Below are 99293 nucleotides of genomic sequence, written 5' to 3'. Positions count from 1 at the left end.
CTTGCCCGTCAACTCAGCTGGATTAATACTGGGATTTAAAACTTCTACCGACGTAATGCACGGCAAATCTGGCCGCACATCATTGATCAAATGCACCAACAAATCTGGCGCTTCAGCAAAGATGCGTTTAAACACATAGTCATTACGGGGGTCTAACAAATCGAAATTTTGCATGATGATCATCCTGATCTTTATATTGTTTATCCTTTAAAGGCAGCAGACCCAATTCAATGGCTGAACTTACTACCTAAACTTTAATGCTTTTAAAAAGCCAAGTACACCACAACACTCTCAAAGGCACTCTACCCATCACTTTCAGAGAGTGCATGCCGCATGGATGCGGCATTCAAGCCTACACGGACGTATTCACGGCAGCTCTCTGGAAGGGGTGGGTAGAATGCCTATAATGAATACAGTGCCTATATTAACCCAGCGGCAGTTCCTATCGGTTAGCGACCAGCCACCATCCGGCTTTCCGATGACATGCTCAGATCTGAACTGCCACCAGTTTAATAAAAAACACGCTACCCATAACGAAAATACCTACACAATAACAAAGCCCATCAAACCATCCACCTGCTCAAAGAACAACCACCCCCACCAAACCCGCGCCCCACATATGACCTAAGCACAAATACACCTCAAACCCACACACTTATTCACAGCTACTGTGCATAACTATCGCCAGCTCAACTTATTTATTAACCGTAAAAATCCCCTTGTCAACGGCCCCACAATCCATAATACTGTACATATAAACAGTATAGGAGACAGGGCTATGAACATCCCCCCCTTAACCCCACATCCAGAACAACACACGCACCAGCTAAAAATACCGCTCTTTTTAGAACGCGTATCCGCAGGATTTCCCTCTCCTGCACAAGGCTACGTAGAACACATGCTCGACCTCAACCAACTCTGTGTACAACACCCTAGCGCCACTTTTTTTGTTCGCGTACAAGGTGACTCAATGATCGATGCAGGCATTTACGCCATGGACATCCTCATCGTTGACTGTTCTCTCGACGTCAGACACCAAGACATCATCGTCGCTTCACTTGATGGAGAAATGACCGTCAAACAATTCGAACAACACCCAAAGCCCAGACTCGTACCCTGCAACCCCGCCTACCCACCTATTGAAATCAACGAATCACATCAATTTGAAATCTTTGGCGTCGTGACCAACATCATTCGAAAAATCACCCGAGCAAGCGCCAACCCACACAAGAAACAGCCCCTCAAAACACACCCTTTACACACAGATAAATGAAGCCAGATGCCTAGAAAACCTATCTTTGCGCTGGTGGACTGCAACAACTTCTTTGCCAGCTGCGAAACACTCTTTCGACCCGACCTAAAAAACAAACCCTTAATCGTCCTCTCCAATAATGACGGGTGCGTGGTCGCACGCTCAAAAGAAGCGAAACAGCTTGGCATTAAAATGGGCGTGCCCTTTTATCAAATCAAAGACCTCGTCAACCGCTACCAAGTTGCTACGTTTTCGAGCAACTATGCCCTCTACGCAGACCTATCTTCGCGTGTCATGTCGGCATTGGAAACACTCGCACCACAGGTCGAAGTCTATTCAATTGATGAAGCCTTCCTCGACCTCACGGGCATCGACAATCTAACTTCTCTCTTCGACTTTGGCTTAACACTAAGGCAAACGCTCCAACAGTGGACAAAAATCATCGTCTGTGTCGGCATCGCTCCAACCAAAACACTGGCTAAGCTTGCCAATCATGCCGCCAAGCACTACACCAAAACACAAGGCGTCGTGGATCTGACCACCCGAGAAAGGCAGCAAAAACTCTTGGCCTTAGTGCCTGTTGGCGAGGTATGGGGCATTGGTCGAAAGCTGACCCAACGTATGGAAAATGAAGGTATTCACACAGCCTTAGATCTTGCAAATGCCAACCTGCACTATATTCGAAAACACTATTCAGTGGTTGTGGAACGCATTGTTCGAGAACTCAACGGCGAGTCATGTTTGCCTTTAGAAAGCATTACGCCAACTAAACAACAAATTGTTTTCAGCCGTTCATTTAGCCAGCGTATTCATAAATTCGCTGCCATGAGAGAAGCAATTTCAGACTACACAGCACGGGCCGCTGAAAAACTGCGTAAAGAACAGCGTTATGCCAAAATGATTACTGTATTTATGCGCACCAACCCTTTCAATCCATCGGAACCTCGCTACGCACCATCACGCAGTCTTGAAATGACTATTCCCACCGATGATACCCGTGAGCTAATCAAAGCATCGCATGCTCTGTTACAGCAAATATGGCAAGACGGCCACCGCTTCATGAAAGCAGGCGTGATGCTCTCTGACTTCTATGAGCCCGGCATCTATCAACCTAGTTTATTCGACCCAGCAACCCCGCATGCCAACTCCCAAACGCTAATGAAACTGCTCGATCAAGTTAACCACAGCTCAGCAGGACGCTTGTATATTGCAAGCCAAGGAATGCGTAAAGATTGGTCAATGAAGCGCCAAAAACTATCCCCCAGCTATACCACACGCTGGGAAGACATTCCTTGGGTGGTCTAGCGTCGAAATCGATTGAAGCACTTAAATGCATCCAGATTAAAATTCTGGCTTATCATTGATTTAAGTCAATATTTTTTATAAATCCCGTACTAAAGAAGCAATGTAATCCTGTCAAAAAACTGCAATAATTCGGAAAATCTGCGCTTCATTTTAAATGAATAGCCGCAATCAAACACACCTCCTAGCACTCCTCTTTCTGATGCATTAAGGATTAAAATGAGCATTGTCCAACGCGTCTTTATTGGTTTCACTCTGTTAATGCTATTTATGTTAACACTATCCATTTTTGGAGTCGTAAAAGTCACACGTGTCGATCAAGTGCTTTCTAATGTGAATGACTATGATAGCCGCAAACAACGCTACGCGATTAACTTTCGTGGCAGTGTACATGATCGAGCAATTTCATTACGCGATGCTGTTCTTGTTTTTGATGCCGACGAACGCCAAAAACATTTAAACGACATAACGCGTTTAGATGCTTTTTATCAAGACTCCGCCCGCCAGCTTGACGCATTATTTCTTGATAAACAAAATGTTACAGCAGAAGAAGAGCGATTACTAAAAATTATTAAAGACATTGAACGCCGAACACTCAGCTTGACAGAAGAAACGCTCGATATTCTCAATGACAGTCATTTTTCAGCTCAATCCTTCCTCATGGATGAGACAGCCAGTGCTTACAGCGATTGGCTTGCCGCCATCAATGCATTTATTGACTTTCAAGAAGCAAAAATACAAGCCGAGGTTGCTTTTGTCCGTAATGAAACAGGTGGTTTTCTGACCATGATGTTGTCCATAACGGCTATCGCGATTGCGGTGGGTATTTTCATCGCCTACCGAACTCTGCGAAAGCTTAAGCTTTTGATTGGTGGTACGGCAGAAAGCGCCTCTGAAATTATTCAAAAGTTTGCTCAGGGTGATCTATCTATACGCACCCACTCAACGAATGCAGAAAGCATTATGGGTTCAATTGACAAAATGGCTGAAGATCTTTCCAGAGTCATCCGCCAAATGACCAAAATGGCGAATCGTGTGGCCAGTTCATCTGCCGAATTATCACAACTGTCGAACGAGAATGAACGAAAAATTGAAGCTCAAAAAGATGAAACCTACAAAGGTGCCTCTGCAATTAGTCAGATGTCACATGCGGTTCAGGATGTTGCCCGTTTAACACAAGACGCAGCGGATCTCGCAAAAAATGCCAACTTGGAAACTGAAATTGGCGATCAAGAAGTTGCAAAATCAGTCAGTTCCATCACTCAACTCTCGAGCCATGTTGCTGAGGCCTCAGTTGTTATTCAAGAACTTGAACAAGACAGCAAACAGATTGGCAGCGTTGTTAAAATTATTGCCGACATTGCGGAGCAAACCAACTTACTTGCTTTAAATGCGGCCATTGAAGCTGCGCGAGCGGGTGATCAAGGGCGTGGATTTGCCGTGGTCGCAGATGAAGTCCGCTCACTGGCGAGCCGAACAAAGGACTCAACCATCAACATACAAAACCTGATCAACAAATCACAGCAACAAACCGCAAGAGCCGTTACCGTCATGCAAGAGGGCTTAAATCAAACCACCGTCTCTGTGGAACAAGCTAAACATGCTCGTGAATCCATCCGAAAAATACGTGAATCCGTTGCCTCAATTAGTGATATGAATATTCGTATTGCCAGTGCGACTGAAGAGCAATCAGCAGTTGCCGAAACGATCAATGAAAACTTTGGACGTATTACCTTGACTGCCGAGTCTTCGATGGTCCTTTCAGAGCAAATCGTTAAGGCCAGTGAAGACCTATCACACCTTGCCAACGATTTAAAATCGGAAATACATCGCTTCAAACTGTAAGTTTTTGACACCCTTCTCACAGCCAAGTGCATAAAGGAGATAGCTTACAGGGATGTTGCAAAGGATATTGATCATTCGTTCAAACCTTCTACGATTGAACGAATGATTTTTTTCATTTGACACAAGAACGTTAATCACTTCACAAAACCATCACGCAACTGAAACAAACCTTTAACATTCAATCACTAATGTCTCCTGACTTTAAATCACTTTAAAAACTGGGCTCAATCATAACAAGATCCCCCAGACAACCAGTGCACGTCAGGAGAGAAACATGCGTTCATTCAAAACCTTTGCGCTCAGCACACTCATGCTCAGTGTGTCTTTGGCTGCCGGTACCGCTCAAGCAAAAACGTCAGTCAACTGGTGGCATGCCATGGGCGGAGAGCTTGGCGAAAAACTTGAACAAGTTGCTAAAGACTTTAATGCCAGCCAAGATGAGTTCGAAGTGATTCCGAGCTTTCGTGGCACTTACACTGAAACCATGACAGGTGCAATTGCGGCCTTCCGTGCACGCCAACATCCACATATCGTTCAGGTATTCGAAGTGGGTACGGGCACCATGATGGCAGCAGACGGCGCAATTTATCCGATTTACCAGTTGATGGCCGATCACGATAAAACATTTGATAAAGACGCCTACCTTCCAAGCGTCGTGGGTTACTACACAGACCCAAATGGCAACATGCTCTCTTTCCCGTTCAACTCTTCCACCCCCATCATGTATTACAACAAAGATGCCTTTACCAAAGCGGGATTGGATAGTGATAACCCTCCCAGCACTTGGGCAGAGATGGTCAGCGCATCAGAAAAACTGCGTGAGACAGGTGCAAGTAACTGCGGATTCACGACCTCTTGGCCAAGCTGGGTCATGCTGGAAAACTTCAGTGCCTGGCACAATTTACCTTTAGGCACTCAGGCAAATGGTTTTGAAGGGTTTAACACAGAACTCACCTTCAATAATCCACAGGTCGCTCGTCACTGGGATAATTTAAAAACCTGGCAGGACGCAGGTGTATTTAAATGGGGTGGCCCGGGTCCTGGGCCTGATGCAGCGCCTTTGTTCTACTCAGGTGAATGTGCCATGTTTTTTGGCTCATCGGCCAGCCGCTCAGGTGTACTCGCTAATGCCAAGTTTGATGTCGGTTTCGGTTTTCAACCCTACTACGATGACGTAGAGGGCGCTCCCCAAAACAGCATTATCGGTGGTGCAACCCTATGGGTTTTACGTGGTCATGCTGAAAAAGACTATGCTGCCGTTGCCGCCTTCTTTGAGTACCTCTCACAAGCAGAGATTCAGGCAGATTGGCACCAAAGCACGGGCTACCTCCCTATCACTCAGGCGTCTTATGATCTCACTCAGTCTCAAGGCTATTATGACGCCAACCCAGGTGCAGATACCTCAATTAAGCAAATGACATTGAACGCACCAACTGAAAACTCAAAGGGTTTACGTTTCGGTAATTTTGTGCAAATCCGCGACATCATCTCTGAAGAAATGGAAGCCGTAATGACTGGTCAAAAAACAGGTCAAGCAGCGGCCGACTCTGCTGTACGACGCGGCAATGCCTTACTGCGTGAGTTTGAAGCGGCTAACCGTTAATTGAATACTCTCATTCAACCCCCGTTGCATCGCACGGGGGTCTTTTTTTAGCTCCAGGATCACTCAACGATGCAAACGAAACGCATGACGTTTAATCACCGCTATCTGCCCTATTTACTCTTGGCACCGCAAGTGGTTGTAACGCTCATCTTCTTTGTCTGGCCTGCTTCTCAGGCTCTCTACCAGTCATTACTTCGCCAAGACGTGTTTGGCTTTAAAACAGAATTTGTCTGGTTTGATAACTTTACTCGCCTGTTTGCTGATGATCAGTATCTTCAAGCCCTCAAAGTTACGCTTACCTTTTCGCTAGGCACCACGCTTTTATCCATGAGTGTTGCTCTGCTTTTTGCCGTATTAGTCAATAGGCTTATCCGCAGCCGTGATGTTTACACGACTTTTCTGGTTTGGCCTTATGCGGTGGCACCTGCGATTGCAGGCATACTCTGGTGGTTTATTTTTAACCCCACACTTGGCATCTTACCCTATGCACTGGACATGCTTGGCTATCAGTGGAATCACCGTGCAAACGGCAATCATGCAATGCTATTGGTGATCATTGCCGCTGCTTGGAAACAAATTTCGTACAATTTTTTGTTTTTCTTAGCAGGCTTACAATCCATTCCACAATCGTTAATTGAAGCGGCTGCCATTGATGGTGCAAAACCCTTCAAACGCTTTTGGACGATCGTGTTTCCGCTCCTGTCCCCTGTGACCTTCTTTTTATTGGTCGTCAACGTCGTGTATGCCATGTTCGATACCTTTGGTGTTATCCATGCAACAACCGAAGGTGGGCCTGCTCAAGCCACCAATATTCTTGTTTATAAGGTGTTTAGAGACGGGTTTATTGGCATGAATTTAGGCTCATCAGCAGCTCAGTCCGTCATTTTAATGGCCATCGTCGTCCTGTTGACCGTAATTCAATTTCGTTACATTGAACGTAAAGTTAATTACTAGGCATCCTTATGGTTGAAAACAATTCTTGGTCACGCTTCATGACACATTGCATCCTTATCCTAGGGGTTGCACTGGTGGTGTTTCCTGTTTACTTGGCGGTGATCGCATCGACACATGAAGCAGGCACATTTTTAAGTGGCACCCTCCCCTTATTGCCAGGCTCCCAAGGACTTGAAAACTACAAACAAGTCTTATTTGAAGGTCGCTCGCGTGCAGGAACGCCTCCTCTTCATACGATGCTCTGGAACAGTTTCGTAATGGCAATGACCATCACGATCGGCAAACTGCTGGTTTCCTTGCTGTCTGCATTTGCAATTGTGTATTTTCGTTTTCCATTTCGCATGTTCTTTTTTTGGGTCATTTTCTTAACCCTTATGCTACCTGTCGAAGTTAGAATCGTACCGACGTTTCAGGTGGTTGCAGATCTAGGCATGCTCAATAGTTTTGCAGGTTTATCCATCCCACTCATTGCATCGGCTACGGCCACTTTCTTGTTTCGGCAGTTTTTCATGACGATTCCAGAAGAGATGTTAGAAGCTGCACGCGTTGATGGCGCAGGTCCTTTGAAGTTTTTTAAAGATATTTTGCTACCCCTATCGATCACCAATATCGCTGCCTTGTTTGTCATCATGTTTATTTACGGCTGGAACCAGTACCTCTGGCCACTCCTAATCACCACCGATCCAGAGTACTACACCATTGTAATGGGGATACAACGCATGGTGACAGGCGCCGATGCAGAACCCTTGTGGCACCTCGTCATGGCGACGGTGGTCTTAGCCGCCCTCCCACCCATTTTAGTGATTTTATTTATGCAGCGTCTTTTTGTGAAAGGCCTGACGGAAACAGAGAAGTAAACCATGGCATCTATTCAAATAAACCGCTTAGGAAAAATGTACACGGGCGATGTGAAAGCCGTATCAGAGATTAATTTAACAATCAAAGACGGTGAATTTATTGTACTCGTTGGCCCTTCAGGCTGTGGAAAATCCACTCTATTACGAATGATTGCAGGCCTAGAGAGCATCACAGAAGGCGATTTATTTATTGGCGAACGACGCGTCAATGATCTCGAGCCATCTGAACGTGACATTGCGATGGTGTTCCAAAACTATGCGCTGTATCCACACATGACTGTCTACAACAATCTAGGCTATGGCCTTAAGAACCGTGGATTTTCTAAAGATGAAATTAAAACACGAGTAGATGCGATTGCTAAAATGCTAGAAATTACGCCCTTCTTAGAGCGTAAGCCCAAAGCCTTATCGGGCGGACAAAGGCAACGTGTGGCCATGGGGAGAGCCTTGGTTCGTGAACCCAAGGTGTTTTTATTGGATGAACCTCTATCCAACTTGGACGCGAAGCTTCGTGTGCAGATGCGTTTAGAAATTAAACAACTGCAAAAGCGTCTGAAAACCACCTCTCTATATGTGACTCATGACCAGCTCGAAGCCATGACCTTAGCCGACCGTTTAGTCGTATTAAATCAAGGCCGCATTGAACAGGTCGGCAGTCCTATGGATGTATACAACCGTCCAGACACTCTATTTGTTGCGCAGTTTATCGGTTCACCCAGCATGAATCTTATCCCTATTACTGAGTTTCAACAGAGCGATAACCAACATCTATTGAGTCAATTACCTGCAACAACCGATATTCTAGGGATACGTCCAGATCAACTGCTGCTGTCTAGACCCAAGGAAGATGCTCTGTGTTTGGACTGTCAAGTCGGGTTATTTGAGCCTGCTGGAGCAGAAAGCCATTTATACGTCAAAACACCCTTGGGTCAGGATTTAACACTACGCGTCGACATCGATCCTCAGGTGCATGAAAATCCCCGATTAAGCGTGTATATTCCGCTCACTAAAGTCCATCCATTCAACCAATCCAGCCAACGGCGCACAGATATTCAATAACCGAAAATACTCGTGATTGCTGGCTTACTGATCGCGCATTGTGGCTCTGCTGCAATTGCGCTCATACAGATACTCTATCTACCTTCATCGCACCAATGGAATGTCTAGGCAAAACTGGGTACCTTTACCCAGTTCGCTGCTCACTTCAATCGATCCCCCCAATATCCCCTTCACCAAATTGAACACAATACTCAGCCCTAGACCCGAACCGCCTTGGCCTAAGCGCGTTGTGAAAAAAGGATCAAATATGCGCCCCAAATGATCTGGAGAAATACCCTTGCCGTTGTCTTCGAGAGTCAATAGTAAACGCTCGCCTTCTTGTTTGGCTTGAATCAGTATGGCTCCTGACTCACCCTCAGAAAAGGCATGTAAAATCGCATTGTTGATCAAGTTGAGTAAAATCTGTCCGAGCGGGCCGGGGTAGCTATCCAGGCGAATGGAGTCGGGAATCGATGTTGAGACCTTCACGCTCGAATGGCGCAGGGTCGGCGCCATCGTCAACACTATTTCTTCGACGACCTCACTCAATAAAAAGGAACGGCGCTGATAACTGGTTTGATCGACCGCTACTTGTTTAAAGCTGGAAATCAGTCGGGCGCTTTGATTCAGGTTTAAACATAATATTTCACTGCCTTTTTTGACAAGATCCGTATAGCTTTGCAATTCCGACTTCCGTAATCCTTGCTGAAGTGATTGCTCAAACTCCTGACTTTTCTCCTTTAATGTACTCGACATCATTAAAGCATTGCCTATCGGGGTATTCAGCTCATGGGCAACCCCGGCCACCATCGCGCCTAAACCGGCCAGTTTTTCGGATTGAACCAGTGATTCCTGGGTCGATTGTAAATGGTCCAGCGTTTCCTGCAGGACTTGCGTTCGTTCAATTACGCGCTGCTCAAGTTCTGAATTAAGAGTGCGCAGTGAATCTTCTGCCTGAACACGAGTACAGACTTCGGCCTCTAGATCCTTGGTTTTAGACCGTAGCTCAAATATTAAATCGCGTAATTGTCGTGTCATTTCATTAAAATATTGAGCCAACATAGACAATTCATTACGACCTGATACTTCAATTTGCTGGTCTAAATCCCCCTTAGTTACAGATCGGACACCCGTCAATAACTGGTCAAGCGGTTGTGTAATCCTACGACTGAATTGAATCCCGAGCACAACAGCCACACAGAATGCCAACAACACACCTACGAGCATCCAAATTGCTTTTTCTCTCGCTTCGGAGAAGGCGTGGCGGAAGCTCTGTTCCGAATACAGAACATAGTGCCTATTCTCTAATGACAGCAAGGCCTTGCCTATAATGGCACGGTGACCATCCACACCCCGACTCACATATACGCCCTCATCTAGATGAAAACGTTGCTGCGCTAACACCACCGAAGGATCTTTGTGAGCGACCACACGGTGATCATCAGACACTAAAAACACCGAAAACTGTGACTCTCTTGCTTCCCTTGCCATAATATCCCAGATCGCTTTAAAGCGCAGAGATACGACAATAATGTGGGTCATGTTTCCAGTCACCACATCCTTCACAGGTATGGCGATTAAAATACTGGGTTCGCCGGTCGTGCTGTTATACACAATATCGCCAAAATAACTTTTTTGTGTTCGAACCACATCGCCTAAGGCCGCGTGAATGAGTCCGGAATCACTCAACCCCTGGCTTTGCGAATACAAGCGGTGAGTGTGGAAAAGATAGGTTTTATCAGCCGCGTACAGCGCAATAAAGTCATGTGTTTTTTTCCAATGAAAAAACTCAAATAAAAGCTCAGACTGAACCGATAAGGGTTGACGCTCGAAATCACTGGATATGACTAACAACTCAAGGTGTCGAACAGAGCGTTTCAACAACTCTTTAACCTCTTGACTGACGCGTTGGGCCACTTGCTGCTGTGTCACCAACACCAACTGGCGTTGGGAATAAAAAATGTGATAGGCCGCTACACTGCCGACAATGGTGAGTGCAATCAACGAGACCGATAAAAAGGCCAATGCCATTTCTTGTTTGAGCCGTTTTCGCAATCGAGCAACCATAATCAGCCCTTACCTTATAATAAAGTCTGATAGTTTCAAAAACTTAGGATCAACTTTAAAACTATACGCATGCGCATTGGCGAGATTAAAGGATAAGTAACTCTCAGCCGCCTCAACCGAAATCACGCTTGGATCAATCCCCTGCAAAACACGATCGGCCAGTAAGCTGGCTTGATACCCTTGTTGATACCAATCAACCGAATAACTCATCAGGGTATAGGTTGCCGAAACGTTATACCCTGCAACAAAAACACCTTGAGCCAGTGCCGCCTGCTGCAGCAATGACATCGATCCTAGACTCGGCGTTGGGGTAATTAACAAAGAGCTGTTGGTGGGTAAACGATGCAAGTATCCTAAGGCGTCTTGCTCACTTTCAACAGGAATTGAACGAAAAATAACGGGATAAAAAAATTGTTGTGTAAATGCAATATCCTCAACAATGGACACAGACACAGCATCGTCAGGATGGTAAAAGGTGAAAAAGTAGTTTGTTTTAGGCGCAAGCGTTAACAGCCACTCAACTACTTTTTCTGCATTATTACCATTGTGCACCCCCGTCACGTTGCCACCGGGTTTATCCAATGTCTTAATAATTCCGGCACCGACCGGGTTGATTAGAGGCGCAAATATCACCGGTGTCGGTTTCGCTTGCTGCTGAGTCAGTTGTTTAGCGAACACTGTAGGAAGCGTACCAATTGTGAGCAAGAGATCAACTCGTTCTTGGTTGATGAGACGTGCCGCTTCTGCCTCAACGGAATGTTCATCCGGCCCGATAGCCCCCGAATAAAGCCATTGCACTTGATCCTCAGCGTAACCTAGATCCGATAGACCCTGTTTAAAACCAATTAACGTTGACTCCAACATCGGTAAGTAATTCACAACACCGATTTTAACAGCCTTTTCTTTATCAGGCTTAAGCATAGCAATTATGACGATACCCACAAAAACAACGCTACTGGCAAAACAAAACCTCGCGATCGCATTCATTCTATTCTGCCTCTGGGGACTCGTTTAATTAGGTTGCATTCATCACCAACCAATCGACAAAGGTTTTAGCATCCATCGGCTTCGCGATGAAGTAACCTTGTCCCTCATCACAGCCCATCTTTACCAGCTCATTTAACTGAGATTCAGTTTCAATGCCTTCAGCAATTACGTTTAATTGAAAGTCTTTAGCAAGATGCACGATAACACGCGCAAGGTTGCCTTCTGTCGCGCTCAGCGATGCATCGGCCACAAACGCACGATCAATTTTTAAACGATCAATCCGAAGCCTATTCAATACACTTAATGACGAATAGCCGGTTCCAAAATCATCCATAGCCACTTTAATTCCCAGTGTGCGAATCGCGGACAAAGTTTTATTAATAGCAAGCGGATCTTCGATTGCAATGGACTCAGTCAATTCTATTTCAAGTTGCTCGGCAGGCACGCGCGCATCGTGGATCACAGATTTCAACATATCGACAAAGTCCGGTTCACGGAACTGCGCATACGAAACATTAACCGCCATTCTAAAATCTGCGTACCCTAGATCAATTAACTGCCGAAGTTGAGCGCAGGCGGTTCTTAGTACCCACGCACCAATGGGGATGATGGTACCCGACTGCTCGGCCAACGGAATAAAACGATCAGGGGGGATAAACTGACCCTGCTGATTACGCCAACGCAGCAGTGCTTCTGCTCCTATGATACGTCGACTGCGTAAATCGATTTGTGGCTGGTAACAAAGAAACAAACGATCGGATGAAAATGCCTCGCGTAGCCCTGTCAACAATTCAATACGATCCTTTGCCGCTTGCCGTAAACTGGCTTTGAAATACTGAACCTTGCCTCGGCTGAAAAGCTTTGCTTGTTTCAACGCAATATTCGCATCTTTTAATAGCTCGGTCCCCTGCGTAGCCATGCCTTCCTGCTCTAAAGACACCACGCCACAGGTAACTGAAATTCGTAAAGACTCATTATTAACGATAAAAGGATCTTGAAATAACTGAATAATGTCATCGTACTTAACAGACTCTGCTGGACCCACTAGCGCAAAACAATCGCCAGCCACACGCCCTAAAATAACATCGCTGGATATAAAATGACTGAGCCTTGCACAGACGGCCTTCAGCACATCGTCTCCAAAGTGCTGATCAAGCGTGGAGTTTACGGATGAGAAATCATCAATATCCACCAGAATCAGCACACAATTAGTAAACATAGCCTGCTGTTCGGTGATGGCTCGCTCGAACCTATAACGATTGGCAATCCCTAATAGAGGATCAACATAAGCTAAGGACTCGATTCGCGCATTCAAACCCAGATTATCGATTCCAACTGACACACTGGCGCAAAATGCGTTCAATAGGTGTTCGTCTACCGCGGTTAAAACGCGATTTGACTCGATACAGGCCGCCATCTCACGATCATTCTCTAAACCAAAATACAGTGCCGTATGACGCCCAATAATGTGTGAGCGTTGACTCAGCGCTTGACGTAATGCTGACTTCATACAGGGATTGGGAAGAGCGTCTAACGGCTGATTAATCAGACGTGCGAAGTTACCAGCGGCGGCAATGATGAGTGGCTCGCTCGCGCTTGACGTGACGCTTTGCACACAGACGAGTCCCTCTTCTGGTATGGACAGTATCGAACATATTTGAAGGACAGCACCTTCAGCGTATGAGCTCAAACCACGAATTCGGCTTAAATCATTAATAGCTTTAACTATTTTTTCAAGACCTAAACGATTAATCTCAATTTGACGTAACTGAGCGTAAGAGCGAATCGCGACAGATAAAGCTGTATAAAGCCCTCCACGTGTCAATTCAGATTTTGTTTTATAGTCATTAATGTCTAATCGACGAATGGTATCGACTTCAGGCGCATAACCTGGCTGTCCTGTCCGTAAAATAATCCTTGGAAAGGATAGTTTGAGGTCTTCACGAATTAAGGAAACCAACTTAAGCCCAGCATCATGGCTCTCCATCACGACATCTAGCAGAATTACCGCGATTTCTAATGGGTTCTTGCTGAGAAAATCGTAGGCATCCGCTCCAGAGAAGCAACTGTGAAATGCCAGTTTACGTCCCTCTATGGATAAATCAGCTAGCGCCATTTGTGTGGTTAAGTGAACATCATGGTCATCGTCAACAATCAAAACATTCCAGATGTCGTCCTGTTGACCTGAGCACGCCTCCTCGGCAAGAAATGTGATTTCATCGTCAAAGGAAACCAGCTCATCATCTGTCATTTGAGCCTTCCATATAAAATGAAATGTATTTTTACAATTCAATTTAGCTAATGTAATGAGAATAAGCAATAGCGGCATAGGTCTCAAATTATCGTCCGCAAACCAATCGGTTTTGATTGACAGGATTTCATTCCTCAGGCATTTTTCGCAACCTTCATATCGAAGATGAACAGGCCCTGTCAATCGGAGTGATAACCATTAATGATTCAACAAAATTTAATTAAGGCTTTATTGGCACTCGTGCTATTTATTACGCTTATGGTTGGGCTGGGTGTCATTTTTGAAGACGAAATGACCTTTGCGACCACTTGGGTTGTTGAACGAATTGGTTTTCTGGGGCTTGCCTTAATTCTGTTGGTTACGGATACACTCGTCACCCCCTTTCCACCTGATATATTGCTAATTGTCATTGCTAAAAGCCCACTCTCAGCCAACTGGCCTCTTTATGTGGGTATACTGGGCGTTGTATCCGTGATCGCGGGCATGACTGGGTTTGGAATTGGACGCTGGCTGGGGCATTTTAACTGGTCAAAGCGACTGTTTGGTCGTTTTAAAAATGAACACCAAGCATTTATTCAAAAGTATGGTTTCTGGGCCGTGGTAATTGGTGCCATAACGCCCCTGCCCTACTCCGTCACCTGCTGGACGGCAGGCGTTCTGAACATTCGTTGGTATGTCGTTTTATCGGCTTCAGTTCTATTTAGGATACCTCGAATTTATCTCTACTACTGGCTTTTAACCTCTGCTAAAAGCTTATTTATGTAGAGCATACTCTTCGCAATCCAGTCATCTAACTCAAAGAAAACATCGTAAAAGTACGAAACCTTATGCGTTACGGATGCCACTATGTTGCTGATAAAAACACTGGGATACTCAGGCTTACTGCCCTTTATCTACCTGACCTATGCACTGATGACCGGGAATGATGGGCAGCCGGAAGAATCCTTTTTACTGTTTTCGATCTACAGCTGCTTGATTCTCGGTTTTATGTCTGGTGTTATCTGGCCCATTTTGTATCAACACACCAATCAAAACCGACTCGCTCTTTGGGCGGTTAGCTTTCCGGTGTTTAGTTTTTTGAGCTTTATTTGGCTATCTGATTACATACTGCTAATTCAGACAGGGCTCTTCATACTGCTGAGAATTGTGGAGGTTGCAGAAAGGATTGATGAAGCCTACCCTATGGGTTATGCATCCTTGCGATGGCAACTAACAAGCATCGTATCTGTTTGTCATTTATGTGTTTTTTTCGTTTGAAGTAAAGCTATAAATACTTTACTCCACTCGATTGCGCCCTTTTTCTTTTGCGAGGTAGAGTTTTTTATCAGCCGACGTAATTAAAGCATCCACATTCGGCATCATGTTCGCGGAAGCCACTCCAGCACTGACGGTGACCTTTTCCTTTTCAATCAGTACTTGCTCACTCAATAAAAGTCGCACTTTTTCAGCGACTTGAATGGCCTGCTCTGTATTGGTGAACGGACAGACCAACAAAAACTCTTCACCACCCCAGCGACCAAACACGTCGGTGGAGCGCACATTGTCTTTAACGATGTTTGAAAATTGCTGCAATATCTCATCACCCTTTTGATGCCCATACTCATCATTAATGTATTTAAAACGGTCCAAATCAAACAATACAATCGCTAAGGACTGTCGTTTTTGTTTTGCCTCTTTAAACAACTCCATCAGTATATGGTCTAAATGATGTCGGTTGTAGGTACCGGTTAACTTATCCGTTACAGACACTTGGGCAAGCAGTTGATTCTTTGAACGTAATTGCAACAGGAAATAGACGAGAACCATGGCAACAAAAACAGCAGCAATGATGAAGGGCAAGATATTTTTCCAGGGCACATGCTCTACCACCTCAAACCGAATCCAACGATGATAAATAGCGCTATGCTCTTCAGACGACATAGAAGCTAAGGCTTTATCGATAGCGGTTTGCAAGAGCGGCCAATCCTTGCGAACCCCTATTGATAAATCAAAAACATAGGGCGTTTGACCCGATACTTTTAAATTTGCCAAGCCTTCACGATGGATTAAATAACTGACAACACTCAAATTGTCCACAAAGGCGTCCACCTCCCCAACGGATAATGCACGCAAGCCATCAACGGTACTTGGATAATGCTTTAAACTGAGTTCCGGAAAGTATCGAGATAGCAACTCATCTGGCGCATAATCCGCCACCACACCAATGGATTGTCCTTGAAGTTGACGAATACTCGCAACATAATCGACGTCATTGCGTGTCACGATGACCATTTGCGAACGCACATAGGGGCTGGAAAATGTTGCATACTGAAGACGCTCTGGCGTTTGAGCGGCCGCTGCTATCAGATCAATCTCTTTAGACCTTAAGTTCTCTAGCACATCTAACCAAGTCTCTTCTTGAACAAATTCAAATCGAATACCCAGCAACTCCTCTAAACGTGCTAAATAGTCAGCGGCAATCCCTTGATACTGCCCATTATCATTCAGCATTTCAAACGGTGGATACCCAACCGCTTCGACACCGACTTTTATCCTGTCTAAAGAGGCCAAAAATGCCTTTTCACTTTCGGTTAACAGTACGCCCTTTGTATTCGACGAGAAAACTAAATGTTTGCCACCAATACCATTGGACTCCAATAGGTTGAGCCTGTCTAAAAGATCAACGATATAGTCAATTCGGCCCTGATCAAACTGCCCTAATTCGGCGGTATAGCGAGAGATTAATGCTTCCATCCCGTGAGCCTCAATCATCAAGGCCGCTTTCGATTTACCAAGCGTGTTGTAATGTTCAATAATATGGTCGACTATTTCTTCTTTATGATCCAACGCATAGTGCCAACCTCGGATCACAGCGCGCCGAATGGCCGCCACACGTTCAGGATGCTGTTCGGCCTCCTGCTGATGGGTGAAGAGAATATCGCCATACAGGCTTACGCCGTAATCTCGCGGATAAATAAGATTGACGTCATAACCTCTTTCTCTAAACACATGAGGATCATTGGTGACGTAAACCACGATTGCATCCACATCATTATTGATCAACGCATCAACGCGCTCATCCCAGGGTTTACGGATTAAATTTGCGCCGCGAATACCCTGGGTTGCTAACAAGGCTAAGATGTCGATCCCATCGGAATCGTTATCGTAAAAGGAGATACGACGTGAAATCAGGTCTTGTGGGCTCCTAATCTCAGACTGCTCCAGGGTCATAATGGCATTGGCTGAATACTGCATGATGGCAGCAACCAATACGACAGGCTGATGATTGGCCGCTTGCAGAATGACAACAGAATCGGCAACGCCATAATGCGCCTCTTGTCGAATGACTTGATCAACAATATTGATACTCGGGTTGCGCTCTTTCAAACGCACGTTCAGCCCCTCATCAGCAAAATAGCCTTGCTTGAGTGCAGCGTAAAAACCCGCAAATTGGAATTGATGTTTCCACTTGAGTTGGATGATGATTTCTTCTTCATCCGCAATGGAAGGCTGTTCATGGGCGAACACGGAGTTAACGATTAGAAGTGCAAATATAAAAACAAGCAAACCAAGACTGATCTGTTGTGTACTCCTGTTAGCGCTAGACTTAAGACGACAAGTCATTTCATACGGATTCCTAACCGATTAAGCTGAACAAAGCAAACCCATCACAACTCAGCACAAGACGCTTGATCTTATGCGCAGAGCGTCGTGATGTCGAGTGTATTTATCTTGGCCGACAATTTGAAATCTTAGACAGCGGATGTAAGAATTCTGATTTAGTGTCTCGTTGAAGTATGGTACGTTATATGTTTTAGAAGCCACAGCCTGTTATTCATATAGATTGAATCGACGACATGACTCAGCCACCCTTTTTTCCTTCTCGTCTAACATCGACCTTTCGCATGATGGCTTCTATTTGTATTGTAATGATGCTTGTAGGCTGCGAAACGGCTCAACGTCAAACACTCCTCAAACAAACGGGTGGACTGATTAAGCGTTCGGGGGAAGCTATTCAAGACTTAAGCCAGACACCCACCCAGTCAAAAAATAGTGAAATCAATCAACTGTTCGCTCAGCCCTACATAGATCCGTTGACTCAGTACCTTGAACGAAACCGCCACCGCAAAGAATTACGTTCGGAATTGAACAGCGTTCGAGCTGAGCGAGACCGTCGGTGTGCGGCCATTGCTGAGCGATTTAACAACCAAGCGCTCACTCAAGCCAACTTAAATCGCTACCGAGCCGGGTATTTGTATTCCTGTCCGAACGATGTAAACGCCTATGCGCAGCGCTTGGCTGCATCCGTAGCGCAGGGTGCCACTCAAAAAGCAAGCGCGCAGACCATTGATGCAACTCAATCCAACACATTGAGCTCACCTTCTCGCACAGACAGCCCACCCTCAAATGCAGATGCGCTAAAAGAATGCTATCTGCTTGTGAGTATCCGAAACTATCATGAAGCCTTAAAAATCTGCCAACCCCTTGCGGAACAGAACGATGTTGCTGCGCAAACACAGATGGCAAGAGTGCATTATGCGCTCAAAAACTATGATCAAACGCTACATTGGGCCAACAGAGCGGCGCCTCGTTCAGCCGAGGCTGCCTACCTTTTAGGGCAATTGCACCAGAGAGGGCACGGCACGCCCACCGACCTGCGTCAGGCATCACTCTGGTATCAACGTGCATCCAGTATGGGACACACCGAAGCCCAGCAGGCGCTCAACGCTCTGGACGTAAAACCCGAATGAACAGTGGCTCGGCACGTACCCTATCCAAACTCAATGAGATACTGAATGATAATATTCGCCAGTCTATTCTTTGGTTAATTGTTCTCTTGATCGTACTGCTTTTTGGGGGCATGTGGACCCTGTCAAATTTAAATCTAAACTACTCACAACGGGTTATTGTCGATCTCAGAAACGAACAGATCAGTGAAGTGTATCGAACTGGACTTGGGCGCATTGAGTACGAGCAAAAATCTCTAGAAGAATTTACAACGTCCGTGAGTCAGTTAGGCGAAACCTTTTACAGTTTACGCTACGAAACCAACAATCTGTTTACCGATGAACGACAACTTCAAAATGAACTGGAAACAGCGCTACGCGATACCCTCATCAATTTTGATGGCGCTGCAGGTATTGGCCTATGGTATGAACCTAACATCCTCAGCGGAAATCAACGCCACTACAATCCTGCATTTGTTTTTGATGGCAACGAAATAACAAAAATAAACACTCAAGATGCGTCTTACGAAATGCGCGATTGGTTTACCCAAGCGATCCCTGCCAACTGGCGATGGGAAAGAGGACGTATTAAGGATATCTATTGGACGCCCGTTTATTTTGACGCCCGTAAAAATCGAGCACAAATAACTTTAATCACTCCCATGATTAATGCCCGCGGGCACTTCATTGGATTTGCAACAACGGACTGGACCGCAGATCGAATCATTGACCTCGTCAGTTACATTGAAGTGACGCAAGGCAGCTTTGCTTTCTTACTGGACAGCAACAATCGTAACCTTTCAAGTTTAAGTCTGAGTGACGATACGCGACATGCTCAAAACCTCATTAATTCAATTTTGGAGTTACAACTGACTCAGCATTCACATTACTTCGAAGCATTTAACCGTGAAGCCTCACCGCTGATCTCTCGAATCAATGTGGATCAGCGATCTTACTCTCTTTTGCACTCAAACACGCTTTCGGGGATGGTGTTTGGGATTGGTGTTCCTCAAGACGAAATTGATGCCGTTCTGATTCCGGTCAAACACATCAATCAAACGATTCTATTTACCACCGCTATTATTTTGATCTTGCTCTCAGCCTATTTAATTCGACGAATTATTCGCCTTTTAGCAGACCTCAGGACGGCCTATACCGACAGCCTGACGGGTCTTGCTAATCGCCTGCGTCTTACGCAGTATTTGAATCAACACCCAAACTCAGGACTGATCTTAATCAATCTAGACCGTTTCAGTGAAATTAATTCGCTGTTCGGTAATCAATGTGGCGATAGTGTTTTAATTGCCTTTGCTAAAGGATTAAACGAATTTCAGCAAGAACTGCCAAACACGTTGGAAACGAAGTTGTTCAGTGTGTACGGTGATGAGTTTGCGCTAGTCGGTCAATTTTCCAATGAAGGCGCAATACATGACACTCTGTCAGCGCTCTTTTTACGCTTGAAGGCATTTAATGTTCTTTGGCACGAGCAATTATTGAGCATCGACTTTACTTGTGGTGCCGTTTTACCCTCTAGCGCATCGTCAGCACTTACTTCCAATAAACAAACGACACAAGCCGCCATAGCGCTTCACGAAGCACGCCAACAATCGCTTCATTATTGCGTCTACGATCACTCACAATCAAAAGACGCCCTCTACGCCGAAAATCAATTTCGTGCACGTCAATTGCGAGAGGCACTGAATGACGATCGAATTTTTCCGTACTTTCAACCTATATATGACAACAATCAACACTGCATTTCTAAATACGAGTGCCTGATTCGTATGCAAAATGAACACAACGAGTTGGTGTCTCCCGGTGTCTTTTTAGACATCGCTCACCGCTTACGACTGGATCGTCAACTGACTTTAATTATGATTGAAAAGTGCTTTAGGCACTTCTCAATACTCCCTTATGAGTTTTCAATCAACCTTTCCTATTCAGACTTGGTTGATCCAAGCATTATTGCGAAAATCATGGACGCACTGCACTCGTACAATATCGGCCATCGTGTCATTTTTGAAATTCTTGAATCCGACGGGATCAAGAACTATGCAGAGGTCATTCATTTTATTCAGAAGGTTAAAGCCTATGGCTGCCGTATTGCGATTGACGACTTTGGCACTGGCTATTCCAATTTTGAACACCTGCTCAGATTAAATGTGGATATTATCAAGATAGATGCCAGTCTCATTAAGTGCATTCATGAAGATCAGAACGCTCGTATTTTAACGCAAGGGATTGTTACCTTCGCAAAACAACTCAACCTGCAAACAGTGGCTGAGTTTGTCCATTGCGAAGCAGTACAGCATCAAATTGCCGAACTAGGGGTCGATTTTTCTCAAGGCGCCTATTTTGGAATGCCGAGCCCTAGCACACTATCCTAAACTCGCTTCAATCCTGAGTACAAATCTTTGCAGCCAACTGTTGCATCCGTTTACCAAACATAAAAATCAACAAAAATGCAATGGGCCAAGCAATGACAAATGCCTTCGCCCAACGCACTAAAAAGCCTGACTCAATACCGGTATTGATCAGAGTAATCAGCGCCGTCATTATAAATACCATCAGGATCGACATAAAAAAAGTGCCCACAAGGTGTGTATAGCGTTTTGGTAACATCAACCTTCTCCCTCTCAAAACGAAACAGAGACTTCTATTGAAGTCTCTTACAGATAAATGACATCAGTGCCAGCTATAATACATTAGACTCATCTAATTTTAAATTAGGTGACAAACTATTGGGAGCATGGCTTCACGAATGCCCCATCGCTGTTTGAATGGCTTCAGGCTTATCATGAACACCGTAACGATCAACGATGGTTGCACTGGCTTCATTCAGTCCGATTAAATCAACCTCAATGCCTTCACGTCTAAACTTAATCACGATCATATCCAATGCGGCAACGGAGGTGATATCCCAGAAGTGCGCACGGCTTACATCAATAATGACCTTGTCTAGATCTTCTTTAAGATCAAAAGACGAAGAGAAATACTCAGCCGAGCTGAAAAACACTTGTCCAACAACGCGATAACGACGTGTATTGCCTGCCTCTTTTTCAGACTTGATGTACAAGAACTTGCCCACTTTATTGGCAAAATTCAAGGAGGCAATTAACACCCCAACAAACACACCATACGCCAAATTATGCGTGGCAACGACCACCACTACGGTAGCCAGCATCACAACATTGGTCGACATTGGATGCTTCTTAAGATTCGTAATGGACTCCCAACTAAAGGTTCCGATCGACACCATGATCATCACCGCCACCAAAGCAGCCATAGGAATGACCCCTAACCAGTCACCGATGAAGACAATCATCAGCAATAAGAACACACCTGCCGACAGGGTTGAAAGTCGACCGCGCCCACCCGATTTAATGTTAATAATCGACTGTCCAATCATTGCACAACCCGCCATACCACCGAGTAAGCCTGCACCTATGTTCGCAATTCCCTGTCCCTTACACTCACGATTTTTATCACTTTTGGTGTCGGTTAAGTCATCGACAATCGTTGCTGTCATTAAGGACTCTAACAAACCAACCACAGCCAAGGCCGCAGAATAGGGCAAAATAATCCAAAGTGTTTCAAGGTTGAGAGGCACATCCGGCCATAAGAAAATCGGCAAGGTATCGGGCAGTTGTCCCATATCACTCACGGTGCGAATATCCAGATCCAGAAGCAGAGCGACGCCAGTCAGCACCAAAATACACACCAACGGTGATGGGATAGTTTTATTGATATAGGGGAAGAGGTAAATAATCCCCAAACCTGCCGCTGTCATCGCGTATACATGCCAAGTCACATTCGTGAGTTCAGGCAATTGTGCCATAAAGATAAGAATGGCCAGCGCATTGACAAAGCCTGTCACCACCGAGCGCGAGACAAAGCGCATCAGCGCACCTAGCTTGATGTAACCTGCAACGATTTGGAAAACCCCAGTTAGAATCGTCGCGGCAAGCAAGTACTCTAAGCCATGCTCACGAACCAATGTCACCATCAATAATGCCATTGCCCCCGTTGCCGCCGAAATCATGCCCGGACGGCCACCCACAATCGATATAATCACGGCAATACAAAATGAGGCATACAAACCCACACGAGGGTCCACACCCGCGATGATCGAGAAGGCAATTGCCTCAGGAATTAACGCCAAGGCCACCACTAAACCCGCGAGCAAATCACCACGCACATTGCCAAGCCAGTCTTGGCGCGTTGAAGAAAACAACATGTAAAGCATCCATTATCAGAGAATAAACACAACTGCCCGTCAGCCTTCATAAGGATTATTCAGAGTTGGCAAACAGGCATACGAAAAGGGCTAAGATAAACTCAGCCTATGACAGGGGGTTTGCAATTCAACCAAATTTGATGGTAAGAATCGCAATAAAGGGAACGCTAGGGTGGAGTCACAGCCATATAATGCGCCAGCATCCGACTTTTTCCAGATAAGTAGTTGAAGGCGCGATTATACGCTGTTTTGGGTTAGGCTGTAAAACGCTAGGCTCGGTTTACCCGTATTACCGCTCACCCATCGATTCACTCAGAGTTTTGATAATCGGCTTCGTCAAATACTGCAACACCGTGCGGCGTCCGGTTTTGATTTCGACGGTTGCCGTCATCCCCGGCTGAATATCCAACTCCCGATCCGTCGCACTAAACTTACGACCATCGGTTCGAACACGTATCCGATAATACGGCTGCTCCCCCTGCTGCAGGTCATCTGTTAGCGTGTCGGCACTGATGAACATCAAACGACCCGGTAAATCACCGTAAATGGTAAAGTCGTAGGCATCAATTTTGACACGGGCATCCAGCCCAACGTGTAAAAAGGCAATGTCACCTGGGTTAATTTTGGCCTCGATCAGCAAATCATCTTCCAAAGGCACGATCTGCATCACCTCCTCTCCCGGACGTATGACACCGCCCAGCGTATTAATGCGAACGTTTTTAACGATACCCGACATAGGTGCGAACAACTCGGTTTGCTCCATCAAATTGCGACGCTGCGCCAACTGCTGCTCGACACTGCTCAATTCAGCCATGACCTGCGTCAACTCACTTTGCACCTCTTGCATATACGCATTGCGCTTGTTCGTGATTTGCGCGTTCATCTCTGCAACTTGTCGTTCCAGACGCAACAACTCGGTGCGACTGACATCACCAGATGCAAGCAAAGGCCGATTCATGCGCAGCTCTTGCTCCAACAACCCCCGCACCTGCGCTAGGGCTGCTAGCTCTTCATTCAAGGCAGCCTGACGCTTTTGCTTCAAAGCCATTTGGTTGGCACGAAGGCTCGGATAATCATCAAGAACGTCTGGAAAAACCGGAGATTGATCCAAGGCTTCGGCCAGCAAACGTGACGAAATAGCGGACAAACTGGCATACTGAGCACGTGTTTCCAGATACGCCGCCTCAGCACGGGTGCGATCCAAACGCACCAGCAATTGCCCAGCCTCAACGCTGTCACCCTCGCGCACTAGCAAATCCTCCAGCGTTCCACCGTCTTGCGACTGGATCAGCTGCGTTCGGGAACTGGAAATAACCGAACCTTGAGCCCGTGTCACCTCATCCAGTTCAGCAAAATATGCCCAAGTAAAAAAGCAAGATAAAACCAACAGGGTTCCCCAAATCACAATCCGTGGTGACTGAGTATTGTCCTCATGACTCGATGCCGAGGCGTCTGAGGTTCGTAAAAACCATAACAACTTCATAAATTTTCCACTTAGTGAGGGGCCGTGTCTGTTGCAGGTGTTTTTGTCGGTTGTCGCATCAAAGCCAACACCTTATCACGCGTGTCATCCATCACAATTTGCCCGGAATCCACCACAATGATTCGATCCACATGAGGTAAAACGGCGGGTTTATGCGTCACCACCACTAAAATACTCTGAGGAGAAATTTCTTGGAACAGATGCTTCATGACCTTAGCTTCAAGTCGAGAGTCCATCGACGCGGTCGGCTCATCCAAGAGCATCACCTTAGGTTGCGCCAACAGCAAACGGGTTAACCCCACCAACTGACGTTGCCCACCGGATAAACCACGCCCACCTTCGGTAATCTCTAACTCAAGCCCCTGAGGGTGATTCTGAATCACTTGATCCAATCCTGTCAGTGCCGCCGCCTGCAAGATACGGCTATCACTCGGGGTTGGCAAGCCTAGTGTTAAATTGGCCTTTAGCGAACCGTTAAACAGGCGAACATCCTGAGGCAAATAGCCAATATGCTCACGCAAAAACGCCGGTGCCAAGTGCTGCATATCAATGTCGTCTAAGTAGACACTGCCTGCGTGCGGTTTGTACAAGCCCGATAAGAGTTTAATCAAGGTTGACTTGCCCGAGCCGACAGAGCCAATCACCGCAACGCGCTCACCCGGCTTAATTAACAACGCCGAAGAGGCAAAGGTCGGACGTTCTTGTGTATACCCAAAGCTGACCTTTTCTAGACGCACTCGACCTTCACACGCCTCGGGAATAATGAGTTTAGCGTCCACTTCACGGTCGCTAGGTACCTGCATAATATTGTCTAAGGCTTCCAGTGCAATTTTGGCATTATTCCACTGGGATACCAGTTGTGGAATTTGCGAAATTGGACTCAAGGCTCGACCAGCGATAATCGAGCAGGCAATCAAACCGCCCATCGAAAGCTGACCATTGCTGATGGCATAAGCGCCCACCGCAATCATCCCCACATAGTTAATTTGCTGAATGGATTGCGACAAATTTGTGGAGCGCATCGACAACAGCTTTAAGCGCAGTTCATTTGCCGACAGGGTTTGCGTCAACTGCCGATAACGGTCTTGCATTTTCCATGTGCCACCGGCTGCTTTAATCGACTCGATACCATCAATTGACTCAATCAATAAGCCATTTTTTTGGTTCGATTCGGCCATTTGCAAGCGCGTATATTCCTTAATTTTACGACTGGCCAAAAAGCCCGTCATCACCGCAATTGGCACCATCACCAAGGGCACCAACGCCACAGGTCCACCAATGATGGCAATCACACCAATAAAGAACAACGCAAAGGGCGCATCGGCTAAAATAAACAAAGTGGACGCCGTCATAAATGAGCGAACGGACTCGAAGTTACGAATCTGAGACGCAAAGGTGCCCACCGTCGCCGGACGAACATCCATACGGATATCCATCGCCTTGCTAAAAAACACTTCTGACAATTCCAAATCAATCCGCTTTGAGGCTCGCTCAACAATATAAGAGCGCGCCTGCTTCATGATGAACTCCAAGAGTATGGCCACCATCACACCAATGGTTAACACCCATAGAGTGGAAAAACCCCGTGTTGGCACGACACGGTCATAGACTTGCATCGTGTACAACGCCGAAAACAAGGCTAACGAACTGATAATAAAGGTCGCAAAAACCCCTTCCATAAACACACGACGATGCTTACGCAAGGCAAAAGCAAACCAGTCACTGGCGCTTTTAGGAGCGGAGTCGCCCATAGAACTTACGACGTCCGACACCTCGAGGGTCAGCCAGAAGCCCTCCTTCAGCTCCGAGGCCTGAAGTTCAAGGGACTTGCCATCCAGTGTCTCAACACGGCAAGCACCATGACTTAAACGCCCTTTCACAAGATAGGCAAGGGCACGGTCTGTTGCGACCCAAAGTAATGGAAAATCGCCGGGTGCGAGCTTTTTAACCTCAGTCTGTCGCCACTGCCCTTTGGGGAAGGCGGCCACCCACATTTCAATGCACTGATCACGCCAAGGCAAATCATCCAATGACAGACCGTCTCGGCTTTGCTCAATCAGGCTCAGACGAAACGCTGGCATGGCTTGGCCTTTCAGGCCAGCTAACTTTGACAACAAACCCGCTAAGGCTTCACGCGGATTGCGTGTCTCGGCGACGGGGGTAATCGGGGGGGTGGTTTGAGAAGTCTCAATACTCATCCAAACGTCCTAAGGTGTTCTCGTTAATGTCACCACTTAATAATAACAACCGCAGTTTGGCCAGTTCTAATGGCGCTTGCAAGTCAGCCAACAGGGCTTGAGCCTGAGCTTTCTCGCGTTGCGCGTTCAGCACATCCAGCCAACTTTTTCGACCCACGTGAAACTGGCGTAAGTAAGACTCAACAATGAGCTCAGCCGCTGCCAGCATATTCTGCGTTGCCGGAATCTGCTGCTCCAGGGTGTCTATCTCAGCTTGCAAACTGTCAATTGTCGTCCGCAATTCGCGCTCATACACTTGAATGCGATCCGTCGCGGCATCCAGTCGCGCATGCGCGGCCTTTACCCGAGAGAAATTCGCTAAGCCAGAGTCCAGTTGCATCTGCAATCCAACGTAACTGCGCGATGAGTCCTCGCCGCTCGCACGCTTACCAACGCGCTGTTCGTGTCCCAACACCACTGATGGTAAACTCTGTGCGCGGGTAATGGCAATGTCAGCTCGACCTTGCTGCACCTGAGTGAGCAAACGCTCACGTGTAGGCGAATAACTGACGACCCTATCGGCGACCCAAGGCTCATTCACCGTGACCAGCTCAAAGGTTTGTGGCGTGACCAAATGAAACACTTCGCGGTTCACCAATTGATTCAGTCGGCTGCGCACCACTCTTAATTGACGCATCAACACCTGCACATCGGCCTGTGCTTGGTACAAACGCGAAGAGGCCAGCGTTTGATCCGCAACCGGGTTGATTTCAGCGCGGACACGACGTTCAATGGTGCCCAGCAGGGTTTCCAACTCACGCTCATTCTCTTTGGCAATGGCAATCCGTGACTGCAATCGCAAGATCTCGAAGAAAGCCGATGCGGTGTCTTCAAGCAATTTTAGTTGGGTTTCCATCACCCCGGCGCGCGCGTCGTTTTCACGGGCCTCGCTGAAATCAATATTGCCCTGTATCCGCCCCCCCGTCCACAAGGGTTGTTCAATACGGGCGGTGGATTGCAAGCCACCTGATCTCCACTGACTGTCGAGACCGACGGATGGGAATCGCCCCCACTCAGCCGCTTCACGATCGTCTTGCGCCGCTTGTAACTCGGCCTGACTCACCCGGATATTCGGATGCTGTGACAGCGCTTCTCGCATTAAGTCTGCCAAGCGCTCTTCAGGGGCATGGAGAATTTGCTGGGTTTGAGCCTGTTGCGCATCAAACTTCTCGTCTAACGCTAAGCGCACGGACTCCTCGGCACTGACCGCCGACACACCACTGACACAAAGTAACGCAAGAAGGCGAGACGTCCACCCAAATCGATTTGACACATTTACCATGCTTGTTGTCCTTATCGTCTTAATCAAAACACAAAAACGCCGCCGGCTGCCCGGCGACGTTTTTTGATGGCACTAACGACTAAACTTCATTAACCCAAGAGTTGCTCAGACGGTTGCGGCAAGAAGTTTTCAGCGGTTAACTCACCTCCCGTGGTATTCACCAACGCCAAGAGTTTCATCTCGTAGGATTCCACACTACTGTCATCCGTTGAGGATTGCTGATGCGCCCAAATGGCGGTCACATCGGCATTGTCAGCCGCCGCAACGGCAAAGATCGAGGTGTTGATCTCATGATTGTCGGTAACAGCGTTGAAGTTAAACAGATCGTTTAGCAAGTCTGCCACTTTCTCAGCATTGGTCAAATCCGCCGCCGCAACGGTCGTATTTGCCGCTTGATTATGCGCCGCACTGATGAAACCGAACTCCGTTTCACTGAGATCAAAGCCAAATGCCAATACCTCTCCATCTGGATTCGTCACACTGGTTTGATATTCAACCTCACCACTGACCGTCGATTGCAACAGATCACCTTCTAAGGCAATCAAATCATGCTCAACTTGGAAGTGATGAATCACATCAGGGCCCGAGATACCGCTACTGAGAACAGCGACGACTGAGTCATCCCAAGCATATTCAGCAAATCCTTCTTCAACGACCTCGATGTCCAAGTCTTCAGAATCGCTCGCGGTTAACTCACTCGCGTCCTCACCTTCGACCGTTTCTGTCTCTGTAATGATCGTGGTGAGATCCTTGTCATCAATTGAAGTGTAGACGCCATCGCCGTTTTGCGTTCCGCCATTTAAATAGTCCGTCACTAAGCCTGCATCCGTGTAGATTCCTGGATCCGATCCAAATAAGGAGTCATCACCTTGATTGGTATTGCCAGCATCAGGATTAGGTGAATGGGCATCGGCTACATACCCTGATTCAGGGTTGGTATGCGTTTGCTGCACACCTTCATTATTCTCTCCTGAAAGAGGTGAATCCCCATAGTAAGATGCGTTTTCGAAGTCATTGTTGTGATCCGTGCCAGGATTAACCCAAGCTTCATCAACATCTTTCGCTTCAACACCCTCCTTAACTTGATCATTGATATCCAGCAAACCATTGAGCATCGCCACCGACTGTATGAACAGAGGCGTATCAGATGAGAAACTGACCGCAGAGCTTGCACCTGAGTCGCTTGATGTAATCACCAAACCCTCTTGTGTTAACTCAATGGTGGCAATGTTATGTATCCAATTTACATTCACTTGATCCCGTAACTCTTTGATCAAGTCAGCAAGTGAACGGCTAGTCCCCGCTGTAAATTCAATCTCAACAGCTTCACGATCATCAATATGGATAGTGAAGCTGTAGCTACCGGCTTTCAGCGCGTAATCACTTGCCGTGCGACCACCGGAGACTAAGCCTGCCAACTCTGTCACCGTCACTGAGGCAAATGAGTCATCAGGTGCTGTATTTGTATACTCACCCAATGCATACTCATCGTAGAGGTAGTCTTTGTTAATGCCATATTGATCAAACAATTGGCTCAAGGACAGCCCACTGGTATAGCCATCTATAAAGTTTGCAAGATTATCGCCCAACAGCGTCAATAAATAGTCCGAGCCTGCTGCACTGCCACTGGCTGAATCATTGTAGTTAACCACTGCGGCATCCTGACCTGTTTGCGCATACTGACTGCCAGGTTCATGAGTTTTATCAAAGACCTTAAGACTGGATGTTTCATCCTTAAATACAAAGGTGCCCTCTTCAACAGTTTCAGCTGACACTGCGTTGGTCAAGGTTACATTTGCCGCATTGACAACAAGAACGCTGATACTGCCTTCGGCAATACTGCCCAAGCTGTTCGGCCCAAACTCACCGGACACTAACCGCAGACTATTCGAGTTCGCTGATTCCTCAAACTCACCTGTCGCGATATTAACAAACCCCTGTAATACCATCCCTAACTGGCTCTCTGATGGGGCGGAAGACAACCCATGATCCAAAATCATCTGTGCTTTTAAGGCTGCAACAATCACTTCTGAACGTGTGCTGGTCAGACCTGCAACATTGACATGTGTAACTGCATCTTCCGGATCAGTGCCATCCCAGAGCTTCACGGAGGACGTAATGCCATCTACAGTGACACTAATCAGAGTGCCTTTCGGCGTGGTGCTGACATTGTCCAACTGTGAATTTGAGAAGTTCAAATCGATCACTTGCACTCGGCTCAGATCTGGATCAATCACCTGATAGGTGTAGCCCTGATCATCCACATTCATTTGATCTGGACCCGGGTTTTTACCTGTAAGAATCAAGGTTGTGCCGTCAACGTTAACCTTGCCAACGCTATCAGCAATGGCCGCAACAGGCACGGCAAAGGTCGTTAATGACAAACCGCCCGCTGCGATCTCGATACTGGCTAGATCACCAGTGGCAAGGGTCGTGATTTGTAAGCCATCGGCCGTCAGTTCAACAGTTGCCATTCCTTGCAAAGCTGACTCAATGAACGCTAAATAATCGGTCACTGTCGCATCGCCAGTGGCATTGAACTGTTCAGTAACTGGTTGACCATTAATTAAAAGCGCAACGTCATAATCGCCGTCTTTGAGCACTGCGGTTTCTTTCAGGTTGGCAAACTCAGTCAAGAGCACACTGGCGTTTTTCGCGTCTTCAGCTAGGACCTCATCTTTGCCATTGGCAGGTGAGTCATTTGCCACGCCCGTACCCGCACCCACATCCGTAAAGAGGCTTGCACTCACAAAAGACAGCTTCGCCTCAGCACCGGTCTCGACAGTACGTGCAATCAACTGATCGCTACCAACCGCTTCAAACACAACACTACCGCTAAACGCTGAGCTGGCATTCAGTGCAGTCGCTATGTCAGCCAACGAAGACCCTGCTGCGATCACTCCCTGAGCCTGTAAAAGCGGGCCATCATTCACGTTCAAACGAATATCGAAGTTGGTAAAGCTGGTCGGTGTACCTGTGTAGAAGAAGTCGATGGTTAAGGCTGCAGGTTCAGCTGGCTCAAAGGCTACGGCCTCTGCGCCCGTAAGATCAACGACTGCATTGCTGTAATCCGCTTCGGCATAGCGGTCCGTTTGAACATTGAAGCTCAGATTTGCGTCGATTGTCGTTGGCCCATCAGGGTTAACGACAGGCGTGATAGCAATGACACCATTGATTAACTCAACGGACTCTACAAGCGTGAAGCTGTTAAGGTAGTCGATAAAATCTTGAACGCTGGAGCCCGTTTTAGCCCCATCGCTGGCTTGAGTCGGCATAAAGTCAATAACGACCTCAGTGTCATTGATGATTAAAGTGCCTTCGATCCGTTCAAAGCTGAGGGCGTCATCAGCCGACAGAGGCTGTTCACCTATTAGGGCGAAGTATTCGCTGCCTTGTGCGGAGCCATGCAAAACATAAATTTCTAACTGATCGATTACTGTGAAGTCTGAATTGTATATTGCTGGCAAGCTAAATTCAGTCAAGTTGATCGAAACCTCTGCACCTGTGGCATCGGATGTGATGACAAAGGCATTTAGACTCTCGTCAAACTCTACCGTGGCCTTACCCTCTAGCGCTTGCGTAAACAACTCGGCTAGTTGGGCCATGGTCGTATCTGCTTGAAGCGTCTCTACTATCTCAAATGGATACTCATCTTCGCCATCATTAATCGTTAAGCGCAGCGTGACACTTGAGCCGGATTGGATGAAGTCTTGTTCATTTACATTTTCTAACTCTAGGGTGATTTTAGCCGGTAATGTTCCACCAGAAGACTCTACCACATCAAGTGTTAAACTATATTCAGGGTGGAAGTTTTCAACAAGAACTCCATCTTGATCCATTGTAAATTCATAGATGTCGTTATCAAGTGGCATATTTCCATAAATACTAAATGCATGCCCAGAACTATTATTCAGCAGAGCAAGTGATTCACCCTCTGCTGCGATTAAGACAATACCACCTTCATCATACATAATATCTAGATCGGGCAATTCTAAAGCAGTTAAAATACTGTCCAATTGACCATTCATATACCCTATTGCTTCAGAGAGGCTGTAATTTTGAGTACCTAAGCCATCGAAATATCGAACTTGGTCAATTCCATCACCCGTAACGCTCAAACTATAGCCCGCTAAAAAGCTATCATCGCCATATATATCATCTTTCATCACAAACTGAAGATTTAACTCCTCGCCTGCATAATTGATTGATATTACAAGGTTGAAGTTTGAATGATAGTTTGCTGCAAGGCCAAAGATAGGGTGTGATCCGTCTGTAGGCCCAAAAAGATCAGGAAGTCCTATTTTAATCGTACTGGAGCCATTGCCATCGCTTCCCTCAGCTTCTAGCGGCCCGACATCGACACCATCAGACAACTCTGCCTTTTCCACAAAGCCACTGATACGGAACTCACTTAATGTCAGTGCAGCCGACTCACCGACGCTAGTGCTTGTCAGGACAAGCTCATTCGAATCCGCATCAAACTCTACCGATGCATCTGGAGATAACCCTGCATTTAAATAGTCAATGAACTCCGCAAACGTAGCAGTGCCATTGACACCGGGATAATCATTCGAATCATGCCAACTGAATGGTTGCATGGAACCATTGTTGATCGCTATTTCAAAGAAAGGATAGCTTTGATCAGAGGATAGAATTGAATCAAGGCTAACACCTTCTGGAAGCGCAATGCGCAACACAGCGGGTTCTGAGGCAATTCCTTGTGCTACTCTATTGCTTTCAAAGACCCCATCACGTGCATCTATAAGAGCTTGAGCAAGATTAATGACAGTGGCATTGTCATCCGTACCCGCCTTGGCGGTGATTTGGGTGCCAGCGATGCCTAAACTGACCTCAGGTTGCTCGCCACCAAGCACGCTTTGCGGCAATACACCACTGAAGTCGACTTCGGTGATTTGTGCCTGTGCAGGAAGCGTTTTAAAGACGTCGGTGATATTGATTTCACCATAGCCATCTTCCGCATCTTTCGCAGTGAAGGTGAAGGTTGAGCCGTTAAGGGTGATTGACTCCAGGCCGAAGCTATCGTCATCGTCTTGTGCTATATCGGCTTCTATTTGTGCTTTTAGGGCCTCTAGGGTTGAAGTAATAATACTTTCTTCTGACTGAAAAACAACAGAGCCTAAACTAGCACTATGAAGATTAAAATAATAATGCGTGTCTGCATCTGCAATCCATAAAGAGCCTGTAAAATCAATTGTCACGCCAGAGTCTGGAGTTATTTTTATCTGATTTTCGCCCTCGGTTAACTCTGCACGCTCTATACCATCCAAGCTCTCTAGCCATAGTAAAAAGATACCAACAGGGATTTGATGATGGTGTTGATTATGCTCGTTAACTGCATAATAAGTGAATTCATTGTAATCGTAATTTTGATGATCTATTGAGAGGGTGAAGAATGGAATACTAAAAATAACTAAATCATCTTGTGTCAAAGTAATATCAACATCACCATGCATATTAAAATTCAACAGTAAAGCAGGCCCTGAAGTCGACCCTAACATCTCCTGCACATACGACTTACCATTGACGGTTAAACCAATTGATCCACCCTCATAGTAGTCAGCCTCATCATTGCTAAAGCTCGCCGTCGCTTGTTGCTGCACAGGCTCGATTGAGATAGTGGCTTTTTCAATGGTGAAGGCTTCTTTCACACTCTCTTTTGAAACCAGAGTGAATTCGCCTGTGCTCTCATTAAAGAGAACAGCACCGATGACATCGCCTATGTACAGATCATGAGTCTCATCATTGATCGCTTCTTGTAGTAGCGCTTTGAGATCATTTAGTGTTTCTAATGCGGGTCCCTCATTTGCTTTCATTGGCACTGCGAAGGTGATGGAATCGCCATCACCCAATTTCACCTCTAAAGTAATGCGCCCACCCTGATAATAGGCCTCATCCGACGTAGTAAAGGTCGCCGTCGCAATTTGCTTCACGCCTTGGTAATCCAGCGTAATATCGCTGATTTCGAAGGTTTGCTTGGCGTTGTCTTTGGCCGTTAAGGTGATGCCATTTCCAGACACCTCGGCACCAGCCAAGAGCTGGGATAGCACTGGGTCTGGTTGATCTAAGGATTCGGGTGAACCTAACACAGAGCTAGAAACCGTCAGTATTATCGAGCCCAATGGATAGCCTTGTTCAACTTGAAAGAAAACATCAGACCTCATAAATGTGAGTGTTAAAGGTGTTTTGACTACTAGAACCGAGTTATCAACAATTTCAGCTGTTGCATCTATACTCAATGAAGAGAAGTGTGCATTTAAATCAGCTATATGTTCAGCTAACGTTTTTACATGCCCACTCAAATAGTCTGCGTTTATATTATTAATTCCATCATTAAAAGTAATTAAATGAAAAAAACCATTTAACAGATAACTTTCTTGTAGTTCTCCGCTTGGATAGTTTGAATTAGACAAGGTATATGTATTGGGTGTTGCTGGGATAATTGATCCATTCACTTTTTCATTAATTGCATCAACCAAATTCGCCTGCGTTTCAGCCGCGTTTGCACCCATTTCAGCCGAAATGCGGACAGCATTCACTGTATCCTTCTCACCGTTGGCATCTAATGGGGTAATCGTGATCCACACCTTACCGTCTTCAAAATAGACATCAGCCGCACGGTCATTGCCTGGGCCGATATCATCGTTATCGAAGGTAAATCCTGTGTATTTGCCCGAGTTGCTGTTCAACTCAAGCGTTGCTTGCTGTGCCTCACCGGCATAATCCATTTCAGCTGTAATACTTAGGGTATCTTCGCCTTCGGTGCTGGATAGAAGGGTAATGCCATCAGTTACTTGTCCCTTGAATGTCAGTGCAGAGACAGGGATAAGTGCGTTAAATCCACCTGAGGTCACCTGAAAGTCTAACGAGTTAAACTCACTATTGTAACTTGCTGTTAATCGATAAGCAGGATCCGAACTTAAAATAGCATTAATAGCAGTCACTAACGCATTCACATCTTCGTATATTGCATTTTCTAATAAATGGAAATTAAACCCAATACTCCCAGCAGTAGATGATCTAAAAACACTTGAACCTGTTTGTAGGATTTGAATACCCGTAGCACTGCTAAGATCTAAATCATTTGCTGAAAAGCTAAGAATATTATTGGCTAATCCCGTACGAGCTGTCGGCTTGACTGTAAAATCTGTGACACTAAATCCAATGGACTCAAGGCTACCAAGACCTTGGTCCGCTATCGCTTGTTTCAACTTCTCTATTGTTGCCTTAGCATCGCCAGCGACCATCTCGACTGCAATCGTGTCATCATTGATTTTAATACGTAGCTCGCCGCCTTCATAGTAGTAAGTATCATCCAAGCTAAACTGAACACTTACCTCTTGCTGCACACCCGGTACATCAATGCTTGCTTCTTGCACACTAAAAGTTGGCCCATCAGTCTCTCCAACTTTCAAAGCAGTCAAGGTAATTGTAGTTCCTTGAGCGCTCGCCTCGTCGATAATATCGCCTAAATAAATACCCTCCTCAACAAGAGTTGTTTCATCCTCAACTGAACGTGCCGCATTAATTGCAGCGACTAAAGCAGTAACAGACGCATTAGCATCTCCCGCAACAACCTCGGCTTTAATGACCACGCCACTAATGGTCACACTCAAATAACGCGTAAATTCTGTTGTATTGGTACCATTGGTATTAGCAGGATAGTCTTGATCATTGCTTGAAAAATTCACAACCACTTGCGTTTTTAACCCATCATTGACGATGGCTTCGGTACCGTTATGTCCACCGGATAACTGCAGAGGGCTTGAAGCCGCAAACACTGTTAACTTAGCTTCATCTGCATTAACTGTGACTCCCATGATAGATGAAGACGTCGTTAGCAAATCGGCTAATGCCTGAAGTCCAACCTCCGACGTTTCTCCTTTTTCAAGAGTATAGGAGTAAGAGTGTCCATTAACCGTCAGAGTTAACACCGTCCCTTCACGATAATCAGATTCATCCGTTGAGAAAGCAATACTGGCACTTGGCAGCACTTGTCCATCTAGAATGCTCTGATAAACAACCGTATCCACCGACCCGTCACGGTGAGTCAAATAGATGGTATCAGCACCGGCACCACCAACGATAGTTTCATCACCGCGACCTGCAAAATAGGTGTCGTTGCCATCGTCCAGTTCGACACGAAGATTGATATCCGAGGTCATGGCCGCCATATCAAGGGTGTTATTCAACTCATTGCCAATGGCGACAACTTGGCCTGCACCGACTAATGCTAAGCTTTGATCTGGATTGGCGAGGGCCGCTTGCACCGTTGTCGCATAGTCGCGTATGTCGTATTCGACCTTGTCTGCTCCTGCCACTAAGCCCGCTTGTGACAGCGCTGTGGATTGCGCAACCGTCAGAGGCTCAGTCACTTTGATGGTGATGGTACTGGCGTCATAGTTTGCCAGTGCGTCCAGCAGTGCCTCTGCAATGATGTTGACTGAAGCCGTGCCATTGCTGCCAAAAAGCTCAGCAACCGTGAAAACCAAGGTGTCGCCTTCGAAAGGATCAGTGGGCGGCTGGAGTGCCTCTAATGCCGCTTTTAAATCATCAATTTGTGCTTGAAGGTCGGTAATTTGGTCTTGAAGATCCTCAAGTGTGTCCGACAATCCCGTATCAACGCCTAGCGCTAATTTTAAATCGTCTATCTCTTGTTTGAGGGTCTCAATTTCTTCAGTTAAAGCCTCTAAATCCACAGCCGCCGTTTCGTTGTCTGTAGTCAAGCCATCAATTTGCGCTTGCAGATCAGCAATGGCGGTTTCCAGAGCCGTTGTGAGATTACTTGAAACTTGGTCAATACTGTCTTGTAAATGCGTTTCCAATGACTCTAATGCCGATGTTAAGCTGATAACCTCAGCTGCTAGTACGCTGGCATTCGCTGCATCGCCTGCTGCCGATAAGGTTGCCAAAGCATCTAGATCAGCTTGAGTGGCTGTCAGTTGAGCGGCTAGGGCCGATAAATCAGCCGCTGTCGCACTTTCAGCACTCAACCCAGTGATTTGTGCTTGCAGATCTGCAATCGTTGCATTTAGAGATGCAGAAAGTGCGCTCGTCGCTTCAACTATGCTGTTTTCTAAACTGGTTTCGAGTGCAGCCAGCGCTGACGTTAAGCTTGCCACTTCAGTAGCCAAGGCTTGAGCATTGGCCGCATCGCCTGCTGCTGACAAAGTTGCCAAAGCCGCTAGTTCGCCTTTAGTCGCAGCCAGTTCAGCTGCTAAATCAGACAAGTTCGCTGCGGTGGCATTTTCCAGACCATTAATTTGCATCTGTAAATTGGTCAGGCTGCTATCCAATGAGTTAAACAAATCGTTAGACACTTGATCAACGTAGGCTACCAAGCTGGTGTGAAGCGCTGTCAGTGAGCTGTTCAAGGTCGCAACATTGTCACTTAATGCGGCATAAAGTGCCGCCACTTCGCTTTCCAGTGCAGACGCTAAATCAGCCGCTTCAGCCGATGCGATAAAAGCTTCAAGAACTGCGATTTTCGCTTCAGCTTCTGCAAAGGCGGCTTGCAGTGCCAACACCAATTCCAGCGCTTGATCGCCATCTAGAGCGTTAATCTGATCTTGCAAATTCGCTAATTCAACATGAATGTCGGCGACCGCTTGATCCAGTTTGTTTTGCATTTGCGTCTGAGCGCTGACCAACGCGCTGTTCAAGCTCGAAACTTCAGCCGCTAGCGCGTCTGCATTCGCAGCATCGCCTGCCGCAGATAGCGTCGTTAAAGCGGCTAGATCGGCTTGAGTCGCTGCTAATTGAGCAGCCAAAGCAGATACATCAGCCGCGGTTGCACTGTCAGTGCTCAGGCCATCTATTTGCGCTTGCAGATCAGCAATCGCTGCATTCAAAGCAGCTGACAGATCGCTGGACACTTGATCGATATTGGCTTGCAGGCTAGCTTGAAGTACTGTCAGTGAGCTGTTCAAGGTCGCTACATTGTCACTTAATGCGGCATAAAGTGCCGCCACTTCGCTTTCCAGAGCCGCCGCTAAGTCAGCGGCTTCAGCCGATGCGATAAAGGCTTCGAGAACTGCGATTTTCGCTTCAGCTTCAGTAAAGGCAGCTTGCAGTGCCAATACCAATTCCAGTGCTTGATCACCATCTAGAGCATTAATCTGATCTTGCAGATTCGCCAATTCAACGTTAATGCTGGCGACCGCTTGATCCAGTTTGTTTTGCATTTGCGTCTGAGCGCTGACCAACGCGCTGTTCAAGCTCGCAACCTCAGCCGCTAGCGCGTCTGCATTCGCAGCATCGCCTGCCGCAGATAGCGTCGCTAAAGCGGCGAGATCGGCTTGAGTCGCTGCTAATTGAGCAGCCAAGGCCGACAAATCAGCCGCTGTCGCGCTTTCAGTGCTCAGGCCATCAATCTGTGCTTGGAGATCAGCTACAGCTGAGTTTAACTCAGCCGATAGATTGGCAGCGACTTGATCAATATTGGCTTGAAGAGTGGTTTGTGCAGCAGCTAAGTCATCTGTCAGCTTTTGAGACAACGTGGCTATTTGAGCTTGTAAGGTGTCACCAACCGCTTCAGCAACGATTTTTAGTGCATCGATATCCGCTTCGAGTGCGGAGATGGCTGCGTTTAACGAGGCCAACTCGGTCGCCGTTGCGCCTGATGTAGCCTCTAATGCCGCTATTTTTTGCTGTAAAGAATCAATCAATCCTGAAATTTGCGGAATGGATGGAAAAGATAAGGCATCGATGCGTTCTATAATGGCATCAACCTGCGCATTCTCAACGGGTTCGCCGTTGATTTGAATCGATACACCGCCAGTTTCATCGGCACCAAAGCCTATTAACGTAAGGTTTGGCGTGGCTAAATAGGCCTCTAACTCTGCTAACTCATCTTCAGAACTCAATTCAAGTGTTAACGCACCATGCCCAGATACGCTCACTAAAGATGCCAGCGCTTTAAATTGTGACAGAGTCAACACCACGCCCGAGTTGACTTCGATATCAATGATGCCAGAGATATTAACGCCGGACAGATCCAACGTACCATTTTTCACTTCTATTTTACTAAAGCCTTTGATGTCACTATCTGCGGCTAACTTAACGACATCATTTGCATCCGCAAAGTCGAATACCAGCTTATTATTTGATCCATCAATGTTGGTAATTAACGTAATCGTTCGTACATCGCGACTACCTGCCGTGACATCGTTAATCTTAAAGACCACATCATCGTTGGAGCCTTTGATATCACCAATGACTTCAATGCGGGTAGCATTTGGCGCAGTGATTTCAAACACATCTTCATTTTCAGTACCGACTAAACGTATAACAAAAGATTCAGCCTCAACCTCACGTGGATTACCCGGGTTAGGGTCTTGTTCCATAATGTCAGTGGGATCGGTTGGCGTTGGATCAACGGGAGTTGGATCAACAGGCGTCGGTTCTACAGGGTCAGGCGTCGAAGGGGCACTGGAAGAGCTGCTACTTGACGAGGTTAAAGCAACTCCCGCTAGCAAGCCCGCCCCCACAAACAAAGGGGATATTGAGCCTGTTGCGCCCCCTGCCGACGGTGTATCAGACAACACCGCAGCCGCCTCGTCGGCGCTGGGTTCATCAGTGGACATTTCATCTGATGCAGCAACAACTTGCGCCGTTAAGTCACCTAAAGTGGCTGGATCTATCATTTCATCCAGACTTAAGACGTCCTCTTCTTCCTCAAGTTCTTTTTTGGCTCTCTTTAACAATACTGTGTTTTTTTCGAATGTACTTGTGAGAGCCTCATTCTGGGATTGTGGTATCACCCCACTCGCTTCGTGTGTTTCTGGGCTCAAAGGCAGGCTCACCTCTGTAAATGCAGGTGCATCTTGGTGAGTAGTTGTATCAATTGAAACATTTAAGCCTTGGTTTTCATTTTCCATTCGAGCGCTCTCCAAAGAGTAATTCTTTGTCATAGTAATGATCATGTTTCGGCACTTTAGATGCACAAAGCTATTCATAGCCGCCGACGAATAGCTTTATGCATCACTCTTCAGTTCAACCAAAACAAGCGTTAGTTTTAGTTTTTACAAGGCTTTACCTATCTTAAATTGAGATATGCCATGCGTCTTGACTCTAACAAAGGAAGCCAATAAAGGTAATGAACGAAAAATGAACGAAGCAGATTTATTGGAGAAAATTGATCCGCATCAATACTTGTTTGAAACAGATCTATTTATATTTGAGTGGCATTTTTCGGAGCAGATCAAGCCAGAACGCCTCTCAGGAACGCTCTTTTTGACCCACTCGATACCCTGCTCCTGATACTGTCACTAATGGACTGATGCCACAATGCTTGATGAATTTTTTACGGATACGATAGATCAACGCATTCACTGATTCGACGCAGGTTAAACGAGCGGATTCAGACAAACCTTCGATAATTTGATCTCGGGTAACCACCGAACCATTGGCTCGCAGTAAAAAGAGCAATAGCTGGTATTCCCCTTGCGTCAAGCTCATTTCACCGTCTTGGTTATGTTGAACACTTTGCGTTTTTGTACACACATACCAACCGTCAAATAAGGGATATTGATGTATGGCTTTTGCATCCTGAGGTGAAGAGGCATCTGATTGAGCATATCGATCTTGACGCACAAGCGCATTGCGCACTTGCAGTTCCAGCTCCAACAAACTAAAGGGTTTGGTGATATAGGCATCCGCGCCCTTTTCAAAACAATCGAGTCTGACAGTACTACCCTGTCGACCGGAAACAATAAACACAAGCATATTGTGATGCTGGCGCATCGAGCAGAGCAGCTCGACTCCATCTGCATCGGGCAAGTTCAAATCCATGATGATTAAGTCAAATTGCGCGCTGACTAACTGATCAGAAAACGCTTTCCCAGTATGGGTGACTGTCACCTCATATCCATAATTCTGTAAAAACTCACTGACAATGTCAGTCAGATGATGATCATCTTCTAACAAAAGAATACGTTTACCTTGCATTCATAGACCCTTATTATTTTTTATTGTAAGGGGAGCCATAGCTTGAACTCACTGCCCCGTCCTTCGTCACTGATCAATTCAATGCGTCCTTTATGTAAGTAAACAATACGCTGGACTATATACAAGCCTAGCCCAAAACCAGCTACACCTTCAACAGCGCCTCTTTGATACTTACCAAAAATCGTTGACTGGTGTTCTATTGGTATACCGATGCCTTGATCTTTGACCCTAAACAAAACACCTTGTTCAAATGGGCCTGCACTGAGTTGCAACCTACCCCCCTGTGGGGAATATTTAACCGCATTATCAACGAGGTTATTCAACGCAATCAAGAGTAACTGTTTATCGCCTAAAAACTTTTTTGATTCAACTTGAATGTCAATCGTAAAACTCTTTGAACAAATCGTGCCTGCATAGGCTTTAAGTGAGCGCATGATCTCTTCAGTTTCAATCCATTCAGAGTGTTGACGCCATGCAGAGTTTTCAAATCGATCTTGGACAAGGGCGTTATTCACCAACTCAATCAGCTGCGAAGTGGCCTGACTTTGTTTTTGTAAGGTCTTTTCCCTTTGTTCAGGATCAGTTTGCAGTGCGAGAAGTTCAAAACCTGTCTGAATCACAGTGAGCGGGGTTCTAAATTCATGTGTAACCATACGCATAAACTGCTGTTGTTCTAACCGTGCTTCGTGCTCCTCCTTAAGAGCATTTTCCAGCCTCAAGCGCGTAAGGTTGAGCGCTTCCACCAGCTCCGTTTTCTCATTGACCTTTTCTTTGAGTAACACGTCTTGTTTTGAAAGCGCATGATTCAGTTTTTTCAGGTGCTGGTTCCAGTATAAAAACAACACCAGACAAAAAATGAAGAAAAAACTGGTTTTAAAAGCCAAGCTGTAATCTATACCTTGGTACACAGTAATTGATACATGGCGATTTAATGCTTCTTGAACTTCTTGGGGTGAGATAGTGGCGACCCCCAAATCCAATATGTCTCTGAGGTAGGGTTCTGACTGAAGAACGCCGATTCTAAAGTGATTATCAAAATTCGGCAGTAAGCCTGACACTTTTAAATTAAACAAGCCCTGCTGACGGATTGTATAGGCCGCCATAGTTAATGAACGAATGGTCATATCTGCTTTTTTCTGCTCGACCATCGCCACCGCTTCTCTTTCAGTATCGACCACGGTGATCACTAAATTAGGATAGGTACGTCGAACAAACTCTTCAATACTGGTGCCTTTTGGCAGTACAACCACTTTATCCACTAGGCCTGCGGGATTGGGGATGTACTCATGATCTTGATGCGTAATAAAAACATTCGGATCGTTGAAGTAAGGTTCTGTGAATAACAACCACTGACTGCGTGCCTCTGTTTTATTTAAAAAGGCAACTACATGACAATCACCTGCTTGTGCTGCCTGTAAGCTGTGATTCCAGTCATCTGTCGGGTACACACTGAGATCGACACCGGTACGTTGTGCAATTAATTGGATAAGATCGGCCGCAATTCCAACAAAATCCCCATTGGGTAAAAGACGCTCATAAGGCTCCCAATCCGGGTCAACACACATTTTGACGGGCCCCAGTTCGGCTAAATACGCCTGTTGCTGCTCATTTAAAACCACATTGGCCGTAGCTGTAAAAGACAGGATTAAACTAAAAAAAATCAAACAGAAAAACTTAATATAAGCACAGGGATTCTGCATCGTTTTAGCATCTCAGCATCAATAAAAAAGGCACCTAGTTTAGTAGGTGCCTTTCATTATACAGCTTTAATCAGGATTCGATTACTTAGCCAGTGCTTTCGCCTCAATACGACGGCGATGCAAAACAGGCTCCGTGTAACCATTGGGCTGCTTGCGTCCTTCAAACACCAGCTCACAGGCGGCTTTGAAGGCTACGCTCTTGTCAAAGTCGGCGGCCATTGGCTGATACAGGGGATCATTGGCATTTTGACCGTCAACAACCTTCGCCATGCGCTTCATGGTTTCCATCACTTGATCTGCCGAACAGATACCATGATGCAACCAGTTAGCAATGTGTTGGCTGGAGATACGCAAAGTTGCACGGTCTTCCATTAAGCCCACATTGTTGATATCGGGTACTTTCGAGCAGCCAACGCCTTGATCCACCCAACGAACCACGTATCCCAAGATACCCTGCACGTTGTTGTCTAATTCTTGCTGAATTTCTTCAGCCGACCAATTCGGAGCAACAGCCACGGGGATGGTTAAAATATCATCTAGGCTGGCACGTGCACGTAGTTTTAGCTCTTCCTGACGCGCAAACACATCAACCTTGTGATAGTGCATCGCATGCAAGGTTGCGGCAGTGGGTGATGGAACCCAAGCGGTATTCGCGCCAGACAAAGGATGCGCAATTTTTTGCTCTAACATATTGGCCATCAGATCTGGCATGGCCCACATGCCTTTACCGATCTGAGCACGACCTTGCAAACCGCACAGCAAGCCATTATCAACGTTCCAATCTTCGTAGGCTTTAATCCATGGCGTGGCCTTCATGTCATTTTTACGCAACATAGGACCGGCTTCCATCGAGGTGTGCATTTCATCGCCCGTGCGATCCAAGAAGCCCGTGTTGATAAAGACGACTCGCTCTTTCGCGGCACGAATACACTCTTTCAAGTTAACCGTGGTGCGACGCTCTTCATCCATGATGCCCATTTTCAGGGTAAAGCGCTCAAGACCCAAGGCATCTTCAATACGTGCAAAAAGTTCATTCGCAAAGGCGACTTCTTCAGGGCCGTGCATTTTTGGCTTAACGATGTACATAGAGCCTGTTACGCTGTTTTTAAACTTGCCCAATCCTTTCACATCGTGAATGGAGATGAGCGATGTCACAAGACCGTCCATGATGCCTTCTGGAATTTCGTTGCCATCTTTGTCCAAAATCGCATTGATGGTCATCAGGTGGCCGACATTACGGACAAACATCAAACTGCGGCCTTTAAGGGTTACGGTTTGACCGTCAACGCCTGTGTACTCGCGGTCTGGGTTCATTTCACGAACAAAGGTACGGCCGTTTTTCTCAATGCTCTCGGTCAAGGTACCCTTCATCAAACCTAACCAATTGCGGTAAACCTGAACCTTGTCATCTGCATCAACGGCGGCAATGGAATCCTCACAATCCATGATGGTGGAAAGAGCAGACTCCATCAAAATATCTTTAATACCTGCACTGTCAGCTTTACCTATGACACTGTTCGCATCAAATTGAATTTCGAAATGCAGGCCATTATGGCGCAATACGATGGCTGAAGGCTGTGATGCATCTCCCAAGTAACCCACGAGTTGATCGGGCATTTTTAAACCGACTGTTTCACCCGTGACTAAGGTGACCTGCAAAGCCCCATCTACGATGGCGTAGCCTTTTGCCCCTACATGCGAGCTTTCGGCCAAGGGGGCGGCATCGTCTAAAAACTGACGTGCAAAAGCGACTACCTTAGCCCCACGCACAGGATTGTAGGTTGCTCCTTTTTCAGCACCGCCGTCTTCACCAATGGCATCGGTGCCGTACAAGGCATCATACAGGCTCCCCCAACGCGCATTCGCCGCATTCAGCGCATAACGTGCGTTCATAACCGGCACAACGAGCTGAGGCCCGGCCAGGGTTGCCATTTCTGGGTCTACATTGGTGGTGGTCGCTGTGAAATCATCGCCTTCTGGCAAGAGATAGCCAATTTCAGATAAAAAGGCTTTGTACTCGGTCATATTTAAAAGCTGACCTTTACGAGCAGCGTACCACTCATCAAGTTGTGCTTGGATGGCATCACGCTTCGCGAGCAGTTCGCGGTTTTTAGGCGCTAGATCTTGGATAATTTGATCGAAGGCTTTCCAGAAAGCAACTTGATCGACGCCTGTACCGGGTAACGCTTCATTATTAATGAAATCATAAAGTGTTTCTGCTACCTGCAGATTTTCAACCTGAATTCGTTGCTGACTCATGGATAACGCCTCTTATTTTCACACAATGACTAAGGATGACACTGTATTAGGATTCTCGTTGATTCGATACTATAAAAAGGCAGTATACTATTGGAAGAGCAATTTTTTATTTTCTGTCGATACCTGAGGTATTGAGTGGACCGATATACAGAGATTCGAACCTTTACCTTGGTGGCAGAGCACGGCAGCTTTGCAGCCGCATCCGTCATTGAGGGCGTCACCCCCATTATAATGGGACGGCGTTTAGATGCCTTAGAAAAACGCCTCGGTGTCAAACTTATGCATCGCTCCACCCGTGGCCTGAAACTGACCGACCTTGGCGAGCAGTTTTTAGAGGGAGCTCAACAACTGCTGAAGCAGTTCGACACGCTGGAGTCGGGCATTACGGCCAATCGGCACAATGTGCGCGGACATCTGGTGGTGTCGGCACCAGCGGGATTTGGTCGCAAACACGTAGCGCCGCATGGCCCTGCTTTTCAGGCCTTGTTTCCGGATGTGCGCATTTCGTTTAACCTGACGGACAGCGTGATCGATCTGGTGCGCGAAGGCTACGACCTTGCCATTCGCATTGGCGCAGTTGAAGATCCCAACTATGTACCTGTACAGCTCTATCCCAATAAGCGCGTTCTCTGCGCATCGCCTCTTTACCTCGAACGCCACGGCACTCCCCAGTCACTAGAAGACTTAGCCGAGCATAATTGCTTGGCCTTCAATCTAATGGGTGGGCAGCATCGCGGTTGGAGTTTTATTCGCGACAATAAACGCGTCACCATCAAAGTCTCCGGTAATCTAGACTGCAATGACAGTGAACTGCTCTATGACTGGGTTAAACTCGGACTGGGCATCAGTTGGCGTTCGACTTGGGAAATCCAAAAAGAGCTGAACTCCGGCGAGCTCGTGACTTTTTTAGATGAGTACGCTATGCCTGAATACAATATTCAGGCGGTGTACCCTGAGCAGCGCTTTTTACCCGCAAAGATTGCCTACTTTATTGATTTTTTGAAGCGGACCTATAATGAACCCGGTTATTGGGAAAGTTAGTAGAGAGCTGCACGGCATAGCGCTTTAACGCTTCAGGTACTGCAGTTTGCCTGCCTTGCCATCCCAGTCGGCAGCATCAGCGGGTGCCGCTTTGTATTCGGTGATATTTGGCCATATTTCGGCCAGTTCAGCATTCAGTTGAACAAACTCGAGCTGGTCATCCGGTAGATCGTCTTCGGAAAAAATGGCTTTCGCTGGACACTCTGGCTCACAAAGCCCGCAGTCGATACACTCATCCGGATGAATCACCAAAAAATTAGGCCCCTCATAAAAACAGTCAACCGGGCAGACCGCAACACAATCTGTGTACTTACATAAGATACAGTTTTCAGTTACGACAAACGCCATTTGTAACACTCCAATGAATCGCTGAAATCACATTATATAAACGGGTGAACTTTAGCACACTTTGCCTCCCAGAGCCTCTGACGCCGTGCATTTTACTGGGGAGTACAAACCTCGCCTACCAAGGTCTTAAAGTCCCTTCAACGCTAAACATTAAGACAAGCGATTAAAGAAAAAAGTTGGCCTAGTGTAACAGCACTGTTAAGATTCTCGTTGAAGTCTAACTGAGATTTGACGCCATATTCCAGTTAGCCTATTTACTTTGGATCGTTCATTACAGGAGGTACGCGGCCATCTGAGTTGTCGGCTGTGCGAGACTGTCTTTTGTCAATCTCGAACGTGTCAACCCTACTTACGCGTAACATTATGGAAGCGCTTTCACGTCTTTTATCACCTGCTCTACGTTGGTTTATCTGGATAATTGAACCCTTTACTTGGGCAAAAAGCTTCAGTCAAAACCCAATCCTCGGAAACTATTGGCTCAATCGTTGCGGTTTGCATGTCACACGCGTGGTCATCGCTCAAGCCTTGTTTCATCTAAGACTATGGCTCCTATCGCCTCTTGTTCCAGCCGAGCAGCGTCGTCAGTTTATCCGAGAAGGCTATATTTTAATTGAGAACTACTTGCCACCCGAGCAATTTGAACGTTTGCAATCAGAGGCGGTTAACTACTCAGGCTTGATCCGTGAATTTGTTGAAGGAACAACCCTCACGCAACGCAGCTTTATGACGGAAGATATTCGACAGACCCTGCCCGAGCTGAATGCGTTTACACAAGCCAAACCCCTCGATCGTTTAATGCGTTGGTGTTCTTCAAAAAACAGGCCACCTTTTTTCTTTATTGAGAACCTCTGTAATCACGCCAACGTGGTGCCTCAAGCCGACCCTCAGCGCGACTTGCATGCGGATACCTTTCACCCTTGTGTCAAAGGCTGGTTATTTTTAGATCCGGCCAATGATGATAACGGTCCTCATGTGTATGTCCCTCGCTCTCACCGTTTAACCTGGGCAAGATTAAAGTGGGAATACAAAGAAAGCCTCATTGCTTCGTTAAAAGGCGAGGATCGCCCAGCAGGTCGTTACTGGGATGGATCCTTTAGAGTGACACCGCAAGCACTAGAGGAAATGGGCTTACAAGCCACCGCGCTGCATGTTCCGGCCAATACACTGCTTGTGGCAAATGTGTACGGTTTCCATTGCCGAGGTGTCGCTCAAAAACGCAGTCACCGCATGACGGTCTGGATGCAAGCAAGGGACAACCCTTTCAATCCTATTTTCACACCCTTCCCAAAAGCCGCCAGCCGCATTTTCGAGTGGGTATGGAAAGGCGAACTGGCACGCCAAGATCGGGCAAAAATTAAAGAAGGGATTCAACGCAATTATGAAGGGAAGTTTGATCGGAGCCATTGAGCATCCCCTCTTGCTAGAGTGGCGATTCTATACTTCAGAGCTGACTATACGTAGAGCTGATGAGCGTTAACAGATAGGAATGCTGCTAGGCAATTAAGGGTGATATCCATCGAATTCAATGGACTCACCCCATCCTGTAAACAGGACATTTTTATATAACCAAGCTAAACGGCACACCTTTGAGTGCGCCCCTTAGCTTTTGATTATTAACCCGGCGGCAGTTCCTGTCGGTTAGAGGCTAGCCACCATGCGGCTTTCCAATGACATAGTCAGACCTGAATTGCCACCGGTTTAATAGTCTTATTCAGGATATTCGTTTGGGCATTTTGCGCTATCAGAAAAATCTTTTACGTGCTCAACAAAAACAACATGAATATTGTCAATTAGCCAGCGGCCATCGTTCAAGATGTACTTAAGACTAAATATTAACGGGGCATTTTCTTCATCATATCCATTGATGGTAAGACAGCCTTCTTGCTCATTTTTCATTTCATGGTAACTGAATTCCTCCACCATGTAACTCTTAAATAATAACTGACTAACTGCCCCTAAATTTACTCTATAATCCTCACCCAGAAGTGATGGACTAAAAAAATTACCAGCCACTTCAACAACATTATTTTTATTCACACTATTCTGGTACTTTGAATACTCTTGATACAGCACAGAAGAAGAGGCTTGCATAGATACACAGCCTGTTAGAAATAAGATAAGAATGAAATTAAAAAAGATTTTTTGCATTCTTAATGCCCCATTATTCTCTGCAATTCCATATTGTAAGCACGATCTCTACCTTTAAATGCTCGGGCAGCTTGACACAGTAAACCTGAACAAGATGTCATCAATTCTTCTAAATCAAAATCACCCATTACCGATAACTTTATATATTCCAGATCAAAAGTTGCAGTATAATCAACTTTCATTCCTTCCTCATTACGGAAATTTATATTAATCCGCTTGATTTTAGCACCCACATTTTCTAACACAGGCGTTCCACTGAAGGTTAACATACCTGCTGAGCCAGAAAGTGTTGCATTTCCATTATGATCTACAGTTAATTGTGCATTACCCTTTTCTGCCATAATTTTGGCCGTCATCCCTTTATTTTTTGAATAAGCCAACTCAATCAGCTTTGCAATTGTTATTTTTGCTTCTGTTCTTTTAAAATCCATGTTCTTTATCCTTTATTTGAAAATAATGCGAACAATATATTCAGAATATATTGAGCTTTACTTAGTATCGTCTTTCCCCTTTGTAGGGCAACCCACATTTCAATCTATCTATACTGCAACAGTGAAGTTCGGATAACTGAGTTTACCTATAGTGGGCAAACGCACTCTAACGTAGATACCTCACGGTTTTTTACTTTAACTTGTTTAATATAAAGCTTTTTTTCCGATGGATAAGAGTATGAAGTTATAGGCTACTTCTGTGTCCCTTTACAGAGAAATCCTTTATAAAGGAAGCCGATACTTTGCATAGAAATGGAATAACCACATACGTCCTTATCCTTGGATGCTTGAACAAATCGATCTGCATGTGTCAAACAAACGTATGATAAATGATAAGTTTGATGTTTTCTAGTCAATTATTACATGAAGGCAGGGTGTATTTATGAGCTCGAAGTCAGTTCTTGTCGTTTAGATGTCAGCTAGCAGACATCTTTCAGATGACATCGTCAGATGAATTTCCATAGATGAAATCATCTCCGACAATTTATGACACTCTCTGCGTAATCTAGCAGCCTGTCTTTACCTCGCTAAGTTCGACAGGTTGCTAGATAGGGTTAGAGCGGAAATACTAAGCAAAGCAATTGCATTCTAAAAAGACTAAGACTTTCCTTTAGCCTTTAACATTCACCCAAATCGGATTGGAAATAGCAGGCCTTCCGCTCTTATCTTTCACAATCAGGTTATACCAAGTATTCTGAGCAGGTTGCAGGCTAAACTCGACTTTCTGCCGACCTTCGGTGCTCTCTAGAGACCTGGTTTCCAATGGAGAACCTATCTCCGAACCGCTGGTATAGAGCTCAACGCTCTCAAGCCCATTCACGGCAAACAGCTCCACAGCCAAACTCAGCGCCTCACCATTGGTCACCTCATAGGTCTGACCGAACTCCAACTCCTGCGTGAACATCATGGGTCCCATGGACACATAAGAGCGGCCAGCAGCCACAGCATCAACAAAACCCTCCACCGTCAGGTCATCATCCACCTTCGCCAGCGTTCTAATAATGCCCGAATAGAGTGTAGGTGACGTCACTTCGTGAGTGTCCGTACCACCCGTCAGGTAATACACCTTACTATCTCCCGTCAGACTCTCATCCCAAAAGCGCATTGCTTGTGTCAGGGTACGAGTATCGATATTGTCCGGTTTACTCAGATCAAGGGTTGGCTGTAACTCGATCAGATCGAAGTCAGGACTGTATCCGCCCGGCACGATATCGCGGTTATTGAAGTAGCCATAATCCGAGAAAGGATGATTGACGATCACCAAAGCACCCATCTCATGAGCGGCCTTGATGATATCGGCAACATCCATGCTGGAGTCAATGACTTCGTGATTGATTGGCATATTAATCAGATTGAAGTGCCCCCAGCCAGGCGTCACCTCCAAGCCCGGAATAAAAGGGTACCCCCGCTGAAGTGAAAGATCATGAACCTCAGAGTGATTGCTGACTGCATCATGATCACTGATGTACGTTAAATCTAAACGGCTCGCAAGCTGTGACCTCACCACATCAACAGGAGGTGTATTGGCATCGCCGATATCCGTGTGGTGATGAAAATCAACCGCATACCAACCTTCCTGATTTGGCAGCACATCCGATTTCACCGACAAAACCACGTCGCTGACCTCATTAGAGCGCACCGTGGTTTCACTCCTGACGGGCATTGAATTGAAGTGCGCACCTGACAGGACATTGAAGGCAAACTCACCCGTTGCCAACTGAATTCTCGCCACTCCCACCTCGTCCAGCTCTGTAAAATAGGTACGCCGTCCCAGATACTTCACGGCTGGTACTTCACCCTCAACCTCGATGCGAGCATCCACTGGTTCGCCTGTATCAGTATCCGAAATATTCAGCAGGACGACGCCTCCCTGAACAATAGCGTACTCATCTTTGAAGCTCAGGCTTTGCTGCTCGCCTGCTGTTACACTAATCGACTGTTTCTGCGAGGGAGTAAACCCTGCGTCCAGCGCATAAATCTGATATTCACCCTCTGGCACCTGGAAGCTGAAAGCCCCGTCAGCATCACCTACATGCCAAAACAACGGCTGCATATTGACATGCAACTGATCCGATCCAACATTCTGTGCTCCGACAAACTCACCTTTGTAACGCCCTTCGCGCTCAACCACGATCACAGGGCTGGCGTGCACCTCGCCTTGATCGTTATACACAACACCACTGATGGTACTGGACGCCAAGCCTTTTTTCTCAATCATACGTGCCATGAAGGGACTGGTATGACCCACATCAGCAATCTGCAACTCTCCGGTGAAGGCCATGCTCTCGCCCGGGGCCAGATTGTAATGCTTATGCAAATCCTTATAACCCGTTGTACCACGATAGATATCGGGATCATCCATCTGTACAGTGATCGCATAATCCTCTGTGTAGCTCACGGTAAAATCACCCAATGGCTCATCTGCACCCGCACCAATGTAAATATTACGTGCGCGGATATCCGGTGTGTCATAGCCAAACGGACCAAACATAAAGGCTGACAGAGCACTGAGAGAATAACCACTGCGCAGATCTTCATAACTATCAGGACCTGGGTTGGTCACAAGCGTATGCAATTGCAGTACATTGCTGTCTTTTGTCAGTGTATAAGTGGTTACTACATCCAGCGCATTGTCTTTTCCATCGCCCAACCAAGTACTGGTAGCACGTACAATACCCTCCTCAACGCTCGCCTTGACAACCTCAACATCTGCAACCAAGGACCCACCACTGGCAGTCCAAGAATTGACCAGAAACTCCACATCATTAACGATATTCACACCGAATTGATCACGTCCCTGCATCAAGGCTAGGTTAGAGATGGAGCCATTGGTCATCCCCCAGAAATTGGGACTGCCGACGGCAAAGGTGATTGCGATTTTATCGTTATACAGTGTAATGTCCTCAGGGTGAATCAGCACATCTCCTTCAATTGGGGAAGGGCCCGTAACAACCTTAACGTCCGCCAGTGCTGAACCTGCAACTAATATTGCCAGACTCAGTGTACTAAGCGTAAATCTCTTGAAAAATCGATTACTTTGCATATTCATAACCTCTGTTCCGTTGATCTATTGATCTGTTGTGGATGTTATCTACGCACCAAATCCTTCAGTTAAACACCAATGTATTGAAGCGCTGAATCAGAGTTGCAACCATCAAGCTTTCTGGATCCCAGGATGCAAATCGCTAGACGGCCGCCAGCAGTGAAGAGCCCATCGACTTTTCAACTGAAGCGTGAGAGGGGTTGACCACACATGGCCTGCCTTAACGGCTGACTGAACCATATCAACGGTACACACCCGATTTTAAATTATCAAAAAGTAAACTTTACCAAAGAAAAAATAACTTGATATTCATCAAGCGAAATTGATCATACCTTCTGCAACTAAAGTTTAACTACGCCATTTACGACGTTAACTGATGCATCAGCGTCAAATCACGAAAAGAATTGAGAGAGGGAGGAAGGATGTTCACACCAGAATTGACGAGCCTAAAGCGAGAAAAGCCTAAAGCTCTTCTCGCGGCTTGTCAGATTTACACCTGTTTTACACCTGCTGAAACGCCTGTTCAAGATCGGCAATCAGATCCTCTGGATCTTCCAAACCTATCGACAAACGCACTGTTCCTGGCTTCACCCCAGCCGCCGCCAGCTCTTCATCGTTTAACTGACGATGAGTGGTCTCAGCTGGAATGGCTGCCAAGGATTTACTATCCCCGATATTCACCAAGCGTAAGAATATCGCCAAGGTATCGTAGAAACGGCGTGTGGCTTCTCGGTCACCGTCGATGCCAAAACTCAGAATGCCCGATGCTTTTCCACCCAAATACTCTTGAACCAACGCATGGTCTTTGTGAGACTCAAGGCCCGCATAATCAACCCAGCTCACCTTAGGATGCGCTTCTAACCAGTTGGCAATCTGCAAAGCGGTTGTCGATATACGCTGAATACGCAACGAGAGTGTTTCAAGCCCTTGCAACAGCATAAAGGCATTAAAGGGCGATATCGCCGCGCCCATGTTACGTAAGGGCACGACGCGTGCACGACCAATAAAGGCGGCAGGCCCAAACGCCTCGGTATACACCACACCGTGATAAGAAGGGTCCGCTTGATTCAATAATGGGAAGCGCTCAGCATGATCTGCCCAAGGAAATTTCCCTGAATCCACGATAATGCCGCCAACGGTGGTGCCATGTCCGCCAATGTACTTGGTCGCAGAGTGAATAACGATATCGGCACCGTCTTCGATGGGACGCCATAAAAAAGGAGATGGCACGGTGTTATCCACAATCAAAGGCACGCCATGACGATGCGCGATCTCTGCAAGTTTACGCACATCAGCAACGCCACCGGACGGATTGCCAATGGTTTCAGCAAAGACGGCCTTGGTTTTCGCATCGATGGCGTTTTCCAGCGCGGCTAGGTCATTTTTGTTGATAAAGCGAACTTCGATCCCTTGACGAGGCAGCGTGTGTGCAAACAGATTGTAGGTTCCACCGTACAGCTCGCTGGTCGACACGATATTGTCGCCAACTTCGGCCAGCGTTTGGATGGCATAGGTGATCGCCGCCATACCCGACGCGACCGCGAGTGCAGCAATGCCGCCTTCTAGTGCCGCAACGCGCTTTTCCAATACGTCCGTCGTTGGGTTCATGATACGAGTGTAGATATTGCCTGGCACTTTCAAGTCGAACAAATCTGCGCCATGCTGAGCGTTATCAAATGCATATGACGTGGTTTGATAGATGGGTACAGCCACCGCTTTAGTGGTTGGATCTATCTCATAACCTGCATGAAGGGCAAGGGTTTCCAATTTCATTTGTTATTGTTCCTTATTCGATTGATTCAAAGAAACCCATTAAAAAATAGGTCTCATTCGTGTTTACACCCGTCAGGATCATACTCCAACAATAGGGGTTTTCAAGTATTGGAGACTTGATTCACTCGCCTTTTGCGCGCTGTTCTTCGCAGCGCTGTTCATGATTCGCTTGGGTAATTTGGCTGTTCGGCGGGACACTGTGCGTCAACCACACATTCCCCCCAATACTTGAACCGCGGCCAATAGTGATCCGTCCAAGCAAAGTAGCGCCTGCATAAATGACCACTTGATCCTCAATCACAGGATGGCGTGCACCGCCTTTGATTAAACTGCCGTGCTCATCAACTTCAAAGCGCTTAGCCCCTAAAGTGACGGCTTGGTATATGCGCACACCTCTACCAATAATGGTTGTTTCACCAATGACGACACCGGTACCGTGGTCGATAAAAAAGGACTCACCAATCGTGGCACCCGGGTGAATATCGATACCGGTTTCAGAATGCGAAATTTCGGCCATAATTCTGGCCAAAAGAGGTAAACCGAGCTTAAACAGCTCATGGGATAAACGATGAAAAATAATGGCGCGCACCCCCGGATAGCACAAGAGCACTTCATCCATGCTGCGTGCTGCCGGGTCGCCCTTATAGGCGGCTTCGACATCTGTGTCGAGTACACCGCGTATATCCGGTAAACGTGATGCGAACTCCCGAATCGCAGCAATGGCTTTTTCACGCGTTTGTACAAAAGGCTCGGGTGGGTTCTGGCCGAACCTCAGTTCTAAAACAGCTTGGTCCAACAAGGTATTCAGTGCTTTATCGAGGGTATAGCCAATGTAGTGGTCTTCAGCCTTAGGCTTAAGATCCGAAGGCCCAAGTCGCATGGGAAACAGCGCAGCAGCCAAGCCTTCACTCACTTGATGCATCACATCCAAGGATGGAAATTCACGGCCATTGATCTCTGGGTCACGTTGGCGAGCACGTCGCCAATGCTCGCGACGTGCCCTGAGTTCACTTACCAATCCGTCCAAGCCCCAGTCCACATTACTCATAGATACCGCCTTATCGACTTTTTAAAACTCTTCCCACTCGTCATCACGAGCAGTTTGTCTGGATAAAGCATTGAGTTTAGCACTAGATGGCGTTGGTGATGGCAGATTTTTTTGTATTTTAGGCGCAGGAAGTGTCCCTGTATTTGTTAGCCCATCCTCCAATTTGAACAGAGCAACACTCGCTTTCAAGGATTGCGCTTGCTCTTCCAAGGACTCCGCAGCGGCCGCCGCTTCCTCAACTAAAGCGGCATTTTGCTGAGTGACTTCATCCATCTGCAACACGGCTTGATTGACTTGTGCAATCCCCTGACTTTGCTCTTCAGAGGCGGCAGAAATATCGGCCATTAAATCGGTGACTCGCTTAACAGACTCAACAATTTCTTGAATCGTGAGTCCCGTTTCTTTCACCAGGGCATTGCCTGATTTAACAATATCCGAAGACTGGGCAATGAGTTCTTTAATTTCTTTGGCCGCCGCTGCAGAGCGTTGAGCCAAGGCTCTAACTTCACTGGCCACCACCGCAAAGCCTCGACCTTGTTCGCCAGCACGTGCCGCCTCAACCGCAGCATTCAGTGCAAGAATATTGGTTTGAAATGCAATGCCGTCGATCAATGACGTAATGTCAGCAATTTTGTTGGAACTATCGGTAATGGCCTCCATGGTTTTTTCAACCGTACTTGCTTTGATGCCGCCTTCTTCAGCAATACGGCTGGCCGTTTGCGCTAACTGATTGGCTTGGCGCGCATTGTCGGCATTCATTTTTACCGTAGAGGTCAATTCTTCAAGGCTAGATGCCGTTTCTTCAAGGCTGGAGGCTTGCTCCTCGGTGCGTTGTGAAAGGTCGGTATTCCCCATCGCAATTTCGGCAGCGGCCGTATTAACCGCCTCAACCGCCAAACGTATCTGCAAAATAACCTCTTGTAGTTTTTCAGCAGTATGATTAGCCGCCGAGGTCAACACCCCTAAATCACCTGGGTATTGTGTCTCGATTGTTTGTGTTAAATCCCCTTTTGACTGCGCTACCATCACTCGACTGATATCTTCAATCGCGTTATGCAAGGCAACGACAGAGGTATTAATCATTTCTTTCAACTTGAGCAGGTCACCGCTGGCGTCTGCATTAACGCGCTCATTAAAATGACCGGATTGAGTCGCCGACATCACATTTATAATATCATTGATGCTATTTCTCAGCGCTTGGGTTCCCTGCGATGCATTCTCCAGCATACGCCGGAATTCACCACTGACGAGATTGGGATTTATTTGGATATCAAACTCGCCCTGCTTAAGCGATTGCATGACTTTTCCAAGCTCGGTCATGGTCAACACAATCGTATCAGCGCTGGCGTTAATCCCCTCTTTCAACCTAGCCAAATCACCTTCGTAGTGGCGTTTTACTCGCAAACTAAAGTCGCCTGAGGCAAGAGCCGCAACGGTTTCACTGGCCTCTTGCAGCGCTTGCTTTTGTGAATCCAGTAGATGGTTAAAGGACTCCACCACCTCGCCCACTTCATCTTTTTTGGAATAGGCGACTTGATGGCTAAAATCACTGCTTTGACTGACGTGCTTCACAGACGTAACCAAGAGCTGCAGCGGACGGGTAATATCTCGGGTGATGCGTATTCCCAAGATCGCCGACAGCAGAACGCCTAGAATCATTGCAATTAAACTGAGCAATTTTAATTGGGCAGCCTTTGCAAGATCATCTTCAACATTAAGCGCGGCTGCATCCATATTCATCTGCACGACATTGTTCAAATAATTGAAGGATTGCGTTTGATACACCAACGTCTGGCCCATCGTTTGCGCGGCTATTTGCTGCTGCAAACCACCAACATCCGCAAGCGCATTTAAACTAAGCTGACGGTCAACCTGCTGATGCAAAGCTAAAATCGCATTATTGGCCTCAACCCAAGCCGGTAGCGTCTCGGTAAAACGCGCCCACTCTCGTGCTTCGTCTTCTGACTTAGGAAGCTGCTCATAGGCGGATAAGGCTTTGCGATAAGCTGCACGACCTGCTTCAATACGCTCATATTCACGTTGTTTTTCAGTGAGAGTCGCATGCGTATTCATTAAAGTACGCATGCTCGTGACTACCTCAGCTAACGAGACTTGCATTTCTAACACGCTCTGAACACCTGCCAGGCGCACAAGTCCAAGCTGCTCAATCGACGTCTGACTGCGACTCGCACCAAAGTAACCTAAGCCACCCAGTACCAATGCAATTAACGCAACTGCGCTAAATCCTACAGAAATTTTTGTTTTGATATACATGCAACACTCCGCTGAAAATCTGCCATCGCCATTGATGAACTTTACCCCCTAGACCTTAGCCCAACAGAATAGGGGGAATGATTAGGATCATCATAGACGAGTTTTGCTGATAAAGAGCTGTTTTCGATCAATAAATTTAAAACAAGCTCTGCCTTTTGAGTGATCAAGACGCCATTGAGATTGGCAAGACTGGTAAAAATGACAGGCTCTTCTATATACTTTGCCACTTTACATGGGTACGAGAGTACGATGACGCAATCCGTGGGCCAAGAACAAGGCATTTATCTTCACCAGGTCACACTGGTTCGCAACGAACGTACCGTGATTGACCAGCTTTCCCTGCAACTATCCGAGCCGCGCATTGGCCTGATTGGTCATAATGGCTCAGGCAAAAGCTCGTTGTTGCGCTTGATCAATGGCTTATTGCCTGCCAATACTGGGCAAATTTCAGTCTTTGGGCAAAACCCCAACTCAGGCCCTGAAAACATGTCGTCTCATGTCGGTTTTATTTTTCAAAACCCTGACCATCAAATTATTTTCCCTACAGTGGAAGAAGAGTTGTGTTTTGGCTTACTCAATCAAGGGCTTTCTAAATCCACTGCCCTCGAAAATGTGATGTCATTTTTAAGTGAACAAGGGCGCAGCGACTGGGCAAAACGCCCCATTCACAGCTTATCGGATGGTCAGAAGCAATGGGTGTGCATTGTCGCCATCATTTTAATGAATCCGAAAGTGATTCTATTGGACGAGCCCTTCTCAGCCTTGGACTTACCCACGCGTTACCAGCTGCTAGATTTGCTGCACCATTTACCGCAGCAGATCATCATGATCAGTCACGAGCTCGACAGTTTCACAGACTTTGATCGCATTATTTGGTTAGAAGAAGGCAAAATCCGTCAAGATGGCCCCGCAGATGAAATACTCAAGGCCTACTATGCCGATGCAAAACGTGTGCGCGTCAGATGATTAGTCTGTATCTTGAGCAAACAAGCTACTTACACAGGATGCCCGCAGGGATTAAACTGCTTGCCATGGCGGGACTCAGCCTCGCTCTGTATCCTATTGAACAGCTCAGCCTTCTGTTAGTCCTTGCCATGCTGACTCTATTGATCTACGCCTCGCTTGGACGTCCGGCTATGCGCGGACTCAAGGTATTTCGTTCGCTGGTACCGATTTTTGCACTGATATTTATCATGCAAGCCTGGTCAGTCGGTGTCTATGAAGCCTTCGCACTGTTACTGAGAATGGCCACACTGGTCCTTATTGCCAATTTAATCACGCTCACAACCAAAATGGACGACATGATGACGGCGATGATGCCCATATTCAGACCGCTAAGGCTGTTTGGTGTTGATCCCAAGCGAATTGCCTTTGCGGTTACATTGCTGATTCGCTTTATCCCAGTGCTGATGGGGGTGACTCAATATTTATTGGAGGCTTGGAAATCCAGAGGGGGTGGACGTCAACTTTGGAAGCTTGCCATCCCGCTCACTATTCAGTCCATTCGTTTATCCGATCACGTGGCTGAAGCCTTGGCGTCGCGTGGCGGTATCCGTTCGGTCAAAAAACCTTAACCCTTTTATCAACTCACTCTGAAGTCGGACGTTTGTATGCAAGATAAATCACTGGTTCAAATCGCCTTATACGCGGCACTCATTGCGGCTTTAGGCCTCATTCCTCCTGTTCCGTTTGTAACGGGCATCCCCATTACCGCGCAAACCCTTGGGGTGATGCTCGCCGGTGTTATGCTGGGGCCATGGCGTGGCGCTTTGTCGATGGCTCTGTTTATTTTTGTGGTCGCATTGGGTGCACCGCTGTTATCAGGCGGGCGCGGAGGCCTCGGCGTGTTCGTTGGCCCTACCGCTGGGTTTGCAATTGGTTTTCCATTTGCCGCCTTCGCAACAGGCTACGTCGCCTTGATGTTACGCAAGTTACCCACTTTTCCTGCCACCTTACTGGCCTCTATCGTCGGCGGTATTTTGGTACTCTATGTGTTTGGTATCACGGGCTTCAAGCTTGTCACTGGGCGTGACTGGCTCGATGCCACCAAGATCATGATTGTGTTCATTCCTGGCGACATTGTCAAAGCCGTGATCGCTGCTGCCGTTGCCCAAGCCGTTGTCAAAGGCCTGCCGGATGCAGTTTATACTCGTAAATAGTCTTCAATCCGCTTAGCACCAAGCCAGCGTCGTGATCACCGAGGGCGATCACGACGTGTAAGCTTGTACATCAAGGGGATGGTAAATAACGTCAAGAGCGTTGAGACACTAATCCCCCAGACAATTGCCGTGGCAACCGGGCCAAAAATCAACGACTTCCCTCCTAATCCCAACGCCAGCCCCATTAAACCCGCCATGGTTGTTGCTGCCGTGATTAAGATGGGCACCATGCGCCGACGCGCAGCATAGACAATGGAGTAAATTACACTCATCCCGTCATTGTATCGACTATTGGCCGCCGCAATTAAAACAATGGCCGAGTTAACGGCAATTCCCGATAAGGCAACCAAACCATACAGCGTATACAAACTCAATGGATTCTGGCTAAACCACAAACCATAGGCAACACCGGTAAATGCCATTGGAATGGTTAAGAGAATAATGAAAGGCTGGAAATAACTCTTAAACTGCGCACCCAAAATCAAATACATCAAACCTACGCCCAGCACAAATAAAATCGCCAAGGCATTTAACGACTCTTGAATATCATCCAGCTCGCCCGAAAAATCCAATGATATACCGGGGTGACGATCTTGATACTCAAGCCATGCGCTTTGAATCCGCTGATTGGCCTGCAGTGTGTCCAACTGGCTGCGATCAAGATCGGCTTCAAGCGTAATCGCACGGCTAAAGTTATAATGACGCAGACTGGCAAAGCCTGTCTTAACCTCAAGATTCAAAAGCTCACTAAGTGGCACACTCTGCCCCGACGGCGTAGCAATGCGTGTCGACAGCCATGCCTCGATGTCTTCGGTTGACGTCTGTTGGCTACGAACACGCAAATCAACACTCTCGCCTCGATCATTCAGCTGCGCTACAACTTCACCGTCCGTTAGCAAACGAAGTGTCCGTGTTACACTTCTAGCATCTAAACCTGCACGCGCGATTGCAGGCAGGTTCAAACGCGTCACCAGCTGTTGAGTGCCAGGCGATGCATCGCTGGTAATATCAACAACCCCCGGTATGCCCTGCAGAATTGCAGTCAAATCATCAACGGCCGCCTGAATCAGCCCATACTCATCCCCCCGCACTTTGATACTGATCGGCATGGAACTTGGCGGACCATCGGAAAGCTTCAAGAGCGTAATTTTGCTGGCAGCAGGTGCATGCAATTGAACAGATTCGCGCAGCCCCTCAATGATGTCATCTGCACTCCGCCCACCTAAGTGTCGAGAGGTTAGACTTACAAAAATTTGCCCGTAGTTATCCCCTAATAAAGGCTCTGTTTCCGTAAACATTTGCCCGGCATAGGAGACCAATGAACGAATTTCTTCAGGCTCCATCCCCGCTCGTGCATGCACTTCGACGTCTAACGTGGCATTGAGCGTTTGACGTAGTGTTGACCCTGATGGCATCTCAACGTTGATGTAAAACACAGAAAGAGTGTCCGCTGCAAAGAAATCACGACTGATACGATCCGTGACAAACAAGCCTATGGCTAGCGTAAATGAGCCGATTAAACACACCAAGGTTACCCAAGGATGACGGAAACTTTTAATCAATACACGGCCATAGAGATTGCGTAAGCGTCGTAAGATGCGTTCGCGCCGAGAGATGCGTTTCTGAGTGGGCAGCGCATGCAAGGCGTGCATTTGTGAGGGTAGCATCCAAAAGGCTTGAATCAAGCTGAAGATCAACGCAAATGTCACCACGGTCGGCACAATACGCATAAAATCACCTAGGATACCGGGCAACAGTATCAGCGGTAAAAACGCTGCAATGGTGGTTAACACCGCGGCGAAAATAGGCCAACCGACTTCACCCATCGCACCGATGGCTGCGTCGATCGCGGCCTCCCCCTGCCCCATGCGTTGATGCATGGCTTCTACCATCACAACTGCAACGTCCACCAGCATTCCCAGCGCGATAATAACCCCCAGCAGCACCGTTAGATTGACCGTTTCACCTTGCAGGTTGAGCAGAATAAACACACCCATCAAGGAAAAAGGAATGGCCAATGCCACCAACACTCCAATCCGCCAGCCCAGAAACAACCAACTCACAAGACCCACAAACAAAAGTCCCTGAATTGCATTGGTCTGCATGATATCAATGGCACGCCGCGTTGATTCTGTTTGGTCATCCGCCAACACCAAGGCCAGCCCTCTAGGAGCGATGGTGGGATTGTACTGATCGATGAAGGCTTCTAGGGTTTCAATCAACACCAAGGTGTTGGCATTCCCCTCCTTCATAACAGACATCATGACAGCAGGCTGCCCTTCGTACATCACCAACTGAGTAGGGTCTTGCCGTCTTCGTTCGACCTGCGCCAAGGTTTCAAGACGTAGCTCGCCTCCGGCCTGGGGAATCCATAGCTGGGCTAAGTCTTCTGGAGACGGCGATTGACCCAAGTGCCGTACAAGCCACTGCTCATTTGAGACCGTTAACTTTCCTGCAGCTAAGTCTTGCCACTGACTTGCGATCACGTCCGAGACCGTCGCAGGATGTATACCCGCAGACGCCAGCAACCCCATATCCAACAACACCTGAACTTCTGGGTCCTGCAAACCCGCCGTATCAACTCGATCTATGCCCTTGATGCGTTCCAGCTCTCGTTTAAGCTGATACGCCTCGCTGCGCAGAATTTCATCGTCGGCTTGGCCTTTCAACACTAAGGTCGCTGCAGGAAAGGCGTTGGCACTGGTTATTTCTAAAATAATCGGTTCAACAATATCAGCAGGTAGCTCATTGCGTTTGCTTTGCACCTCTCGACGTAAATCGGTCACGCGCTTATCAAATTGACGTTCATCCAAATCACGAAAACGTACAAGTATATTTGACAATCCAACTCGCGAGGTACTGGAGACAAAATTGACATCGTTCAGTTTACGCAAGGCATCTTCAAGAGGCTGCGTCACACGCATTTCGATATCTTCAGCGCTGGCCCCAGGCAACGCTGTAACAATAATAATCCAATTAAAATTAATGGTTGGGTCTTTCTGCCGAGGCATCAAATTGTAGGACATGGCGCCGATAATCAGCACCAGCACAAACACCAAATTACTTAGAACGGTGTTATTCAGCAAAGCCCGAATCATTGTGTCCGTCCTAGAGCACTTAAGCGGTGCTGACCTGACGTCACAAGTACTTTAGACTGGATGGATAAAGGGGCTGGAAAAGGTCGCCCTTCTTGAGCACCCGGTAGAGGGTAAAATGTGGGCTGATCGTCCTCTAAAACAAACACCCCCATTTGCCCCTCTCTCATGACCATGGTGTGTGCGGGCAGATACGCCAGTTGGTCATCAAGATACAACTGCCCTGTTTCACCTATGGCCACACCTTCGGGTGCTTGAAACCATGCATGAACAGAGCGCGTTGCCGGATCGGCCACAGGTGACTGTCGTAAAAAGGATACGGGATACTCACGTCCATTCACCTTAAATGTGGCCAAGAAGCCATCAAGGCTTGTCCCAATGCGTGCTTGCGGTAACTGCACCGAAATTTCAGCGGGAGAGGTTTGGGTTAGCTCAAAAATCGGGCTGCCAACACTGACCCATTGCCCTTCCCCTGCGCGTTGAGCCACCACCGCCGCTGTAAAAGGGGCCAGCACCTGACAGCGGGACACTTGGCGCTGTGCCATGGCATGTTCAACCGCTAAGGCAGCTAACTGGGCTCTGGCACGCACGACATTGGTTTGCGCATCTTCTCGCGACAAACGATCGGAAAACTGTCGACTTTCTAATTGAGTAAAACGTTGAAATAAACGCTCGGCTTGTTCAAGACTGGCATTCAGCTCGCGCTGACGCGCATCCAAGAGTGAGACTGTGTCTTTCGTGTCTCGACAGTCTAGCTCAGCAAGCAGCTGCCCGGCTTTGACTTGATCCCCAGGGCGCACATGCAACCTTGTGATCTGAGCATTGAGCTCACTGATCATTGGAGTTTGATTCAAACTCACCACTTCGGCCGAAACCTGGAGGGGGTTCACGATCTTAATCTCATCAAACGGCTTCAACTCTAATCCTTCGAGTGTTGAAGCCTTTGAGACACCTGACAAAAACAAAAACGCAAGAGCTATGATCGGTAGTCGCATGATTTTTCTAAGTTCCATCCTAGGGGTTATTATCTAACAGGTCTTACGTGCTACATGGGTACATAGGTCTCGATTCGTAAAATTGCGTTTCAACTGAAGGCTTTTAAACAAAGCGTTAAGCTATAAAGCGCATGGATAAATCAATGGCTCGACAATGCTTGGTCAACGCCCCAATCGAAATATAATCAACGCCAGTCTGTGCAAACTGCAACAGCGTATCATCCGTAATATTGCCAGAGGCTTCCAACTTAGCACGACCAGCTGTCAATTGAACGGCGTTGGTCATATCCTCCACTGAAAAATTATCCAACATAATGATATCCGCCTGTGCAGATAAGGCCTCTTCCAATTGCGCAAAGGTCTCCACCTCGACCTCAACGGGCTTACCCGGATGATTGAGACGAGCCGTTTCAATGGCTTGCGTCACACCACCGCAGGCATGAATATGGTTTTCTTTAATCAAGAACGCATCATACAGCCCGATACGATGGTTGGCACAGCCTCCACAGGCAACGGCATACTTCTGAGCCAAACGTAAACCTGGCAGGGTTTTACGTGTATCGAGTAACGTCACACCCGTGCCTTCAACGCGTTTGGCATAGCTGTGACTTAACGTCGCGGTACCCGATAGGGTTTGTAAAAAGTTCAAGGCAGTACGCTCAGAAGTCAGCAATGCTCTTGCAGAGCCTTTCACCTCAAACAGTGTGCTCCCAGCTGCGACGTAATCGCCGTCACTCACTCGCCACTCCACGTCCAACAGGGCGTCGACTTGCCGAAACACTTCATTCACCCAAGCCACACCGCACACCACCATGTCTTCACGCGTAATAATACGTGCGATGGCTTGATCACCTGCGGGTATTAATTCGGCTGTAATATCTCCGCTACCTATATCTTCCCGTAAAGCTTCACTGACTTGTTGAGCAATCGTGGGTTGGATCATTTCAAGTGTTAGCATAGTGGTTGGATTCAGCCTGTGATTAAAGTAGATTAGCTATTTTAACCAGCAGGATAGGTCTGTGCCAGTCCAACCGTCTATTGAAAACCATCTTTTAACCAGCGCCAAATGGTGCCCTTCACCGAATTACAATCACCGTCCAAGTGGCGCGAACATTTCATTACTGGTGATTCACAACATTAGCCTTCCCCCGCGCCAGTTTGGCGGTGAATATATTGAGTCGTTTTTCCAAAACCGCCTTCCTCGTGAAGATCATCCCTACTTTGCTGAAATCGCTGACCTACAGGTCTCGGCACACCTGTTGATTAAGCGAAGCGGAGAGGTGGTTCAGTTTGTGTCCTTTGATCAACGCGCTTGGCATGCAGGAGTCTCGAGTTTTGAATCCGAAACCAATTGCAATGATTTTTCAATCGGTATCGAATTAGAAGGCTGCGATGATCTTCCCTACACCTCTGATCAGTATACGACTCTAATTCAGGTGACTCGCCTTCTGATGCAACGCTACCCATTGATCACGCCCACTCGAATCGTGGGACACGACCAGATTGCCCCTGGACGAAAAACGGACCCTGGGGCCACATTTGATTGGAAACACTATTTAGACTGTTTAACAGGCGAGTAATAATTGTAATGAAGTGCTTAAAACCTGCGAAGATTGAGTGGCATTTACCCAGCCCCTTTTCCAAAGACTTTGACGATGTGTATTTCAGTGATGATGGTGGTGAGGCTGAGAAGCAACATGTCTTTATTGAAAGCAACCAGTTGCGTGAACGCATTCAAAGGTTAGCGCCCTATGAGCATCTCACGATTGGTGAGACGGGATTTGGAACCGGATTGAATTTTTTATTGACGGCTCGTTTGTGGTTGTCTGAATCCTTGCCCACTCAATGTTTGCACTTCATTTCCTTTGAAAAGTTTCCTCTCAGTCGTGCGGACATGACCAAGCTGATGGAGCAACATCACGCACATCACCCACTAAAGGATGCACTCTTAGCTCAATATCCACCGCTACAAGAAGGCTATCACCCGTTATTTTTCGCCGAAGGCCGCATTCGCTTAACGTTAATTTTTGGTGATGTGAACGACACCCTGCCCGAATTACGAGGATGTGTGGATGTCTGGTATCTTGATGGCTTCTCACCGACAAAAAACCCCGACATGTGGCAAGCCTCGTTATTTTCGCAAATGTATCGACTGAGCCATGCGAACACCCATGTCTCCACCTTTACGGCATCTGGAAACGTGCGCCGTGGACTGCGTGATGCTGGCTTTAACGTCCAGATCAGCCAAGGCGCTGGCCGTAAGCGTGACATGCTCGTTGCGCAGGGGGGTAAAAGCGAAGCACAACCGAGATCCACTTCGTCACACGCAATTGTGGTTGGAGCAGGGCTTGCCGGATGCCATACAGCAAGAGCTCTGGCCGAGCGCGGTGTTCGCGTCACACTGATTGACCAAAACTCGCAAATTGCCCAAGGAGGCTCTGGCAACCCTCAAGGCGCCTTATACGCTAAGTTAGCAATGGAGCAAACACCCAGTAGCGAGCTGCACCTCTTCGGCTTGTTATACAGTGTGAACCTAGTGTCGTCGTTGCTTGAGACTCAACCCAATGTCGGTGCCTTGTGTGGCGTCCTCCAGTTGGCCACCACCGACAAAGAACACGAGCGGCAAACACGTCTTTTACAGGCCAATCTTTTTTCCACTGATATTCTGCAAGCCGTCTCCAGTCATGACGCCTCCGAGCTCGCCAATGCCCTGATTAACAAACCTGGGCTGTTTTTCCCTAAAGCCGGATGGGTGTCTCCCGTTGCTTGGTGTGCCCATCTGATCAACCACCCGCTCATCAACTGCCATTTTTCTGAGCAGGTGACGAAGCTAGACGTTCTATCCGCCCCTCGTCGCTGGCGGATTACAACCAACAAAGACCTTTACGAAAGCGAGAGCGTGATTCTGTGCTCTGCCAGCGACACACAGCGTTTATCACCCGTACAACACTTGCCGCTTAAAGCCATACGCGGCCAAACTTCGCAAATCCCTTCAAGTGGATTACCGGATTTAAAAACCGTCGTCTGTGGTGACGGTTACATTTCGCCTGCCCTAAATGAATCCTATTGTTTTGGTGCCACTTTTGACTTGCACGACTTAAGCCGCGAGGTAAAAGTCAAAGACCACCAACACAACCTGCAAAGCCTAAGCCGCGTTTTACCCGACTTTGCCAAGGTCGATCCCAACCAGTGTAACGGACGTGTTGGCTATCGCTGCAGTACGCCCGATTACTTGCCCTTAGTGGGCGAAGTCGGCGACTATGAAAGCTTCGTCAAAACCTACGCACGATTACGTGTAGACTCAAATTGGAAAGATTTTGAAACACCCTTGATGCATCAAGGTCTATATGTCAATGTAGGCCATGGCTCGAAGGGGTTAATCACCTGTCCCATCAGCGCAGACGTATTGGCTGCAATGATCGCAGGCACCCCTTCCCCCTTACCTAACCGATTAATGGAGCGCCTTGATCCTAACCGTTTTATTTTACGAGACTTAATTCGTAATCGAATTTAATGTTTTTTCGTAAAATGCCGATATACTTCAAATGTATTGAGGAGTGAGTTATGTCGCTGATAGTCATTGACCAAGGTAATCGGATTCAAACTCCGCTGAAAACGCTGTTTAAACCTCGTGGGGTCGAACAGGCGGGAGAGGCTCGTAGTTCGGATGGACTGCCTAATTCCGATGATCCAACTCAACCATCGGGCAAGCGTTCATTTCTACGAATATTGGAAGGCGACTCAGGCCAGCGTCGCAACCCAAACAACGCTGGCGCTCACACAGCCTATGAAGAGGCAAGCAAGGCTGGGAAACCCAAGCAAAAACCCACGTTAAAAGCGCAACAGATCATGACCTTTCCCGTGCAAACGGTCAGCATTAGTGTGTCGCTTCGCCAGGCTTGGTTGCAAATGCAAGAGTATTCTATTGCGCATCTGATTGTGGTGGACGAGGATGAAAAGCCGATAGGACTCCTGTCTAAAGAGGACATTCTTGAGCACGGCACAGACTCAACCGTGACCATCGCAGTGGTGTACCAACGCCAAATGATTGCGGCGGCGGTTGACACTGAGCTTTCTCAAATTGCCTCTGTGTTTGTGAATTATCCAGTAGGGGCTTTACCTGTACTGGGTAACCGTAACGAGCTATTGGGCATTATCTCCAGAACAGACCTTGTCAGACTCCTGATTAACGATGCCCAGGTTGAAAGCTGGGCATGAGTTTTAGCCGATGTAGCCTGCCACCAAGTCAATAAAGGCCTGCTCGTCCAGCACCTGCACCCCCAAACTTTCGGCTTTCGTTAACTTTGAACCTGCACCAGGCCCCGCCACCACACAATGTGTCTTAGCCGAGACACTGCCACTTACTTTGGCACCTAAAGCCTGTAATTTCGCTTTTGCCTCGTCACGCGTCAACGTTTCCAAGGTTCCGGTTAACACCCAAGTTTGTCCCATTAAGGGTTGTGAGGCCGAGGTTTGATGATTCGATTCTTCCGTTGAATCATGATCGCCTCCTGCCATAAAACCAAAGTCTTTTAATTGTTCCAGTAATGCTTTGGCTTGTTCGACCTCAGTAGGCTGTTCTAAAAACTTAAGCACGCCTTGACGCGCTCGCGCACTGATACCCGGAATTTGCGACAGTTTTGCAAAGTCGAGATTAAAAAACGCCTCTGGTGTTTCACAGGCGTCCGCTAATGTCTGCGCGGATTTAGGACCTATTGCAGATATTGATAGGCGTGCAATGCACTCAGACAGTGTCACTTGTCCTCTCAACTGATCCGATACACGGCCTGTTTCTTGAAGGGTCACACCGCCCGCCAATAACGCCTTTAATACCGTTTGATTATGCTCATCCTGCATAAAATTATGTATCTCATTGGCAACTTCCAAGCCCACCTCTGGCAACCAAACCAACAAGCCTGGGAGTGCGCGTTGAATACGCTGCAAGGAACCGAGGTGAATGGCTAAAAGCCGAGCCGTTTCTTCGCCAACCTCTGGGATACCCAACGCATAGATAAAGCGTTCTAAACTAACCTGCTTACTTTTTTCTATGGCGTTAAACAGATTTTCAGACGAAAGCTGAGCAAATCCTTCTAGACTCAAAAAATCATCTACTGATAAACGATACAAGTCAGCAGGAGATCGCACTAACTGCTTTTCTACCAACTGATCAACATTTTTTTCACCCAGGCCCTCAATATCCATCGCACGGCGTGACACAAAATGTAAAATTGCTTGTTTGACTTGTGCTTGACAAGCCAAACGCCCCACACAGCGATACACGGCACCAAAACTTTGAATCGTTGGTTTATTTTTACTGTGTTTGTTGATTTGACTGCGCTCAACATCGGAACCGCATACCGGACAATGTGTTGGGATCTCAATCGGATGACGTGGATAATCATCTTGCTCATCGGGCACCACCCCAACAATTTTCGGAATCACATCACCGGCTCGATGAATAATCACACGATCACCCACTTGAATACCTAAGCGTGCAATCTCTTCCATATTGTGTAAGGTCGCATTACTCACCGTTACACCGCCAACAAAGACAGGCTCCAAACGCGCCACCGGCGTTATAGCCCCCGTGCGCCCCACTTGGAACTCAACATTTTTAAGGCGTGTTACCTCTTCCTGAGCTGGGAACTTACGCGCAATCGCCCAGCGTGGAGCACGTGCAACAAAGCCAAGTGACTGTTGGAGTGATCGCAAGTCAACTTTAAACACGATGCCGTCGATGTCGTAACTCAATCCATTACGCTTTTCAGCCAATTGAGTGTAATAACCAAGGCACTCGTCTAGCCCCTCAACCGTTTTCATCTCTGGGTTGATGCGCAGCCCCCACTGCTGAAGTTTTTTGAGGCCTGCGGCATGACTATCCGGCAACTCTCCCCCCCTAACAACTCCGGTACTGTAGGCACAAAACTCTAAAGGACGCTGAGCCGTTATCTTGGGATCGAGTTGACGCAGACTACCTGCCGCCGCATTACGGGGATTCACAAACAGCTTATCACCGCTAAGGAGTGCCTGCTGATTTAATGCCTCAAAGCCCTGCTTTGGCATGTAAATTTCACCACGCACCTCTAACCATTCCGGCCAATCATCGCCCTGTAACTTCAAGGGAATGTTGCGTATGGTTCGAACATTGTGCGTAATATCTTCGCCCGTATAGCCATCACCACGCGTGGCTCCCCGCTTCAAAAATCCATTTTCATACACAAGGCTCACTGCAATGCCATCTAATTTGGGCTCACAAGTAAAGACTAAGGGGGTAGATGCTGGCAAGCGCTCTTGAACTCGACGTACAAAAGCAGCAAGGTCTTCATCATTAAATGCGTTGTCCAAAGAGAGCATTGGCAGCTCATGCGCGACCTCTGCAAAGCCCTTATCGGGTTTTGCTCCCACTCGCTGAGTCGGAGAATCAGGAGTGATCAGCTCAGGATGATCCGTTTCAAGCGCCTGAAGTTCTTGAAACAAACGGTCATATTCAGCGTCAGGAATGCTCGGGTGATCCAGAACATAGTATTCGTAATTATGCTGCGCAATACGCTTGCGCAGCTCCTGGAGACGGGCGGTGATGTCCGAATTCATGAAGGGGGTTACCTGCACTCGTGCAAAAATAGACTAACGGATTCGTGAAGGACGGCGAGTTTCCATTTCAAAGTCACGGATACGTTGACGATAGTGCTCTTTCGTTTGCTCACGCATGACTGAGCGATCTTCGTCCAATAAGTCGCCGTCTAAGTGCTTCGCAACGGTTTCAGCCGTTGCAAGCATGCACTCATAGGCCGTCATTGGATCTTTCGGCTCTCGCATTGACATGAAAAAAGACACAGCCGGTGTTTGCAGGCTGTCCATGTTTTGCACATCAAAAATACCCGGATTAACGGCATTGGCCATGCTGAACTGAACAGGTGTCGCGTGTCCCTTACCTTCGAATCGATGAAAAATCGACATATCACCAAACTCCATGCCACAGGCTTCGACAATGGCATGCAATTTACCGCCGTGAAGATTTTTCTTGTCTTTGCCAACAACGGTAATGACAAGCACTTCGGCAGGATCGGGTAAGTCTTCCAGTGTTTTCTTGGCTTCAACCGACTTACTGACGGGTGGCACTAGCGACTCTTCAGCTCTGGATGGGCCTGAAGAGGCCCCAAACAAATCCTGAGTTTCCTCTTCAATAACGGGCGAAGCCTTCTGAGAAGGTTTCGGGGGTTCAATATCCAAGGGCAAACTAAAACTAGGATTCTCGACCGGTCTGCGCTTTGGCCGATTTAATGCTTTTTCATCCTCGGCATTTCGATCAAAATGCACGGGAGTGCGAACAGACGCCCCGTTACGCTTTACCGGAATGGGCTTATCGAAATCCAAGTCTAACGGTAAGTTGACATCCGTATCGTCTGTCTTTTGTTTATATCTGGATTGCACGGCAGGGATGTCATCAAATAAAGGATCTAATTCGGAAAGATCACGCATGTCGTTTGCAGAAGTAGAACTCGACGCTCGTTCGCGCTCTGGCGCAATATACGACTTCGCCTCTGCGTAAGGGTCTTGCACAGAGTCTGGCGCAATCGGTTTTTCATAGGCGGGTTCTTGCCGCTGTGAAGTTGAGACTTGCGGGCTCGGCTGTTTGGAAACGTTGGGTCTAGGCTCTTTGCTCGGTGCAGGCTCGGCACGCGAGACACCACGCTGACGCTTTGGCTCCTCGGAGTAATCTTCACTGAACTTGGGCTCATCTGGCGTGTGTTCGTCAAAAAAATGATCATTTTCAGGACGAACGCGTGCCCCTCCGTTGGGCAATTCGGGATTGTGATAATCATCACTTAGGTCAGACAGAGTCTTATCGATATCAATGCGTAACTTATTACGATTGACCCTGACCCTGCGCCAGCCATCAAAAAGAATCAGCGCAATTAACAGAACCCCGCCAATGATGAGCCACTCTCGCAGACTGATCTCCATGTTTACCCAGTTTCCTAAAACAAATTGAATGTAGTTAAATATTTAATCGATACGTTCGCTAATAATCAAGCGAATGACTTCATCATTGCTGACTTTAACACTGCTGAGACTTCCTTTGAAGTCACCTGGACCTTCTTCTGCATTTCCGGTCACGCTTATTCTTGCAACCAAATCCACTTCTTCAAAATCCGCTAAACTCATATTAGGCATCAATGTTGAATTTTCATCAAGTCTAACTTCAGCAGGCAGTTGATTTACTTGCATTCTTACTGCCGTAATTGGCATTCTCTGCCCCGCAGGTCGTGCAAACACAAAGACTGTCTGGTCTCCGGTAATTTCAGTGAGTATCGACTCATCTAGGTCAATATAAACGCGAACAAAGGCTCCTTCAATGGCTTGATCCGCTGCATCAGGCGTTGCATTTTGCAATTGCATGCGCGCTCGTTCAATGCCATTGCGCAAAGACTCAGCTGCATTGCCCTCGGCATTGCTCAAAGCCGCCTGCCAATATTCAATGGCGCCCGCATAGTTTTCCGCCTCGAATGCAGCAATCCCCAGCAATCCTAAGGAGGTAATCTCCGTTGGATTACGCTGCAAACTCTGATCGGTCAATGCCAATACCTCATCATCCATCTGCCCGCCTTTGGCAAAGAACAAGGCTTGTGCCTGCTGCCCTAAGACACCCGCTAATTCAGGTGATGTCTCGGGTAAATGCAACGCAGATTGAGCAAAAGCCGCCGCTGCCAAATCAAATTGATTCAGGTTCATACGTGTGGTGGCTAATAGATACCATCCTTCAGCATTTTCCGGCCGACGTGTTAATTCGGCTTCTAACTGAGCGATGGCTTCCTCTAGCGTTAGATCCGGATTGTTCAACGAATCATTCCATGCATTCATGCTCAAAGAGGTTTCTAAATCGACAGCACGACCTAAATACGCATACAAACCAAAAGAACTCGCAGGAACCAGCAATGCAAGTAGCATAATGGTCACCAACTGCGAGGAGCCCATTTTCAGCACGGGATCTTTACGCTGATTGGTTTCAGCATCAATTAACAAATTGCGTTCAAGTTCAAGTTTAAGCTCAGTAAAGGCTTCGTCAGACAGCGTGCCTAGAGCGCACTCTTTTTCAAGCTCTGAAAGTCGTTCTTTAAATATTTCGATGTTTTGCTGAGTCCGATCAACATCCACAGGGTGTTGTTTTGACTCTCGATAATTTTTCAATAATGGCCAAAATACGATTGAAACCGCCATTAACGTTAATACGGCAATACCTAACCAAAGCGCAGTCATTTTTGATCATCCTGTTGCAGTAGTGATTGCAGGCGTTTTCGCTCATCATCCGTTAAACCTTCACTTAACGAAGGGGTAGCCTTTGTTGATGACGAGGCCGATTGAGCGGGTTGTCTAGGCTTACGCTTTTTCGCCACGACAAGAACAACGCCTAGGCCGATCAGCATTAACACGATCGGGCCATACCAAAGCAAATAGGTTTCGGGCGCGATTCTTGGGCGGTAATGCACGAAATCCCCATAACGCGTGATCATAAAATCAAGGATTTGATCATCGGTCTGCTGACTTTCAATCATGCGGTGCAATTCCCGGCGCAAATCAGCGGCTAAGGGAGCATCTGAGTCCGATATGTTTTGATTTTGACAGGTTGGACATCGCAGCTCTCGTGCTAGCTGAGCATAACGTCTCTCCCCCTCAACCGAACTGAACTCATAGGTTTCAAAGCCCGCGTGAGATTTTAGGGCAACGACACTCAACATACAGAGCATTAATATAGCGCGAATCATGCATCCTCCTTTTCAATCGTCTGCATGAGCTCTCTTAGGTGCAACCAAACACTCTCGTTGACTTCACCCACATGTCGATAACGGATAATACCTTTTTTATCAATAATATAGGTTTCTGGCGCACCATAGACACCTAAATCAAGACCCAGATAGCCCTCTTCATCAACAATCACTTTACGGTAAGGATCCAAGTAACGCTCCAACCATTGACGGGCCAATTCTGGATCGTCTTTATAGTTCAGACCGTATATCGTCACGCCCTCCTCTAAGCCAATTTTATTCAGCTGGGCATGCTCTTCTTTACAGGTAGGGCACCAGGTGGCCCAGACATTCAAAAGCGCCACCTCACCCTGTAAGTCCAATTGAGTAAGTGTTTCGTCCATGTTGTACAAAGACGGCAATGAAAACTCAGGAAATGGCTTGTCAATCAAGGCCGAGGGCAAAGTTCTGGGATCCATGAACAACCCCTTGAACAAAAAAATGCCCAATCCTAAAAACGCCACCAGTGGAATAAAGACCAATAATTTACGCATTACACCCTCCTAAGCCGCGGCCACTGCACGATTGTTTTGTCGACGGTAACGCTTATCACTGGCGGACAAAATACCACCGGCCGTCATCAACAAAGCACCCAACCATAGCCAACGCACAAAGGGCTTATACTGTAACCGAATGGCCCAAGCACCATTGTCGAGCTCTTCACCCATGGCAATGTACAAGTCTCTAAACAAACCTGGATCCAACGCCACTTCCGTCATCGACATTCCACGTGCTGTGTATATGCGCTTTTCTGGATACATGATGCGGTAAGGCTCACCCTTATATAAAACGCGAATACGACCCATATCCGAGGTGTAATTAGGCCCTTCAACTTTACGCACACCATCAAAAATAAAGGTGTAGTCCCTAAACTCCAGTTGATCACCCGCCACCATGCGCGCATCGCGATGCTCAACAAAGATAGACACCATCGCCACCCCAACAACCAGTACGGCCACGCCAAGATGGGCAAGTAACATGCCGTAATAACTGCGGGATTGTTTGGTCACGGCGGCCCACAGGCTGTCTCGGTTGCGTGCGCGATTCCAGTAGTCACGCATCCAACTGAAGACAATCCAATAGGCTAGGGTTAAGCCTAGGGTTACCCAGAACTCCAAAATACCACTGTAGGCATAACTGCTGATGACGCCCGCTAGAATTGCAAGCACGGCTGGCAACCAGAGTTGCTTGACCAAATAACTTGGCTCGGTATTCTTCCAGCGACTAACCGCTGCGATGCCCATAAAGACAATCATTAAGGACATAATCGGTACAAACAACGCATTAAAGTACGGAGGACCGACCGAAATTTTACCGAGATTCAAGGCATCCATAACCAATGGATATAAGGTGCCAATCAATACCATAGCGCAGGACACAGTTAGCAATATGTTATTGACCAATAACAAAGATTCTCTTGAGGACAGCGAGAACGTGGATTCACTTTTCACCGATCCAGCTCGAATGGCATAGAGCAGCAACGACCCGCCGATGACAAAAATAAGCATCCCCAAGATAAACAAGCCCCGCTCAGGATCGGTTGCAAAGGCATGCACGGACGTCAAGACGCCGGATCTGACCAAGAAAGTCCCCAACAGGCTCAAACAGAAAGCAGAAATCGCCAATAGCACTGTCCAGCTTTTAAACACACCTCGCTTTTCTGTAACCGCCAGACTGTGAATCAGGGCCGTGGCAACCAGCCAAGGCATGAGCGAGGCATTCTCAACGGGGTCCCAGAACCACCAGCCGCCCCAGCCTAACTCGTAATAGGCCCACCAGCTTCCCAAACCTATCCCCAAGCTTAGAAAGGCCCACGCCACGTTTGTCCAAGGACGTGACCAGCGCGCCCAAGCGGCATCCAAACGACCGCTTAATAACGCAGCAATAGCAAATGAAAAGGCAACCGACAGGCCAACATACCCCATGTAGAGTGTGGGTGGATGCACAATCAACCCGAAGTCCTGTAACAGTGGATTCAGGTCGGCCCCTTCCATTGGGTAGCCCGGTAAAAATCGTTCAAAGGGACTCGATGTAAACAGGATAAACAACAGAAATGCCGCCGTAATCATACCCATCACGGATAAAACACGACCAATTATATCCAACGGCAAATTGCGGCTTTTCACAGCAACCGCCAACGTCCATACGGCTTGGATCCAGACCCAGAGCAAAAGTGAACCTTCATGCCCTCCCCAAATAGCGCTGATTTTGAAATACCAAGGCAAAGCGGTGTTGGAGCCATTGGCCACGTACACCACTGAGAAGTCATTGGTTAAAAAGGCATAGGCTAAACACACCATTGCGATGCTCAAGAAAAAGAACACCCCTTTACTCAATGGACGTGCATAATCAACCCATAATTTATTGCCCGTATACGCACCCACCATAGGCACAACAGATAAAATGACGGCCAAGCACAAGGCAAGGATGGTCGAAAACGTACCTAACTCTGGAATCATGTTTTAATAACCTTTTGCGGCTTCTGGCATGGGAGGCATTTTACCGGCCCGGGCTAAGGCTTCAGCAACTTCGGGCGGCATGTAGTTTTCATCATGTTTAGCAAGCACTTCGGACGCAATTAAACGACCGTCCGCCGCCAGCATTCCTTGAGCCACTATGCCTTGTCCCTCACGGAACAGATCTGGCAAAATTCCGGTGTACTCAACAGTGGTAGCATGCGCATAATCCGTGATATCAAACTCAACACGCAAGCTCGTTGGATCACGGCGAATGCTGCCTTCAACCACCATGCCACCTGCACGAATCCGCGTGTCTTTAGGGGCTTCGCCCATGTAAATTTCACTGGGAGAATAAAACAAATTGATGTTCTGACTTAGCGCATACGCAGTCAAACCTACCGCAACACTTGCGCCAAGAACAATCACTAGTACGAGTGTCAATCGCTGTTTGCGTTGTGCATTCATGATGACGTTTCCTCCTCTCTGCGTAGACGACGCTGTTGCTCAGTGATCAGACGTTTCCGTGTCAATATCGGACTCAGTACACAGCCCAGCATTACGGCTAGACCCAATGCATAACTGCTCCATACGTAAAGGCCATGACCACCCATGGCTAAAAACTCTGAAAAGCTGTCGAAACTCACGTTAACCTCGCATTTGCAGCAATAATTCTCGAACCCAGCTTGTCCGCCGCTCACGACGCAATATCTCATTGCGTAAGCGCAGCATCAGCACAACGGCAAAGAAGCAATAAAACCCTATCACCATGATTAACAATGGAATCCACATTTCCGGTGGCATTGCTGGTTTTTCCGTCACTTTGAACGTGGCGGGTTGATGCAGAGTGTTCCACCAATCAACAGAATACTTAATGATTGGAATATTGACCAAGCCCACTAAGGCTAATACAGCGGTTGATTGTGCTGCAGTAGACTCACTTTCAATCGCAGAGTTCAGTGCAATCACACCTAAATATAAAAAAAGCAGTATTAACATAGAGGTCAGACGTGCATCCCACACCCACCAAGATCCCCAAGTGGGCTTTCCCCAGATTGCGCCAGTCGCCAAGGCCAATACGGCTAGGGCCGCGCCGATGGGAGCACAGGACTTCGCGACCATGTCCGCCACTTTCATCTTCCAAATCAAGCCAATCGCCCCAGCAATAGCCATTGTCAAGTAAATGGACTGCGCCATATAGGCGGTTGGCACATGAAGATAAATGATGCGAAAACTATTGCCTTGCTGATAGTCTGGTGGAGCAAATGCTAAGCCCCATACCGTTCCGATCATCAACAAGAGCACAGCCGCTATTGCAAATCCGGGCAACAAACGTCCCGTAATTTGATAACACCAACGCGGTGAGGCCAGTTGGTAAAACCAACGCGGCATCCAGTTTTTTCCTGCCATATCGCTATCTACCCACTTACTGAAATTCTTAATGCAGCCGCGATGGCTAAGGGTGCTAAGGTTAACCCCAGCACCAGCATCGCGCCTAACAAAGCTAAATGCCCTGCAACAGGCAAGCCTGTCAGTGAAGCCTCAATTGCGGCAGTGCCAAAAATTAACACCGGGATGTATAAGGGGATCACCAACAATGACACCAAGACCCCACCCTTACGCAAACCAACGGTTAATGCTGCACCTATACCACCGACCAAACTTAAGGTCGGTGTTCCTATCAAAAGACTCAAAACCAATCCGCCCATTCCTTCAAACGGCAAAAACAACATAACACCTAATAAAGGAGCCATGAGAGTGAGCGGTAAACCTGTCATCATCCAATGCGACAGAACCTTGCCCAACACCACAAAATACAAAGGCTGTGGACTGACCAGAATTTGCTCGAGTGATCCATCCTCAAAATCCGACCGAAATAAACTGTCCATGGACAGTAAGGTCGATAACAATGCCGCAACCCAGACAACACCGGGGGCAATCGTAGATAGCAATTTTGGCTCAGGGCTTACCCCCAGAGGGAATAACGAAGCCACCATCAAAAAAAAGATGAGTGGATTCACCCAATCACTTTGTCGCCTAAAGGCCAGTTTAACGTCACGCTTTAATGTCGCCAGCAAGATTTTACCGGGACTAAAGGCTTCAGTTTCAAAACCCGGCTTAAGCTCAGGCAGCTTTTTAGTCTGGAAAGCACTCATTTAGTTCCCACTTGCTTATCTAAATTGACTCTGCGCACGAACTGCCCCAAGTTAAGCTCATGGTGGGTCGTCAAAATAACCGCTCCCCCCCGCTCAGCATGCGCAAGTAACAGCGCCTCTTGTGCGGCGACGCCCTGCTTATCTATCGCCGTAAAGGGCTCATCCAATATCCACAAGAGCGCTTGGCTCAAATACAAGCGCGCTAAGCCAACTCGGCGATTCTGTCCCGCCGACAACATATGGCAAGGCACATCTTCAAACCCACGCAATCCTACCTCAGTTAAGGCATGGCGTATTTGTCCAACATCAAGACTTGGATGCAAAGCCATAAACCAACGAAGATTTTCTTCTGGGGTTAAGACGGCTTTCACGCCGGGCTGGTGCCCTAAATACAATAAGTCGTTGCGATACGTGAGCGAATCATCATGGATGGACGTGCCTTTCCAATAGATGTCGCCTTCGTAGTGTCGACTTAAAGCACCCAGTATTCTGAGCAAGGTTGTTTTACCACTGCCGTTTTGGCCTTCTATTTGAACGACATCACCCGCAGAGACATCGAAAGAGAGTTGATCAAATAAAACGCGATCATCGCGCTCACAAAATAAATTTTTGACAATCAATAGTGGCTCAGACACTCACTGACCCTTACACTGAACAGATCAAACAGGATGGATGATCAACATACTTAATAAATTACAATCTTGGCCGACATAGCTATATCAGCATATTATAAACTTTAGGCGTTCAAGAGTCAGCGCTACTTAGGGCTTTAAAATACCCTTCCTACGTTGCATTACGAGGTTTTAAGTGTTAGCAAACCTAAACATACAGTCGATGCGACTCCTGACTGAGGGCTCAACACCTCGCGAACGGGACCTGAATCAATTGCTACCCGCAGGTAAAAGCTTACCTGCGACAGTCACGAGTGTGACTCAGCATCCAACCCAGATTTCAAGCTATCGAATTCAGGCCGAACTTGCTGGACGTCTAATCGAGCTGATTACATCAAGACCTTTGCCGCAAGGTAGTCAAGTCACGCTTAGCCGAGACGCTCAAGGCAATTTGCAATTACAACTTGCCAACAGCAGTGCAACGGCACGTCCAATGCCCGAAGCTGCGGCCCAAGCCAGTGGACGCGAGGCGGCCGCTCAGGCCAAAACGAACTTACCCACGTTTATTCTTAACATCAGTACAAGCTCGTTACCCAAAGTCGCGACACTACCCTTAAACACACCACTACCGGGTGTGATTTTGTCGTCACCACAAGACACCGCCATTCGCCCCACTGCACCTCAGATCACGACACCTACAAATACAGCGAATACGGTCCCAGCAAGTACTACGAATACGACCCCAGCAAACGCTACACTGACTAACGTTGCGACAGCCTCCCCGGCAACGACAGCGCCAGCAAATCCGGCTCCTGCTGCACCTGCAAATCCAGCGCCTATCAACACAGCACCACCTACACCTGCTACTGCTACACCGACAACTACAAATCCAGCTCCACTGGCCTCGACGCCCATACCCTCCGAGACCTCAAATCGTCCACCAGCGGCAACCTCCAACACTGGCACCACGGAGCCCGCAAACAATCGTCCACTGCCTGCGGCTTTACAACCCTCAACGTCTTTACCACGGCCACAAGGCTTTTCCGTGCGTGTGGCTATCGCGGGTATGGCGCTTGATCTCATCGCACCACGCCCGATGCAAGCAGGCCAACAAATCACAGCAACGGTCACAGACAATGGCCGCATTACGATTCAAATGCCACAACCCGCGCTGCCTATCGCTCAACAGGCACAGACTCAAGCCGTCATGAATCAAGCCTTACGAGAAGTGCTGCCTACTCAACTGCCACTGGCCGATGGTCTAAACCAACTCATGCAGCTGACGGACCGCACCTCGGTTAAGCAAAACTCCGCGTTAAATCAGCTCATTCATTCCATGCTCAGTTTATTCAGTGTGAAGCCTGGCAGCCCTGAAGCCGGTGAAACCATCGCACGAAACCTGCAGCAAGGTGGGTTATTGACAGAGGGACGCCTTAGCCAAACATCGGGGCAAAATCAGCCTGTCGATTTAAAGCAACAGCTCGGGCAACTGCTCAAACTATCAGAACAGCTACCCTCGCAGGTTCGTGAACAACTGACCCAACTTGTAAACGCATTGCTGTCTCGCTCAACCTCGCAACAGATTAGCAGCTTGCAACAATGGCGTGAGCTGCCAGATGGTGGGCAAGAACGTCATTACCGATTGGACTTACCGATTCAACAACAGGACAAACTGGACAATGCCGAGCTACGAATCACGGAGCATCGTCGTCGCGACGAACAGGGTGAGTTTGTTACCCTCTGGAGTGTTCATTTGCATTTTAATCTAGAGGAAGCGGGCGCTGTCGACGCTGATTTAATGCTGCGAGAAGACATGTCTTTAAGTGCGCGCTTTTGGGCTGAGCAGTCAGATACACTACAACGAATTCAACGTCGCTTAAGTGATTTTGAAACCGACTTAAGACGACAAGGTTTTACGGTCGAGCCCATGCATGTTCGTTTAGGAAAAGCACACAATCCAGTTGCTCCTCTTTTACAAAAGCGATTGGTGGATCTGCACACATGACGGAAATAGACATCAATAAAAAAGCGGTTGCACTCAAGTACGATCAGGAAAAAGGGGCCGCACCCACCATAGTTGCAAAAGGAAAGGGGCTGATTGCCGAGCAAATACTTGCCTTGGCAAAAGAGAACAATATCCATATCCATGAGAGCCCCGAGTTAATCGAAGTACTCATACGTTTAGAACTGGGAGAGGAAATACCGGAAGCCTTATACAAGGCAATCGCCGAAGTGATTGCCTTTGCGTACAATTTAAAAAACACGTCTTAAGCCGCTTGAGCCGCCGCCGTATCTTGAATACGTTTTACCATTGAGCGCAACCCATTCCCACGGCTCGGACTCAGGTGCCGGATCAAATTTAAAGCATCAAAGTAAGCATCAATATCAAATGACAAAATTTCACTTGGCGTCTTACCATTGTACGCCGCTAAGACCACAGCCAATAAGCCGCGCACGATATGTGAGTTACTGTCGGCTTCAAAGATCAGCTTACCTTGCTCTTTATGCTCAGCTAACCAAACCAGACTCTGACAGCCTTTGACCTGATTAGCTTCGGTTTGAAGCGACTCTGACATCGAAGGCAGCTCTTTGCCTAAATCAATAATATAGCGGTATCGATCCTCCCAACTGTCAAAAAATGAGAGGGTGTCGATAACCTCATCGGCGCTGATGTCGATGCCGAATTGCTTCATACAGTTTTCCTTCAATGAAATGCTTAGTAGAACATGCCCGTCGCAAGCTGCGCTTCTTCACTCATCATATCGCGTTGCCAAGGTGGATCAAAGACCAACTCCACTTTAACCGACTCTACATTCGGAACCTTTGCCACGCGATACTCAACATCACCCACCAACACTGGCCCCATACCACAGCCAGGCGCCGTAAGGGTCATTTGAATATCCACTCGCTTACTCTGTTGATCAAGTGCCACACTGTAAATCAAGCCAAGATTAACCAAATCGACTGGAATCTCTGGATCGTAGATGGTTTTTAAAGCATCCCACACTTGCTCTTCTTGAATTTGATCATTCTCGGGGGCCGGAAACTCAAGTTTTTCTGGCTTTAAACCCAGCATCTGAGCATCCGTACCGTCTACCCGAACCATTTGGCCGCTCCAGGTCAGGGTGTAATTCCCCCCCAACGACTGGGTAATGGTCACAAATGTATCCTTCGGAATAACCACAGGAGTCCCTGCTGGAACGATTCGGGCGGGGCAATCAGCCACCGTGACAACCATGCGTCTTTCCATTCTCAGTCACTCACTGTAAAGCTTTCGCCACAACCACACTCACTGGTGGCATTGGGATTAATAAACTTAATTTGACGGTTGATTCCCTCTCGAACAAAGTCGATTTGGGTCCCCGCCACAATCGGCAAACTGGCTTTATCAACCAATAAACGAATGTCATCAGCCACCATCAGGTCAACATCATCCGTTAAAGACTCAGACACAAAGTCCAAAACATACATATAGCCTGAGCATCCGCTGGGCTTTACGCTGAGGCGAACGGCTTGGGCTTCAGGCTTACTGGCAAGCTGCTTACGAAAATGACTCAAAGCAGCAGGTAAAACCGTTACCGTCTGAGTTTGCGGATCAAATGATTCCACGGACATGAAACGTCTCCTTTGCTGTTTAAATCAAAAACTCACGGGCTTTTTCTAAGGCTTCAAATAAACGATCCACTTCAGAAAGCGTATTGTAAAAACTAAAGCTGGCTCTAACACTGCCATCAACACCTAAGGCTTCCATTGCTGGCTGTGCACAATGGTTACCCGTCCTGACGGCAATACCCTGCTGGTCCAGCAACATACCGAGATCCGCTGAGTGGACACCGTCTAAAACAAAACTTAGCACGCAGACTTTTTCGTGAGACACGCCCAAAACACGCATTCCCTCAAAGGCCTTTGCCTTTTCTTCTGCGTAGGCCAGAAGTTGAGCTTCATGATCGATGAGTGCTTGCTTGTCTAAGCCATTGAGGTAGTGGATTGAGGCCGCCAAGGCAATCGCGTCCGCGATATTCGGCGTGCCCGCTTCAAACTTAAACGGCAGCTTGTTAAAGGTTGTCCCTGCAAAGCTGACACTCTCAATCATTTCTCCACCGCCCAACCAGGGTGGCATCGCCTCTAACAGCTCTGCCTTGCCATACAAAGCACCTATGCCCGTTGGGCCGAAAAGCTTATGACCTGAGAAGGTATAAAAGTCGCAGCCCAATTGCTGCACATCGGCAAGGAAGTGCCCAGCGCCTTGAGCACCGTCAACCAACACCTTCGCACCCACGCGATGCGCCATCTCCACCATTTTTTGAACGGGATGGATGACACCCAAAGCATTCGAGACATGGGCAAATGCGACCATTTTCACTCGATCATCGAGCAAGGCTTCATAGGCTTGCAAGTCAATAATGCCTTCGTCCGTAATCGGAATAGGCACCACCTCGGCTCCAACCTCTTGCGCAACCAATTGCCACGGCACGATGTTGGAGTGATGTTCAAGCATGGAAACTAAGACCCTATCGCCTTTTGACAGGTTTTGACGCCCCCAACTGTACGCGACAAGGTTAATGCTTTCGGTGCTTCCGCGAGTCCAAATAACCGATCGACTTTCAGGCGCATTAATGAATTCAGCAAGGGTTTGGCGCGCCGCTTCAAACTTCTCGGTCGCCCGATCACTCAACGCATGTGCACCTCGGTGGACGTTGCTGTTATCCAATGAATAAAAATTCACCAATGCATCAATCATCGCTTGCGGCTTATGTGTTGTCGCACCGTTGTCTAAGTAGACAAGGGGACGCCCATTCACCGTCTGATGCAACGCTGGAAAATCTGCCCTTATTTTATCGATATCCAAACTCACTCAATCACCACCTTTCGCTAATCGATCGATTCATCGTGGATCAAATGACGCACAACGTCATCACTCTGGCCAAACGCTTTCGCCATGCGTGGGCGCAACCACTCTTTAATTTCATCTATGGCAATGTTTTCAACCAGCTCGTTGACAAAACCAAAACTGAGCATGACTCTCGCTTCCGCCTCAGAAATACCACGGCTGACTAAGTAAAATAAGGACTCATCGTTCAATTGACTGATGGTCGCACCGTGCGCACACTTCACATCATCGGCGTAAATTTCCAATTCAGGCTTAGTGTTTATTTCTGCGCGATTTGACGTCAAAAGGTTACGATTACTCATCTCCGCTAGTGTTTTTTGAGCGTCCTGATGAATATGAATACGTCCGTTAAAGACCGCTTTCGCCGTATCCGAAATCACCCCTCTAAACACTTCATTGGTCGTGCAATGCGGAACACAGTGCTCAACATTGGTATGGTAATCGACGCGTTGGTTATACTTAGGTAAATAAATACCCTGCAAATCAAGATCCGCACCCGACCCCAGATGTCGAACATGGTAATCGATGCGCTTCAAACGACTCCCGGTTGCCAAGGTAAAGCCCGTCAGCTGGGAATTGGCATGCAAGGCGGCATGAACACTGCCCAAATGCAAGGCTTGCTCACTTTCCATGCTGATTCGATAATGTTTAAGTTTGGCGTTTTCACCTAAATCGACTTCGGTCACCGCATTAAACATGGGGCTGGCATCGCTCAACGTCACAAAATGCTCGATGACAACGGCCTCGGCACTGGTTTCCAGTGAGAGCAACAGGCGCGAGCCCACATAGTCAGACGCACCAGACCCCGTGTGTATATGCACCACATACACTGGCTTTTCCAAGCGCTGATTGGCACGAAGGTTTAAAAAGACCCCTTCTCCCAACGCCGCTGTGTTAAGTTGAGAAAACAGGTGCTTTTCAACCTTAGCCACTTGATTAAACTTGGCTAAAATCGCCTGTTGTTCAGCGTCTGACGCTTGGCTAAACAAGGTTAAGCTTGCTGGCAATTCTGACGAAAACTGACTGGAGAAGTGCCCATTCACAAACACTACGCGAATTGCATCTAGCGCCATTAATTCATCGGGCAGCGCATCTAATGCTGCATCCGATGGCAAAGTCCAAAGCGTCGACTCCAAGGACTGCAACGAAGTGTAACGCCAAGCTTCGGTTTTGCGTGTTGGCCATTTTTCAGTTTGCCATTGATCGGCACACGCCTGTTTCGCCTCGTTAAGCCAAGGAAGCCCTGTAGACTGTTGCGCCAATACCAGCGCATGTGATTGAAATTCACTCATCGTCAAACAGCCTCATTTTCTAACCAGCTATATCCCTTCGCTTCTAGCTCAAGTGCCAATGACTTATCACCGGACTTAACGATACGACCATTCGCCAGTACGTGAACATAATCCGGTACGATGTAATCCAGCAAACGCTGATAGTGAGTGACAACAATAAAACTGCGATCGGCTGAGCGCATGGCGTTTACACCGCTTGCAACCACTTGCAACGCATCGATATCCAGACCCGAGTCTGTTTCATCCAAGATGCAAAGCGACGGTTCAAGCAGCATCATCTGCATGATTTCGTTGCGTTTCTTTTCTCCGCCTGAGAACCCCTCATTCACACCACGCTTTAAAAAGCTCTGATCCAGATTAACGGTTTTACAGGCTTCGCGTGCCATTTTCATGAACTCAATTGCAGAGTATTCTTCAAGACCTGCATGTGCACGACGCGCATCAACAGAGGCTTTCAGCAACTCCATATTGCTGACGCCGGGTATTTCAACGGGATACTGAAACGCCAAAAACAATCCTTCTCTGGCTCTAATTTCAGGATCCATGTCTAAAAGATCCTGACCTTTAAATTCAACATGACCTGCTGTGGCTTCATAGCCTGGACGTCCAGACAACACATTGCCCAGGGTACTCTTACCCGCACCATTGGGTCCCATGATGGCATGAATTTCACCTGGCTTTACTTCAAGATTTAGCTGGCGAAGAATTTCTTTGTCTTCTACTTTTGCACACAAGTCATTAATTTTTAACATCGTATCACTCACAAACATTTAAATCGGTTGCTCAGTACGGCTTAGCCTACTGACCCTTCGAGACTGACTTCTAACAACTTGCCCGCTTCCACAGCGAATTCCATTGGCAGCTGTTTAAACACTTCTCGGCAAAAACCATTCACAATCATGGAAACGGCTTTTTCGGCATCTAAACCGCGCTGTTGGCATAAGAACAGCTGATCATCACTGACTTTAGACGTGGTTGCTTCATGCTCAACAACAGCAGAAGGGTGTGCACTTTCTATGTAAGGAAAGGTATGTGCGCCACAACGGTCACCAATCAGCAAAGAATCGCATTGTGTATAATTACGCGCACCTTCCGCCGTTGGCCCCATGCGCACTAAACCACGATAGGCATTTTGACTTTTACCCGCCGAAATACCCTTGGAAATAATGGTCGACTTGGTGTGCTTACCCAAGTGGATCATTTTGGTTCCGGTATCGGCCTGCTGGTAATTATTCGTCAAAGCAACCGAATAAAACTCACCAATACTGTGATCGCCCTTTAGGATGCAGCTCGGGTACTTCCAGGTCACAGCCGATCCAGTTTCAACCTGCGTCCACGAAATCTTGGCGCGGGTATGGCAGATTCCACGTTTGGTTACAAAGTTATAAATCCCGCCCTTGCCTTGTTCATCGCCGGGGTACCAGTTTTGCACTGTTGAATATTTAATCTCGGCATTGTCCAGCGCAACCAACTCAACAACAGCTGCGTGCAGCTGATTCTCGTCACGTTGTGGCGCAGTACAGCCTTCCAAGTAGCTCACGTGTGAGCCTTCATCGGCAATAATCAAGGTACGCTCAAACTGCCCAGTGTTCATTTCATTAATTCTGAAATAGGTGGAAAGCTCCATCGGACAACGCACACCTTTGGGGATGTACACGAAGGAACCATCGGAGAACACGGCTGAATTCAACGCAGAATAATAGTTATCGCGTTGAGGAACGACTGAACCAATGTATTTTTTAATCAACTCGGGGTATTTGTGCACAGCTTCGCTGATCGGGCAAAAAATAACACCGGCCTCTTCCAGCTTGCCTCTGAACGTTGTCACCACAGAAACAGAGTCGAAAACAGCATCAACCGCTACACCGGCCAACATCTCTTGCTCATGCAGCGGAATACCAAGCTTATTGTAGGTTTCAATAAGGTCAGGATCGACTTCATCCAGGCTTTTTGGACGGTCCGCAAGACTCTTGGGCGCTGAGAAATACGAAATCGACTGAAAATCGATCTTCGGATATTTGACGTGCGCCCACTCAGGCTCTTCCATTCCTTGCCAAATTTTGAACGCTTTAAGACGCCAGTCGAGCATCCACTGAGGCTCATTTTTTTTAGCTGAAATGAAACGAATTACGTCCTCATTCAACCCTGGAGGCAAAGTCTCAGACTCGATATTGGTGTGAAAACCGGCTGAGTACTCTTTCCTAATTAAACTTTCGACCTGTTCAGACATAACTCTACTACCTCTGCTTGCACATCCGCGCCGGGTTAGGCGTCAGTGTTTGTCAATCGAGTGACAACCTGACGGAAATGCTTAATGGCAAACTCGACTTCATCTTCTGTGGTGAAGCGCCCAAAACTGATACGCACTGACGCATGCGCCAGTGCATCAGGGACGCCGATGGCTTTTAAAACATAACTGGGTTCTACGCTGGCTGAGGTGCATGCCGATCCTGTTGAGATGGCGAGATCTTTTAAGGCCATCAACAAGACTTCACCCTCAACCCCTGCAACGGCCAGATTCAAATTGCCTGCAATCCGCCGCGAGAAGGATCCGTTCAATTGTACACTAGGTAAATCTTTAATCCCTTCCCAAAAGGTTTGACGATGACGGGCAATTCTCGTCGACTCTTCAAGCATCAATTCCTGTGCGAGCTTTAATGCCTCACCCATTCCGACGATTTGATGGGTCGGTAGGGTGCCCGAACGCATCCCTCGCTCATGTCCGCCCCCGTGTATTTGCGCTTCTATACGCACTTTGGGTTGCTGGCGAACATAGAGCGCACCGATTCCTTTTGGGCCGTATATCTTGTGGGCTGAGATCGACATTAAATCAACGTTCAACTCACTCAAATCAATAGGCAGCTTGCCGACACTTTGCGCGGCATCCACATGAAACAACACACGATGCTCTCGACAAAGATCCCCTATCGCCGCAATATCGGTGACGGTGCCTATCTCGTTGTTCACATGCATCAGCGACACTAAAATTGTGTCATCGCGTAACGCATCACTGACTTGCTGGACATGAATTAGGCCCTGCGCATCAGGCGTCAACCATGTGACTTCATACCCCTCATCCTCAAGATGACGAAGGGTATCAATCACCGCTTTGTGCTCAATTCGCGACGTAATCAGGTGTTTGCCTTTACGCGCACTTTGATGCGCAGCCCCTTTAATCGCAAGATTGTTCGATTCTGTTGCACCGGATGTCCACACAATCGAGCGTGGATCCGTGTTCAATAATTCAGCAACCTGTTGACGCGCTTGCTCAACGGCCTCTTCCGCTCTCCAACCGTAAATATGAGACCGTGACGCAGGATTCGCAAAGTTTCCATCCATTGTCAGGCAGGCCATCATTTTTTCGGCCACTCTCGGATCCACTGGGGTTGAGGCGGCATAGTCGAGATAAACAGGACGCATCATTATTTTCACACTTGTTAAAAAATACCACTGGCAACACAGGCCTTAGTGCCTGCTCGCCACCCTTTCAAACTCACTTTCACGCGAACTGACGATCACTTGATCTAATTTGCGTAAATCTTGACGCGAAGCAACCTGCTGAACATCTTGACGCTGAACCAGATCGGCCAGGGTAATACCTGCCAAAAAGCTGTGTATTTGATCGCTCAAATCACACCATAAATGATGGGTCAAACAGACTTCACCGGCCTGACAATCGCCTTTACTCCGGCAACCCGTGGCATCGACCGTCTCATTGACAGCATCCACAACTTCAGCAACATTAATTTTGTTCTGTGGGCGTTTGAGTTGATAACCACCGCCTGGGCCTCTGACGCTTGAAACCAACTCATTGCGACGCAAACGTGCAAAAAGTTGCTCAAGATACGACAAAGAAATTCCTTGGCGCTCAGAAATATCGGCAAGACTGATTGGTCCTTTTCCTTCGTGCAGTGCCAAGTCCAACATGGCAGTCACCGCATACCGGCCTTTCGTTGTAAGTCGCATCATTCACCTCACATTCACCCAATTAAGTAAGAGGGATTATGCTAAAACCTACAAAAGCAGTCAACTATTTAACCTACTAATTTGATCAAGAATTAGATTCGCGAGTCGATAAGGCGCTTTCGTCTTCAACCGCCCCCTCAAAATCTTCGCCTTTCAGCTCAGGTAACTCCTCATTGCAGTACTCAGGACGCAATTCACACAACACCTGCCCCATGGATTCAACTTTCTTATCCATCGCCTGCATATGATCTAAAAGACACTGAATAGCATGCGCAACAGGGTCTGACACTTCTTCGGTAACGGCGTAGGCATCAAAGCCCATTTGATTGGCCATTTTTCGGCGCACGTCTTCGCATTGAGCCGACTCTTGGCCCCGCTTAACAATCCGCGCTGGAATACCGACAACAGTAGCACCAGCCGGTACGTGTTTGGTCACCACGGCATTCGACCCGACACGCGCCCCTTGGCCAATTGTGATCGGCCCGAGAATCTTCGCCCCAGCACCACACACCACACCACTTTCAAGGGTTGGATGGCGCTGCCCCTTATTCCAAGTTGTGCCCCCTAGGGTAACACCGTGGTAAAGCGTGACATCGTCACCTACGATGGCGGTTTCGCCAATAACGACACCCATGCCATGATCAATAAAAAAGCGGCGACCGATTTGCGCACCGGGGTGAATCTCGATACCCGTTGTCCAGCGGGCAAAATTGGAAATCATTCGCGCCAGCCACTTAAAGCCCCGACGCCAAAGCCCATGTGCCAAACGATGCCACCAGACCGCATGCAAGCCCGGATAGGTTGTCACCACCTCGAAGGTACTACGTGCGGCAGGGTCTCGGTGAAAAACAGACGCAATGTCTTCTTTTATGGATGCAAACACACAAATAACCTTTTTTAGACGTTAGCCTTTTTTGGGATGATCCGCGCCCACTTTTTCGTCCACGCTTCTTAAAATACCGCGCAAAACGTTGACCTCAACCTTATCCGGCACGGCTCTTAAAAAAAGCCTGCGCATACGGGTCATCAACTGACGTGGATTTTCGGGATCTAAGAACTCGATCTCCACCAAGGTTTTCTCTAAGTGTTCAAACAAAAGCTCCAGCTCTTTTGCTTGTGCCAACTCGATATCCCACTGCGTTCCCCACTTAGGTGCAGACGGCTCGTCTAACGACTCCTGCAACATGCGCAGCTCATACGCAATCACTTGCACAGCAGCGGCCACGTTCAACGAACTAAAATCGGGGTTCGTAGGAATTTGCACATGATGATGACAGCGATGAAGCTCTTCATTGGTCAGGCCACGATCTTCGCGACCAAAGACAATCGCGACGCGCGTATCAGGAGCCACCTTTCCGACAACACCCGCAAGTTCTCTTGGGTTCATGATCGGCCAAGGGATATGACGCCCACGCGCACTAGTGCCCACCACGAGATGGCAATCCGCAATGGCATCCTCTAAGGTATCCACGAGTGTCGCCGCCGCTAAAATATCGGTCGCCCCCGACGCACGGGCATCGGCCTCAGGATCTGGAAAACGTTTAGGTGCAACCAAACAAAGATCCGCCAGCCCCATATTTTTCATGGCTCTGGCAACCGCCCCAATATTACCGGGATGCGTCGTATTCACGAGAATTATACGTATTTGATCAAGCATCTGTGCAATTTCATAAAAAAATGAGGCCAATATGGTAACAGATAACGCTTGAGGAAGTGCAGAGGTACAGGATAAATAGATATCCAGGCGCAACGGGATCAATCGCAACCCATAAGGCTACATATGACAAGTGCTGATTTTTAAGCTTAACACAGAGCGCACCGGCAACCTTGATGCAGCGAAGCGGAGACAAGGGCGTCCGAGTCCGAGTCCGCGTTTGGTTAAATTGCTATCGTTCACCCTCAAGGCCATGCCACACTCGGAGAATAATGATAGCACTGGCATGAACTGAATATCGAACGACGTATTTTCCGAAAACCATATCTCGAACAGAGTCAGGCACCGGTGCCATTTCAACTGGTGTGCCCATTTTGGGGAATTCTGGAAGTAATTCGATTTTGCCAACCAGTTCGGTGGCAATCCTGGCTGCCGCCGACGGGCTGTGCACCGCAATGAACTCCCTGAGGCATTTTAAATCATCAATGGCTTCGTCCGTGTAAACCAGCTTCACTTACCTGACCTCGGCGCATCTTGCTCGTTTTCGGCCACCCAGCTATTAAGCCAACTATGGACCTCGCTGGCATCAACAACCTTGCCTTGGGCAGCAGACTCCATTGCCTCTAATGTTTGTTTCCACCGCTCTTGCTCAAGCTGCTGCCTTTCTATGTATTCCGACAATGCCTGGTTGATTACCCAGCCTTTGCTACGGTGCAGCCTGCTGGCGATCGCTTCCAGATGCTGTTCAACTTCTGCTTGAAGGCGAACTGTGGTGACGCTCATGACTATGACCCTCGAATTTGCTGACTACAATGTATTACAGCATAGTCTACAAGGGTAGGCAAAAAATTTAACGCTCCGCTAAAGTGCAACGCTCGCGGTGTCACTTTTCAGCGGCTGTTAGCAGCTTCAGCACGCAAACGCTCTACTAGCCAAACTTTAATAATGGATTGGCGAGTGACTCCTATTCGAGCAGCTTCACGATCAAGCGATTCAACTACCCATGCAGGAAAATCAACATTAATGCGCTTTACTTCATGATTTACTCGGCGTGCAGTTGTTACATCAAGATCGCCAATGATGTCTTCTACACTCTCATCAAATTTTGAATCAAATTCATTAGCTTTCATACAACTCTACCTCACTCTTGCGTGAACGTCTTACCGAAATAATTCGTATTTTTTCACCTCGGTATGTGATCACGGCAGACCAGTGCTTATCACCTATAAGACCAATGACAAGGTAATGAGGTTCATCATCTGACTTAGCTTGAATCTCTAGTAAATCTTGATCTTGCCACAAGGCCCGTGCATCAAGGAAATCAATTCCATGCTTATGGAGGTTCGCTTGACTTTTTTCACCATCAAATTCAAACGTGTTCATGAGTATAAATTATTCCTTTTTTACTCATTTAGCAAGGAAGTGGATATGATTGACTGCTAACGCCCCTCACAAGGGCGGCCAAATAAGCGCAGCGTTTTGGCTGTCCCAGCGACCAACGGGAGCGATTGCTGCGGATTGTTATATGCCTTGCCCAACAATAAGTATGCGCATATACTATGCACATCACACATGCGGAGCAACAGCCATGAATTACGCATACAATACCCAAGCCCCCAAGAAACCCACTAATGTCAGTATAAACAGTGATTTACTTGAAAAAGCCAAAGGTCTCAATATCAATCTATCTGCAACTTTGGAGCGTGCCCTGGCTGATCAATTAAGGACTGAACAGCGCGCTCAATGGCTACGCGAGAACGCCGATGCTATTCAAGCATACAACCAATTTGTCGAAACCAACGGCACGTTCAGCGACAGTGTCAGGAAGTTCTGATGAGTCAATTTTGCGCATATAAGAACCCCAACCCAGCTACTCGCACCCAATACCCTTACCTGCTGGATATACAAACTGGTTTATTAAGTGAACTGAGAACAACCATTGTCATTCCGCTTACACCTTCAAAAATGGCTGCACACATAAGCCTATCGAGGCTCAATCCCACATTCATTCTTGATGGTGAGAGCTTCACAGCAATGACACAAGACATTGCAGGTGTAGATCGCAAACAGCTTGGTGTTCTGGCCTATGACCTGACCTCACAACGCGCTGACATTAGTGCGGCAGTCGATTTTGTAATCTCTGGCATATAACGCCCGCCATAAACGGCACAAGGAACGAGCGTCCGGTGACCGAAGGGAGCGAATTAAATGGCTTTGTTAAGCTTGCGCTGCAAAATCATATGGACGAACTTGCAGCAAAGACTGATTTTGTCGGGCAACCCAAAGGTCATAAGCATTCTGAAGCCTAAGCCAATGATCAGCGGTGGGTTTCTTAAAAGCCAGCTCAAGCCGTACCGCCATTTCAGGAGTAATAGAACCTCTACCATTTAATACTTTAGATAAAGTTTTACGGCTTATATTTAGATGCTCTGAGACATCAGTAATTGTTACACCCGTCGGTTCAATTACTAACTCTTTAAGAATTTCACCCGGATGAGCCGGATTGTGCATACTCATTAGTGATAATCCTCATAATTAACTATTTCGGCGTCTTTGCCGGTGAATCGAAAAGTGATCCGCCAATTTCCGCTTACTGACACAGACCATATGCCTTTACGGCTTCCTTTTAATTCATGCAAACGAAGACCCGGCAAATCCATATCTTCTGGTGTTTCGGCTTGATCAAGGTTTGTAAGAATAAGCCTTAAACGCTTGGCGTGTTTCGCCTGAACCCCAGAGGTTTTACCGGACTTGTAGAACTTCTCAAGGCCTTTGTGTATGAAGCTTATAATCATGGATCAATCGTAACCCACAAGGTTACACATGGCAAGTGCTGATTTTTGAGCTTAACGCCCAATGCAGAGGACGAATTTTGCGCAGCAAATTTGTTCCACTGCAATTGTTTATTAACCCCTAAGCGCAAGGTCTTCCCTAATAACCTCAGGATGGCGGAAAGCAATCTCGATAAGCGCTTTTGCAGGTCCAGAAGGCTTACGGCGGCCTTGCTCCCATTCCTGCAAGGTGCGTGGCGAAATATGCAGTACCTCAGCAAACTCAACCTGTGTTAGCCCAGTCTTGCTCCGCGCCTCTGCAACCTCATTAGGCACAACACGACAGGTTCTAGCCGCTTTGCCAGCTTTCATTTCTTTAACTGATTGAAGCAACTTGTTGCCAAGCTCCTCTGCACTCAAGATCTCGTTATTCATTTTCCAGCACCTCACGAACTGCTTTCAGGATATGCGCGGGTATATTTTCCTTAACGGCTTTTTTATAGATCACCAATAACCAGATCTCACCGTTAGCTAACTTGGTGAAGTAGATGACTCGCACTCCACCGCGTTTCCCTGATCCCGCCACGGACCAACGAACCTTTCTACATCCACCACCGCCAGGAATCGGGTCGCCAATATCAGGATTAGCCGCCAACCAAGCGAAGAACGCATTTCGCTCTTCCTCAGTCCATATTTTTTGGCATCCGCTTCGAATGTAGGAGTTTCGATGATAGTAAACATAACGTCATTATACGTCACTGACGTATATTCGCAAGGCCGTGAGAGGAAGGGTTAACGCCCGAGCACAGCGGCACGAACGAAGTGAGTGTCCGGTGCCGCAGGCACGAACTGCCGCGACTTGTTATGCAGCATTAAGCTCAACCTTTTGCACCTTATCTAAACTTAACTTTTTACCAGCATGCCATAAATCATAAGCATCCTGCATAGCCAGCCAACTTTCTGGGCTTCTACCCAATGCTTTAGATAGACGAAGGGCCATTTCTGGGCTTATGCCACTTTGACACCTCAAGATTCGATTGAGTGTAGATGGAGATACATCCAATTTTTCCGCAAGATATCGACAACTCAAACCAAAAGGTTCTATGTAGGTTGCCAAAATAAATTCTCCAGGATGGACTGGATTAAACATTATAGACATCAGTGATAATCCTCATAATCTAGCAGATACACATGACCATCACGAAAATCAAAGGTCAAACGCCAATTGCCACTGACCGTTATTGACCAAATACCCTTGCGATCACCTTTTAGCGGATGCAGTTTGTATCCTGGAATGTAGAGATCTGAAACTTCCATCGCAGTATTCAAGGCGGTTAATTGCATACGCAATCTGGTCGCATGTTTTACCTTAATGCCTCGCGTACCTCCTGTTTCGAAGTAAAGCTTCAGTCCTTTGAGCTTAAAAGCTCTAATCATGGATTGAGTGTAGCGCAATGCGCAACATTGTCAAGCTGCAATCGTGGTAGAACGACCCATTACTGAGCCGCCCCCACAGGTGAGTCGGCCAAGGAAACCTCCCCCTTGGCCGCTCTCAGAACCGGACGTGAACCTCTCGATTCATCCGGCTCCCATCATCCAGCCCATCGAGAGAAGCCTGCTGACCAGTGAACAAATAGACTAGCCCACTCTTTTCTGATCCTTTCCAGCCAGACAGAAGCACGGCGCTTACGGCCACGTAAGCGCTTGTATTTGCCCATGGCCCAACGTATCAGGTAGGCATCTATATTCTGAACAGCACCTCTCACTTCCGAGCGCATAAACCGTCCATAGTACTGTATCCAACCTCGGACTACGCTATTTATTTCCTGCGCAATCGAGATCAGCGTCGTACCACTCCACAGGTGGATCTTCCATTGTCTAATACATCTACGTATCGACTTCTTAGCCTTGTCACTGATGGCCGGAGAGAAGCTAACAAACAGCTTCCCGAACCGCGTCCGATTCGTCCTTGGACGAAAAGTGTAACCCAGAAAGTCGAAACTCGTATGCTGATAAGCTGAGCTTCTAAGCTCATCTTTGCAGTATACGATTCGCGTCTTTTCCGGATGCAGTTCCAGCTTACAGCGTTTCAGCCGTTGGTCAATCTTATCTCGGATGAAGAGCGCCTGCTTTTCCGTCTTACAGTGCACCACGGCATCATCGGCATACCGCTCAAACGGTATGCCTGAATACTCTTGCCTCATCCAATCATCAAACACATAGTGCATGAGCATATTCGCTAACAAAGGACTGATAACACCTCCCTGTGGCGAACCTTTGCAGCGCGCTTCGATTTTGCCATCCTGTGTTTGCATAGGGGCTTTTAGCCACCGTTCCACATAGAGCAAAATCCAGTGGCAGTTCGTGTGTTTCTCTACCGCACGCATCACCAACTTATGATCCAGATTGTCGAAGAACCCTTTGATATCGAGATCCACAACCCAGTCATATCGCCAGCAACGTTTCCGCGCTACACCGATAGCATCCAGCGCTGATTTCCTCGGGCGGTAACCATACGAATCGGGATGAAAATATGGTTCCACCAGAGGTTCCAGGTACTGTTTTACTACTATCTGCGCGATGCGATCCGCAACGGTTGGGATTCCTAACCGTCGCGTACCACCGTTGCTTTTGGGGATTGAAACCTCCAGAACGGCCGGCGGAAAATAGCTCCCAGACGACAATCGATTCCATAGCTTGTACAGGTTATTTCGCAGGTCCCGTTCAAAGTCCTGTATTGACTGCCTGTCGATACCCTCTGCACCTTTGTTCGACTTCACCTGCAAGTAGGCGTCATACACTACCCGCTTGGAAATCTCGAAAGGCTTTGCAATATCCATCAATTCCTCCCGTTACCGGTTGACCGATCTATATCGCTGAATGACCCGGCCCCTTTGCTCCACCGCCATTACAGCGGTTTCAACGCTACTACGGACCGGTCCGCCCCTGTGACTCACATCGGTACTCTGACTCTTGTGGGGTCTCCACTTGAGCTTCTCCCTTAACATTGAGACGACAGGTTCCCATGTTCCATACAAGAGCCTGAAATGAGCTCGCGCCACCTTCATGCCGGACACCGCACAGGCAGTAAGCAGACTCCCCCTGTACTTATCACGGGGCAGATCTGAATCCCCATTTTTGATGCCAGTTTCACGTTTTCGACACTTCATCAGTGGTTCGCTCTCGCTCGCCTTCTCATTTCCTACCTGACACATTTAGCTGTGCCTTTTCTGTAACGCTCACCACCCCGGCTCTTTACCGGCGCAGCTTACAGTGGTTTGAAGCCTGCTTCTGCAAGCCGGCTTCAGAGGGCCTACCTCCATCTCTCATACAGCTACGTGTCCGAAGACACTCATGGCACACCAGATCCGGACGTGCGGAACTACCGCATCCGGCTCTTCAGTTATATATTCACGCGTGTAAATCACGCACTTAATACCAATCAACGTGAATAATGCGCTTACTCACCCTTTGTCGCTCAATACCATAATACACTAACATCTGCTTAAACTGACTCCAGTTATAACTTCGCCTTCCACTTCGTCTATTGAGCCATTTGTATAAACTATGCAGCACATGACTGTACAGCTTATCCAAACAACGACTATTATCAGGCAAACCAAAGTAATTGCGGTACCCCATCAATTTGCGTCGCAGCTGAGGAAGCCAACGATTTAAAGTTGAATTTCTTCAGCCGCTTTGGCAGCACCTTATAGAAGCGCTCTGCATCATTCGCACATTGAAAGGCACAAGCAAAATCATCAGCATAGCGAATTAACATTGCCCTGCCACGCATCTTGGGTTTTACTTTCTTTTCAAACCATAGATCTAACGCGTAGTGCAGGTAAATATTTGCCAAAACAGGACTGATGATGCCACCTTGCGGCGTGCCGGTTTGAGGACATTCAGACTGTCCTTCTGGTGATTTTATTCGTGCTTTTAGCCACTGGCTAATCACTCCCAGTAACGCTTTATCGTCAACACGCTGCTTCAGCATTTTCATCAACCAGCCGTGGTCTAAATTATTGAAGAAGCCTTTAATATCTGCCTCCACAATAACGTTTACGCTTTAATGCATCACTTAACCGGCTAATGTTGGACACAAGTTGCTACTGGTACTCTGGCATAGTAATGCCGTCGATCCCAGCCGCTGCTTGCTTATTAAGCTGACCCCAGCTTTGATACAGGCAATCTTCGCTTAGCATTCCATATAAGTTCTGAAACCTGTGTTTGGGGTTGTGCTGTGCTTTAAATGTGATTGCGTTTAGTTCGGTTGTCATAGTGATTCCAGCCCTACATTGTCCGGCCTATGTGTCTGCTAAACGCAGAATATAACTTCCAGCCCCTTCGCCATGTGATCGGTTTTACCGTCTCAGACTACTATGAGCGGGTCTGACTGCCAGAAGGTCATCGTTGGCCTTGCTTGTGGCTTAGCGTCCCTACCGTATCCCTATGGAACACTTCTGGCTCTCTCAAGTTCCTGATACATCTCTTTAGTCATGCCACGGCTTGATAACTCCGCTGACTCGCCACAGCCTCACTTTAACGGCTGCTTTGCATGGACTTCGGTGGCGTTACAAACCTCGTCAGTCAGATTGTGCTTATCGAAGCGATACCAGCTCTTCAGGGACACGCATCCCCTATGGCCTAACTAATTCTCTGTGTACGCTTCACCTATCTTGTTCGCCTATAAAAAAAATCAGACTCCGCCATAGGCGCAACACTCGATACGGGTGGTGAGTTAAACCTTACCCGACAGGGACTTACACCCTGCAAGATGCATCAAGCTTTGCTTGACGCACTAACGCCCGCTTAAGGGGGCAGACAACGCTACTACCAAGCTTCCGCATAACTCCGTAATCACAAAAACCAACGCATAGTAAAAATGCCACGCGTTGGCTGCCCCTCTTGAAGCGTTTGTAATGCCGCTAGCTGAAGCGTGAAGCCAGCTTCTTATAAACAGCATCTTTATCTCGTTTACCAACAGCGAGTACATAAACGACAACTTCATTGTCGATGACTTCATAAGCCAAACGATAACCTGATGTACGAAGTTTGATTTTGTAAACAGAATCATAACCCCGTAACTTTGATGATGGAACGTGGGGATTTTCTAGCCTTTCTTTGAGTTTCTTTTTAAATTGACTCTGAATCGTTGGCGCTAGCTTACTCCACTCCTTTTGGGCTGCTGGCAAAAACTTTAACTTATAAGTCATCAATATTGATTTCCACAGCTTGCGACAAATCACCACGACGACTATCTACTATTTGGGAAAGCTCATAATCATCAAGCATATCCATCAGATACTCGTAAGTTTCAGCCGGTACAAGGTAAGCTGCGGGTTTGTTATGGTTAAGGATCGCAATAGCTGAACCATCAGCCTCGTTCAAAAGAGCAGTTGGATTTTTCTTTAACTCTGAAATACTGGCAGAGCAATTCGCTAATACCTGTCTCATAACTTCACCATATAAGCATTAAAATCAGACCTAATTTTAGACCTTAATTTAAGTGATTGCTAGAGATTTACAATAGAGGCATAACGCTTAGTTAATGAGCCGACGAAAGCGCAAAAAAATACCCGTCAGCACCAAATTTAGGATGTATCATCCAATCTATCACTTTCGAGACCTCTTTCTTAATACATGCCGCATAGGGCGGTTTGATTCCTGCATCTGGTTGCCGGAACCGAGGGGCCTACCCTCATCTTTAATACAGCAAGAAAGGGGTTAGCCTTTCGTCATGACACACGAGCGCAGCGGAAAAGTTGTCCGTCAGCAGCGCTTTGATACTCATTGAGCCCTCCCCCCAGCTTAGCCTGATTGACTAAGCTAAAAGGTGACAAAACCAAAAAAGGAGAAGACTCAATGAACTTTTACAATAGCACTCATCAACACTATTGTGGAATAGATTTGCATGCACGCAGTCTTTATGTGTGTGTTCTCAGTCAACAGGGCGAAACCTTATTACATAAAGAGATCTCAGCTCAACCTCAAGCTCTGCTTTCTCTCATCGAACCTTATCTCGACGATCTAGTCATCGGAGTTGAATGCATGCACTGCTGGTATTGGATCGCTGACTTTTGCGAAGACCAAGGCATCAACTTTATTCTTGGTCACGCTTTATACATGAAAGCTATTCATGGCGGTAAAACCAAAAATGATCGAATAGATTCATACAAAATTGCAGCATTAATCAGAGGTGGAAACTTCCCGCTCGCCTATGTCTATCCCAAACGCATGAGAGCAGCCCGC

At 47.3% G+C, this 99293-nt stretch carries 84 protein-coding genes; 24 read left to right on the top strand and 60 right to left on the bottom strand.

What is annotated here, in order from left to right; genetic code table 11:
- The first annotated feature begins 778 nt into the window (after positions 1-778).
- The 7 genes from umuD (at position 779) to ugpC (ending at position 8872) form a co-directional block, all read left to right on the top strand.
- The gene (gene umuD / locus F5971_RS16500) at positions 779-1273 is read left to right on the top strand and encodes a translesion error-prone DNA polymerase V autoproteolytic subunit (protein WP_051514232.1); all 495 of its coding nucleotides are present in this window, start codon (positions 779-781) and stop codon (positions 1271-1273) included.
- Between the two features lie 6 nt (positions 1274-1279).
- Entirely contained in the window at positions 1280-2557 is a 1278-nt protein-coding gene (gene umuC, locus F5971_RS16495) for a translesion error-prone DNA polymerase V subunit UmuC (protein ID WP_281348340.1), read from the top strand.
- A gap of 216 nt (positions 2558-2773) precedes the next feature.
- Positions 2774-4399, top strand: coding sequence for a methyl-accepting chemotaxis protein (locus F5971_RS16490; protein WP_193496121.1), 1626 nt, complete (start codon positions 2774-2776; stop codon positions 4397-4399).
- Positions 4400-4709: 310 nt separating this feature from the next.
- Positions 4710-6002, top strand: coding sequence for a sn-glycerol-3-phosphate ABC transporter substrate-binding protein UgpB (gene ugpB, locus F5971_RS16485; RefSeq protein ID WP_420329336.1), 1293 nt, complete (start codon positions 4710-4712; stop codon positions 6000-6002).
- Positions 6003-6071: 69 nt separating this feature from the next.
- Positions 6072-6956: a sn-glycerol-3-phosphate ABC transporter permease UgpA gene (gene ugpA / locus F5971_RS16480; RefSeq protein ID WP_193496119.1), complete on the top strand. Its 885-nt coding sequence runs from the start codon at positions 6072-6074 to the stop codon at positions 6954-6956.
- Positions 6957-6964: 8 nt separating this feature from the next.
- Complete coding sequence (gene ugpE / locus F5971_RS16475) at positions 6965-7813, top strand: sn-glycerol-3-phosphate ABC transporter permease UgpE (protein ID WP_036508637.1); 849 nt, start codon at positions 6965-6967, stop codon at positions 7811-7813.
- 3 nt (positions 7814-7816) lie between these two features.
- Positions 7817-8872 (top strand): sn-glycerol-3-phosphate ABC transporter ATP-binding protein UgpC, encoded by a 1056-nt coding sequence (gene ugpC / locus F5971_RS16470; protein WP_193496117.1) that lies wholly within the window; start codon positions 7817-7819, stop codon positions 8870-8872.
- Between the two features lie 84 nt (positions 8873-8956).
- Here the strand turns inward: ugpC and F5971_RS16465 are convergent, their stop codons facing one another.
- Genes F5971_RS16465 through F5971_RS16455 form a run of 3 tightly spaced genes read right to left on the bottom strand, consistent with a single transcriptional unit; the run spans position 8957 to position 14156 of the window.
- Entirely contained in the window at positions 8957-10918 is a 1962-nt protein-coding gene (locus F5971_RS16465) for a sensor histidine kinase (protein WP_193496115.1), read from the bottom strand.
- 9 nt (positions 10919-10927) lie between these two features.
- Entirely contained in the window at positions 10928-11905 is a 978-nt protein-coding gene (locus F5971_RS16460; protein WP_193496113.1) for an ABC transporter substrate binding protein, read from the bottom strand.
- A 28-nt stretch (positions 11906-11933) separates the two neighbouring features.
- A complete protein-coding gene (locus tag F5971_RS16455; protein ID WP_193496111.1) occupies positions 11934-14156 on the bottom strand; it encodes a GGDEF/EAL domain-containing response regulator in 2223 nt (740 codons plus the stop codon).
- A 201-nt stretch (positions 14157-14357) separates the two neighbouring features.
- On the opposite strand from F5971_RS16455, the gene F5971_RS16450 reads away from it, so the two are divergent.
- Positions 14358-14921 (top strand): YqaA family protein, encoded by a 564-nt coding sequence (locus F5971_RS16450; RefSeq protein WP_036508628.1) that lies wholly within the window; start codon positions 14358-14360, stop codon positions 14919-14921.
- An 81-nt stretch (positions 14922-15002) separates the two neighbouring features.
- Complete coding sequence (locus F5971_RS16445) at positions 15003-15413, top strand: DUF3429 domain-containing protein (protein WP_193496109.1); 411 nt, start codon at positions 15003-15005, stop codon at positions 15411-15413.
- A gap of 18 nt (positions 15414-15431) precedes the next feature.
- Here F5971_RS16445 and F5971_RS16440 read toward each other — a convergent pair whose 3' ends face one another.
- Entirely contained in the window at positions 15432-17759 is a 2328-nt protein-coding gene (locus F5971_RS16440; RefSeq protein ID WP_193496107.1) for a diguanylate cyclase, read from the bottom strand.
- 233 nt (positions 17760-17992) lie between these two features.
- Between F5971_RS16440 and F5971_RS16435 the strand changes: the two genes are divergently transcribed.
- A complete protein-coding gene (locus F5971_RS16435) occupies positions 17993-18886 on the top strand; it encodes an SEL1-like repeat protein (RefSeq protein ID WP_193496105.1) in 894 nt (297 codons plus the stop codon).
- Positions 18883-21249, top strand: a complete 2367-nt coding sequence (locus F5971_RS16430) for an EAL domain-containing protein (RefSeq protein ID WP_193496103.1) — start codon at positions 18883-18885, stop codon at positions 21247-21249. The genes F5971_RS16435 and F5971_RS16430 overlap by 4 nt, the downstream gene beginning before the upstream one ends.
- A gap of 7 nt (positions 21250-21256) precedes the next feature.
- Here the strand turns inward: F5971_RS16430 and F5971_RS16425 are convergent, their stop codons facing one another.
- From F5971_RS16425 to F5971_RS16385, 9 genes are all read right to left on the bottom strand, one after another.
- The gene (locus tag F5971_RS16425) at positions 21257-21484 is read right to left on the bottom strand and encodes a DUF2798 domain-containing protein (protein ID WP_036508598.1); all 228 of its coding nucleotides are present in this window, start codon (positions 21482-21484) and stop codon (positions 21257-21259) included.
- Positions 21485-21617: 133 nt separating this feature from the next.
- Positions 21618-23099 (bottom strand): SulP family inorganic anion transporter, encoded by a 1482-nt coding sequence (locus F5971_RS16420; protein WP_193496100.1) that lies wholly within the window; start codon positions 23097-23099, stop codon positions 21618-21620.
- Between the two features lie 289 nt (positions 23100-23388).
- On the bottom strand, positions 23389-24582 hold the full coding sequence (locus F5971_RS16415) for an HlyD family type I secretion periplasmic adaptor subunit (RefSeq protein ID WP_193496098.1): 1194 nt from the start codon (positions 24580-24582) through the stop codon (positions 23389-23391).
- Between the two features lie 11 nt (positions 24583-24593).
- Positions 24594-26780: a type I secretion system permease/ATPase gene (locus F5971_RS16410; protein WP_193496096.1), complete on the bottom strand. Its 2187-nt coding sequence runs from the start codon at positions 26778-26780 to the stop codon at positions 24594-24596.
- The gene (locus F5971_RS16405) at positions 26770-28101 is read right to left on the bottom strand and encodes a TolC family protein (RefSeq protein WP_193496094.1); all 1332 of its coding nucleotides are present in this window, start codon (positions 28099-28101) and stop codon (positions 26770-26772) included. The genes F5971_RS16410 and F5971_RS16405 overlap by 11 nt, the downstream gene beginning before the upstream one ends.
- 89 nt (positions 28102-28190) lie before the next feature.
- Positions 28191-39998: a hypothetical protein gene (locus F5971_RS16400; protein WP_193496092.1), complete on the bottom strand. Its 11808-nt coding sequence runs from the start codon at positions 39996-39998 to the stop codon at positions 28191-28193.
- Between the two features lie 340 nt (positions 39999-40338).
- On the bottom strand, positions 40339-41067 hold the full coding sequence (locus F5971_RS16395) for a response regulator transcription factor (RefSeq protein ID WP_193496090.1): 729 nt from the start codon (positions 41065-41067) through the stop codon (positions 40339-40341).
- Positions 41068-41087: 20 nt separating this feature from the next.
- Positions 41088-42767, bottom strand: coding sequence for an ATP-binding protein (locus F5971_RS16390; RefSeq protein ID WP_193496088.1), 1680 nt, complete (start codon positions 42765-42767; stop codon positions 41088-41090).
- 81 nt (positions 42768-42848) lie between these two features.
- Entirely contained in the window at positions 42849-45026 is a 2178-nt protein-coding gene (locus F5971_RS16385; RefSeq protein ID WP_193496086.1) for a malate synthase G, read from the bottom strand.
- A 135-nt stretch (positions 45027-45161) separates the two neighbouring features.
- On the opposite strand from F5971_RS16385, the gene F5971_RS16380 reads away from it, so the two are divergent.
- Positions 45162-46067 carry a LysR family transcriptional regulator gene (locus F5971_RS16380; protein ID WP_036508579.1) on the top strand — a complete coding sequence of 302 codons (906 nt, stop codon included), beginning with the start codon at positions 45162-45164 and terminating at the stop codon, positions 46065-46067.
- Positions 46068-46091: 24 nt separating this feature from the next.
- On the opposite strand, the gene fdxA is transcribed toward F5971_RS16380, so the two are convergent.
- Complete coding sequence (gene fdxA / locus F5971_RS16375) at positions 46092-46415, bottom strand: ferredoxin FdxA (protein ID WP_036508576.1); 324 nt, start codon at positions 46413-46415, stop codon at positions 46092-46094.
- A gap of 363 nt (positions 46416-46778) precedes the next feature.
- Here fdxA and F5971_RS16370 point away from each other — a divergent pair, with 363 nt between their 5' ends.
- Positions 46779-47822, top strand: a complete 1044-nt coding sequence (locus tag F5971_RS16370) for a phytanoyl-CoA dioxygenase family protein (protein WP_223116351.1) — start codon at positions 46779-46781, stop codon at positions 47820-47822.
- A 300-nt stretch (positions 47823-48122) separates the two neighbouring features.
- On the opposite strand, the gene F5971_RS16365 is transcribed toward F5971_RS16370, so the two are convergent.
- The 6 genes from F5971_RS16365 to F5971_RS18710 form a co-directional block, all read right to left on the bottom strand.
- Positions 48123-48563 carry a hypothetical protein gene (locus F5971_RS16365; protein ID WP_036508574.1) on the bottom strand — a complete coding sequence of 147 codons (441 nt, stop codon included), beginning with the start codon at positions 48561-48563 and terminating at the stop codon, positions 48123-48125.
- Positions 48564-48565: 2 nt separating this feature from the next.
- Positions 48566-48994 (bottom strand): hypothetical protein, encoded by a 429-nt coding sequence (locus F5971_RS16360; protein ID WP_036508572.1) that lies wholly within the window; start codon positions 48992-48994, stop codon positions 48566-48568.
- 670 nt (positions 48995-49664) lie between these two features.
- Entirely contained in the window at positions 49665-52097 is a 2433-nt protein-coding gene (locus F5971_RS16355; protein WP_036508570.1) for a CehA/McbA family metallohydrolase, read from the bottom strand.
- A gap of 501 nt (positions 52098-52598) precedes the next feature.
- On the bottom strand, positions 52599-53870 hold the full coding sequence (locus tag F5971_RS16350; RefSeq protein ID WP_193496084.1) for an O-acetylhomoserine aminocarboxypropyltransferase/cysteine synthase family protein: 1272 nt from the start codon (positions 53868-53870) through the stop codon (positions 52599-52601).
- A 121-nt stretch (positions 53871-53991) separates the two neighbouring features.
- Positions 53992-54918 carry a serine O-acetyltransferase EpsC gene (gene epsC / locus F5971_RS16345; protein WP_036508568.1) on the bottom strand — a complete coding sequence of 309 codons (927 nt, stop codon included), beginning with the start codon at positions 54916-54918 and terminating at the stop codon, positions 53992-53994.
- Positions 54919-54939: 21 nt separating this feature from the next.
- Complete coding sequence (locus F5971_RS18710; RefSeq protein WP_051514217.1) at positions 54940-57192, bottom strand: methyl-accepting chemotaxis protein; 2253 nt, start codon at positions 57190-57192, stop codon at positions 54940-54942.
- Between the two features lie 249 nt (positions 57193-57441).
- Here F5971_RS18710 and F5971_RS16335 point away from each other — a divergent pair, with 249 nt between their 5' ends.
- From F5971_RS16335 to F5971_RS16325, 3 genes are read left to right on the top strand one after another with little or no spacing between them, the layout of a single operon-like run.
- Entirely contained in the window at positions 57442-58158 is a 717-nt protein-coding gene (locus tag F5971_RS16335) for an energy-coupling factor ABC transporter ATP-binding protein (protein WP_036508567.1), read from the top strand.
- Entirely contained in the window at positions 58155-58766 is a 612-nt protein-coding gene (locus F5971_RS16330; RefSeq protein WP_193496081.1) for an energy-coupling factor transporter transmembrane component T family protein, read from the top strand. Before F5971_RS16335 ends, F5971_RS16330 begins: the two co-directional genes overlap by 4 nt.
- A 36-nt stretch (positions 58767-58802) precedes the next feature.
- Entirely contained in the window at positions 58803-59351 is a 549-nt protein-coding gene (locus tag F5971_RS16325; protein ID WP_036508564.1) for a biotin transporter BioY, read from the top strand.
- 35 nt (positions 59352-59386) lie between these two features.
- Here F5971_RS16325 and F5971_RS16320 read toward each other — a convergent pair whose 3' ends face one another.
- From F5971_RS16320 to nadC, 3 genes are all read right to left on the bottom strand, one after another.
- On the bottom strand, positions 59387-62449 hold the full coding sequence (locus F5971_RS16320; protein WP_193496079.1) for an efflux RND transporter permease subunit: 3063 nt from the start codon (positions 62447-62449) through the stop codon (positions 59387-59389).
- Positions 62446-63441, bottom strand: coding sequence for an efflux RND transporter periplasmic adaptor subunit (locus F5971_RS16315; RefSeq protein WP_193496077.1), 996 nt, complete (start codon positions 63439-63441; stop codon positions 62446-62448). The genes F5971_RS16320 and F5971_RS16315 overlap by 4 nt, the downstream gene beginning before the upstream one ends.
- Positions 63442-63556: 115 nt before the next feature.
- Positions 63557-64399, bottom strand: a complete 843-nt coding sequence (gene nadC, locus F5971_RS16310) for a carboxylating nicotinate-nucleotide diphosphorylase (protein ID WP_036508553.1) — start codon at positions 64397-64399, stop codon at positions 63557-63559.
- Positions 64400-64460: 61 nt separating this feature from the next.
- Between nadC and ampD the strand changes: the two genes are divergently transcribed.
- Genes ampD through F5971_RS16295 form a run of 3 tightly spaced genes read left to right on the top strand, consistent with a single transcriptional unit; the run spans position 64461 to position 67659 of the window.
- The gene (gene ampD / locus F5971_RS16305; RefSeq protein WP_036508550.1) at positions 64461-65021 is read left to right on the top strand and encodes a 1,6-anhydro-N-acetylmuramyl-L-alanine amidase AmpD; all 561 of its coding nucleotides are present in this window, start codon (positions 64461-64463) and stop codon (positions 65019-65021) included.
- A gap of 8 nt (positions 65022-65029) precedes the next feature.
- Positions 65030-66955: a bifunctional tRNA (5-methylaminomethyl-2-thiouridine)(34)-methyltransferase MnmC2/FAD-dependent 5-carboxymethylaminomethyl-2-thiouridine(34) oxidoreductase MnmC1 gene (gene mnmC, locus F5971_RS16300; protein ID WP_193496075.1), complete on the top strand. Its 1926-nt coding sequence runs from the start codon at positions 65030-65032 to the stop codon at positions 66953-66955.
- Between the two features lie 50 nt (positions 66956-67005).
- Entirely contained in the window at positions 67006-67659 is a 654-nt protein-coding gene (locus tag F5971_RS16295; protein WP_036508545.1) for a CBS domain-containing protein, read from the top strand.
- 3 nt (positions 67660-67662) lie between these two features.
- Here F5971_RS16295 and ligA read toward each other — a convergent pair whose 3' ends face one another.
- The 11 genes from ligA to ccmA are packed head-to-tail and all read right to left on the bottom strand — an operon-like array spanning position 67663 to position 78491.
- Positions 67663-70032: an NAD-dependent DNA ligase LigA gene (gene ligA, locus F5971_RS16290; protein WP_193496072.1), complete on the bottom strand. Its 2370-nt coding sequence runs from the start codon at positions 70030-70032 to the stop codon at positions 67663-67665.
- Positions 70033-70065: 33 nt separating this feature from the next.
- A complete protein-coding gene (gene zipA, locus F5971_RS16285) occupies positions 70066-71406 on the bottom strand; it encodes a cell division protein ZipA (RefSeq protein ID WP_051514214.1) in 1341 nt (446 codons plus the stop codon).
- Positions 71407-71448: 42 nt separating this feature from the next.
- The gene (ccmI, locus tag F5971_RS16280) at positions 71449-72699 is read right to left on the bottom strand and encodes a c-type cytochrome biogenesis protein CcmI (protein WP_036508542.1); all 1251 of its coding nucleotides are present in this window, start codon (positions 72697-72699) and stop codon (positions 71449-71451) included.
- Positions 72696-73205 carry a cytochrome c-type biogenesis protein gene (locus F5971_RS16275; protein WP_036508539.1) on the bottom strand — a complete coding sequence of 170 codons (510 nt, stop codon included), beginning with the start codon at positions 73203-73205 and terminating at the stop codon, positions 72696-72698. The genes ccmI and F5971_RS16275 overlap by 4 nt, the downstream gene beginning before the upstream one ends.
- Positions 73202-73738 (bottom strand): DsbE family thiol:disulfide interchange protein, encoded by a 537-nt coding sequence (locus F5971_RS16270; protein WP_036508537.1) that lies wholly within the window; start codon positions 73736-73738, stop codon positions 73202-73204. Before F5971_RS16270 ends, F5971_RS16275 begins: the two co-directional genes overlap by 4 nt.
- A 9-nt stretch (positions 73739-73747) precedes the next feature.
- Entirely contained in the window at positions 73748-75703 is a 1956-nt protein-coding gene (locus tag F5971_RS16265; protein WP_193496070.1) for a heme lyase CcmF/NrfE family subunit, read from the bottom strand.
- A 3-nt stretch (positions 75704-75706) separates the two neighbouring features.
- The gene (gene ccmE / locus F5971_RS16260) at positions 75707-76168 is read right to left on the bottom strand and encodes a cytochrome c maturation protein CcmE (protein ID WP_193496068.1); all 462 of its coding nucleotides are present in this window, start codon (positions 76166-76168) and stop codon (positions 75707-75709) included.
- The gene (gene ccmD / locus F5971_RS16255; protein WP_081763734.1) at positions 76165-76347 is read right to left on the bottom strand and encodes a heme exporter protein CcmD; all 183 of its coding nucleotides are present in this window, start codon (positions 76345-76347) and stop codon (positions 76165-76167) included. Before ccmD ends, ccmE begins: the two co-directional genes overlap by 4 nt.
- Before the next feature lies 1 nt (position 76348).
- Positions 76349-77110: a heme ABC transporter permease gene (locus tag F5971_RS16250; protein ID WP_036508531.1), complete on the bottom strand. Its 762-nt coding sequence runs from the start codon at positions 77108-77110 to the stop codon at positions 76349-76351.
- An 8-nt stretch (positions 77111-77118) separates the two neighbouring features.
- Positions 77119-77856, bottom strand: a complete 738-nt coding sequence (ccmB, locus tag F5971_RS16245; protein WP_081763733.1) for a heme exporter protein CcmB — start codon at positions 77854-77856, stop codon at positions 77119-77121.
- Positions 77853-78491 carry a cytochrome c biogenesis heme-transporting ATPase CcmA gene (ccmA, locus tag F5971_RS16240; protein WP_036508529.1) on the bottom strand — a complete coding sequence of 213 codons (639 nt, stop codon included), beginning with the start codon at positions 78489-78491 and terminating at the stop codon, positions 77853-77855. Before ccmA ends, ccmB begins: the two co-directional genes overlap by 4 nt.
- A gap of 172 nt (positions 78492-78663) precedes the next feature.
- Here ccmA and fliK point away from each other — a divergent pair, with 172 nt between their 5' ends.
- A complete protein-coding gene (gene fliK, locus F5971_RS16235) occupies positions 78664-80472 on the top strand; it encodes a flagellar hook-length control protein FliK (protein WP_193496065.1) in 1809 nt (602 codons plus the stop codon).
- Positions 80469-80738: an EscU/YscU/HrcU family type III secretion system export apparatus switch protein gene (locus F5971_RS16230; protein ID WP_036508521.1), complete on the top strand. Its 270-nt coding sequence runs from the start codon at positions 80469-80471 to the stop codon at positions 80736-80738. Before fliK ends, F5971_RS16230 begins: the two co-directional genes overlap by 4 nt.
- Here the strand turns inward: F5971_RS16230 and F5971_RS16225 are convergent.
- The 15 genes from F5971_RS16225 to F5971_RS16155 all read right to left on the bottom strand — a co-directional run bounded on the left by F5971_RS16225 (position 80735) and on the right by F5971_RS16155 (position 91653).
- Positions 80735-81160, bottom strand: a complete 426-nt coding sequence (locus F5971_RS16225) for a SufE family protein (RefSeq protein ID WP_193496062.1) — start codon at positions 81158-81160, stop codon at positions 80735-80737. The genes F5971_RS16230 and F5971_RS16225 overlap by 4 nt on opposite strands.
- A gap of 23 nt (positions 81161-81183) precedes the next feature.
- Positions 81184-81705 (bottom strand): putative Fe-S cluster assembly protein SufT, encoded by a 522-nt coding sequence (gene sufT / locus F5971_RS16220; protein WP_081763732.1) that lies wholly within the window; start codon positions 81703-81705, stop codon positions 81184-81186.
- A 14-nt stretch (positions 81706-81719) separates the two neighbouring features.
- Entirely contained in the window at positions 81720-82082 is a 363-nt protein-coding gene (locus F5971_RS16215) for a HesB/IscA family protein (protein WP_036508514.1), read from the bottom strand.
- A gap of 19 nt (positions 82083-82101) precedes the next feature.
- Positions 82102-83322 (bottom strand): aminotransferase class V-fold PLP-dependent enzyme, encoded by a 1221-nt coding sequence (locus tag F5971_RS16210; protein WP_036508512.1) that lies wholly within the window; start codon positions 83320-83322, stop codon positions 82102-82104.
- 17 nt (positions 83323-83339) lie between these two features.
- Positions 83340-84650 (bottom strand): Fe-S cluster assembly protein SufD, encoded by a 1311-nt coding sequence (gene sufD / locus F5971_RS16205; RefSeq protein ID WP_193496060.1) that lies wholly within the window; start codon positions 84648-84650, stop codon positions 83340-83342.
- A 2-nt stretch (positions 84651-84652) separates the two neighbouring features.
- Entirely contained in the window at positions 84653-85402 is a 750-nt protein-coding gene (sufC, locus tag F5971_RS16200) for a Fe-S cluster assembly ATPase SufC (RefSeq protein ID WP_193496058.1), read from the bottom strand.
- Positions 85403-85443: 41 nt separating this feature from the next.
- The gene (gene sufB, locus F5971_RS16195; RefSeq protein WP_193496056.1) at positions 85444-86880 is read right to left on the bottom strand and encodes a Fe-S cluster assembly protein SufB; all 1437 of its coding nucleotides are present in this window, start codon (positions 86878-86880) and stop codon (positions 85444-85446) included.
- A 35-nt stretch (positions 86881-86915) separates the two neighbouring features.
- Positions 86916-88073, bottom strand: coding sequence for an IscS subfamily cysteine desulfurase (locus F5971_RS16190; RefSeq protein ID WP_051514210.1), 1158 nt, complete (start codon positions 88071-88073; stop codon positions 86916-86918).
- Between the two features lie 42 nt (positions 88074-88115).
- Positions 88116-88616 carry a Fe-S cluster assembly transcriptional regulator IscR gene (iscR, locus tag F5971_RS16185; protein ID WP_036508505.1) on the bottom strand — a complete coding sequence of 167 codons (501 nt, stop codon included), beginning with the start codon at positions 88614-88616 and terminating at the stop codon, positions 88116-88118.
- Between the two features lie 85 nt (positions 88617-88701).
- Positions 88702-89499 carry a serine O-acetyltransferase gene (gene cysE / locus F5971_RS16180; protein ID WP_193496054.1) on the bottom strand — a complete coding sequence of 266 codons (798 nt, stop codon included), beginning with the start codon at positions 89497-89499 and terminating at the stop codon, positions 88702-88704.
- Positions 89500-89520: 21 nt separating this feature from the next.
- Entirely contained in the window at positions 89521-90273 is a 753-nt protein-coding gene (gene trmJ / locus F5971_RS16175; protein WP_036508706.1) for a tRNA (cytosine(32)/uridine(32)-2'-O)-methyltransferase TrmJ, read from the bottom strand.
- 229 nt (positions 90274-90502) lie between these two features.
- Entirely contained in the window at positions 90503-90784 is a 282-nt protein-coding gene (locus F5971_RS16170; protein ID WP_193496052.1) for a type II toxin-antitoxin system RelE/ParE family toxin, read from the bottom strand.
- Positions 90781-91053: a CopG family ribbon-helix-helix protein gene (locus tag F5971_RS16165; RefSeq protein ID WP_193496050.1), complete on the bottom strand. Its 273-nt coding sequence runs from the start codon at positions 91051-91053 to the stop codon at positions 90781-90783. The genes F5971_RS16170 and F5971_RS16165 overlap by 4 nt, the downstream gene beginning before the upstream one ends.
- 107 nt (positions 91054-91160) lie before the next feature.
- Positions 91161-91400, bottom strand: coding sequence for a type II toxin-antitoxin system BrnA family antitoxin (brnA, locus tag F5971_RS16160; protein WP_036508499.1), 240 nt, complete (start codon positions 91398-91400; stop codon positions 91161-91163).
- Positions 91390-91653 carry a BrnT family toxin gene (locus F5971_RS16155; protein ID WP_193496048.1) on the bottom strand — a complete coding sequence of 88 codons (264 nt, stop codon included), beginning with the start codon at positions 91651-91653 and terminating at the stop codon, positions 91390-91392. The genes brnA and F5971_RS16155 overlap by 11 nt, the downstream gene beginning before the upstream one ends.
- Before the next feature lie 205 nt (positions 91654-91858).
- On the opposite strand from F5971_RS16155, the gene F5971_RS16150 reads away from it, so the two are divergent.
- On the top strand, positions 91859-92104 hold the full coding sequence (locus F5971_RS16150; RefSeq protein ID WP_193496045.1) for a type II toxin-antitoxin system CcdA family antitoxin: 246 nt from the start codon (positions 91859-91861) through the stop codon (positions 92102-92104).
- Complete coding sequence (locus tag F5971_RS16145; RefSeq protein ID WP_193496043.1) at positions 92104-92421, top strand: CcdB family protein; 318 nt, start codon at positions 92104-92106, stop codon at positions 92419-92421. The genes F5971_RS16150 and F5971_RS16145 overlap by 1 nt, the downstream gene beginning before the upstream one ends.
- Positions 92422-92487: 66 nt before the next feature.
- On the opposite strand, the gene F5971_RS16140 is transcribed toward F5971_RS16145, so the two are convergent.
- The 11 genes from F5971_RS16140 to F5971_RS16090 all read right to left on the bottom strand — a co-directional run bounded on the left by F5971_RS16140 (position 92488) and on the right by F5971_RS16090 (position 98498).
- Positions 92488-92787 (bottom strand): HigA family addiction module antitoxin, encoded by a 300-nt coding sequence (locus F5971_RS16140; RefSeq protein WP_193496041.1) that lies wholly within the window; start codon positions 92785-92787, stop codon positions 92488-92490.
- Entirely contained in the window at positions 92787-93065 is a 279-nt protein-coding gene (locus tag F5971_RS16135) for a type II toxin-antitoxin system RelE/ParE family toxin (protein ID WP_193496039.1), read from the bottom strand. Before F5971_RS16135 ends, F5971_RS16140 begins: the two co-directional genes overlap by 1 nt.
- 111 nt (positions 93066-93176) lie before the next feature.
- Complete coding sequence (locus tag F5971_RS16130) at positions 93177-93476, bottom strand: helix-turn-helix domain-containing protein (protein WP_193496036.1); 300 nt, start codon at positions 93474-93476, stop codon at positions 93177-93179.
- On the bottom strand, positions 93469-93696 hold the full coding sequence (locus F5971_RS16125) for a transcriptional regulator (protein ID WP_246187830.1): 228 nt from the start codon (positions 93694-93696) through the stop codon (positions 93469-93471). Before F5971_RS16125 ends, F5971_RS16130 begins: the two co-directional genes overlap by 8 nt.
- A gap of 207 nt (positions 93697-93903) precedes the next feature.
- On the bottom strand, positions 93904-94200 hold the full coding sequence (locus F5971_RS16120) for a HigA family addiction module antitoxin (RefSeq protein ID WP_193496034.1): 297 nt from the start codon (positions 94198-94200) through the stop codon (positions 93904-93906).
- Entirely contained in the window at positions 94200-94478 is a 279-nt protein-coding gene (locus F5971_RS16115) for a type II toxin-antitoxin system RelE/ParE family toxin (protein WP_193496123.1), read from the bottom strand. Before F5971_RS16115 ends, F5971_RS16120 begins: the two co-directional genes overlap by 1 nt.
- 155 nt (positions 94479-94633) lie before the next feature.
- The gene (gene ltrA, locus F5971_RS16110) at positions 94634-95881 is read right to left on the bottom strand and encodes a group II intron reverse transcriptase/maturase (RefSeq protein ID WP_193496031.1); all 1248 of its coding nucleotides are present in this window, start codon (positions 95879-95881) and stop codon (positions 94634-94636) included.
- 592 nt (positions 95882-96473) lie between these two features.
- The gene (locus tag F5971_RS18845) at positions 96474-96683 is read right to left on the bottom strand and encodes a hypothetical protein (protein WP_223116350.1); all 210 of its coding nucleotides are present in this window, start codon (positions 96681-96683) and stop codon (positions 96474-96476) included.
- Positions 96652-97095, bottom strand: a complete 444-nt coding sequence (locus tag F5971_RS18435; RefSeq protein ID WP_223116349.1) for a reverse transcriptase domain-containing protein — start codon at positions 97093-97095, stop codon at positions 96652-96654. The genes F5971_RS18845 and F5971_RS18435 overlap by 32 nt, the downstream gene beginning before the upstream one ends.
- Before the next feature lie 874 nt (positions 97096-97969).
- Positions 97970-98257, bottom strand: coding sequence for a type II toxin-antitoxin system RelE family toxin (locus tag F5971_RS16095; protein ID WP_000221356.1), 288 nt, complete (start codon positions 98255-98257; stop codon positions 97970-97972).
- Positions 98247-98498, bottom strand: a complete 252-nt coding sequence (locus tag F5971_RS16090) for a type II toxin-antitoxin system Phd/YefM family antitoxin (protein WP_001250181.1) — start codon at positions 98496-98498, stop codon at positions 98247-98249. The genes F5971_RS16095 and F5971_RS16090 overlap by 11 nt, the downstream gene beginning before the upstream one ends.
- 408 nt (positions 98499-98906) lie before the next feature.
- Here F5971_RS16090 and F5971_RS16085 point away from each other — a divergent pair.
- Positions 98907-99293, top strand: a 387-nt coding sequence (locus tag F5971_RS16085; protein ID WP_193496027.1) for an IS110 family transposase, incomplete at its 3' end; no start/stop codon positions are given.

The organism is Nitrincola alkalisediminis, from assembly GCF_009821115.1.
GTDB lineage: Bacteria > Pseudomonadota > Gammaproteobacteria > Pseudomonadales > Balneatricaceae > Nitrincola > Nitrincola alkalisediminis.
The sequence above is the reverse complement of the archived record's forward strand: the minus strand, read 5'-3'. Positions and strand labels throughout refer to the sequence as shown.

What these genes read in the sequence shown, in the direction of transcription:
- umuD (WP_051514232.1), top strand. Translation starts at nt 779, where the DNA reads ATGAACATCCCCCCCTTAACCCCACATCCAGAACAACACACGCACCAG.
- umuC (WP_281348340.1), top strand. Translation starts at nt 1,280, where the DNA reads ATGCCTAGAAAACCTATCTTTGCGCTGGTGGACTGCAACAACTTCTTT.
- F5971_RS16490 (WP_193496121.1), top strand. Translation starts at nt 2,774, where the DNA reads ATGAGCATTGTCCAACGCGTCTTTATTGGTTTCACTCTGTTAATGCTA.
- ugpB (WP_420329336.1), top strand. Translation starts at nt 4,710, where the DNA reads ATGCTCAGTGTGTCTTTGGCTGCCGGTACCGCTCAAGCAAAAACGTCA.
- ugpA (WP_193496119.1), top strand. Translation starts at nt 6,072, where the DNA reads ATGCAAACGAAACGCATGACGTTTAATCACCGCTATCTGCCCTATTTA.
- ugpE (WP_036508637.1), top strand. Translation starts at nt 6,965, where the DNA reads ATGGTTGAAAACAATTCTTGGTCACGCTTCATGACACATTGCATCCTT.
- ugpC (WP_193496117.1), top strand. Translation starts at nt 7,817, where the DNA reads ATGGCATCTATTCAAATAAACCGCTTAGGAAAAATGTACACGGGCGAT.
- F5971_RS16465 (WP_193496115.1), bottom strand. Translation starts at nt 10,918, where the DNA reads ATGGTTGCTCGATTGCGAAAACGGCTCAAACAAGAAATGGCATTGGCC.
- F5971_RS16460 (WP_193496113.1), bottom strand. Translation starts at nt 11,905, where the DNA reads ATGAATGCGATCGCGAGGTTTTGTTTTGCCAGTAGCGTTGTTTTTGTG.
- F5971_RS16455 (WP_193496111.1), bottom strand. Translation starts at nt 14,156, where the DNA reads ATGACAGATGATGAGCTGGTTTCCTTTGACGATGAAATCACATTTCTT.
- F5971_RS16450 (WP_036508628.1), top strand. Translation starts at nt 14,358, where the DNA reads ATGATTCAACAAAATTTAATTAAGGCTTTATTGGCACTCGTGCTATTT.
- F5971_RS16445 (WP_193496109.1), top strand. Translation starts at nt 15,003, where the DNA reads ATGTTGCTGATAAAAACACTGGGATACTCAGGCTTACTGCCCTTTATC.
- F5971_RS16440 (WP_193496107.1), bottom strand. Translation starts at nt 17,759, where the DNA reads ATGACTTGTCGTCTTAAGTCTAGCGCTAACAGGAGTACACAACAGATC.
- F5971_RS16435 (WP_193496105.1), top strand. Translation starts at nt 17,993, where the DNA reads ATGACTCAGCCACCCTTTTTTCCTTCTCGTCTAACATCGACCTTTCGC.
- F5971_RS16430 (WP_193496103.1), top strand. Translation starts at nt 18,883, where the DNA reads ATGAACAGTGGCTCGGCACGTACCCTATCCAAACTCAATGAGATACTG.
- F5971_RS16425 (WP_036508598.1), bottom strand. Translation starts at nt 21,484, where the DNA reads ATGTTACCAAAACGCTATACACACCTTGTGGGCACTTTTTTTATGTCG.
- F5971_RS16420 (WP_193496100.1), bottom strand. Translation starts at nt 23,099, where the DNA reads ATGTTGTTTTCTTCAACGCGCCAAGACTGGCTTGGCAATGTGCGTGGT.
- F5971_RS16415 (WP_193496098.1), bottom strand. Translation starts at nt 24,582, where the DNA reads ATGAAGTTGTTATGGTTTTTACGAACCTCAGACGCCTCGGCATCGAGT.
- F5971_RS16410 (WP_193496096.1), bottom strand. Translation starts at nt 26,780, where the DNA reads ATGAGTATTGAGACTTCTCAAACCACCCCCCCGATTACCCCCGTCGCC.
- F5971_RS16405 (WP_193496094.1), bottom strand. Translation starts at nt 28,101, where the DNA reads ATGGTAAATGTGTCAAATCGATTTGGGTGGACGTCTCGCCTTCTTGCG.
- F5971_RS16400 (WP_193496092.1), bottom strand. Translation starts at nt 39,998, where the DNA reads ATGGAAAATGAAAACCAAGGCTTAAATGTTTCAATTGATACAACTACT.
- F5971_RS16395 (WP_193496090.1), bottom strand. Translation starts at nt 41,067, where the DNA reads ATGCAAGGTAAACGTATTCTTTTGTTAGAAGATGATCATCATCTGACT.
- F5971_RS16390 (WP_193496088.1), bottom strand. Translation starts at nt 42,767, where the DNA reads ATGCAGAATCCCTGTGCTTATATTAAGTTTTTCTGTTTGATTTTTTTT.
- F5971_RS16385 (WP_193496086.1), bottom strand. Translation starts at nt 45,026, where the DNA reads ATGAGTCAGCAACGAATTCAGGTTGAAAATCTGCAGGTAGCAGAAACA.
- fdxA (WP_036508576.1), bottom strand. Translation starts at nt 46,415, where the DNA reads ATGGCGTTTGTCGTAACTGAAAACTGTATCTTATGTAAGTACACAGAT.
- F5971_RS16370 (WP_223116351.1), top strand. Translation starts at nt 46,779, where the DNA reads ATGGAAGCGCTTTCACGTCTTTTATCACCTGCTCTACGTTGGTTTATC.
- F5971_RS16365 (WP_036508574.1), bottom strand. Translation starts at nt 48,563, where the DNA reads ATGCAAAAAATCTTTTTTAATTTCATTCTTATCTTATTTCTAACAGGC.
- F5971_RS16360 (WP_036508572.1), bottom strand. Translation starts at nt 48,994, where the DNA reads ATGGATTTTAAAAGAACAGAAGCAAAAATAACAATTGCAAAGCTGATT.
- F5971_RS16355 (WP_036508570.1), bottom strand. Translation starts at nt 52,097, where the DNA reads ATGCAAAGTAATCGATTTTTCAAGAGATTTACGCTTAGTACACTGAGT.
- F5971_RS16350 (WP_193496084.1), bottom strand. Translation starts at nt 53,870, where the DNA reads ATGAAATTGGAAACCCTTGCCCTTCATGCAGGTTATGAGATAGATCCA.
- epsC (WP_036508568.1), bottom strand. Translation starts at nt 54,918, where the DNA reads ATGAGTAATGTGGACTGGGGCTTGGACGGATTGGTAAGTGAACTCAGG.
- F5971_RS18710 (WP_051514217.1), bottom strand. Translation starts at nt 57,192, where the DNA reads ATGTATATCAAAACAAAAATTTCTGTAGGATTTAGCGCAGTTGCGTTA.
- F5971_RS16335 (WP_036508567.1), top strand. Translation starts at nt 57,442, where the DNA reads ATGACGCAATCCGTGGGCCAAGAACAAGGCATTTATCTTCACCAGGTC.
- F5971_RS16330 (WP_193496081.1), top strand. Translation starts at nt 58,155, where the DNA reads ATGATTAGTCTGTATCTTGAGCAAACAAGCTACTTACACAGGATGCCC.
- F5971_RS16325 (WP_036508564.1), top strand. Translation starts at nt 58,803, where the DNA reads ATGCAAGATAAATCACTGGTTCAAATCGCCTTATACGCGGCACTCATT.
- F5971_RS16320 (WP_193496079.1), bottom strand. Translation starts at nt 62,449, where the DNA reads ATGATTCGGGCTTTGCTGAATAACACCGTTCTAAGTAATTTGGTGTTT.
- F5971_RS16315 (WP_193496077.1), bottom strand. Translation starts at nt 63,441, where the DNA reads ATGCGACTACCGATCATAGCTCTTGCGTTTTTGTTTTTGTCAGGTGTC.
- nadC (WP_036508553.1), bottom strand. Translation starts at nt 64,399, where the DNA reads ATGCTAACACTTGAAATGATCCAACCCACGATTGCTCAACAAGTCAGT.
- mnmC (WP_193496075.1), top strand. Translation starts at nt 65,030, where the DNA reads ATGAAGTGCTTAAAACCTGCGAAGATTGAGTGGCATTTACCCAGCCCC.
- F5971_RS16295 (WP_036508545.1), top strand. Translation starts at nt 67,006, where the DNA reads ATGTCGCTGATAGTCATTGACCAAGGTAATCGGATTCAAACTCCGCTG.
- ligA (WP_193496072.1), bottom strand. Translation starts at nt 70,032, where the DNA reads ATGAATTCGGACATCACCGCCCGTCTCCAGGAGCTGCGCAAGCGTATT.
- zipA (WP_051514214.1), bottom strand. Translation starts at nt 71,406, where the DNA reads ATGGAGATCAGTCTGCGAGAGTGGCTCATCATTGGCGGGGTTCTGTTA.
- ccmI (WP_036508542.1), bottom strand. Translation starts at nt 72,699, where the DNA reads ATGACTGCGCTTTGGTTAGGTATTGCCGTATTAACGTTAATGGCGGTT.
- F5971_RS16275 (WP_036508539.1), bottom strand. Translation starts at nt 73,205, where the DNA reads ATGATTCGCGCTATATTAATGCTCTGTATGTTGAGTGTCGTTGCCCTA.
- F5971_RS16270 (WP_036508537.1), bottom strand. Translation starts at nt 73,738, where the DNA reads ATGCGTAAATTATTGGTCTTTATTCCACTGGTGGCGTTTTTAGGATTG.
- F5971_RS16265 (WP_193496070.1), bottom strand. Translation starts at nt 75,703, where the DNA reads ATGATTCCAGAGTTAGGTACGTTTTCGACCATCCTTGCCTTGTGCTTG.
- ccmE (WP_193496068.1), bottom strand. Translation starts at nt 76,168, where the DNA reads ATGAATGCACAACGCAAACAGCGATTGACACTCGTACTAGTGATTGTT.
- F5971_RS16250 (WP_036508531.1), bottom strand. Translation starts at nt 77,110, where the DNA reads ATGGCAGGAAAAAACTGGATGCCGCGTTGGTTTTACCAACTGGCCTCA.
- ccmB (WP_081763733.1), bottom strand. Translation starts at nt 77,856, where the DNA reads ATGAGTGCTTTCCAGACTAAAAAGCTGCCTGAGCTTAAGCCGGGTTTT.
- F5971_RS16230 (WP_036508521.1), top strand. Translation starts at nt 80,469, where the DNA reads ATGACGGAAATAGACATCAATAAAAAAGCGGTTGCACTCAAGTACGAT.
- F5971_RS16225 (WP_193496062.1), bottom strand. Translation starts at nt 81,160, where the DNA reads ATGAAGCAATTCGGCATCGACATCAGCGCCGATGAGGTTATCGACACC.
- sufT (WP_081763732.1), bottom strand. Translation starts at nt 81,705, where the DNA reads ATGGTTGTCACGGTGGCTGATTGCCCCGCCCGAATCGTTCCAGCAGGG.
- F5971_RS16215 (WP_036508514.1), bottom strand. Translation starts at nt 82,082, where the DNA reads ATGTCCGTGGAATCATTTGATCCGCAAACTCAGACGGTAACGGTTTTA.
- sufD (WP_193496060.1), bottom strand. Translation starts at nt 84,650, where the DNA reads ATGAGTGAATTTCAATCACATGCGCTGGTATTGGCGCAACAGTCTACA.
- sufC (WP_193496058.1), bottom strand. Translation starts at nt 85,402, where the DNA reads ATGTTAAAAATTAATGACTTGTGTGCAAAAGTAGAAGACAAAGAAATT.
- sufB (WP_193496056.1), bottom strand. Translation starts at nt 86,880, where the DNA reads ATGTCTGAACAGGTCGAAAGTTTAATTAGGAAAGAGTACTCAGCCGGT.
- F5971_RS16190 (WP_051514210.1), bottom strand. Translation starts at nt 88,073, where the DNA reads ATGATGCGTCCTGTTTATCTCGACTATGCCGCCTCAACCCCAGTGGAT.
- iscR (WP_036508505.1), bottom strand. Translation starts at nt 88,616, where the DNA reads ATGCGACTTACAACGAAAGGCCGGTATGCGGTGACTGCCATGTTGGAC.
- trmJ (WP_036508706.1), bottom strand. Translation starts at nt 90,273, where the DNA reads ATGCTTGATCAAATACGTATAATTCTCGTGAATACGACGCATCCCGGT.
- F5971_RS16165 (WP_193496050.1), bottom strand. Translation starts at nt 91,053, where the DNA reads ATGAGCGTCACCACAGTTCGCCTTCAAGCAGAAGTTGAACAGCATCTG.
- brnA (WP_036508499.1), bottom strand. Translation starts at nt 91,400, where the DNA reads ATGAAAGCTAATGAATTTGATTCAAAATTTGATGAGAGTGTAGAAGAC.
- F5971_RS16155 (WP_193496048.1), bottom strand. Translation starts at nt 91,653, where the DNA reads ATGAACACGTTTGAATTTGATGGTGAAAAAAGTCAAGCGAACCTCCAT.
- F5971_RS16150 (WP_193496045.1), top strand. Translation starts at nt 91,859, where the DNA reads ATGAATTACGCATACAATACCCAAGCCCCCAAGAAACCCACTAATGTC.
- F5971_RS16145 (WP_193496043.1), top strand. Translation starts at nt 92,104, where the DNA reads ATGAGTCAATTTTGCGCATATAAGAACCCCAACCCAGCTACTCGCACC.
- F5971_RS16140 (WP_193496041.1), bottom strand. Translation starts at nt 92,787, where the DNA reads ATGAGTATGCACAATCCGGCTCATCCGGGTGAAATTCTTAAAGAGTTA.
- F5971_RS16135 (WP_193496039.1), bottom strand. Translation starts at nt 93,065, where the DNA reads ATGATTATAAGCTTCATACACAAAGGCCTTGAGAAGTTCTACAAGTCC.
- F5971_RS16130 (WP_193496036.1), bottom strand. Translation starts at nt 93,476, where the DNA reads ATGAATAACGAGATCTTGAGTGCAGAGGAGCTTGGCAACAAGTTGCTT.
- F5971_RS16120 (WP_193496034.1), bottom strand. Translation starts at nt 94,200, where the DNA reads ATGTCTATAATGTTTAATCCAGTCCATCCTGGAGAATTTATTTTGGCA.
- F5971_RS16115 (WP_193496123.1), bottom strand. Translation starts at nt 94,478, where the DNA reads ATGATTAGAGCTTTTAAGCTCAAAGGACTGAAGCTTTACTTCGAAACA.
- ltrA (WP_193496031.1), bottom strand. Translation starts at nt 95,881, where the DNA reads ATGGATATTGCAAAGCCTTTCGAGATTTCCAAGCGGGTAGTGTATGAC.
- F5971_RS18845 (WP_223116350.1), bottom strand. Translation starts at nt 96,683, where the DNA reads ATGGGGTACCGCAATTACTTTGGTTTGCCTGATAATAGTCGTTGTTTG.
- F5971_RS16095 (WP_000221356.1), bottom strand. Translation starts at nt 98,257, where the DNA reads ATGACTTATAAGTTAAAGTTTTTGCCAGCAGCCCAAAAGGAGTGGAGT.
- F5971_RS16090 (WP_001250181.1), bottom strand. Translation starts at nt 98,498, where the DNA reads ATGAGACAGGTATTAGCGAATTGCTCTGCCAGTATTTCAGAGTTAAAG.